74 protein-coding genes, 1 tRNA gene and 1 rRNA gene are annotated in these 85,033 nt (G+C 73.9%); 33 read left to right on the top strand and 43 right to left on the bottom strand.

What is annotated here, in order from left to right; all coding sequences use genetic code 11:
• The first annotated feature begins 193 nt into the window (after positions 1–193).
• The 7 genes from rrf to RF640_RS15770 all read left to right on the top strand — a co-directional run bounded on the left by rrf (position 194) and on the right by RF640_RS15770 (position 5,107).
• Positions 194–310 (top strand): 5S ribosomal RNA (rrf, locus tag RF640_RS15740).
• A 152-nt stretch (positions 311–462) separates the two neighbouring features.
• Entirely contained in the window at positions 463–1,059 is a 597-nt protein-coding gene (locus RF640_RS15745; protein WP_244915847.1) for a superoxide dismutase family protein, read from the top strand.
• A gap of 102 nt (positions 1,060–1,161) precedes the next feature.
• Positions 1,162–1,974, top strand: coding sequence for an alpha/beta fold hydrolase (locus RF640_RS15750; RefSeq protein ID WP_109222296.1), 813 nt, complete (start codon positions 1,162–1,164; stop codon positions 1,972–1,974).
• Between the two features lie 163 nt (positions 1,975–2,137).
• The gene (locus tag RF640_RS15755) at positions 2,138–3,076 is read left to right on the top strand and encodes an SDR family oxidoreductase (protein ID WP_109222295.1); all 939 of its coding nucleotides are present in this window, start codon (positions 2,138–2,140) and stop codon (positions 3,074–3,076) included.
• A gap of 107 nt (positions 3,077–3,183) precedes the next feature.
• Positions 3,184–3,993 (top strand): hypothetical protein, encoded by an 810-nt coding sequence (locus RF640_RS15760; RefSeq protein ID WP_126346566.1) that lies wholly within the window; start codon positions 3,184–3,186, stop codon positions 3,991–3,993.
• Entirely contained in the window at positions 3,990–4,463 is a 474-nt protein-coding gene (locus RF640_RS15765; RefSeq protein WP_017834106.1) for a phage holin family protein, read from the top strand. The genes RF640_RS15760 and RF640_RS15765 overlap by 4 nt, the downstream gene beginning before the upstream one ends.
• Positions 4,460–5,107, top strand: a complete 648-nt coding sequence (locus RF640_RS15770) for a DUF3618 domain-containing protein (protein ID WP_017834105.1) — start codon at positions 4,460–4,462, stop codon at positions 5,105–5,107. The genes RF640_RS15765 and RF640_RS15770 overlap by 4 nt, the downstream gene beginning before the upstream one ends.
• 100 nt (positions 5,108–5,207) lie before the next feature.
• On the opposite strand, the gene RF640_RS15775 is transcribed toward RF640_RS15770, so the two are convergent.
• Together RF640_RS15775 and RF640_RS15780 are read right to left on the bottom strand one after the other, a co-directional pair.
• Positions 5,208–6,047: a GDSL-type esterase/lipase family protein gene (locus RF640_RS15775; protein ID WP_109222293.1), complete on the bottom strand. Its 840-nt coding sequence runs from the start codon at positions 6,045–6,047 to the stop codon at positions 5,208–5,210.
• Between the two features lie 76 nt (positions 6,048–6,123).
• Positions 6,124–7,143 carry an LLM class flavin-dependent oxidoreductase gene (locus tag RF640_RS15780; protein ID WP_109222292.1) on the bottom strand — a complete coding sequence of 340 codons (1,020 nt, stop codon included), beginning with the start codon at positions 7,141–7,143 and terminating at the stop codon, positions 6,124–6,126.
• A 137-nt stretch (positions 7,144–7,280) separates the two neighbouring features.
• On the opposite strand from RF640_RS15780, the gene RF640_RS15785 reads away from it, so the two are divergent.
• From RF640_RS15785 to RF640_RS15800, 4 genes are all read left to right on the top strand, one after another.
• The gene (locus RF640_RS15785; protein WP_109222291.1) at positions 7,281–7,976 is read left to right on the top strand and encodes an alpha-ketoglutarate-dependent dioxygenase AlkB; all 696 of its coding nucleotides are present in this window, start codon (positions 7,281–7,283) and stop codon (positions 7,974–7,976) included.
• Between the two features lie 22 nt (positions 7,977–7,998).
• Positions 7,999–8,550: a flavin reductase family protein gene (locus tag RF640_RS15790; RefSeq protein ID WP_109222290.1), complete on the top strand. Its 552-nt coding sequence runs from the start codon at positions 7,999–8,001 to the stop codon at positions 8,548–8,550.
• Between the two features lie 170 nt (positions 8,551–8,720).
• Positions 8,721–9,437, top strand: a complete 717-nt coding sequence (locus RF640_RS15795) for a flavin reductase family protein (RefSeq protein WP_017834100.1) — start codon at positions 8,721–8,723, stop codon at positions 9,435–9,437.
• 127 nt (positions 9,438–9,564) lie between these two features.
• On the top strand, positions 9,565–10,161 hold the full coding sequence (locus RF640_RS15800; protein ID WP_017834099.1) for a YceI family protein: 597 nt from the start codon (positions 9,565–9,567) through the stop codon (positions 10,159–10,161).
• A gap of 93 nt (positions 10,162–10,254) precedes the next feature.
• Here the strand turns inward: RF640_RS15800 and RF640_RS15805 are convergent, their stop codons facing one another.
• Positions 10,255–10,485 carry a hypothetical protein gene (locus RF640_RS15805; RefSeq protein ID WP_126346562.1) on the bottom strand — a complete coding sequence of 77 codons (231 nt, stop codon included), beginning with the start codon at positions 10,483–10,485 and terminating at the stop codon, positions 10,255–10,257.
• Positions 10,482–10,883, bottom strand: coding sequence for a cell division protein CrgA (locus RF640_RS15810; RefSeq protein ID WP_017834097.1), 402 nt, complete (start codon positions 10,881–10,883; stop codon positions 10,482–10,484). The genes RF640_RS15805 and RF640_RS15810 overlap by 4 nt, the downstream gene beginning before the upstream one ends.
• A gap of 142 nt (positions 10,884–11,025) precedes the next feature.
• Between RF640_RS15810 and RF640_RS15815 the strand changes: the two genes are divergently transcribed.
• Positions 11,026–11,664, top strand: a complete 639-nt coding sequence (locus RF640_RS15815; RefSeq protein ID WP_017834096.1) for an aminodeoxychorismate/anthranilate synthase component II — start codon at positions 11,026–11,028, stop codon at positions 11,662–11,664.
• Between the two features lie 22 nt (positions 11,665–11,686).
• On the opposite strand, the gene pknB is transcribed toward RF640_RS15815, so the two are convergent.
• Genes pknB through RF640_RS15850 form a run of 7 tightly spaced genes read right to left on the bottom strand, consistent with a single transcriptional unit; the run spans position 11,687 to position 21,460 of the window.
• A complete protein-coding gene (gene pknB / locus RF640_RS15820) occupies positions 11,687–13,729 on the bottom strand; it encodes a Stk1 family PASTA domain-containing Ser/Thr kinase (protein WP_035930253.1) in 2,043 nt (680 codons plus the stop codon).
• Between the two features lie 3 nt (positions 13,730–13,732).
• Positions 13,733–15,490 carry a protein kinase gene (locus RF640_RS15825; protein ID WP_035930249.1) on the bottom strand — a complete coding sequence of 586 codons (1,758 nt, stop codon included), beginning with the start codon at positions 15,488–15,490 and terminating at the stop codon, positions 13,733–13,735.
• Positions 15,487–16,932 (bottom strand): penicillin-binding protein 2, encoded by a 1,446-nt coding sequence (locus RF640_RS15830; RefSeq protein WP_017834093.1) that lies wholly within the window; start codon positions 16,930–16,932, stop codon positions 15,487–15,489. The genes RF640_RS15825 and RF640_RS15830 overlap by 4 nt, the downstream gene beginning before the upstream one ends.
• Entirely contained in the window at positions 16,929–18,689 is a 1,761-nt protein-coding gene (locus tag RF640_RS15835; RefSeq protein ID WP_368828360.1) for an FtsW/RodA/SpoVE family cell cycle protein, read from the bottom strand. Before RF640_RS15835 ends, RF640_RS15830 begins: the two co-directional genes overlap by 4 nt.
• Entirely contained in the window at positions 18,686–20,182 is a 1,497-nt protein-coding gene (locus RF640_RS15840; RefSeq protein ID WP_109222287.1) for a PP2C family serine/threonine-protein phosphatase, read from the bottom strand. Before RF640_RS15840 ends, RF640_RS15835 begins: the two co-directional genes overlap by 4 nt.
• A gap of 3 nt (positions 20,183–20,185) precedes the next feature.
• Positions 20,186–20,683: an FHA domain-containing protein gene (locus RF640_RS15845; RefSeq protein ID WP_017834090.1), complete on the bottom strand. Its 498-nt coding sequence runs from the start codon at positions 20,681–20,683 to the stop codon at positions 20,186–20,188.
• Positions 20,684–21,460 (bottom strand): DUF3662 and FHA domain-containing protein, encoded by a 777-nt coding sequence (locus tag RF640_RS15850; RefSeq protein ID WP_095651319.1) that lies wholly within the window; start codon positions 21,458–21,460, stop codon positions 20,684–20,686.
• A 172-nt stretch (positions 21,461–21,632) separates the two neighbouring features.
• Between RF640_RS15850 and RF640_RS15855 the strand changes: the two genes are divergently transcribed.
• From RF640_RS15855 to rraA, 3 genes are read left to right on the top strand one after another with little or no spacing between them, the layout of a single operon-like run.
• A complete protein-coding gene (locus RF640_RS15855) occupies positions 21,633–22,349 on the top strand; it encodes a PepSY domain-containing protein (RefSeq protein WP_368828361.1) in 717 nt (238 codons plus the stop codon).
• Between the two features lie 4 nt (positions 22,350–22,353).
• Positions 22,354–23,916 carry an MDR family MFS transporter gene (locus tag RF640_RS15860; protein ID WP_368828362.1) on the top strand — a complete coding sequence of 521 codons (1,563 nt, stop codon included), beginning with the start codon at positions 22,354–22,356 and terminating at the stop codon, positions 23,914–23,916.
• A 41-nt stretch (positions 23,917–23,957) separates the two neighbouring features.
• On the top strand, positions 23,958–24,437 hold the full coding sequence (rraA, locus tag RF640_RS15865; protein WP_017834086.1) for a ribonuclease E activity regulator RraA: 480 nt from the start codon (positions 23,958–23,960) through the stop codon (positions 24,435–24,437).
• A gap of 26 nt (positions 24,438–24,463) precedes the next feature.
• Here the strand turns inward: rraA and RF640_RS15870 are convergent, their stop codons facing one another.
• The 4 genes from RF640_RS15870 to RF640_RS15885 all read right to left on the bottom strand — a co-directional run bounded on the left by RF640_RS15870 (position 24,464) and on the right by RF640_RS15885 (position 29,144).
• Positions 24,464–26,092 (bottom strand): amidohydrolase, encoded by a 1,629-nt coding sequence (locus tag RF640_RS15870; protein ID WP_368828363.1) that lies wholly within the window; start codon positions 26,090–26,092, stop codon positions 24,464–24,466.
• Positions 26,093–26,232: 140 nt separating this feature from the next.
• On the bottom strand, positions 26,233–28,269 hold the full coding sequence (locus tag RF640_RS15875; protein WP_368828364.1) for an FAD-dependent oxidoreductase: 2,037 nt from the start codon (positions 28,267–28,269) through the stop codon (positions 26,233–26,235).
• Positions 28,270–28,341: 72 nt separating this feature from the next.
• Complete coding sequence (locus RF640_RS15880) at positions 28,342–28,890, bottom strand: hypothetical protein (RefSeq protein WP_368828365.1); 549 nt, start codon at positions 28,888–28,890, stop codon at positions 28,342–28,344.
• Positions 28,891–28,919: 29 nt separating this feature from the next.
• Positions 28,920–29,144: a hypothetical protein gene (locus tag RF640_RS15885; RefSeq protein ID WP_136341536.1), complete on the bottom strand. Its 225-nt coding sequence runs from the start codon at positions 29,142–29,144 to the stop codon at positions 28,920–28,922.
• Positions 29,145–29,368: 224 nt separating this feature from the next.
• Here RF640_RS15885 and RF640_RS15890 point away from each other — a divergent pair, with 224 nt between their 5' ends.
• Entirely contained in the window at positions 29,369–29,932 is a 564-nt protein-coding gene (locus RF640_RS15890) for a Dps family protein (protein WP_109243685.1), read from the top strand.
• Positions 29,933–29,946: 14 nt separating this feature from the next.
• Entirely contained in the window at positions 29,947–30,783 is an 837-nt protein-coding gene (locus tag RF640_RS15895; RefSeq protein WP_186374950.1) for an endonuclease/exonuclease/phosphatase family protein, read from the top strand.
• A 40-nt stretch (positions 30,784–30,823) separates the two neighbouring features.
• Here the strand turns inward: RF640_RS15895 and RF640_RS15900 are convergent, their stop codons facing one another.
• Genes RF640_RS15900 through RF640_RS15925 form a run of 6 tightly spaced genes read right to left on the bottom strand, consistent with a single transcriptional unit; the run spans position 30,824 to position 38,142 of the window.
• Positions 30,824–32,470 carry a DASS family sodium-coupled anion symporter gene (locus tag RF640_RS15900; RefSeq protein ID WP_368828367.1) on the bottom strand — a complete coding sequence of 549 codons (1,647 nt, stop codon included), beginning with the start codon at positions 32,468–32,470 and terminating at the stop codon, positions 30,824–30,826.
• Between the two features lie 39 nt (positions 32,471–32,509).
• The gene (locus RF640_RS15905; protein WP_368828368.1) at positions 32,510–33,637 is read right to left on the bottom strand and encodes an ABC transporter ATP-binding protein; all 1,128 of its coding nucleotides are present in this window, start codon (positions 33,635–33,637) and stop codon (positions 32,510–32,512) included.
• Positions 33,634–34,686: an ABC transporter ATP-binding protein gene (locus tag RF640_RS15910; RefSeq protein ID WP_368828369.1), complete on the bottom strand. Its 1,053-nt coding sequence runs from the start codon at positions 34,684–34,686 to the stop codon at positions 33,634–33,636. Before RF640_RS15910 ends, RF640_RS15905 begins: the two co-directional genes overlap by 4 nt.
• A complete protein-coding gene (locus RF640_RS15915; protein WP_368828370.1) occupies positions 34,686–35,654 on the bottom strand; it encodes an ABC transporter permease in 969 nt (322 codons plus the stop codon). The genes RF640_RS15910 and RF640_RS15915 overlap by 1 nt, the downstream gene beginning before the upstream one ends.
• On the bottom strand, positions 35,651–36,607 hold the full coding sequence (locus RF640_RS15920; RefSeq protein WP_368828371.1) for an ABC transporter permease: 957 nt from the start codon (positions 36,605–36,607) through the stop codon (positions 35,651–35,653). Before RF640_RS15920 ends, RF640_RS15915 begins: the two co-directional genes overlap by 4 nt.
• Positions 36,604–38,142 (bottom strand): ABC transporter substrate-binding protein, encoded by a 1,539-nt coding sequence (locus tag RF640_RS15925; protein WP_368828372.1) that lies wholly within the window; start codon positions 38,140–38,142, stop codon positions 36,604–36,606. Before RF640_RS15925 ends, RF640_RS15920 begins: the two co-directional genes overlap by 4 nt.
• A gap of 242 nt (positions 38,143–38,384) precedes the next feature.
• Here RF640_RS15925 and RF640_RS15930 point away from each other — a divergent pair, with 242 nt between their 5' ends.
• On the top strand, positions 38,385–39,110 hold the full coding sequence (locus RF640_RS15930) for a DUF1028 domain-containing protein (protein WP_017834079.1): 726 nt from the start codon (positions 38,385–38,387) through the stop codon (positions 39,108–39,110).
• Between the two features lie 47 nt (positions 39,111–39,157).
• The gene (locus RF640_RS15935; RefSeq protein ID WP_368828373.1) at positions 39,158–40,357 is read left to right on the top strand and encodes a CapA family protein; all 1,200 of its coding nucleotides are present in this window, start codon (positions 39,158–39,160) and stop codon (positions 40,355–40,357) included.
• A 3-nt stretch (positions 40,358–40,360) separates the two neighbouring features.
• Here the strand turns inward: RF640_RS15935 and RF640_RS15940 are convergent, their stop codons facing one another.
• The 3 genes from RF640_RS15940 to serA form a co-directional block, all read right to left on the bottom strand.
• Positions 40,361–41,248, bottom strand: a complete 888-nt coding sequence (locus RF640_RS15940) for an endonuclease/exonuclease/phosphatase family protein (protein WP_017834077.1) — start codon at positions 41,246–41,248, stop codon at positions 40,361–40,363.
• 157 nt (positions 41,249–41,405) lie between these two features.
• The gene (locus RF640_RS15945; RefSeq protein WP_368828374.1) at positions 41,406–44,417 is read right to left on the bottom strand and encodes a glycosyl hydrolase family 65 protein; all 3,012 of its coding nucleotides are present in this window, start codon (positions 44,415–44,417) and stop codon (positions 41,406–41,408) included.
• A 50-nt stretch (positions 44,418–44,467) separates the two neighbouring features.
• The gene (serA, locus tag RF640_RS15950) at positions 44,468–45,664 is read right to left on the bottom strand and encodes a phosphoglycerate dehydrogenase (RefSeq protein WP_095651311.1); all 1,197 of its coding nucleotides are present in this window, start codon (positions 45,662–45,664) and stop codon (positions 44,468–44,470) included.
• A 273-nt stretch (positions 45,665–45,937) separates the two neighbouring features.
• Here serA and RF640_RS15955 point away from each other — a divergent pair, with 273 nt between their 5' ends.
• Entirely contained in the window at positions 45,938–47,128 is a 1,191-nt protein-coding gene (locus RF640_RS15955; protein ID WP_368828375.1) for a M14 family zinc carboxypeptidase, read from the top strand.
• Positions 47,129–47,220: 92 nt separating this feature from the next.
• Here RF640_RS15955 and RF640_RS15960 read toward each other — a convergent pair.
• Positions 47,221–47,307 (bottom strand) — tRNA-Leu (locus RF640_RS15960).
• A 147-nt stretch (positions 47,308–47,454) separates the two neighbouring features.
• On the opposite strand from RF640_RS15960, the gene RF640_RS15965 reads away from it, so the two are divergent.
• On the top strand, positions 47,455–48,312 hold the full coding sequence (locus RF640_RS15965; RefSeq protein ID WP_368828376.1) for a formate/nitrite transporter family protein: 858 nt from the start codon (positions 47,455–47,457) through the stop codon (positions 48,310–48,312).
• 3 nt (positions 48,313–48,315) lie between these two features.
• On the opposite strand, the gene RF640_RS15970 is transcribed toward RF640_RS15965, so the two are convergent.
• Positions 48,316–49,098 carry a metal-dependent hydrolase gene (locus RF640_RS15970; protein WP_017834072.1) on the bottom strand — a complete coding sequence of 261 codons (783 nt, stop codon included), beginning with the start codon at positions 49,096–49,098 and terminating at the stop codon, positions 48,316–48,318.
• Positions 49,099–49,278: 180 nt separating this feature from the next.
• Between RF640_RS15970 and RF640_RS15975 the strand changes: the two genes are divergently transcribed.
• Entirely contained in the window at positions 49,279–49,869 is a 591-nt protein-coding gene (locus RF640_RS15975) for an alpha/beta fold hydrolase (RefSeq protein WP_109268591.1), read from the top strand.
• Between the two features lie 25 nt (positions 49,870–49,894).
• Here RF640_RS15975 and RF640_RS15980 read toward each other — a convergent pair whose 3' ends face one another.
• The gene (locus RF640_RS15980) at positions 49,895–50,182 is read right to left on the bottom strand and encodes a hypothetical protein (protein ID WP_035925795.1); all 288 of its coding nucleotides are present in this window, start codon (positions 50,180–50,182) and stop codon (positions 49,895–49,897) included.
• A gap of 77 nt (positions 50,183–50,259) precedes the next feature.
• The gene (locus RF640_RS15985; RefSeq protein WP_284562761.1) at positions 50,260–50,907 is read right to left on the bottom strand and encodes a YdcF family protein; all 648 of its coding nucleotides are present in this window, start codon (positions 50,905–50,907) and stop codon (positions 50,260–50,262) included.
• A 211-nt stretch (positions 50,908–51,118) separates the two neighbouring features.
• Between RF640_RS15985 and RF640_RS15990 the strand changes: the two genes are divergently transcribed.
• Complete coding sequence (locus RF640_RS15990; RefSeq protein WP_017834068.1) at positions 51,119–51,592, top strand: thioesterase family protein; 474 nt, start codon at positions 51,119–51,121, stop codon at positions 51,590–51,592.
• A 24-nt stretch (positions 51,593–51,616) separates the two neighbouring features.
• On the opposite strand, the gene RF640_RS15995 is transcribed toward RF640_RS15990, so the two are convergent.
• On the bottom strand, positions 51,617–53,482 hold the full coding sequence (locus RF640_RS15995) for a bifunctional sugar phosphate isomerase/epimerase/4-hydroxyphenylpyruvate dioxygenase family protein (RefSeq protein ID WP_368828377.1): 1,866 nt from the start codon (positions 53,480–53,482) through the stop codon (positions 51,617–51,619).
• Positions 53,482–54,924, bottom strand: a complete 1,443-nt coding sequence (locus tag RF640_RS16000) for an MFS transporter (protein ID WP_109243694.1) — start codon at positions 54,922–54,924, stop codon at positions 53,482–53,484. Before RF640_RS16000 ends, RF640_RS15995 begins: the two co-directional genes overlap by 1 nt.
• A 172-nt stretch (positions 54,925–55,096) precedes the next feature.
• Here RF640_RS16000 and RF640_RS16005 point away from each other — a divergent pair, with 172 nt between their 5' ends.
• Positions 55,097–55,867: an IclR family transcriptional regulator gene (locus RF640_RS16005; protein WP_126349817.1), complete on the top strand. Its 771-nt coding sequence runs from the start codon at positions 55,097–55,099 to the stop codon at positions 55,865–55,867.
• 15 nt (positions 55,868–55,882) lie between these two features.
• Here the strand turns inward: RF640_RS16005 and RF640_RS16010 are convergent, their stop codons facing one another.
• The 3 genes from RF640_RS16010 to RF640_RS16020 are packed head-to-tail and all read right to left on the bottom strand — an operon-like array spanning position 55,883 to position 57,826.
• Positions 55,883–56,839: an aldo/keto reductase family oxidoreductase gene (locus RF640_RS16010; RefSeq protein WP_109222268.1), complete on the bottom strand. Its 957-nt coding sequence runs from the start codon at positions 56,837–56,839 to the stop codon at positions 55,883–55,885.
• Positions 56,836–57,519, bottom strand: a complete 684-nt coding sequence (locus RF640_RS16015; protein WP_035925808.1) for a tetratricopeptide repeat protein — start codon at positions 57,517–57,519, stop codon at positions 56,836–56,838. Before RF640_RS16015 ends, RF640_RS16010 begins: the two co-directional genes overlap by 4 nt.
• Positions 57,520–57,562: 43 nt before the next feature.
• Positions 57,563–57,826, bottom strand: a complete 264-nt coding sequence (locus RF640_RS16020; RefSeq protein WP_251355995.1) for a PLDc N-terminal domain-containing protein — start codon at positions 57,824–57,826, stop codon at positions 57,563–57,565.
• Between the two features lie 146 nt (positions 57,827–57,972).
• On the opposite strand from RF640_RS16020, the gene RF640_RS16025 reads away from it, so the two are divergent.
• Both RF640_RS16025 and RF640_RS16030 read left to right on the top strand, forming a co-directional pair.
• The gene (locus RF640_RS16025) at positions 57,973–58,998 is read left to right on the top strand and encodes a YsnF/AvaK domain-containing protein (RefSeq protein WP_251355994.1); all 1,026 of its coding nucleotides are present in this window, start codon (positions 57,973–57,975) and stop codon (positions 58,996–58,998) included.
• 280 nt (positions 58,999–59,278) lie between these two features.
• Positions 59,279–61,474, top strand: a complete 2,196-nt coding sequence (locus RF640_RS16030; RefSeq protein ID WP_035925816.1) for a catalase — start codon at positions 59,279–59,281, stop codon at positions 61,472–61,474.
• A gap of 110 nt (positions 61,475–61,584) precedes the next feature.
• Here RF640_RS16030 and RF640_RS16035 read toward each other — a convergent pair whose 3' ends face one another.
• Positions 61,585–62,967 (bottom strand): TIGR01777 family oxidoreductase, encoded by a 1,383-nt coding sequence (locus RF640_RS16035; RefSeq protein WP_017834386.1) that lies wholly within the window; start codon positions 62,965–62,967, stop codon positions 61,585–61,587.
• Positions 62,968–63,144: 177 nt separating this feature from the next.
• Here RF640_RS16035 and RF640_RS16040 point away from each other — a divergent pair, with 177 nt between their 5' ends.
• The 3 genes from RF640_RS16040 (at position 63,145) to RF640_RS16050 (ending at position 70,231) form a co-directional block, all read left to right on the top strand.
• Entirely contained in the window at positions 63,145–63,723 is a 579-nt protein-coding gene (locus tag RF640_RS16040; protein WP_368828378.1) for a histidine phosphatase family protein, read from the top strand.
• A 134-nt stretch (positions 63,724–63,857) separates the two neighbouring features.
• On the top strand, positions 63,858–68,780 hold the full coding sequence (locus RF640_RS16045) for an NAD-glutamate dehydrogenase (protein ID WP_017834388.1): 4,923 nt from the start codon (positions 63,858–63,860) through the stop codon (positions 68,778–68,780).
• An 8-nt stretch (positions 68,781–68,788) separates the two neighbouring features.
• Positions 68,789–70,231: an NAD(P)/FAD-dependent oxidoreductase gene (locus RF640_RS16050; protein WP_035925823.1), complete on the top strand. Its 1,443-nt coding sequence runs from the start codon at positions 68,789–68,791 to the stop codon at positions 70,229–70,231.
• 7 nt (positions 70,232–70,238) lie between these two features.
• Here RF640_RS16050 and RF640_RS16055 read toward each other — a convergent pair whose 3' ends face one another.
• Both RF640_RS16055 and RF640_RS16060 read right to left on the bottom strand, forming a co-directional pair.
• Positions 70,239–70,847, bottom strand: coding sequence for a lytic transglycosylase domain-containing protein (locus RF640_RS16055; protein ID WP_035925826.1), 609 nt, complete (start codon positions 70,845–70,847; stop codon positions 70,239–70,241).
• A gap of 85 nt (positions 70,848–70,932) precedes the next feature.
• Positions 70,933–73,569 carry a multicopper oxidase domain-containing protein gene (locus RF640_RS16060; protein WP_368828380.1) on the bottom strand — a complete coding sequence of 879 codons (2,637 nt, stop codon included), beginning with the start codon at positions 73,567–73,569 and terminating at the stop codon, positions 70,933–70,935.
• A 156-nt stretch (positions 73,570–73,725) separates the two neighbouring features.
• Between RF640_RS16060 and RF640_RS16065 the strand changes: the two genes are divergently transcribed.
• Complete coding sequence (locus RF640_RS16065) at positions 73,726–74,226, top strand: DUF456 domain-containing protein (RefSeq protein ID WP_368828381.1); 501 nt, start codon at positions 73,726–73,728, stop codon at positions 74,224–74,226.
• Between the two features lie 60 nt (positions 74,227–74,286).
• Here RF640_RS16065 and RF640_RS16070 read toward each other — a convergent pair whose 3' ends face one another.
• From RF640_RS16070 to RF640_RS16095, 6 genes are all read right to left on the bottom strand, one after another.
• Positions 74,287–75,654: a molybdopterin molybdotransferase MoeA gene (locus RF640_RS16070; RefSeq protein WP_017834393.1), complete on the bottom strand. Its 1,368-nt coding sequence runs from the start codon at positions 75,652–75,654 to the stop codon at positions 74,287–74,289.
• Positions 75,654–75,950, bottom strand: a complete 297-nt coding sequence (locus RF640_RS16075; RefSeq protein ID WP_051063815.1) for a DUF6457 domain-containing protein — start codon at positions 75,948–75,950, stop codon at positions 75,654–75,656. Before RF640_RS16075 ends, RF640_RS16070 begins: the two co-directional genes overlap by 1 nt.
• A 39-nt stretch (positions 75,951–75,989) precedes the next feature.
• Positions 75,990–76,583, bottom strand: coding sequence for a molybdenum cofactor guanylyltransferase (locus tag RF640_RS16080; protein WP_035925839.1), 594 nt, complete (start codon positions 76,581–76,583; stop codon positions 75,990–75,992).
• A 4-nt stretch (positions 76,584–76,587) separates the two neighbouring features.
• The gene (locus RF640_RS16085) at positions 76,588–76,857 is read right to left on the bottom strand and encodes a MoaD/ThiS family protein (protein WP_017834396.1); all 270 of its coding nucleotides are present in this window, start codon (positions 76,855–76,857) and stop codon (positions 76,588–76,590) included.
• A gap of 6 nt (positions 76,858–76,863) precedes the next feature.
• Positions 76,864–78,042, bottom strand: a complete 1,179-nt coding sequence (locus RF640_RS16090; protein WP_368828382.1) for a GTP 3',8-cyclase MoaA — start codon at positions 78,040–78,042, stop codon at positions 76,864–76,866.
• A 112-nt stretch (positions 78,043–78,154) separates the two neighbouring features.
• A complete protein-coding gene (locus RF640_RS16095; RefSeq protein WP_368828384.1) occupies positions 78,155–78,484 on the bottom strand; it encodes a biopolymer transporter Tol in 330 nt (109 codons plus the stop codon).
• Positions 78,485–78,533: 49 nt separating this feature from the next.
• Here RF640_RS16095 and glp point away from each other — a divergent pair, with 49 nt between their 5' ends.
• Complete coding sequence (glp, locus tag RF640_RS16100) at positions 78,534–79,766, top strand: gephyrin-like molybdotransferase Glp (protein ID WP_109222261.1); 1,233 nt, start codon at positions 78,534–78,536, stop codon at positions 79,764–79,766.
• A 162-nt stretch (positions 79,767–79,928) separates the two neighbouring features.
• On the top strand, positions 79,929–80,315 hold the full coding sequence (locus tag RF640_RS16105; protein ID WP_017834534.1) for a hypothetical protein: 387 nt from the start codon (positions 79,929–79,931) through the stop codon (positions 80,313–80,315).
• 4 nt (positions 80,316–80,319) lie between these two features.
• Here RF640_RS16105 and RF640_RS16110 read toward each other — a convergent pair whose 3' ends face one another.
• Positions 80,320–81,165: an alpha/beta fold hydrolase gene (locus RF640_RS16110; protein WP_035925853.1), complete on the bottom strand. Its 846-nt coding sequence runs from the start codon at positions 81,163–81,165 to the stop codon at positions 80,320–80,322.
• A gap of 209 nt (positions 81,166–81,374) precedes the next feature.
• Here RF640_RS16110 and RF640_RS16115 point away from each other — a divergent pair.
• Positions 81,375–85,033, top strand: a 3,659-nt coding sequence (locus RF640_RS16115) for a nitrate reductase subunit alpha (RefSeq protein ID WP_368828385.1), incomplete at its 3' end; no start/stop codon positions are given.

The raw sequence follows: 85,033 nt of genomic DNA on the forward strand, positions 1-85,033 counted from the left end.
GAACGAAGGGTGGGGTCACCACAGAACACCGCGTCCACTATACGGCTCCCAACCAACAACCCCCGCGGTTGTCGGTGAAGACCCACAATTGAATACCGCCCACCACGGGCGGACAACCACAGTGACTTACCCATCCCGTACACCGGCCCACGGCCGGCACGCCCCAGCGGCGCACGGGGTCGGGCACCAGAGTTACGGCGGTCATAGCGTGGGGGAAACGCCCGGTCCCATCCCGAACCCGGAAGCTAAGACCCGCAGCGCCGATGGTACTGCACCCGGAAGGGTGTGGGAGAGTAGGACACCGCCGGACCACACCACCAGGGTCGAGCCCCCGCACCACACGGTGCGGGGGCTCCCCACATTTAACACCCCCGTCCTCGTTGTATCCCCTCCGACCACGGCCTATGGTCGAGGACCAGGACCCGGTGACGACGAGGAGGAGCCGTGCGACGGAGCAGGCTGATGGCAGCAGTGATCGGAACGACCGCCCTGGTGCTCGCCGGTTGCGACGGGGGCGGTGACGACAGCGCCGTGGTCGAGGAGACGTCGGCCGCCTCGGAGGCGGCTGCCGGCTCCCGCGCCGTCCTCCAGGACACCGAGGGCTCGGAGGTCGGCAGCGTCAGCTTCGCGGAGGTCGCCGCCGGCACGGAGGTCGTGGCCGAGGTGCAGGGGCTCGAGCCCGGCTTCTACGGACTGCACGTGCACGCGACCGGCCTCTGCGAGCCCGACAGCGCGGCCCCGGGGGACCCCGGCACCACGGGTGCGTTCCTCTCCGCGGGCGGCCACCTCGGGAGCGAGGACGCCGAGCACCCCGACCACCGGGGTGATCTCCCCGCCCTCCTGGTGACGGAGGAGGGGACGGGCTTCCTCACGACGGTCACCGACCGCTTCGGTGTCCAGGACCTCGTGGCCGACGACGACGGCAGCGCCGTGATAGTCCACTCGGGCCCCGACAACCACGCCAACGTCCCGGAGCGCTACGCCCCCGACGGTCCCGACGAGGCCACGCTGGGCACGGGCGACGCCGGGTCGCGGCTGGCCTGCGGCGTCGTCGAATGACCGCGGGCCGTCCCGGCCGCGGGTGAGACCCGGCCCTGCGGCGGCGTCCTTCGCTACTCTGGGAGCGCTCCTGCCGTACGCCCGAGAGAGGTGTCTCCCACCATGCCCGACGTCAGTTCCGCGACCGCCCGGATCAACGGGGTCACCATGACCTACACCGACCGGGGGGAGGGGCCGGTGCTGCTCCTGCTGCACGGTCACGCCTACGACCGCAGCATGTGGGCCCGCCAGGTCGAGGTGTTCGCCGACCGCGGCTGGCGGGTGGTCGCCCCCGACCTGCGCGGCTTCGGCGGGTCCGAGGTCACCGAGGGGATCGTCTACACCGAGGAGTTCGCGGACGACGTCGCCGCGCTGCTCGAGCACCTGGGCGTCGACCGGGCAGTGGTGGTCGGGTTCTCGATGTCCGGCCAGATCGCCATGGAGCTCCTCCACCGGCACCCCGGCCGGGTCCGGGCGCTGGTCGTCAACGACACCGTCCCCGAGGCGGAGGACGCCGCCGGCAGGAGGCGCCGCCACGTCGCCGCGGACGCCATGCTGGCCGGCGGCATGGAGGCCTACGGCCGCAACGTCCTGGGCAGGATGGTCGCCGAGTCGACGGTGGAGACCCGCCCCGGGGTGGCGGCCGAAGTGCTGGCCATGCTGCAGAACGCTCCCGCGAAGGGGGCCGCCGCGGCCATGCGCGGGCGCGCCGAGCGCCGGGACTTCACCGAGCTGCTCCGCAGCGCCCGGATCCCCGTGCTCGTCGTGGTGGGCGCGGACGACGCCTTCGACGGCGGCGCCGGCCGGCGGATGGCCGAGCTGGCCCCCGGGGCGGAGCTCGTCGTCGTCGACGGCGCCGGGCACACCCCCAACCTCGAGCAGCCGGCCGCGTTCGACGACGCCCTGGAGAACTTCCTGCACCGTCTCGAGGCCTGAGCGCGGTCACCCCGCGGCGGTACGTTCCTGCACCCCGTGCCCCTCGGCGGTCCCTCCGTCACGGTGGCGCGGGGTGTCTGTTCTCCCACAGAGAAGCCGTTGTCCTGCCGACCGTATCATCAGTATGCTGTCCAGATAAGTGCACGACGAGAGGAAGTGGAGCATGGCCGAGACGAACAGCGGCAACCCGGAGAACGCCGACCGCGAGACGGTGGACCAGCTCGCGTTCCAGAACCCCGTGACGCGATACCCCGTCCTGTCGCCCCCGAAGCAGGACCAGCCCGAGCCGGGCCTGGACGTCGAGCTCGAGCCCAGGACCGACCGCGGGGAGCTCTCCTACCGGGGGACCGGTCGGCTGGAGGGGCGCAAGGCCCTGATCACCGGGGCGGACTCGGGCATCGGCGCGGCCGTCGCCATCGCGTTCGCCAAGGAGGGCGCCGACGTCGCCCTGAACTACCTCCCGGACGAGGAGCCCGACGCGCAGGTGGTCAAGGCCGCCATCGAGAAGGCCGGTCGCACGGCCGTCCTCTTCCCCGGGGACCTGACCGACAAGGACTTCTGCGCGGCCCTGGTCGACAACGCCGTGGACGGGCTGGGCGGGCTCGACATCCTCGTCAACAACGCCGGCAAGCAGGTGGCGGTCGAGAGCCTCGAGGACCTGAGCGACGAGCAGCTGGTCGACACCTTCACCGTCAACATCGTGGCGATGTTCCGGATCACCAAGGCGGCGCTGCGGCATCTGCCCGCGGGCTCCTCCATCATCAACACGACGTCGATCCAGGCGTACCAGCCGTCGCCGGACCTCCTCGACTACGCGTCGACCAAGGCGGCGATCAACAACTTCACCAAGGGCCTCGGCCAGCAGCTGGCACCCAAGGGCATCCGCGTCAACGCGGTGGCGCCGGGACCGTTCTGGACGCCTCTCCAGGTCTCGGACGGGCAGCCGAAGGACGCACTGCCCGAGTTCGGGCAGTCGACGCCCCTCGGCAGGGCCGGCCAGCCCACGGAACTGGCCCCCGCCTACGTGTTCCTCGCCTCCTCCGAGTCGAGCTACGTCATCGGCGAGACCCTCAACGTCAACGGCGGCAGCCCGTCGCCGTGAGGACGCGCCGATCCGGCGAAGGTCTTGGCTCCGTGGAGCCTTCGACCTAGGCTAGAACCAGCCCGCACCATCAGTGGACTTATGAAATGTTCCAGAAAGGCGGAATCATGACCACCAACCCCTATGACCCGACCCCCTACGACGCCGGCTCGAGCCACGCGGCCGACACCGGCACCTCGTCCAAGAAGGACGTCGCGGCGGAGCAGGGCAAGGCCGAGGCGAACCAGCTGAAGCACGAGGCCGCCGGCTCCGGCCAGCGCGTCAAGGAGACGGCGAAGGAGCAGGCCGGAGCCGTCAAGCAGGAGGCCACCACCCAGGCGCAGAACCTCCTCGGCCAGCTCCGGAGCGACCTGAGGGATCAGGTGGCCCCCCAGCAGGAGCGCATCGCCTCGAGCGTCCGCTCCGTCAGCGACGAGATCAACGCCCTGTCCCGCGGTGAGAAGCCCGAGACGGACTTCGTCACGGGTCTGCTCGGCAGCGTCTCCGGGCGCGTCGACTCCATGGCCTCCTCCTTGGAGAACAAGGACGCCCAGGACCTGCTGCAGGACGTCCGCCGGTTCGCGGCCCGCCGCCCCGGGACCTTCCTGGCCCTGGCGGCCGGCATCGGGCTCCTCGCCGGCCGCGCCACCCGCGGCGTCAAGGACAGCGACGAGATCGCGACCGACCGCCAGGGCGCCAAGGAGTACTTCGGCGTCTCCGGCCGGCAGGACCAGGGCACCGCGGCCGGGACGGGCGTCGCCACCGGCGCCGTCTACGACCAGGGCTACGACCGCAACCTCACGGCGACCGAGACCTCGGGCTACACCCCGGCCGACCCCTACGCCTACCGCTCCGACGAGCAGGGCGAGGCGGCCCGCACCTACACCGACCGCGTGCCCGGCACCGTCTATCCCGATCAGGAGGGCGACCGTCGATGAGCCATCCCATTCCCCCCTCGGACGCCGAGGACAGGGCGGAGCACGAGTCGCTCGGTGAGATGTTCAAGTCGCTGAGCACCAACCTCTCCACCCTCATCCAGCAGGAGATCGCGCTCGCCAAGGCCGAGACGACGCAGGCGGTGCAGGAGGCCAAGCAGTCCGCCAAGGACACGGGCAAGGGCGCCGGCATGCTCGCCGGGGCCGGCGTGGCCGGACACTTCGTCCTGCTCTTCCTGTCCCTCGCGCTCATGTGGGGACTCAGCAACCTCGTGGGCCTGGCCTGGTCCTCGGTCATCGTGGCCGTGCTCTGGGCCGTCATCGCCGGCATCCTCGCCGCGATGGGCAAGAAGAACCTCAACGAGGGCAAGCGGGAGATGACCGAGGCGACCCAGGATCCGCTGCCCCTCACCCGCGAGACCGTCTCCGAGATCCCGGACACCGTGAAGCCCTCCAAGAAGGAGAACCGATGAGCCAGCAGAACCCCGAACAGATCCGCGCCGACATCGAGGCCACCCGCGCTCGGCTCGGCTCCGACGTCGACGCCGTCGCGGAGAAGGTGACGCCCGAGCGCGTCGTCGAGCGGCAGAAGGACAAGGTCCGCGGCAAGGTCCAGGACACCGTGCACGGAGTGAGGGAGCGAGTCATGGGTTCTTCCGACGACGAGTTCACGGTGGGCGGCTACTCCACCGGTGACGTCAGGGACGAGGCAGCGTACCGCGCCGACCAGGCCCGCGGCGCCGTGCAGAACGCCCCGGCCACGGCCAGGGCGAAGACCCGGGGCAACCCGCTGGCCGCCGGTCTGATCGCCCTCGGCGCCGGCTGGCTCGTCGGCTCGCTGCTGCCCTCCACGCAGAAGGAGCAGGAGCTCGTCGCCGACGCGGCGGACCGGGTGCAGCCCCACGCCCAGCACGTGGTCGAGTCCGCGAAGGGCGCGGCGCAGGAGGTCGCCCAGGACCTGAAGGAGCCGGCCCAGGAGGCCGCGCAGTCCGTCAAGGAGACCGCGCAGTCGGGCGCCCAGGAGGTCAAGCAGCAGGGCCAGGGCGAGGCCCAGCACCTGAAGTCCTCCGCACAGGACTCGGCGCAGTCCGTCAAGGACGAGACGAAGAACGCCTGACCCGCGCCCGGCCGCACCCCGGCCGGGAGCCGGTGGCGCACCGGGCACGACGAGGCCCCCGGACCGACGGTCCGGGGGCCTCGTCGTGCCCGGGGACCGGTCAGCGGGCCCGGGCGGCGTGCCCGAGGAGCCCCGGGAAGTAGCCGGACAGGTAGCCGCGCTCGGTCGGGTGCAGGTTGTGGCTGCCGGCGTCGGGGCCGAAGAGGATCCACGGGTCAGCCGAGCCGACGCCGTGGCCGCGGAAGCGGTCGGTGACGTCCACGAAGACGGCGCCCTCCTCCTCCACGCCGGCCGCGAGAGCCGCGTTGAGCTCGTCGGTCCAGTCGTTGAGCTGGGCGGCCCGTTCGGCGGAGATCAGCGGGCTGTCCGCGCGGTCGTCGAAGAGGTGCGGATAGCCCAGCACCACGATGCGCGCGTCCGACGCCGCGTCGACGGCCGCGACGGTCTTGCCCGCGGAGGCGGCGGCGGACGCGATGAGCGCGGGGGCCTCCGCGAGCTTGGCGTCGCACGGCGCCGGACCGTAGGCGGCCTCGGCGGGGGCGCTGCACGCCTCGATGAACCCGCCCCACCCGATGTCGTTGCCCCCCAGGGTCAGTGTCACCAGGTCGGCCGAGTCGAGGGCGTCGGCGACCGGCTCCGTGGCGACGAGCTTCCGCACATGGTGCGTCTCGTAGCCGGCGCACGCCGCGTCCAGGGTCACCTCGATCCGGGGGTGCGCGTCCAGCTTGTCGACGTGGTCCCGTCCCGTGCCCTGGACGCAGCCGGGAACGCCCTCGACCGCCTGGAGCCCGCCCGTGCCGAAGGCCGCGGAGTAGGAGTCGCCGAGGTTGACGACCTCGACGGTGCGCGGGGCCGCGGCGGCGGGGGAGGCGGCCGCGCCCGAGAGGGCGAGCGCCGCGGCCAGGGCGGTGACGGTGCGTCGGGCGATGATTGAGGACATGGCGGGGACCTTTCGGGGGGCGGTGGCGCCTCCCGGGGGCGGCGCCGTGACGGCGGACGCCGGTGACTCCCTGAATTTACAGTCGCGACGCGGCGGAGGGAAGGTCTGTCCCGGCGTCCTGACCCCAGGACCCGGCCAGGAGCTCGAGGGAGCGCAGCACCTGCTCCTGGGTGGGGGACGCGGGGGCGATCATGAGCTCGTCGGCGTCCGCCGTGGCCGCGAAGTCCTCCAGGGCGGACCGGACCTCGTCGCCCGTGCCCGCGGCCGACCAGTGCAGCATGTGCAGGATCTGCTGCCCGGCGGGGCTGTCCATCACCATGTCCAGCTCGGCCTCGCTCAGCTCGCGGCCGCGGCCCACCATGGCGCGCACCCGTTCGCGCCGGGCGGTCCCGAGCTGCTCGGCGGCGTCCTTGGTGGTGTCCGCGGCGATGACGTTGACGGCCGCGACGACGTACGGCTCCGCGAGCTGCTCGGAGGGACGGAACCCGGCGCGGTAGGCGGCCACGGCGTCCACGAGCGCGTCGGGGGCGAAGTGGGAGGCGAAGGCGTAGGGCAGCCCGTAGGCGGCGGCGAGCTGGGCGCCGAACAGCGAGGAGCCCAGGATCGTGAGGGGCACGTCCGTCCCGGCGCCCGGCACGGCGCTGACCCCCGGGACGATCGAGCGGCCGCTGAGATAGCCCTGCAGCTCGCGGACGTCCTGCGGGAACTGCTCGGCGGCGGAGGGGTCCCGGCGCATGGCCCGCACCGTCCGCAGGTCCGTGCCGGGGGCCCGGCCCAGGCCCAGGTCGATCCGTCCGGGGTGCAGCTCGGCGAGCGTGCCGAACTGCTCCGCAATCACGAGGGGGGAGTGGTTGGGCAGCATGACGCCGCCCGCGCCCAACCTGACGGTGGAGGTGTGCGCGGCGACGTGGGCGATCAGCACGGCCGGGGCCGAGGAGGCGATCGTGGGCATGTTGTGGTGCTCCGAGTACCAGACCCGCAGGTACCCCAGGCGCTCGGCGTGCTGGGCGAGGCGCACGGAGTCGGCGAAGCTCTCGCCCACGGACGCGCCCTTGCGGACGGTGGCGAAGTCGATGACGGACAGGGGCAGCGGCACGGCGGACCTTTCACGGTGATCGGGAGACCCTCCACGCTACTCCTCTCCGCCCGGGACCGCCGTGGCGGGGCGCACACCGGTGCCGCCGCCCGCGGTGCCGGTGCGCGGTGTCGGCGGTCGCGGCTACGCTCGGCAGCATGATCGACCCCTCGACCCCGTTCTCGGCGCCCGAGCTGTTCGAGCTGCCCCGGGAGCGCGCGGAGATCGCCCCCGGCGCCGTCCACGTGCCGGGGTGGCTCGGGCCCGAGGAGCAGCGGGACCTGGTGCTCCGCTGCCGGGAGTGGGCCGTGGGCCCGGTGCCCATGCGGCACATGGTGCTCCCGGGCGGCGGCCGGATGTCGGTGCGCTCCACGACCCTGGGCTGGGACTGGGCGCCCTACCGCTATCTTCGCACCGGGGAGCGCAAGCGGGCACCGGACATGCCCCCGTGGCTGACCGAGCTGGGCCGCCGGGCCGCCCGGGAGGCCTACGGCCCCGGCAGCCCGGACGCGCAGGACTACCGGCCGGACACCGCCCTGGTGAACTTCTACGACGCGGACGCCCGGATGGGCATGCACCAGGACAGGGACGAGGCCTCCGCCGCGCCGATCGTCTCCCTCTCGCTCGGGGACACCTGCGTCTTCCGCTTCGGGAACACGCAGACCCGCTCGGCGCCGTACCGGGACGTGGAGCTGCGCAGCGGCGACCTCTTCGTCTTCGGCGGACCCTCCCGCTACGCGTTCCACGGGGTGCCGCGCATCCGCCCCGGCACGGGGGCGGCCGCGCTGGGCATGAAGGGCGGGCGGCTGAACCTGACCCTCCGGATGACGGGACGGTCCCGGCCGGAGCGCTGAGTCCCCGTGCCAGACTGGCGGGATGGAGCTCCCCGATCCCGCACCGGCCCACCTGATCGACCCGGCGGCGCCGGACGCCGAGGACGTCGGCGCCTACCGCCTGCTCGCCGCGGACATCGCCTCCGGCGTGGCGGTCGTGGCCGCCCGGCACCGGCGGCGGGACGTCGCCGCGACCGTGACCGGGTTCCTCGACGTCTCCTACGACCCGCCCACCATGCTCGTGAGCCTCTTCGAGGAGGGGCGGATCTGCGACGCGGTGGAGTCCTCCGGCGCGTGGACGCTCTCCGTGCTGCGCCGGGACCAGGAGGGCGTCGCCAACTGGCTCGCGAGCCCCGGCAATCCGGTCGAGGGCCTGCTGGACGGCGTGCCCTTCCGGCGCGCGCCGCGCTCGGGGGCGCCCGTCCTGGACGGGGCGCTCGCGTGGTTCGAGCTCTCCACCGTGGCCGTGCACACCGCCGCGACGCACCGGGTCGTCGTCGGCGAGGTGACCGCGATGGGCCGCGGGGTCGCGGAGGCCCGGGCCGACGACCCGCTGGTGCACTACGCCCGCGGCTACCGGGGCCTGACCCGGTGACCCGGGGGCGCCGGACACGACGACGGCCCCCGTGCAAGACTGTGACGTCGGGTTTCTCCCGCCCCGTCAGCGGCGGAATCGATTGACTTCCGCTCCGGTTCCGGACGTAGCGTGGACCGGTGGGGCCGCCCGGCGGCACCGTTCCCACGGCTCTCCACGGAAGGACACTCATGGCGGCCCAGCACCACGAACGCCGGCCTCGTCGGGGGCACGGCGACGACGCGCCGGCCGGCGGCGCACCGGAGCAGAGCCCTGCGCGGACGCCCGAGCGGACGGCGGAGGAGCCGCGGCTGAGCGCGGTCCCGCGGCCCGGCCCCCCGGCCGAGCGCGCGGCCGCGTCGGTCGCCGACCTCGAGGTCCCGGCAGACCACCTCCAGGACCTGGAGCACGTGGGCGAGGCGTTCAAGGCGGCCTTCGCCCACCACCCCGCGGGGGTCGCGATCATCACCGCGCGGGGCCCCGAGGGGCCGGTGGGCCTGACGGCGTCCTCGGTGTCCTCCGTGTCGGCCGTGCCGCCGATCCTCGGCTTCTCCCTGCAGGCCCGTCAGGGCTCGGCCGCGCTGCTGGCCGAGGCCGACTCCTTCCTGGTGCACCTGCTGGACGCCGAGAACCTCGACCTCGCCCGGTCCTTCGCCGTCTCCGGGGCGCCGCGCTTCGGGGCGGACATGCCCTGGGAGTACCTGGAGACGGGGGAGCCCCGGCTGCTCAACGTCGCCCGGGTCCTGCGCGCGGTCCCGCTGGCCCGGATCAAGGCCGGGCCCGCCCTCGTGTTCAACGCCGCCGTGGTCGACGTCCTCGGCCACGAGGGCACGGGCGTCCCCCTCGTCTACCACCGCCGCCGGTTCCACGAGCTCAACGACCGCTCCGCCCTGGACCCCGAGGCCTGAGCACCCGGAGACGGGCCCCGAAGTCCCGGAAGAACTTCGGACTTTGTTGTTGACACATCACCAAGGTGCTCCTAGAGTAGTTGACGAAGCAACAACCTGCTCGCCACCGATCCCCAAGGAGAACACCATGTCCCAGCTCAACGGTCTCGTCCCCGGTTCCTGGACCTTCGACCCCGCCCACTCCGAGGTCGGCTTCACCGTCCGCCACGCCGGCATCTCCAAGGTGCGCGGCACCTTCGGCGAGGTCGACGCGCAGCTCGAGGTCACCGACCCGGTCGAGAGCTCGACCCTGAACGCCACGGTCCAGATGGCGAGCATCGACACCAAGAACGCCGACCGCGACGCCCACGTGCGCAGCGCCGACTTCTTCGCGGTCGAGGAGCACCCCACGATGACCTTCACCTCGACCGCCGTGGCCTTCGACGGCGAGGAGGGCACGATCACCGGTGAGCTGACCATCAAGGACGTGACCCGCACCGTCGAGCTCGCCACCGACTTCAGCGGCGTGGTCGTCGACGCCTTCGGCGTGACCCGCGCCGGCTTCTCCGCCGAGACCACCATCTCCCGCAAGGACTTCGGCATCACCTGGAACGCCGCGATGGAGGCCGGCGGGGTCCTCGTCTCCGACAAGGTCGTCATCAGCCTCGACGTGGCGTTCACCGCGCCGCAGAACGACCCCGAGGAGACCGTCGAGGGCCAGGAGGCCGCCTCGGCCCAGGCCTGATCCCCGACGGGCGCGCACGGGAGCGGCCCGCACCCCTGCAGGGGTGCGGGCCGCTCCCGTGCGCGCCGTGACCGGTGCCGCGGGCCGGTGCGGCTAGCGGAGCTGCTGCACCAGGAACCAGATCGCGGGACCCGCGACCAGCAGCAGCAGCGCCCACCGGCGCAGCCGCACCTCGAACGTGGCGGCGTTGAACCGCCGCCCGTCCTTCGGCCGGGACTCGGCGATCTCGTCCTCGAGCGGCTTGGGGGAGGGCTCCTGCGACTCCTCGTGCGGGTCCTGGTGCGGGTCCTCGGGGCCGGTGCCGGCAGGGGGCACCGAGGTCACCGCCACTTCGTGGTCATGATCAGCCCCACCATCATCAGGGCCAGGCCCACCCCGATGTTCCACGTGCCGATCCCGGGCACGGGATAGGTGCCCTGGAAGAGGTAGTAGACGATGAGCCACAGCAGCCCGGCCACCAGCAGGCCCAGCATGATGGCCTTGTACCAGGTGGGCGTCGGGGCGTGGGTCTCCGGGGAGCCGTGCCGGGAGCGCTCGGTGAGCTCCTGCGCCACCGCGTTCGCGGCGGCCTCCGGGTCGAACGCGGTGGAGCCGCCGGGCAGCCCCTCCGCCGCCAGCCGCGCCAGCTCCGCGTCGACGGGCGGGGCGGCGGCCGGCGTCGACCGTCCGGAGCCGCCCGGACGGCGGGCCGGCTTCTTGCGGCGGTTCTTGGACTCGGGCACTGATCCTCCTGATCACCAAGCGGGCCGTCTTCACGGCGGGGGGTCCGGTGCACCAGTCTAGCCGCCCGGTGCGCGCCCTCCTGCGGACGCGTAAGCTGGACGGGCGCACGCGCCGAGAGGCACCCCACTCCCAGGAGATCCTGTGACCGTCAAGATCCTCGTCGTGGACAACTACGACAGCTTCGTCTACACCCTCGTCGGCTACCTCGAGCAGCTCGGTGCGAAGACCACGGTCATCCGCAACGACGACCTCGACGAGACCGCCGCGTGCGCGCTCGCCGACGAGCACCAGGGCGTCCTCCTCTCGCCCGGCCCGGGCGCTCCCGCCGACGCCGGCGTGTGCACCGCCCTGATCCGCCACGCCGAGCGGACGGGGCAGCCGCTGCTCGGCGTCTGCCTCGGCCACCAGGCCCTCGCGGAGGCGTACGGGGGAACCGTCACCCACGCCGAGGAGCTCATGCACGGGAAGACCTCCCGGGTGGAGCACAACGGCACGAGCGTCTTCGGCGCCGTGCCCAGTCCGTTCACCGCGACCCGCTACCACTCGCTCGCCGTCGTGGACCAGTCCGTGCCCGACGTCCTCGAGGTCACCGCCCGCACCCCGAACGGGGTGATCATGGGGCTGCGCCACAAGAGCGCCCCGCTGCACGGGCTGCAGTTCCACCCGGAGTCCGTCCTCACCGAGGGCGGCTACCTCATGCTCGGCAACTGGCTCGAGCTCGTAGGGCTCAAGGGCGCGGCGCGGGCCGCCATGTCGCTGTCCCCGCTGATCGCCGTCTGACCCTCGGCCGCCGGCCCGGACGTCAGTCGCGCCGGGGCCCTCGGTCCGCGCCCTGCTCGAGCGCTTCGCGGGCCCGGTCGGCCGCCTGCTGGGGGATCCCGTCCTGCTCGTCGTCGTCGCGCGCCTCGGTCTCGGGGGAGTCCTCCGGGGACGTCTCGGCGGAGTCGTCCGGGGTGCTGCCGGGCTCGGACTCCTCCTCCTCCGGTGCGGCGGTCTCCTCGGCCTCCTCCTCGTCCTCGGTCGCCTCCGGGGAGGGGGACGGGGTGGGCGAGGGGCTCGGCTCCGGAGCGGGCTCGGGCTCCGGGGCGACCGCCACGGTGAGCGTGATCGTCGAGCCCTGCGGCGCGGACTGTCCGGCGTCGACGCTCTGGTCCACGACCTGCCCGGCGGGCACTCCGGCCCGGGGGGTGGTGACGACCTCGGACGAGAGGCGGACCGCGTCCGCGCCGAGGGCCGCGACCGCCTCCTGCCGGCTCAGGCCCACGAGCTGCGGCACGGTCACCCGCCCCGTGGACAGCACGAGCTGCACCTCCGAGCCGCTCGGAACGGTGGTCCCGCCGGCCGGGTCGGTGGCGACCAGCATCCCCTGGGGCACCCACGGGCTGTTCGCCGTGCGGGTCGCCCCGGCCTCGAGCCCGGCGGCCTCCAGGGCGTCCCGCACGTCCTCCTCGGACCGGCCCGCGAGGTCGTCGGGGACCTCCACCTCGGCGGGCCCCCGCGAGACCGCGAGGACCACGGCGGAGCCCTCCTCGACCTGTGTGTCGGCCGTGGGATCGGTGCCCACGGCGTCGCCCTCGGGCACCTCGTCGTCGAAGACCTCCTCGCGCTGCGGCACGAGCTCCGCGTTGCGCAGCGCCGTCTCGGCCACCGCCGCGTCCATCCCCGCCACGTAGGGGACGGCGACGAGCGCGGGTCCGCCGCGCTGGTCCTGGACCCACTGGAGGGCCACGACCCCGAGGACGGCGAGGACCGCGAGGGCGAGCAGGCCGATCAGCGCCGCGCGCAGCGGTCGCCGTCGGCGGTCCCGCGCAGGGGTCGAGCCGCTGCCGGGGTCGTCCGCCGGCACCGGCGCCGCGGCGACCGCCGTGCCCGCCGCCGTCGGCGGAGCGGCCGCCCCGGCGGGCACGGGGACGGGCGGGAGGGTCTTGGTGTCCTCGTCCCGCTGCCGCACCGCGTGCAGGGGCTGGGTGGCCTCCAGGTCCCCCGGCACCGCGGGGCGCAGCTCCCGCAGCGCCCGGCGCATCTGCCCGGCGTCCTGGAAGCGGGCGGAGCGGTCCTTGGCGAGGGCCTTCGCCAGGAAGTCGTCGACGCGCCCGCCGAGCCGCGGGTCCAGCTCGGAGGGCGCGGGGGGATGGTCCCGGACGTGCTGGGCGGCGATGTCCACCGAGGACCCGCCCACGAACGGCGCCCGGCCCGTGAGCATCTCGAAGAGCACGCACGCGGCGGAGTAGAGGTCGGAGCGGGCGTCCACGGACTCGCCCCGGGCCTGCTCCGGGGACAGGTACTGCGCGGTGCCGAGGACGGCCTGGGCCTGGGTCAGGGCCGGCGAGGTGTCCTCCACGGCCCGGGCGATGCCGAAGTCCATGACCTTGATCTGCCGCTCGGGGGTGACGATCACGTTGGCGGGCTTGATGTCCCGGTGGACGATGCCGGCCCGGTGGCTGTACTCCAGGGCGTCGAGGATGCCCAGGGTGATGTCCACGGCCTCCTGGGGCGTCACGGCGTTCTCGTGGATCAGCTCCCGCAGGGTCCGGCCGGGCACGTACTCCATCACGATGAACGGCCGGTCCACGCCCTCGTCGGTCGTCGCGAGGATCTCGCCCGTGTCGTAGACCGAGACGATCGAGTGGTGGTTCAGGGCGGCCACGGACTGGGCCTCGCGCTTGAACCGCTCGTGGAAGGTGCCGTCCCGGGCCAGTTCGGGGCGCAGCACCTTGATGGCCACCCGCCGGCCCAGCCGCAGGTCCCGCCCCAGGTGGACGGTGGCCATCCCGCCGCGGCCGATGGTCTCGCCCACCTCGTAGCGGTCGTTGATGAGGGAGGGGACGGGGTTCCGGCCCGGCACGGCTCAGCCCTCCTGGCCGGGCCCGGTCGGTGTCGCGGTGGGCGAGGGCGATCCGGTGGTGGGGGCGGTGGTGGTCTCGGGCGCCGCGGCGACCCACATCTCGATGGTGTCGCCGGGGCGGACGGTGGACCCGCCCAGGGGCTGGGTGCGCAGCACGGTCCCGGGCTCGGCGTCCTCGGTGGTCTCGTCGTAGCGGATGATGTTCACGCCCAGGAGCCGGATCTCGTCGATCAGCGGGTCGGCCGGGCGGCCGACCATCCCGGAGGGCAGCTCCACGGTGTCCGGGCCGGTCGAGTAGACCACCGTGATGGTGGTGCTCCGCGCCACCTGGCCCACGGGGTTCAGGGACAGGACGGTGTTCTGCTCCTCGTCCGCGGTGCGGCCCTGCCGCTCCACGGGGAAGCCCAGGTCGGAGAGCTCCTGCACCACCTCGTCCACCGGCCGGCCCTCGTAGCGGGCGGCGAGGACCTCCACGGTGTCCGCGCCGGGCTGCTCCGCCGCCGGGGGCGTCGGCTCGCCGGGCACCGTCGAGGTCGAGACGGTGCCCGTGGGGGAGGGCTCCTGGCTCACGGGCGCCGGCTCGCGCAGCAGGAAGAACCACAGCAGCCCCGCCACGAGGAGCAGCACCAGGAGCACCGGCAGCAGCCAGGCCCACACCGAGCGGCGCTCCCGGCGCTCCTCGGGACGGGCCGGACCGGTGCCGGGGTCCTCCCCGGGGCCCTCCCCGGGGCCCTCCGGGCCGTCGACGACGTCCAGCTCGGCGGTGATGGGCCGTGGCCCGCCGGCGGCGGCGGCTCCGGTCGCCGCGGCGGCCGCGGTGCGGTCCCGGTCCAGCACCTGCGTCGGCTCGTCGCGCACGGGCTCGAACGCCTGGGTGGCGTCGTCGTCGGGCAGGTCGAGGAAGGGGCGCATCCCGGGGACGGCCGCGACCGCCGCGTCCTCGTCCCCGCGGCGGATGGCGTCCACGGCGGTGGCCAGGGCGCCGGCCGTGGCAGGGCGGTCCTTGGGGTCCTTCGCCAGCATCGACATCAGCAGCGCCCGCACGGTCTCGGGCACGCTGTCCTTCAGCGGCGGCGGCGGGTCGTTGACCTGCGCGAGGGCGATCGCGATCTGCGACTCCCCGGTGAACGGGCGGCGCCCGGCCAGGCACTCGTAGCCGATGATGCCCAGCGAGTAGATGTCCGAGGACCCCGTGGCGGTCTGACCCGTGGCCTGCTCGGGCGCGAGGTACTGGGCGGTGCCCATGACCTGCCCGGTGGCCGTGAGGGGCACCTGGTCCGCCAGGCGGGCGATGCCGAAGTCCGTGACCTTCACCCGGTTGTCCGGGGTGATGATGAGGTTGCCGGGCTTCACGTCGCGGTGCACCAGGCCCTGGGCGTGCGCGGCCGCCAGCGCCCGTGCGGTCTGCCCGATGTAGTTGAGCACGGTGTCCGGGGCGAGCGTCTTCTGCCGCTCGATGATGTTGGACAGCGGCTCGCCCGGGACCAGCTCCATCACGAGGAAGGCGGAGCCCTCCTCCTCGCCGTAGTCGAAGACGTTGGCCACCCCGGGGTGGTTCAGGAGCGCGGTGTGCCGGGCCTCGGCGCGGAAGCGCTGCAGGAAGTTCGGGTCCCCGTTGTACTCCTCCTTGAGGATCTTCACGGCCACGATCCGGCCCAGGACCCGGTCCTTGGCCTTCCACACCTCACCCATGCCGCCGATCGCGATCCGATCGGTCAGTGCGTAGCGCCCGCCCAGGACGGTGCTCGACGATGGTCTCACTTGTTCAACACCGCCTCGAAGAGTCGCTTGGCACCGGGACTGGTCAGGGAGGCGCCCGTCGCCACGTCCACGTCCTCGAAGACGACGGCGAGGGCCACCTGGGGGTCGTCGGCCGGCGCGAAGCCCGTGAACCAGGAGTCGTTGAGGCCTTCGTCCGAGCCGATCTCGGCGGTGCCCGTCTTCCCGGCCACCTCGACCCCCGGGACGGCCGCGCCGCGGGCGATGCCGTCCTCGACGACCTGCACCATCAGGTCCGAGACGGTCCCGGCGACGTCCGCGCTCGTGGAACGGCGCAGCTGCTCCGGGTTGAGCTCCTCGATCACGGACAGGTCGGCGGAGCGCACGGTGCGCACGAGCTGGGGCTTCATCTGCACGCCGTTGTTGGCGATCGTGGCGCTCATCATGGCCACCTGCAGGGGCGTGGTGCGCACGTCGTACTGGCCGATCGAGGACAGCGCGAGCTGGGCCTCGTTGAGCTCCTCGGGGAACACCGACGGGGTCACCTTGAGCGGCACCGAGAGGGGCTCCCCGTAGCCGAAGTTCCGGGCGGTCTCCCGGATCGCGTCCTCCCCGAGGTCCAGGGCGATCGAGGCGAACGGCGTGTTGCAGGACTGCTCGAGCGCGAACTCCAGGTCCGCCTCCGCACGGGCGGTGCAGCCGCCGCCCACGTAGTTGGGCAGGGTCACGTCGGTGGCGGGCAGGGGCAGCTCCTGGGGGTTCGGGATCAGGGTCTCCGTGGTGTAGTCCCCGGACTCGAGGGCGGCCACGGTGTCGATGATCTTGAACGTCGAGGCGGGGGCGTAGAGGTCACCGGCGACGGCCCGGTTGACGAGGGGCGCGTCGGGATCCGCGTTGAGCCGTTCCGCGGCGGCGATCACGGAGCCCGAGTCGTGCGAGGCCAGCTCGTTGGGGTCGTAGCCCGGGGTGGAGACCATGGCGAGGATCGCGCCCGTCTCCGGGTCGAGGGCCACGATCGAGCCCTTCCGGCCCTCGAGCACCTCGGCCGCGGTCTGCTGCAGCACCGGGTCGATGGTGAGCTCGACCGACGCGCCCGTGGGCTGGTTCCCGGAGAACATGGAGACCACGCGGTCGTAGAACTGCTCGTCGGAGGCGCCGGAGAGCTCCTCGCCGAGGGCCGCCTCGAGCCCGGTGGCGCCGTAGACGAGGGAGAAGTAGCCCGTGAGGTGCCCGTACGTCAGCGGGTCCGCGTAGACGCGCTGGTACTCGAAGTCGTCCTCCGAGGGCACGGAGGACGCCTTCGGGTCCCCGTCCACGAGGATCGCCCCGCGGTCCGCGCCGAACTGGTCGTAGAGGCTGCGGTTGTTCCACGGGTGCGCCTCGAGGGTGCGCGCCGCGACGAACTGCACGTAGGTCAGCGCGAGGAGCAGCACGGTGAAGATCGCCACGCCGGCCACCCAGGTGTGTCGGATCGCCCGGTTCACGATGCTCCTCCGTTCTCGGTGCTCCGGGACCCGCCGGGGCCCCTGCGGTCCTTGTCGGTGAGGCGGGACATTGCCTCGGTGGGGGTGCCGCCGTGGTGGTCCGCGTCCTCGGCGTCCCGGTGCCCGTCGAGGCCCGCGGCGGCGATCGGCTCGGTGGCGGCGGTGTCGGCGGGCACCGCCGGGCCGCGGGCCGTGTCGGCCCCGGTGCCCCGCCCTCCGGCGGCGCGGTCCACCCCGTCCGCCTGCCCCGCGTCCTGCTCGGGCCCGTCCGGATCCGTCCCGGGACGGCGGTCCCGGCGGCGTCCCGGGCGCTCGGCGCGCTCCTGCTCGTCGCGCCGCGCCGCCTCGCGCAGCGCGGCCTCGTGGGCGGCGATCTCGGCGAGGTCGGCCTCGGTGGCCGGACCGGTGACCACGGGCCGGCGGGCCGTGTGGGAGATCGCCAGGATGATCGCCGCGATGATCCAGTTGGACAGCAGCGAGGAGCCGCCCGCGGACATGAACGGGGTGGTGAGCCCGGTCAGGGGGATGAGCCGGGTGACCCCGCCCACCACCACGAACAGCTGCAGCACGATGACCGCGGACAGCCCCGCCGCCAGCAGCTTGCCGAAGGAGTCACGGGTGCCCAGGGCGGCCCGGAAGCCCCGGGTGACGAACAGGAAGAACAGCACGAGCACGGCGCTCAGGCCGATGAGCCCCAGCTCCTCGCCGAACGCGGTCATGATCATGTCCGAGTTGGCGTAGGAGACGAGGTCCGGCCGGCCCTGGCCGAGCCCCTGCCCGAAGAGCCCGCCGGAGGAGAGCCCGAACAGGCCCTGGACGATCTGCCCGGAGCCGCCCGGGGCCCGGTTGTACACCTCCGGGTCGAACGCGTTGAGCCAGGAGTCCAGGCGTGCCGCCACGTGGCCGAAGGTCTGGCTCGCGAAGAACCCTCCGACGGCCACGAGCAGCAGCCCGATGACGATCCAGCTGAGCCGGCTCGTGGCGAGGTAGATCATGGCCAGGAAGAGGCCGAAGAACAGGATCGCGGAGCCGAGGTCCCGCTGGAACACCAGCACGCCGATCGCGATGATCCACGCCGCGAACATCGGCGCCATGTCCCGGAACCGTGGCAGGCGCACGGGGCCGATCTTCTTGCCGGCCAGCAGGATGAGGTCCCGGTTGGTCGAGAGGTAGCCGGCGAAGAAGACGGCCAGGGTGATCTTGGCGACCTCCCCGGGCTGGAAGGTGCGACCGCCCACGGAGATCCAGATCCGGGCGCCGTTGAGCTCCAGGCCGAGACCGGGCAGGAGGGGCAGGAGCAGCAGCAGCCCGCTGAGCACCAGGCAGATGTAGGTGATCCGCCGCAGCACCCGGTGGTCCTTGAGGAACCAGAGCACCAGGCAGGCGGCGGTCATGGCGAAGGCCGTCCACACCACCTGGGAGCCCGCGGCCGTCTGGTCCGTGGTGAGGTCGATCCGGTGGATCATGGCGATGCCCAGGCCGTTGAGGGCCACGACGATCGGCAGGACGTAGGGGTCCGCGTACTTGGCCCGCAGCCGCAGCACCACGTGCAGGACCAGCGCGCCGATGCCCAGGACCAGCCCGGAGACGAGGAGGTGCGGGTCCCCCGAGCCCAGCTGGTCGGGGTCCACGAGGACGTTCGCGCCCACGCCGATGCCCACGGCGAGCACGAGCAGGAGCAGCTCGGTGAGCCGCCGCGGCTTCTGGCGGGGCTCGGCCTGCTCCTCCCGGGGGGAGGTCGCGGCGGGGGCGCTCATCCGTCACCACCGGGAGAGGCCGCGGGGGAGGCGGTGGGCGAGGGGGTGGGGGAGGCGGTGGCCCGCTGGACGGTGCCCGTGGGGCGCGGCTCCGGGCCGGGCGTCTCCTCGGGCACGGACTCGCGCAGCTCGCGCACGATCCGCTCCGCCTCCTCGAGGCTGCCGGCGGGGATGGCGTTGCGGACCCGTTCCTGGGCGAAGCCCGGGAGGTCCTCGACCCGGAGGTCCGTGGCGCGCTCGAGGTCGCTGAGGCTCACGGGCCCCAGCGACTGGGAGACGCCGTTGTAGATCGCCACGTTGCCCTGCTGCTCGCCGACGTAGTACTGGGAGCTGATCCAGCCGCTCGTGAGCCAGCCCCCGGCCACGAGCAGCAGCCCTGCCGTGGCCAGCGCGAGCACGGCCACGGCACGCCGGTGGCGGCGCCGGCGCGGGGACGGGACGGTGGCGTCGGCCCGGTGCAGCGCCGACTCGACGTCCCGCGGATCGGCCAGCGTGTCGGGGGCAGAGGTCTGCAGGAGGGTCGCGCGGCGTTCCAGGACGCTGTCGCTCACGGTGGGGATGCGCCCGGTCTGGGTGGCGTTGGCGGCGGCGCCCACCAGCAGGTGGGGGCGCGCGGCGAGGTCGCGGCGCAGCGCGGCCGCCGAGGACTCGGCCTCGGCGGTCCCCGGCGTCCCGGCGTCCCCGGTGATCTCGTCCGAGGTGCGGGCGAACTCCGGGTCCGGGACGGCGCCGCGGGCCTCGCCGGCCTGCGGCACGGGGGCGGTGTCGTCGGTCTCGAAGACCTGGACGACCACCACGGTCACGTTGTCGGGGGCCCCGCGGTCCAGGGTCAGCTCCACGAGCGTGTCCACGATCTGGTTGAGGTCGTCGGTGGAGCCCAGCACCGAGTGGATGGTCTCCGGGCGGACCACGGCGTTGAGCCCGTCGGAGCACAGCAGCCAGCGCTCGCCGCGCTCCGGGCGGAGGGTCTCCACGTCGATCTCGGGGGAGGCGTCGACGTCCCCGAGCACGCGCATGAGGACGTTCTTGTGCGGGTGGGACTCGGCCTCGTCCGGGCGCAGCCGGCCCTCGTCGATGAGCCGCTGGACGAAGGTGTGGTCCTTGGTGACCTGGCGGAACTCGTCCCCCCGGAGCCGGTACGCGCGGGAGTCCCCGATGTGGGCCACGACGAGCTCGTCCTGGTCCGCGAGCAGGGCCGTGACGGTGGTGCCCATGCCGCCCAGGCGGGCGTTGCCCAGGACCAGCTTGGCGAGGTTCTGGTTGGCGTTCTGGATCTCGTCCGTGAGCACGGTGGCGCCGTCGCCGTGGTGGTCCGGGCGGTCGAGGCTCGTGAGGTCCATGACCGCGGAGGCCGAGGCGACGTCCCCGCCCACGTGCCCGCCCATGCCGTCGGCGACCACGGCGAGGTGGCGGCCCGCGTAGGCGGAGTCGTCGTTCTTCGAGCGGACGCGGCCCACGTCGGAGCGCGCCGCGTAGCGGAAGGCGATCGCCATGCGTCAGGACCTCAGTTCCAGGACGGTCTTGCCCACCCGGAACGGGGTCCCGGGGTCGAGCGGCACGGCCCGGGAGAGGCGCTGCTGGCCGACGAAGGTGCCGTTGGTGGAGCCGAGGTCCTCGAGGAACCAGCGGGAGCCCTGCGGGAACAGCCGGGCGTGGCGCCCCGAGGCGTAGTCGTCGCCGAGGGGCACGGTGGCCTCGGGGGAGCGGCCCAGCAGCACCGGGGCGTTGCCCAGCGGGTAGCTGCGGCCGCGGAGCGGGCCGTCGAGGACGACCAGGGTCTGGGGGCGGGAGCGCTGCCCGGTGCTGGGGCCCGCGGCGGGCGGCACCGGGTCCTCCACGGCGCCCCGGCGCTCGGCGCGGGATCTCGTGAGCACCGCCGGGAGCTTCCCGCCGACCGCCAGGTCACGCCCCTGGCTGGCGACGATGCTGAAGATGAAGATCCAGAGCAGCGCCAGGAAGCCGAAGCGGAGCAGGGTGACGGTGAGTTCGGACATTCAGCGGTTCCCCTTCGGGGTCAGGAGGCGGAACGTGATCCTGGTCCGACCCATGGTGATCACGGAGCCGTTGACCAGCTCGGTGCGGCCGATCACCCGCTCCCCGTCCACGTAGGAACCGTTGGTGGAGCCGAGGTCCACGGCCACGAAGTGCTCGCCCTGCCGCCGGATCTCGAGGTGCTTGCGGGACACGCCGGTGTCCTCCACGGTGATGTCCGCCTCGGCGGAGCGGCCCAGCACGATCGAGTCCGCGTTGAGGGAGTAGCGCGCGCCGTCGACGTCGAGCACCGGGATCCAGTGCTGCGCGGGCACGGAGCGCGTCGGCTCCCCCTCGTCCTCCTCCCGGCGGTGGCCGCGGGCGATCCGCTGCCCGCTCGGGGTGGCGGGGGTGTTGGGGGACTCGGCGGTGCGCTGGGCCGAGGAGTGGACGCGGAACTCGCCGGCCTCCACCTCCGGGTTGCGGGTGAAGGACACCTTCACCGCCCCCTGGAGGGTGTAGGCCTGGCTGCGGGCGTGCTTGATGACGACGTCGCACAGCTCCTCCGCGAGCGGCGTGCCCCAGTCCTGGGCGCGCGGGAAGTCCTCGTCCGAGAACTCCACGACGAAGACGTTGGGGGCCATGGTGCGGCCGGCGGAGATCGTGAACGCCTCCTGGTCGAGCTCCCGCCGGAGGGCACTGGCGATCTCGACGGCCTCCACCCGCTTCCGGGAGCCGGTGGAGAAGGTGGCGCGGACGGCCTTCTCGATGTTCTTCTCGAGGCTCTCGAGGAATCCCATGCCGCCTCCTTCCTGGCGTCGATCACGGTGCGCATGCACCCGGTCCCGGGTCAGGCGTTCTCCAGGATAGTAGACGCGACGCCTGTGAGCCCGGTGGGGGGTCCGCGCCGGGCGGGTCAGCGCCCCGGTCACGTCCTTGCCAGGGGGTCCGCAGGGGAGAAGAATCCCGGGTATGAAGCACACTGACCGAAGGCACCTGTCCCTGGCGGCGCTCGCCCTCTCCGCCCTGCTCCTCACGGGCTGCGGCGGCGACGGGGGTGACGGCGGCGCCGGAGGGGACGGCACCACCGCCCCGGCGGAGACCGGCGCCCCGGCCGACACCGCCACCCCCGACGACAGCGCGAGCCCGGACGACACCGCCACCCCGGACGACAGCGCGAGCCCCGACGACAGCGCGAGCCCCGACGACGACGGCACCGCCACGGCCTCGCCCTCGGAGAGCCCCACCGACGACGCCACCGGCGGGTCCGGCGGCGAGGCGGCCGTCGTGGCCTCCGCGGTCGCCGCGGCCGAGGACGCGGTGGGCGGTGACGCCCAGGCCTTCGAGATCGGACGGGAGGACAGCCCGGCCAGCTGGGAGGTCACCGTCGCCGCCGACGACCGCGAGCACCAGGTGTACGTCTCGCAGGACGGCGAGGACGTGATCAGCCAGGAGGAGGAGGGCGGCCTCGACAGCGACGACGGCGAGAAGCTCGCCCAGGTCCGGGTGCCCCTCGACGAGGGGCTGGCCACGGCGCTGGAGACGGTCAACGGCACGGTCGACGAGGCGCAGCTCGAGACGGAGGACGGCACGACCGTGTGGGAGGTCGAGATCGACGAGCCGGACGGCAACTCCGTGGACGTGTTCGTCAACGTCGAGGACGGCTCCGTGCTGAAGATCGACCGCTGACCCCGTGGTCGCGGACCCCGGCCGCACGGAGCGCCGCCGGCTGCGGCTGACGTTCCTGGGCCTGCTCATGGCGGTCCTGCTGGCCGCCCTCGACCAGACGATCGTGGCCACGGCGCTGCCCTCGATCGTCGGGGACCTGGACGGGCTCGACCGGATCTCCTGGGTGGTCACGGCGTACGTGCTCGCCGCCACCGTGGGCCTGCCGGTCTACGGGAAGCTGGGCGACCTCTACGGGCGCAAGCGGATCTTCCTGCTGGCCGTCGTGGTCTTCCTGCTCGGCTCCGTGCTCTCGGGCGCCGCCCAGGACATGACGCAGCTCATCGTCCTCCGCGCGCTGCAGGGCCTGGGCGGCGGCGGCCTCCTGATCGGGGCGCAGGCGATCATCGCGGACCTCGTGCCGGCCCGCGAGCGCGGCCGGTACATGGGCGTGATCGGGGCGGCCTTCGGTCTCGCCTCGGTGAGCGGGCCGCTGGTCGGCGGGTTCCTCACGGACCTCGTGAGCTGGCGGTGGGTGTTCTACATCAACCTGCCGCTGGGCCTGGTGACGCTCCTGTTCATCCCCCGCTTCCTGCACCTGCCGCACGTCCCCCGGGGACGGGTGCGCCTCGACGTGCTGGGCACGGCGCTGCTGGCGCTGGGCAGCGTGGCGTTCGTGCTCCTCACCACGTGGGCCGGCACGGCGTACGCGTGGTCGAGCCCGCGGATCCTCGGCCTCGCCGGGGCGGTCCTGGTGCTCGGCGTGCTGTTCGTGCTGGTGGAGCGCCGCGCCGCGGAGCCGATCATCCCGCTGCACCTGTTCCGCGTGCGCAACTTCGTGGTGCCCACCGCGGCGGCCGTCGGCATGGGCGTGATCATGTTCGCGACCATCACCTACCTGCCCACCTACCTGCAGATGGTCGACGGCGCCTCGGCCACCACCGCCGGCCTGATGATGATCCCCGTGACGGCCGGGATGCTCGTCGGCACGATCGGCACCGGCCGCCGCATCGCACGCACGGGGCGCTACAAGCACTGGCCCGTGCTGGGCTCCGCGGTGATGGCCGCCGGGCTCGCGCTGCTCTCGCTGATCGACGAGTCCACCCCGTACGCCCTGACGGCCGCGGGGATGGCCGTCACCGGTCTCGGCATCGGCTGTCTCATGCAGAACCTCGTCCTGATCGTGCAGAACGCGGTGCCGCCCGCGGAGCTGGGGGCCGCGACGTCGTCGTCGAACTTCTTCCGCCAGATCGGGGCGTCCTTCGGGATCGCCGTGTTCGGCTCCGTCTTCGTCGCCCGGCTCGACGACGCGCTCGGGGGCCGCGCCGTGCCCGCCCTCGACCTCGACGCCCTGAGCCCCCAGGTGCTCGCGGGACTGCCCGCCCCGGTGCAGGAGGCCGTCGCGCAGGCCTTCGCCCAGGCGCTGCCGCCGATCTTCCTGTGGGGTCTCCCGGTCGCGGCGGCGTGCCTCGTGCTGTCCCTGCTCATCGAGGAGATCCCGCTGGGCACGACCGTGCCCGCCGCGCGGGAGGAGGCGCCGGGGCCGGCCGCGGCGCCCGCCGGGGCCGAGCGCGGCGGTTCCGCTGGCTAGGCTGGTGCCGGAACCACCACCGGATGCCTCAGGAGCAGCTCATGACCGATCCGCGCCCGTTCACCACCGCCGACCTCTACGACGAGCGCGGGGAGCAGCTGATGTCCTGCCCGCGCCAGTTCCTCGACCTGGGCGGGACGGCCGCGTTCACCGGGCCGGTGCGCACGGTCCGCTGCTTCCAGGACAACGGCCTGGTGAAGGCCGTGCTCAACTCCCCGGGGGAGGGCGCGGTCCTCGTCGTGGACGGCCACGGCTCCATGGGCACCGCGCTCATGGGGGACATGATCGCCGAGTCCGCGGTGCGCAACGGGTGGGCCGGGGTCATCATCAACGGCCCCGTGCGGGACCGGGTCGCCCTGGCCGGGCTGCCCCTCGGGGTCAAGGCCCTGGGCTCCAACCCGCGCAAGTCCGCCAAGGACGGCGTCGGGGAGCAGGACGTGCCGGTCGTCATCGAGGGCGTGACCTTCCGCCCGGGCCGGACGGTGTGGGCCGACGAGGACGGGATCCTCGTGGAGGGCTGAGCGCTGTCCGCTCCGTCCGGCGCCGTTCAGCCGGCGCGGTGGGTGAGCCGGCCGCCGCGGTAGGTCGCGCGCACGCCGATGTGCTCCACCGACCCGCCCCGCCGGTGCACCTCGAGGGGGTTCTCCTCCAGCACCACCAGGTCCGCGAGCTTGCCCGGGGCGAGCGAGCCGATCCGGTCGAACATCCCCAGCGCCTTCGCGGCCTCGGACGTGTAGGCGGCGAGGGCCTGCAGCACGTCGAGCCGTTCCCCGGCGGGCCCGAACCGCCGTCCGTCACCGTCGAGGCGGTCGGTCCAGGCCTGGACCGAGCGCAGCACGTCGCCGTCGGCGACCGGCCGGTCGGAGCTGCCCGCCAGCCGCACCCCGGCGTCGAGGAAGCTGCGGCCCCGGTAGGTCCAGTCCGTGCGCTCGGGGCCCAGGAGCCGGCGGAACTGGGCGGCCATGGGGCGCAGGAAGCCGATCTGCGGGGTCACCACGATCCCCGCGGCCGCGAGCCGCGGCAGCTGGTCCGGGCGGGTGATGCTCGCGTGCTCGATCCGGTTGGGCAGCCGGTGGCGCCCGTGCTCGTCCTGGCAGCGGGTGATCACGTCGATCGCGAAGTCGATGGCCCGGTCCCCGATCGCGTGGGCGGCCACCGACCAGCCCGCACGGTACGCCGCGTGGATCGCCTCGGCCATCTGCTCGGGGTTCTCCTGGAAGTAGCCCGTCGAGTGGCCTCCGCAGAACGCCTCGGTCACGGCGGCGGTCTCCCCGAGCAGCGAGCCGTCCACGAACACCTTGACCGGTCCGAGCCTGAGCTCGTCGTCGCCGAAGCCGGTGCGCAGCCCGAGGTCGAGCCCGCGCTCGGAGCCGTCCCCGAGGCCGCTGATCCCGTGCAGGACGTCCAGCACGGGCATCACCTGGGCCCGGGCGTGCAGGACGCCGGCGTCCCGGGCCTGCTGGTAGGCCTGCAGCTCGGAGGGGTTGTGCCCGATCCACCCGGCGCCCACCCCCGCCTCGGCGAACGTGGTGATGCCCTCGGCGGCGTAGCGGGCGGTGGCGCGGTCGAGCGCCGCCACGATCCGGTCCACCGGGTAGGGGCGGAACAGCTCCTGCACCACGGCCTGCGCGGTCTCCTCGACCAGGCCCGTGGCGCGGCCGGTGTCGTCCCGCACCACCCGTCCGCCCACCGGGTCCGGGGTCCCCGGGGTGAAGATCTCCGCCCGCCGCAGCGCCTCGGAGTTCACCACCGCCGCGTGGCCGGACGTGTGCCGGACGAACAGCGGCGTGCTGCCCGTGATGCAGTCGAGGACGTCGATGTCGGGCAGCGTCCCGCCCACGGTGGCCGGGAGGAAGCCGGTGGCCATGAGCCACTCCTCGTCCCGCGGCTTCGCGGCCATGCCGTGCTCCAGGGCCGCGTACAGCTCGTCCAGGGACGTGCAGCCGGAGAGGTCCACCTCCGCCAGGCCGAGCCCGAACCACGCGGTGTGGCAGTGCGCGTCCACGAACCCCGGCAGCACGGTGGCCCCGCCGAGGTCCACGGTCTCGGCCGCCGGCACGTCCGGGTCGTCGAGGACCACGATCCGCCCGCCGTGCACGCCGAGGCTCGACGCCGTCGGGCGGTCCGGGTCCATGGTCAGGACCGTGGCGTTGACGAGCAGGAGGTCGAGCTGCATGGGGATCCTTTCCGCGGGAGTGACCCCATCGTGGCACCCGGGGCCCGGTCCCGCACATCGCCGCACGGCGCGGCCCGCTCCTGGCCCGGCCCCGCCCGGCCCCGCCCGGCCCTGCCCCGCCAGGCCCGGGCCGGGAGCGGTCAGCCCAGGGCGGCGACGAGCTCCGTGGCCTGCCGGATCGCCCGCTTGGCGTCCAGCTCGGCCGCCACGTCCGCCCCGCCGATGAGGTGCACCGGTACGGCGCCGGTGTCGTGGCCGGTCCCCAGCAGCGTGTCGTGCAGCCGCCGCAGCGGCTCCTGGCCCGTGCACAGCACCACGGTGTCGACCGGCAGCACCTGCTCGACCGGCTCCGTGCCGTCGGGTCCCGGCGCGGTGAGGTGCAGCCCGTCGTCGTCGACCCGCCGGTACACGACCCCGCTCAGGGTGCGGACGCCGCCGGCCCGGAGCGAGGTCCGGTGGATCCAGCCGGTCGTGCGGCCCAGGCCGGCCCCGAGCTTGCCGGGGGAGCGCTGCAGCAGCGTCACCTCGCGCGCCGGGCGCCCGGGCCGGGGCTCGACCAGCCCGCCCCGGGCGGACAGCGTCGTGTCGACGCCCCACGCGCGGTAGAAGTCCGTGCCGGCGGAGTGCAGGAGGAACTCGGCGACGTCGAAGCCGATGCCCCCGGCGCCCAGGACCGCGACCCGGCGTCCCACGGGCGCCCCGTGCTGCAGGACGTCCCGGTAGCCCACGACCGAGGGGTGCTCCACCCCCTCGATCGCGGGCACGCGCGGTTCCACACCGGTGGCGAGCACGAGCCGGTCGAAGCCGCGCAGGTGCCCGGGCCCGGCCTCCGTCCCGAGCCGCACGTCCACCCCCAGTTCGGCGAGCCGCACGCCGTAGTAGCGCAGCGTCTCCGCGTACTCCTCCTTGCCGGGGATGCGCAGCGCCATCAGGAACTGCCCGCCGATCCGGTCCGCCGCCTCGAAGAGGGTGACGGCGTGCCCGGCCTCCGCGGCGCCGACGGCGAAGGCCAGCCCCGCGGGGCCCGCGCCGACCACGCCGATCCGCTCGGCCCGGCGGGTGGGGCCGAGGCGCAGGAGGGTCTCGTGCCCGGCCCGCGGGTTGACCAGGCAGGACGCGGTGCGGCCCGCGAAGGTGTGGTCCAGGCACGCCTGGTTGCACGCGATGCAGGTGTTGATGGTGTCCGCCCGGCCGCGTGCGGCCTTGACCACGAAGTCCGGGTCCGCGAGCAGGGGCCGGGCCAGGGACACCATGTCGGCGTCCCCGTCCGCCAGGATCCGCTCCGCCGTCTCCGGGGTGTTGATCCGGTTCACGGCGATCAGCGGGATCCCGACCTCGCCCTTGAGCCGGCGCGTCACCCAGGAGAAGCCGCCGCGGGGGACGACCGTGGCGATCGTGGGGATGCGCGCCTCGTGCCAGCCGATGCCGGTGTTGAGCAGGGTGGCGCCGGCGGCCTCGACCGCCCGGGCCAGCGCCACGACCTCCTCGAGCGTGGAGCCGCCCGGGACCAGGTCCAGCATGGAGAGGCGGTAGATGAGGACGAAGTCCGGGCCGGTGCGCTCGCGGACGCGGCGGACGATCTCCACGGGCAGGCGCATCCGGTTCGGGTAGCACCCTCCCCACTCGTCGGTGCGGTGGTTGGTCTCGGCGGCGACGAACTCGTTGATGAGGTAGCCCTCGGAGCCCATGATCTCCACGCCGTCGTAGCCGGCCTCCCGGGCGAGCGCGGCGGTGCGGGCGAAGTCCTCGATGGTCCGCTCGATCTCCTCCGCGGTGAGCTCGTGCGGCACCACGGGGCTGATGGGGGCACGCAGGGGGCTCGGGGCCACGGCGTCCGGGGCCTTGGCGTAGCGGCCGGAGTGCAGGATCTGCAGGGCGATCCTGCCGCCCTCGGCGTGCACGGCGCCGGTCACCAGGCGGTGCCGGGCCACCTCCTCGGGCGTGCGCAGGAGGGCGCCCCCGGCCCGGGTGGCGCCCTCGGGGCTCGGCCCCACGCCGCCCGTGACGATGAGCCCCACCCCGCCCCGCACGCGCTCCGCGTAGAACTCCGCGAGCCGCTCGAACCCTCCGGGCAGCTCCTCGAGACCGGTGTGCATCGATCCCATGAGCACCCGGTTGGGCAGGGTGGTGAAGCCCAGGTCCAGGGGTGCGAGCAGGCGCGGATACGGCACAGTCATGTGATACTCCTCGTCTCAGGTACTTGGTCACCGTAGGCGAGGAGTGAGCCGCCTCACAAGCGCGGCGCGGGCTCAGAGTGCGGCCAGCAGGTCCTTCCAGGCCGCGCGCCACCGCAGGACGTCCTCCGCGGAGGCCAGTCCGGTGTGCGCGAGGGCCACCGTGGCGCGGCCGCCCGCCCTGGCGCCGATGTTCGCGGAGACCCTGGTCCCGTCGGCGAGGCGGACGCGCCAGTAGCGCCACTTCTCGGTGGCGGCGGTGGTGGGCGGCTGCTGGAACGGGACGCCGCCGACCTCCGTGCGGCAGGCCATGAGCGCCGTCCACCGGGCGAGCGCCTCGTCCGGGGTGCCGGCCACCGTGCGGCTCGCGCTCGCCCCGAAGGTGCCGTCCCCGGCCTGCCCGGGCCGGCGGGCTCCCGTGTGCTGCTCGTAGGCCACCGCGACGGACTGCGCCCACCACTCGTGGTTCTCGACGACGCCGGCGAGCTGCTCCGCCACCCGGCGGGCGAGCTCGGCGTGGCCCATCGTCCGGGCGCCGAGCCCGTCGAGCCGCGCCGTCCAGGTCTCCCACGGGACGCCGGTGGCCCGCGCGATCCCGGCGGTGCTGGTGCTGCGGGTGCTCATGGGACCCAGGGCAGCGGCGGCGCGCCGGGTCAGTCCCCGGCCGTGGGGCCGGGGCCGCCCGCGCCCGCGCCGAAGTCCGGGTCGGCGGGGTCCGCGGCGTTCCCCGCGCTCGGCACGCGCTGGCCGGCGTTGGTCTGGCCCAGGGGGTCCGGGGCCGTCTCGAGGTCGCGCGCCGGGGTGTCGGGGATGCCGACGTCGTCGGCCAGGTGCGGATCGTCGGGGAGCTGGTCGCCGGAGGCGGGAGTCGTGTCCATGGGACCAGCCAATCAGTGGCTCCGCGTCCTGGCAAGGACCCGATCAGGGGTCCGGCGGCGGGCGCGCATCCCCTGGATATCGCGGACAGCGAAGCGAATGGACAGGGTGCTGACAGTGGGTGGGGGTCGTGCCATAGTGGGGGCAGAGGCCCGTCCCGCGGGCCGTCCGCAGTTGTCGAGCCAGGTCGCCGCCCCGCGGCGGCCGGAAACACGGAGACGAACTCATGGCCACCCCGAACCAGCGCACCGCCCCCTACACCGTGCCCGGCCTGTCCACCGAGAACGGTCACGAGGTCGCCCAGACGCTCCAGCAGCGCCTGCACGCCCTCAACGACCTCCAGCTCACGCTCAAGCACGCCCACTGGAACGTGGTGGGCCCCAACTTCATCTCGGTCCACGAGATGCTGGACCCGCAGATCGAGCTCGTGCGCGGCTTCGTCGACGAGCTCGCCGAGCGCATGGCCACCCTGGGCGTGGGACCCTCCGGCCTGCCGGGCGATCTCGTCCAGGCCCGCACCTGGGACGACTACTCGGTCCACCGCGCCACCGGCGTGGAGCACCTCGCCGCCCTCGACATCGTCTACAACGGCGTGATCGAGGACCACCGCGACGCGATCCAGAAGGTCGGCGAGCTCGACCCCGTCACGGAGGACATGCTCATCGGCCAGGTCAAGGAGCTCGAGCTCTTCCAGTGGTTCATGCGCGCCCACCTCGAGAACAGCGGCGGCGACCTCCAGCACGGCGGCGCCCGCACGGAGCAGGGCGCGGCGGAGTCCGCCGCCCAGTAGTCCGCCCCGCGACCGTGGCAGCCCACGCCCGCCCCGGCCCCGCCGACCCCCGTGGTCCGCGGGGCCGGGGCGCGTTCACGGCCATGACCTTCAACGTCCGGCGTCCCCTGCCGAAGTACGGCCGGACGGCGCCGGACGCGTGGTTCACCCGGGCCCCCGCCGTGCAGGCCGTGCTCCGGGCCCACCGGCCGGAGCTGGTCGCCCTCCAGGAGGTCCTCCCGGAGCAGCTGCACCACGTCCGGCAGGCCCTGGGGCCGGACCACGTCCTCCTGGGCGGGGGCCGGGACGCCGACGGCGGCGGCGAGCGGTGCCTGCTGGCCGTGGACACCGCCCGCTTCCGGATCGAGCGCTGGCAGCAGCGGTGGCTGTCCGCGCTGCCGGAGGTCCCGGGGTCGAAGGTGCCGGGGGACCTCTTCCCCCGCACCCTGGTGCTGGCCGACCTCACGGACCGGCGCACGGGAGTGGCCTGGCGGGTGGGCGCCACCCACCTCGACCCGTGGCCGGAGCGGGCGCGGCTGCGCCAGCTGGCCGCGCTCCAGGGCCTCCTCCTCGGGTGGGACGGCCCCCTGGTGCTCCTCGGGGACATGAACGCGGCTGCCGGCCGCTCCCGCACCTGGGACGCCGCGCTCGCCGGCGGGCTGCGGGACACCCTGCCCCCGGACGCCGCGGGGACCTTCCCCCGCTACCGGGAGCCCGGGGCCAGGACGCCGCGCCTGGACTGGATCCTGTACGGCGGCCCGGTCCGCGTGCTCGACGCCCGGGTCCTGGCCGAGCGTCCGCGCGGGGTGTGGGCCTCGGACCACTTCCCGGTGCGGGCCGAGCTCGAGCACGACGGCGGCCCCGCCTCCTGAGGCCGGGGCCGCCGTGCGCCCGCCCGGTGGGGTGGGCCGGTCAGTACACGATGCTGAACACCCAGACGCCCAGCGTCATGGTCACGAGGGTGATCAGGACGATCCCGATGAGGTTCAGCCACAGCCCGCCCTTGATCATCTGCCCGATGGTCACGTAGCCGGAGCCGAACGCGATGGCGTTGGGCGGGGTGGCCACCGGCAGCATGAACGCGCACGTGGCCGCGAGGGCCACCGGGATGGCCAGCAGCACGGGGTCCAGTCCCAGGCCGAGGGCCACGCCCCCGGAGACGGGCAGGAACGTGGCCGCCGTGGCGGTGTTGCTCGTCAGCTCCGTGAGGAAGAGGATGCCGGCGGCGAAGATCGCCACGACCAGGACGACCGGCACCGCGCCCAGCGCCGCGGCGGCCTGCCCGATCCAGTCGGTCAGGCCGGAGGAGGTGAACTGCGCGGACAGGGCCAGCCCCCCGCCGAAGAGCAGCAGCACGCCCCACGGCAGCTTCACCGCGGACTCCCAGTCCAGCAGCCGCACTCCCCGCCGGGCCCCGGCGGGGAGCAGGAACAGCAGCAGCCCCACGACCATGGCGATGCCGGCGTCGCTGATGGGCGGGGAGTCGAAGACGATGGGGACGAACACCCAGCTGAGCGCGGCCAGCGCGAAGATCGCGAGCACCAGCTTCTCACCGGTGGACATCGGGCCGAGCTTCTCCAGCTCCTGGCTGATGAGCTTCCGGCCGCCGGGGATCTCGTCGATCTCCGGTCTGAACAGCACCTTGGTGAGCAGGAACCAGGCGACGACGAGCATGACGGCGGACAGCGGCACGCCCACGAGCATCCACTGGCCGAAGCCGACGTCGATGCCGTGCGCCTCCTGGAGGTAGCCGACCATCAGGGTGTTCGGCGGGGTGCCGATGATCGTGCTGAGGGACCCGATCGAGGCGGCGTAGGCGATGCCCAGCATCAGCGCGGTGCCGAAGTTGGAGGCGATGACCGCCTCCTTCACCTCGGCGCTCTGCGGGTCGGCGCCCTCGAGATCGGCGTCCTCCAGCGCGCCGCCGTCCGTGCCGCCGGCCGGCGCACCGGAGTCCTCGAGCAGCTTGGGCAGCAGCAGCAGCACGGACACGCCGATGGGCAGCATCATCACGGCGGTGGCCGTGTTGGAGACCCACATGCTGAGGAACGCGGTGGCCAGCATGAACCCGGCCACCATCTGGGCCGGCTTGGTGCCCATCACGCGCACGGTGCGCAGGGCGATCCTGCGGTGCAGGTTCCAGCGCTGCATGGCCAGCGCCAGCAGGAACCCGCCCATGAACAGGAAGATGATGTTGCTGCCGTAGGAGGCGCCGACGTCGTCCACGGCGACGTCCTCCCCGAGCACGGGGAAGACGATCAGCGGGAGCAGGGCGGTGGCCGGGATCGGGATCGCCTCCGTCATCCACCACACGCCCATCAGCACCGCGGTGGCGGCGGTGAGCTTGGCGGGGTGGGCCAGGTCGGCGGGCATGACGACGTAGACCAGCAGGGCCAGGACCAGGCCCACCACGAGTCCCGCCCACCTGATCCGGTGCGTCTTGGCGTGCACCGGGGCCGCCTCCTCCCCGGGGGAGCGGTGCTCGGCGGTCTCCGGGTCCCGCGGCGGGTGGCGGCGCTGCTCCCGGGTGGCTGCGGGGACGGACGGTCGGTCGCTCATGTCGGCTCCAGGTCTGGTCGGCGTCGGTCGTGCTCTCGGTCAGGGATCGGGCGGGGCCTCGGCCCACGGCGGGGTCCGTGCCGGCCCCGGCAGGCCATCGGGCGCGGGGGCGGGCCCGCGCGCGGACGCCTGCACCTCCGGGAGCCGGATGCAGGCGGCGAGGTGCGCCGGTCCGGCCTGCCGGGGGTCGGAGGACACGGTCCCCGGGGCCGCGCCCTGGGCGCCCGGCGGCGGGACGGGCGCGGGCACCGTCCGCGGGCACTCGTCGGCCGCCCACGGGCACCTCGTGCGGAACACGCAGCCGGACGGCGGGTCGAGGGGGGAGGGCACCTCGCCCTCGAGCGGGGCGGTCCTGCGGCGGCGCTCCGCCACCGGGTCCGCGGACGGGGCCGAGGCGAGCAGCGCCCTGGTGTACGGGTGGGCGGGGGCGTCGAAGACGTCCCGCACGCCGCCGTCCTCCATGAGCCGGCCGAGGTACATCACGAGGACGTGGTCGCTCATGTGCTCCACGACCGCGAGGTCGTGGGCGATGAACAGGTAGGTGAGCCCCAGTTCGCCCTGCAGCCGGTTGAGCAGGTTCATGATCTGCGCCTGGACGGAGACGTCCAGGGACGCGGTCGCCTCGTCGAGGACGATGAGGTCCGGCTCGCCCGCGAGCGCCCGGGCGATGGACACGCGCTGGCGCTGCCCGCCCGAGAGCTCGTGCGGGTACCGGTCGAGGAAGCGGCGGGAGAGGCCCACCTGCTCGAAGAGATCCGCCACCCGGCGGCGGCGCCCGTCCCGGTCCCCGCCGAGGCCGTGCACCTCGAGGGGCTCCGCCACGGCGCGGGAGACGTGCTGGCGGGGGTCCAGGGACGCGAAGGGGTCCTGGAAGACCATGGCGATCCGCCGGCGCAGGGCCTTGAGTTCCCGGCCCCGCACCGAGGTGACGTCCCGGCCGTCGAGCAGCACGGTCCCCGCGCTGGGCTCCACCAGGTGCATCAGCGCGTTGGCCACCGTGGACTTCCCCGAGCCGGACTCGCCGACCAGGGACACCGTCTGCCCCCGGTGGATGTCGAAGTCGATCCCGGCCACGGCCTGCACCACGCCCTTGCCGCGGTCGGTGCGGACGGGGAAGCGGACCTGGAGGTCCCGCACGCTCAGCAGCGGCCGGTGGTCGCCGGTCATCGGGAGCCTCCTCGCCGGCCGGTGCCGGCCGCGCCGGTGCCGGCCGCGCCCCCGCCGTAGAAGGTGCGGGCGACGTGGTCCGGTCCCACCACGGTCTCCGGCGGGCGCTCGGTCTCGCAGCGGGGGTCGCCGCGGACGGGGCAGCGGTCCCAGAACAGGCAGCCCGGGGGCAGGTGCTTCGGGTCCGGCGGGCTGCCGGGGATCACGGCGAGCTCGCCCTTGCCGCGGGCCGTCTGCGGCCGGGCGGCCATGAGCCCCCGGGTGTAGGGGTGGCGGGGGTCGGTGAAGAGCTCCTCGAGGGGCGCGGACTCCACGATCTGCCCGCCGTAGAGCACGGCCACCCGGTCCGCGATCCCCGAGACCACGCCGAGGTCGTGGCTGATCCAGATCACGCTCATGCCCCGGGAGGCCTGCAGCTCCTTGACGCGCTCGAGGATCTGGGCCTGCGTCGTGACGTCGAGCGCGGTGGTGGGCTCGTCCGCCACGAGCAGCTCGGGGTCGCAGGCCAGGGCCACGGCGATCATCACGCGCTGCTTCATCCCGCCCGAGAGCTGGTGGGGGTAGGAGGAGAGGCGGGACGGCGGGTCGGGGATGCCGACCGCCTCGAGCAGCTCGAGCGCCCGGCGCCGGGCGTCGCGGCGGGTGAGGCCGAGGTGGAAGCGCGGTGCCTCCGTGAGCTGCTCCTCGACGGTCAGCACCGGGTTCAGGGACGTGGAGGGGTCCTGGAAGATGAAGCCGACCCGCCTGCCGTGGACGCCGCGGAGCCGCCGGGGGCTCATCGTCACGATGTCCTGACCGTCCAGCAGGGACTGCCCGCTGACCCGGGCGGGCGGGGAGTCGATCAGCCCGGTGGCCGCGAGCACCGTCATGGACTTGCCGGACCCGGACTCGCCCACGATGCCCAGGGTCCCGCCCCGGGGGACGGTGAAGGACACGCCGTTGACGATCTCCGCGGGGCCGATCCGGACGGCGAGGTCCCGCACGTCGAGCAGCACGTCCCGGTCGGCGGGCGCCGGGGCGGCGGGTCGGTGGGGCTCGGTCGTGCGCATCAGGCGCTCCTCCGGATCTCGTCGGCGGTCCGCTGCCGCGGGTCGAGGACGTCGCGCATGCCGTCGCCCACGAGGTTGAACGCCAGCACGGTGCAGAAGATGGCCAGGCCCGGGAACACGCTCATCCACCAGGCGTCGTAGATGAAGGCCTGGGCGTCGTAGAGCATCCGTCCCCACGAGGGCTCGGGCGGCTGGACGCCGAGCCCCAGGAAGGACAGCGCCGCCTCGGAGAGGATCGCGAAGGCCAGCGAGAGGGAGGTCTGCACGGTGATGGGCCCCATGATGTTCGGCAGCACGTGGCGGCGCAGGATGAGGCCGTCGGACGCGCCGATGGACCGGGAGGCCGTGACGTAGAGCTCCTCGCGCACGGCCAGGGTGGAGGCCCGCGTGATGCGGGCGAAGATGGGGGTGTAGACCACCCCGATCGCGATCATCGCGGTGGTCAGCCCGGGGCCCAGGACGGCCACGATCGCCATGGCCAGCAGCAGGATGGGGAACGCGAAGAGCACGTCGGCGCTGCGCATGACGACGGTGTCGAGCCAGCCGCCGAAGAAGCCGGCCACGAGCCCCAGGGCCACGCCGACCACCAGGGCGATGCCCACGGCCACGAGCCCCACGGTCAGGGAGATCCGGGCGGAGAGCACCACGCGGGAGAACACGTCCCGGCCCAGCTCGTCGGTGCCGAACAGGTGCGCGCCCGAGGGCGGCTGCAGGGCGTTGACCACGTCGATGTCGTTCGCCCCGTAGGGGGCGATCCAGCGTCCGAGCACGGCGAGCAGGAGGACGACGACGAGGATGACCAGCCCGGCGGCCGTGACCCGGTTCGAGACCAGCATCCGCAGGGTGCCGGTGCGGGCGGCCTCCTCCGGGTTCTCCGCCGGCTCGGCGGGCCGCGGGACGGGCCCGGTGCGGCCGTCGCCGGCGCCCGGGGCGCGGCGGTCGGGCGAGGGCGTCTCGGGGCTGCTCATGACACACGGATCCTCGGGTCGACGACGGCGTACAGGATGTCCACCAGCAGGTTGATCAGCAGGAAGATCAGGGCGATCAGCAGCACGGTGCCCTGGACCACCGGGTAGTCGCGGGCCGCGACGGCGTCGAAGACCAGCCGGCCCAGGCCCGGCCACGCGAAGACCACCTCGATGACGATGAGACCGCCCAGCATCGTGGCGGCCTGGACGCCGGCCACCGTGAGGATCGGGACGAGCGCGTTGCGCATCACGTGCCGGCCGATGACCGTGCGGCGGGGCAGGCCCTTGGACCGGGCGGTGCGCACGTAGTTGGAGCCGGCGACGTCGAGCACCGCGGCGCGGACGTAGCGGGTCATGATCGACCCGGAGACCACGCCCACGGCGAGACCCGGCAGGATCACCCGCTGGAGCCAGCCCCACGGGTCCTCCGTGAAGGGCACGTACCCGGACGGCGGCAGCAGCCCGAGCATCGTCGAGAAGACGATGATCAGCATCAGGCCCAGCCAGAAGTCGGGGATCGACACGCCGAACTGGCTCACGGCGCGGATCCCGCCGTCCGCCGCGGAGCCGCGGCGCAGGGCGGCCCAGGTGCCGAGCGGGAACGCGATGAGCAGGGCGATCGTGATGCCGGCGAGGCCGAGGGACACCGTGGCCGGCAGCCGGTCCAGCAGGATGAGGGTGACGGGCTCGCCGCTGCGGAAGCTCACGCCGAGGTTCCCGGTGAGGGCGTTGCCGACGTAGGCGAAGAACTGCACGAGCAGGGGCCGGTCCAGACCGGAGGCCTCGCGCAGGACGTCGTAGGACTCCTGGGTGAAGCGCGTGCCGAGGGCCACCCGCACGGGGTCACCGGGGACGAGCTGGAGCAGGGCGAAGACCACGACTAGCACGCCGAAGAGCACCACCACGGTGTGCAGCAGGCGCTTGACGAGGAATCTCAGGAGCGGGCTGCTCATTCGGTGTCCTCCTCGAGCCGGACGTCCTTGAACCGGACGGCGCGGTCCGGGCGGGCCTCGTAGCCCTGCAGGTCGGGGGTCCACGCCTGGACCACGTCGGGGTTGTACAGGTAGACGTAGCTGGCGTCGTCCACGATCTGCTCCGCCGCCCGGCCGTAGAGCTCCTTGCGGGCGTCCTGGTCGGTCTCGGTGCGCCCCGCGTCCAGGAGCCGGTCGACCTCGGGGTTGCTGTAGCCCTGGGCGTTGTTCGAGCCCTCGGAGTGGTGCTGGTTGTAGTAGTAGTCGTTGACGTCCACGTTGCCGAGCCAGCCCAGCAGGAGCATGTCGAAGTTCCCCTGGGCCTGCTCGTCGAGCCAGGTGGCGAAGTCGAGGGTCCGGATGTCGGTGGCCACCCCGATGTCGGCGAGGTTCGCGGAGATCACCTGGGCGGCCGTGACCGTCTCGGGGTACTCGTTGGTGACCATGAGCTCGACGGTCTCCCCGGTCAGCCCGGAGCTCTCCGCGAGCTCCCTGGCCCGCTCGGGGTCCTGCTCGAAGGGCGCGTACTCGTGGTGCCACACGGACGTCTCGGGGACCGCGGTCTGGTTCAGGGTCGCGTTGCCGTACCAGGTGACCTGGGCGATCGCCTCCCGGTCGATGGCCCGGGCCACGGCCAGGCGCGCGTCGAGGGAGTCGAAGGGCGGGCGGGCCTGGTTCATGGCCACGTACCAGTAGTCGGTCGAGGGGACCCCGGCGACCTCGAGGTCGGGGTTCCGCCGCAGCGAGTTCACCCGCTGCGGCGGGATGGAGTCGGTCCAGTGCACCTCGCCCGCGGTGAGGTCCGCGAGCGCCGTGGTGCCCTCCGAGATGAACCGGTAGACGACCCCGGGGACGTGGGGGCCGTCGCCCCAGTACTCGTCGTTGGCCCGCAGCGTCACGGCCGTGCTCGCGGAGTTGCCCACCACCTCGAACGGGCCGGTGCCCACCGGGTCGAGCTGGACGTCCCCGCTCTCCACGTTCTGTCGCTCGACGACGGCCATGCCCTTGTACCCGCCGATCGCGGCGAGCAGGGCGGGCGTGGGCTGGGACACGTCGATGCGCACGGTGTGCTCGTCGACCGCCGCCACGTCCTCGACGGCGGCCAGGCGGTAGGCGTTGGCGAGCTGCTCGTCGATGATCCGGTCGTAGGAGTACACGACGTCCTCGGCGGTGAACGCGGAGCCGTCGTGGAACGTGACGCCCTCCCGCAGGTGGAACGTCCAGGAGAGCTGGTCCTCGCTGACCTCCCAGGACTCGGCGAGGGCGGGCTGCATCTCGAGGTTCTCGTCGGGCTCCACCAGGGTGTCGTAGACGTTCTCGAGGATCTGGAAGGAGAAGTAGGCGCTCGTGTTGTGGGGGTCGAGCTGGTCGGGCTCCCCGGCGATGGCCACCTCGAGGTAGCCGTCGGTGTCGAGGTCCCCCGCCCCGGCCAGGTCCACGCCCTCGCCCGCCGAGCAGGCGCCCAGGGCGAGGCACACGGCGCTCCCCAGGGCGGCGATCCGTGCTCCGCGTGCCATCCGCCGCCTCCCGGTGGTAGGAATGAGCCGTCCGCCCGGGAGCACCCGGCAGGTGCTCCGTGCGGCCGCCCTCCCGGTGCGCACCCGGTCGTGGGTGTCGTCCCACCCTATGCACCCGGGACGGCCCGCCACCAGCACCGCGGGCCCGGCGTGCCGGGGCGGAGGACGTCCCGCCCCGGTCCGCGCGGGGCATCCATCGACAACGAACCGGCCGGCACGGACGTGCCGGCCAGGAGGTGCTCGTGACCTACACCGTGATCGCCCGGAGCGCGGACTCCCGCCTGCTCGGCGCCGCCACGGCGAGCTGCTCGCTCGCCGTGGGCAACGCCGTGCCGGCCCTCGTGCCCACCGCAGGGGTGGTCGCCTCCCAGGCGTGGACCAACCGGCGGCTGCGCTTCGAGATGCTCCGCACCCTGCACCACGGGGGCACGGCCGAGGAGGCGATCGCGGCCCTGACCGACGCCGACCCGGACCTGGCGCTGCGCCAGGTGGCCGTCCTGCCCGTGGCGGGGCCCGGTGCCCACCTCACCGGCAGCCTGTGCACGCCCTGGGCGGGGGGCGTGGCCGGGGCCGACTTCGTGGTGATCGGCAACTACCTGACCGGCCCGGAGGTCGTCGAGTCGATGCGCGCCGCGATGGACGAGGCGCTCACGGGGTCCGGGCCGACCAGCACCGAGATGGCCGGCGCGCTCCTGGCCTGTCTGCGCGCGGGCCGGGACGCGGGCGGGGACAGCCGGGGGCAGCAGAGCGCCGCGGTGCTCGTGGCCGACACGCTCGCGGGCTTCCAGTACCCTGTGCTGCTCGACGTCGACCTGCGGGCCGACAACTCGCCCACCCCGCTGGAGGATCTGGAGGAGATGCTCGCGCTGAAGGGCAGGGCCCACCCGGCGCCGGCCGAGGTGGTGCCCAGCACCGAGGTCCCGCACCGTCCCGAGGACGAGGGGCTCTGGTCGACGGTCCTGTCCTGACCTCCCTCGGGTGGGCGGCCCCCGCCGGGGTGGCCTACCCTCGGTCCATGAGTTCTCGTCGTGTCCTCCCGCCGGTGCGCTACGGCCCCGCGGCGGGCCTGACCGCGGTCCTCCTGGCGGGGGCGACGGTCCTCGCCGGCTGCTCCCCGGAGCCGGCCGGGCCGCCGGCGAGCGCTCCGGACGGGACCGGGGCGGCGTCGTCGGCCCCCGCAGCGCCGGAGGCGGCCCCGGACCGGCTGGAGGTCGTGGTCACCGGCGACGTCCTGCTCCACCCGGGGCTGTGGGCGCAGGCCGAGGCGGACGGGGACGGGGAGCTGGACTTCGGCCCGCTCGTGGAGGGCCTGCGCCCGTTCACGGAGGACGCCGGCCTCGCCGTCTGCAACATGGAGACCCCGTTCGCCGCGGCCGAGGGCCCCTTCTCCGGGTACCCCTCGTTCGAGGTGCCGCCGCAGATCGTCCCGGCGCTGGCGGACCTCGGCTACGACGCGTGCACCACGGCCTCGAACCATGCGGTGGACGCCGGCCCGGAGGGCCTCGAACGGACCCTCGACGTCCTGGCGGACGCCGGGATCGCGACCACCGGCACGTACCGCGCCGCCGAGGACGCGCGGGAGCCGCTGGTCCTGGACGCGGACGGCGTGCGGGTGGGCCTGGTGACCGGCACCTACGGGCTCAACGGCAACGTCCCGGACGCCGCGTGGCGCGTGGACCTGCTGGACGTCCCCGAGATGGTCCGCAAGGCGCGCGCGGCCCGGGCGGCGGGGGCGGAGATCGTGCTGGCCGCGGTGCACGCCGGCGAGGAGTACTCCTCGGCGCCCGACCGGCAGCAGTTCGAGGTCACGCACGCGCTCGCCGACAGCGGGGAGTTCGACTTCGTCTACGGCCACCACACGCACTCGGTGCTGCCGATCGAGAAGCGCGGGGACACCTGGATCGTGCACGGCCTGGGCAACAGCGTCTCGGAGCACGCCACCCGGGTGCCGGTCAACAACGAGGGCCTGACGGTCAGCATGTCCTTCGCGCGCGAGGACGGGGAGTGGGTGGCCGGGGACCCGGTGTGGACCCCGCACATCCTCACCCTGGACCCGATCCGGTGGTGCGCGCTGCCGGCCGAGGACGTCTGCCGCTCCCGCGAGGAGGACGCGGCGTCCCTGGCGCGCACCGCGCGGACCGTGGGGTCGATGGGGGCGGAGGCCGACGGCGCCCGCCCGTGGCGCCCGCTCGCCCTCGGTCCCGCAGGGGAGTAGCGCTCAGTCCCGGTCGAGGGTGACGAGCGCCTGCACCGGGGCGTGGTCGCTGGGGTGGCCCCCCGCGAAGCGGGCGGTGTTGATCGCGGCGCGGCGCACCCGGACGCCGGGGCCGGCCAGCACCCAGTCGATCCGCTCCTCGCCCTCCACGGCCTCGCCGTAGTCCGGGAAGGTGCCCCACGCGGGGGTGAGCCGTTCCTCGGCGGCCGTCCAGGTGTCGGCGAGCACCCCGGAGCCCACGAGCGTCTCGTAAGCCCCGGAGTCCCCCGCCTCCGCGTTGAAGTCCCCGGTGACCAGGGTGGGGGTGTGCGGGTGGAAGCTGTGCACGAGCTCGACCAGGGCCTCCGCGCTGCGGTCCCGGGCGGTCTCGGAGTCGTGGTCGAAGTGGGTGTTGACGAGCACGAGGTCGGTGCCGGTGCCGCGGTCCAGGAAGCGGCCCCAGGTGACGATGCGCGGGATGTCGTTGCCCCAGGTGGTGGAGCCGATGAGCTCCGGGGTGCCGGAGAGCCAGAACTGGTCCCACTCCACCAGCTCCAGGCGCCGGGCGTCGTAGAAGATCGCGGAGTACTCGCCCTTGCTGCCCCCGGCGCGCCCGTAGCCGACCATCCGGTAGCCGGCGGGCAGCGCCCGCTCCACCGCCGGCAGCTGGTGGTGGAGGGCCTCCTGCACCCCGAGCAGCGTGGGCTGCTCGAGCTGCAGCAGCCGCGCCAGCCGGGGCGCGCGGTCGGGCCAGTGGTCCGGGTTCCCGGCGTGCGTGCCGCTGTGGTGGAAGCGGATGTTGTAGCTCATCACGTGCAGGGCGCGGCCCGTGGCGGGACCGATGAGCGGCACCGCGGGATCGGCGACGCCGGGGGTCGTGGAACGGTCGAGAAGGACGGTGTCTGAGGACATCACTGCTCCAGGGTGGGGGAGTGCGGGGGCGTCGTCGTCCCATGGTGGACCGGGCGGCCCGACCACGGTGCCACCGAGGGGGAACCCCCGGTGATCATCCGGTGAACTCGTGGGGTCCTCCACGGGGACCGCGGCCCCGTGGCCGGCGGTGCACGGCTCAGGCATCGGTCACCGCCACGGGGAAGTGCCGGATCTGCCCGGCGGCGAGCTCGTGGACCTCGCCGTCGACGTTCACGCGCACGGGCTCGGCGGGGCCGGGGGCGAGGTAGAGCCGCAGCCCGGCGCGGGTGACCTCGACCTGGATGGGCTGGTCCCGGTAGCTGATCGAGAAGGACACCTTGGGCAGCTGCGGGGGGATCGCCGGGTGCAGCCACAGCATGTCGTCCCGGACCTCCAGGCCCGTGTAGCAGCGGGTGAGGATGTCCACGGAGCCGGCCATGGCCCCCAGGTGCACCCCTTCGCGGACCGTGTCCCCCTGGGCATCCACGAGGTCGCTGTTGAGCGCCCGGGTGAGGAAGGACCAGGAGCTGGGGCGGTCCCGGCGGGCCTCGACCCAGGAGTGCACCACGTTGGAGAGCGTGGACCCGTGCGAGGAGCGGTCGCAGTAGAAGGCGACGGTGGCCCGGACCGCCTCCGCCGGGAAGTCGTAGCCCATCTGCCCCAGCAGCTCCCGCAGCTCCTCCGCGGAGAACAGGTACAGCAGCATCAGGACGTCGGCCTGCTTGGCCAGCCGGTAGTCGTTCGTGGAGCGCCCCTCGGCGTCGAGGATGAGGTCGAGGCGCCCGATGTAGCCGTAGCGGGTCCGGTAGTCCTCCCAGGCGAGCTCCGGCAGCTCCTCGTAGCCCTCGAACTGGGCGAGGACGCCGCCGGCCAGGAACGGCACCCGCAGCCGGGTGCGGACCCGCTCCCAGCGGGCCACCTCGTCCTCCCGCAGGCCCAGGCGCCGCCACAGGGGCCCGCCGTAGTCCTGGCCGAGACGCTCGACCATCTCGACCGCCCGCGCGAGCAGCCACGCCGTCATGACGTTGGTGTAGGCGTTGTTGCGCAGCCCCGAGCCCGGCGCGCCCGGGGCGCCGTCGTGGAATTCGTCCGGGCCCATCACCCCCGTGATCACGTACCGGTCGTCCTCGGGGTCGTGCACCGCGAGGCTCGAGAAGAACCGGGCGATCTCCACCACGAGCTCGGCGCCCTGCTCGATCAGGAAGCGGGTGTCGCCCGTGGCCTGGTAGTACTGCCACACGCTGTGCGCGACCGCCAGCCCCACGTGGCGCTGCAGCCGCGAGTGGTCCGGGATCCACCGGCCGGTGCGGGGGTTGAACAGCGCCCGCGGGGTCTCCTCGCGGCCGTCGCTGCCGCTCTGCCACGGGAACATGGCTCCCTCGTGGCCGGCCGCGCGGGCCGCCGCCCGCGCCTCGGGCAGGCGCCGGTACCGGTAGGCCAGCAGCGCCCGGGTCCACTCGGGCCGGCGGAGGGTGAGCATGGGGTAGACGAACATCTCGTCCCAGAACACGTGGCCGCGGTAGCCCTCGCCGTGCAGCCCGCGGGGCGGGACGCCGGCGTCCAGGTCCGGGTGCGCGGCCGCCACCGACTGCAGGACGTGGAAGGTGTTGAGGTTCACGGCCAGGCCCTGCTGGCCGCCGGCGTCGGTGGCCACGGCGAAGGCGGACCACAGGGCCTGCCACGCGACCACGTGGGCGGAGAGCAGCTCGTCGAAGCCGCCCGCCCGCTCCAGCAGCGTGGACGCGGCGTGCGCGGGCGTGGCGATCGCCCGGTCCTGCGAGGTCACGAGGGCGACGACCTTCTCGACCCGCACGGCCCGCCCCGGGTCCATCCGCAGCCGCAGCTCGTGGCCCACCACGCCGGGCGCGGGCCGGGACGGGACCCGGGAGAGCAGCCGGTCCTCCGTGCCGCTGCGGAGCACCCGGGTGCGGGCGGCCACGGCGATCCGGACGCCGGACCAGGACGTGGCCACCTCGACCCGTGCGGTCCCGTGGCCCAGGTCCTCGAGCCGGGCGTCGGCCAGGTGCCGGCCGGCCAGGGCGGCGTGCTCCGCGACGTTGCGGTTGCGGACGTCGGCGTCCACGAGGCTGCGCACGGTCAGGGTCCCGCTCCAGTCCTCGGCCTCGAAGACCGTCTCCTGCCCCGCCAGATGGCGCTGGTCCTGGGAGACGAACCGGCGGGTGGTCACGCGGGTGGTGCGCCCGGCCTCGTCCCGGAAGCGCAGGGTGCGGGTCAGCACCCCGGTGCGCAGGTCGAGGTCCTGGTGGTGCTCCAGCACGTTGTCCGGGGTGGGCTCGAACCAGTAGCCGTCCTGGACGCGGTACTGCACCAGCAGCCAGTTGGGGGCGTTCACGAGGTCCTCGTGCTCCAGGACGAGACCGGCGGCCTCGGAGCGCAGCCGGTTGTAGACGCCCGCAAGGTAGGTGCCGGGGTAGTGCGTGCCGTCGGCCCGGGACTCGCTCGCGGCGCCGCGCACGGCCATGTACCCGTTGCCGAGGGTGCACAGCGACTCCCGCATCCCCTCGCGCGGCGGGTCGAGGTCGGCGTAGGTCAGGTTCCACGGGCTGCCCCCGCCGCAGCCGCCGGCCCAGTCGGAGTCCCCCGGGGCGGTGGCGACCGGGATGTCGAGGTCCGTGAGGTCGTCCACCACGAGGTGGGCGCCGGCGGCGAGCAGCCGGCCCCGCCGGCCCGCGCCGTCGAGCCCCACGACGAGCCCGAAGCCGTGGGTCACGGCGGTCCGCACCAGGCGGTCGCTGTCGCTGACCACCACGATGTGCTCGGGCTCCACCGCCAGGCGGCGGGAGGCGAGCAGCAGGGAGGCGGCCGGCGGGTGCGGGTCCGGCCCGTCCCGCCCCGTGGTGCCGTCCCGCGGCGGATCGGCCGCGACCACGATGTCCGCCGGCGGTCCCGCGCCCAGCTCCGGGCGGGTGGTGACCAGGGCCGTGAGCACGCCCTCGGCGCGCAGGCGGGCGAAGAGCTCGGCGGCCCCCGCCTCGTGGCGCGGGTGCAGGACTCCGCCGGCGGGGCGTATCGGGACCGGGGCGCCGTCGTCGCCGGCGCGGGCGGTGTCGTCGGGGCCCGGTGCGGCCCCCGCCGGTGCGAGGGCGAGCACCACCGCTCCGTAGGTGCTCCTGCCGTGGACGGCAGGCTGCTCCAGGACGCCGCTCATGCGGTCATTGTGCCACCTGCCTCCGTCAGGAGCCGGAGGCGGGCGGTGCGTCAGTTGATGGTGCTGAGGCGGATGGTCTCGGGCAGCCCCAGGATCTGCTCGATGACCTCCCGGGTCACGCCGTTGCCGGCGTCCGTGACGAGGTAGCCGGTGTCCCCGCGGGTGGACAGCTGCTGACGGTCGATGTTGATGCCGTGGTCGCCGAGCACGCTATTGACGGTCGCCAGCACGCCCGGGACGTTGCGGTGCAGGTGCAGGATGCGGGTGCCGTTGACGGCGGTGTCCAGCTGGACCTGCGGCATGTTCACCGACAGGGTCGTGGAGCCCGAGGTCGCGAAGGACGAGAGCTTCCCTGCCACGAACCGCCCGATGTCCACCTGCGCCTCCTGCGTGGAGCCGCCGATGTGCGGGGTGAGGATCACGTTGGGCAGGCCCTGCAGCACCGAGGTGAACGGGTCCCCGGCCACCTTGGGCTCGTTGGGGAAGACGTCCACCGAGGCGCCGGCGATGTGCCCGCTGACCAGGGCGTCGCGCAGTGCGTTGTAGTCGACCACCATGCCGCGGCACAGGTTCAGGAACAGGGACCGGGGGCGCATCCGCTCGAACTGATCCCGGCCGAAGAGGTTGTTGTTGCTGGTGCGCCCGTCCACGTGCAGCGAGACGGTCTCGACCCGTTCCAGCAGCTCCTCCAGCGTGTCGCAGCGCTGGGCGTTGCCCAGGGGCAGGCGGTCCACCACGTCGTAATAGTAGACCCGCATGCCGAGGGTCTCGGCGAGCACGGACAGCTGGGAGCCGATGTTGCCGTAGCCCACGATGCCGAGGGTGCGGCCGCGGACCTCGTGGGCGCCCTCGGCGGACTTGTCCCACACGCCCTCGTGCATGCCCTTGTTCTTGTCCGTGAGGTGCCGGGCCATCGAGATGATCTCGGCGATCGCGAGCTCCACCACGGACCGGGTGTTGGAGTAGGGGGCGTTGAAGCACGTCACGGCGTGCTCGGTGGCGGCCGCCAGGTCGATCTGGTTCGTGCCGATGCAGAAGGCGCCCACGGACAGCAGCTGCGGGTGGGCCTCGAACACCTCCCGGGTCACGTGGGTCTTCGACCGGATGCCGAGCAGCTCGACGCCCTCGAGGGCGTCGACGAGCTCTCCGGTGTCGAGGGCGCCCTTGCGGGTCTCGACCTCGATGCCCTTCTCGGACAGGATGCGTTCGGCCTCGGGGTGGACGTTCTCCAGGAGCAGTGCTTTCACAGTCGCCCAGTCTATGGCTACGGCGCAGGGGAGCGCGACGCCGGGCGTCACCCCGCGGCCGATGTGGCCCGGATCACCGGGCTCCGTGGGGGACCGGCCCGCGCGGAGCCCGTGGACGTTCCGCCGGCGGACGCAGGTCTACCGAGCAGTACTTCCATTGTTGCGGGCCGGCCGGTGACGGACGTGTGCCATCGCGAATAGCATCGCGAGCACCCCCTCAGGCGCGGCCCCCCGGGCCGCACCGGCAGCCCCATCCCCCAGGAGGACCAGCACATGATCCCTCAGCACCGCGACCTTGCGACCGCACGCTCCTCGGACCGCCCGCGCCGCCGGCGCCGGACCGCGGCGGCGCTCGCGCTCGCCGTCGCCCTTCCCCTCGGTGCCGCCGCACCTGCCGCCGCGGACGCGAACTTCCCCGCCACGGAGGGGAGGACCAGCATCTCGAGCATCCTGACCCCCGACGACGTGGAGCGGGAGCTGCAGAAGCTGGAGCGGACCAGCCGCCACGGTGTCGACGCCTTCACCCTCGCCGAGGCCGGCATGGAGGTGAGCACCTCCGAGCAGGGCCGGGACCTGTGGGTCGCGACCGTCGGCTCGGGGCCGGAGCACGTGTGGCTCCAGGGCCGGATCCACGGCAACGAGCCCTACGGCACCGACGCCCTGCTGAGCCTGCTCAAGGAGCTCGGCACCGACGGCTCGTCCGAGTACGAGCTGCTGCGCTCGAGGTTCACCTTCCACATCATCCCCATGTACAACCCGGACGGCGCCGAGGCCAACATCCGGCACACCGTCCTGTGGGACCAGGTCTCCGGCGCGCCGGAGGGCGGGACGCCGCAGCGCATCGACCTCAACCGCGACTGGACGGCCGAGGGCTTCGCGGCCGACGAGTCCCGCGCCTTCTACGAGTACTGGACGACGGTCGACCCGGCCTGGGGCGTCGACATCCACCACCAGGGCCTCAAGACGCAGTACGGGACCGGCGACGACGTCACCCTGTCCCTGGGCATCTCCCTCGCTCCCGGCGGACCGACCCTGCCGGGGCTCGAGGGCGGCGCCTACGACCGGCTCACCCGGCAGATGAACGTGCACGTCTACGACGAGCTCTCGAAGTACGGCTCCATCAACATCGACCGCTACCAGGTGGGCGGCAGCTACGAGATCGACATCAAGGGCGGTGTCGTCTCGGCGATGATGCTCGGCCTGGACCACGGCGGGCTCAACCCCGAGGGGCACTCCCACCCGGTGGTGTTCTTCGAGACCTCGGGCAACTCCTCGGACGGCAGCCTCGGCCAGAAGGCCCGCGGCAAGAGCGTGCGGCAGAACGTGCTCGCCGTGAAGGAGCTGCTGCTCGGCCTGGCCACCGGGGAGGTCCAGCAGGAGGACCCGGAGCGCTGGGACGAGATCCCGCACGCCCCGGTCACCGGCTACCAGACCGACTACGCCGGGGTGATCCCGGTCGGCTGAGCCCGGCTGCCGGGGCCCGGCTGCTCCGGCCGGTCCGGGGGCATCACAAAAGGCGAAGCGGGACATCCGTCGGATGTCCCGCTTCGCCTGTGTGGTGCGCGAGGGGGGAGTTGAACCCCCACGCCCTTTCGGGCACACGGACCTGAACCGTGCGCGTCTGCCTATTCCGCCACTCGCGCTCGTGGATCACAGCGGCGGACCGCTGTGGGCAACGACGACAATCCTACCCACAGTCGCCCCCGTTGGCCAATCGTGGTCTCCGGCCTGCTGTCAGTAGGCTTGCCGCATTCCGGTCAGGGGTCGACGAGGGCACACAGGGGGCACGGATGGAACCCGACAGGGAGAATCTCGAGGAGAAGCGCAAGGAGCTGGGCAGGACGGACGAGCCGCTCGAGGACGAGCTGGTCGAGGAGTTCGAGAACACGGTCACCGAGGGCGCGGAACGCCTGACCCGCACGTGGCGGGCGATGATCATCACCGGGCTCTTCGGGGGCATCGACGTGGGGGTGGGCATCCTCGCCTACCTGGCGGTCAAGGAGGCCACCGGGTCGGACCTGCTGGCCGGCGCGGCGTTCGGCTTCGGGCTGCTCGCGCTCCAGCTCGCCCACTCGGAGCTGTTCACGGAGAACTTCCTGGTGCCCATCTACGCCGTCGTCTCCCGGCACAGCACCTGGTGGCAGCTGGCGCGCTTCTGGACGGTGACCCTGCTGACCAACCTCCTGGGCGGATGGCTGTTCACCTGGTTGATCGTGGCGGGGTTCCCGCAGTTCCACGACGTCCTGGAGGAGTCGGCGGCCAAGTACCTCGAGGGGGGCCTCACCGTGGAGTCGGCCGCTCTGGCGCTGCTGGCCGGCAGCACCATCACGCTCGGGACGCGGATGAGCCAGGGATCCAGCAACGAGGTGGTGCACACCGCCATCGCGCTCATCGACGGCCTGCTGGTCGTCGGGCTGGGCATGCTGCACGGCGCACTGAACTCGGCGGTGATCTTCGGGGCGATGCACGCGGGCGCCGACATCTCCTACACGGCGTGGCTGGTGTGGATGCTGTGGGTCATCCCGCTGAACATGGTGGGCGGGCTCGTCATCATCACGATGCCGCGGCTCATCCGCACGCTCGAACTGATCCGGAAGGAGCGCGGGCAGCAGGTGCGCGAGCACGCCGCCGACGGGCGGGTGGTCTGAGGCTCAGGCGACCACGAGCCCGGTGGTCAGGGCGAAGGCCCCCCACAGGCCCGTCAGGGCGAAGAGGGTGATCGGGGCGAGCAGCGCGATCTCCGCGGCCGAGCCGGCGTTGCCGATCAGCGGCACCGTGAGGAAGGACCGGTTCTTGTACACCGACCGGGGCAGGGGCAGCGGCATCCGCAGCGGGTAGAGCAGGTGGATCCCGCGCGTGGTCACCAGGTCCCCGGCCAGGTGGGCGACCACCCCCGTGGCCACGGCCGCGGCGAACCACCACTCGTGGGCGGGCGGGTGCAGCCCCACCAGAACGCCCAGCCCGATCCCCACGACCCAGTTGAGCTTCGCGACCCGGTCCGGCACGAAGGCGAGCACCTGCACCGCGAAGGCGATGAGGAGCACGGACATCACCGCGGCGAGCGGCCACACCCAGCCGAGGCCCTCGACCGGGATCCCGATCTTCTGCGCCGCGGCGGCCAGGCCGGTGAACACCGCCACGCCCAGCACGGAGTGGGTGCCGCGCCGGTGCCCGCCGGAGAGCCGGCAGATCCCGCGGGCCAGCCAGGTGGACAGCGGGCGCAGGGACCGGGCCACGGTCCCGTCCGGGTGGTCGAGGTCCGGCAGCAGGGCCGCCCCGGCGGTGACGAGCGCCCCGGTGAGCACACCGGCGTCGCCGACGTCCAGGACGCCCCAGCCGATCGGGACGGTGAGGTCCTGGAGGTGCAGCTGGTAGTCGGCGGTCAGCGCCACCCATGCGGCCGCCCCGCAGGCCGCATGGCTCGGTCCCATCATGAGAGTGATGTCCTCCTCGGATTTTCGGTGCGGTGGGGTCAGGGCGACCTCACCAGCGGAAACACTAGGGTCCCGGCCGGACAGCACAGCGCCGGGACTGCCCGACGGGCGCCCGGTGACACCGGATCCCCCGGGTCCGTAGGCTGACGGCCAGGACTCCGCCGACGGAAGGACAGCGCCGTGCTCCGATCCGATCGCTCCGGTTCGGGGGCGCCCACCCTGCTGCTGCTCCCGGGGCTGCTGTGCACCCAGCGGCTGTGGGACCGGGCGCGGCCGCTGCTCGAGGCCTTCCACGACGTGCTCACGGTGGACCTGCCGGGCGTCGGCGGCGGCGACCTCCCGGAGGGAGCCGCCGACCTGGAGGCGTACGCGGACCGGGTGTGCGAGGTGCTCGACGCCGTGCGGGAGCACGGCGTCGCCGCCTACGCGGACCGGCAGATGCCCCGGACGTTCCGGGAGGACGCCCGCGAGGAGGACGTCGAGGCCGCGCTCCGGCAGGCCCGGGACTGGCCGGAGGACGCCGTGGTCCGGGCCCTGGAGGCCATGCGGGACCGGCCGGACCGCACACCCCTGCTGCTCGAGCACACCGAGCTGCCGGTGCTGCTCATCCAGGGGGACGACGACCCCGCGATCGACGCGCTCGACCCGGAGGAGGGCCATGTCACGCGGATCGTCACGGACACCGCGCACATGGGCGTGCTCACCGACCCGCACACCTTCGCGGGCATCGTGCACGGCTGGGTGGCCGACGAGCTCGAGCGCTCTGCCTGACCGGCCCCCGTCGGGGAGCGGGGCGTCAGGGGGCTGCCACGGACCGCCACCCCGCGGAGTCCACCTCGACGACGACGGGTGCCCGGCCGCGCACGCTCCGCCGCCGCAGCGCCGCCTCGATGTCACCCGCGGGGGCGGCGACCACGAAGGTCTCGCCGCGGAACAGGTCGGCGGAGTCCTCGACGAGCGAGACCAGCTCCTCGGCGCCGCGGGCCGTGAACCGCTCGGCCACGCGCAGGCGCGCGGTCCACGGCGGGGGAGGGACGGCGTCGTCGAGCAGGACGGCCGTGGCGGGGCACTGCAGGTCGGTCATGGGCCCAGTCTTCCCCTCGGGCTGCGGCGGGGGAAGGTGGGAGCCGCAGAGCACGGCCACCGGTCCCGGCCGACCGCTCAGTCCAGGGACTTGGGCCGCCACGGCAGCTGCTGGTCGCAGCCGGGGGTGAGCCAGGCCTTCACGAAGCCGCCGGACTGGTAGATGAACTCCCGCAGGTGACCCCGCGGCACGGCCGGGTAGTCGAAGGAGAGCACGTCCAGCTCCCCGGCGTAGCAGCGTTCCAGCAGCAGGCGGGAGCGGGCGACGTGCTGACGGTAGGTGAGGGCGCTGACGTGCTCCCACCCTCGCTGCTCGCTGAGTGCGCGCAGCTCCATGGCCTCGCCCTGGGTGGTCGAGGGGTCGGGGCGGAAGCAGATCACCTCGTAGTCCTGCTCGCCGCCCCCCGCGCAGGTCTGCGCGGCCCGCGTGTAGTACACCCGGCCCGAGGCGTCGCCGAGGTCGCCGGTGCCGGGGTTCGCCACGACCAGCACGGGCGCCACTCCGGCGTCCATGAGCCGCAGCGCCTCGGCCATGCGGGTCCGGTCCGGCGGGCCCAGCACGAGCAGGGCGTCCGAGCGCGCCGGGACGTCGGTCCGGGGGTGCTGGAACGCCGTCCAGCCGGCGACCAGCCAGACCAGGAGCAGCGCGAGCACCGGGACGAGCACCCAGGTCGCCCGGGCAGAGCGGAGGACGGGGCGGCGGGTGGTGCGGGCACTGCGGGGCATCGGGGCCGCTCCTCGCCGGTCGTGGGGACGGAGTCCGGATCAGCCGACATTGTCGCACCCGCCGCTGGGCGCGGCCGCCGTGTGACGGGCCGAGGCCGCCCGGGCGGGCCGGTGCGGGCCTACGATGTAGCACGCCGGTGCGGTGCGCGCGGGCGTGCCGCGCGGACGTGCCGTGCGCACGGCAGGTCGAGGACCGAGGAGGACGGACCGCATGACGGTGGAGGACGAGACCGGGGTGCTGTGCCGGGTGCCCATGCGCTGGGGCGACATGGACCCGTACGGGCACGTGAACAACGTGGAGGTCGTGCGGCTGCTCGAGGAGTCGCGGATCGCGGCCCTGGGCGTGCCCGTGGGCACCGGCGACCAGGTGGAGCCCCCGCTGATCCCGTTCTTCTCCGCGCTGCCGGAGGGCACCCAGGCGCTGATCACCGAGAACCGGATCAGGTACCTCCGCCCCCTCGAGTACCGCAACACGCCGGTGGAGGTCCGGGTGTGGGTCGTCTCCGCCCGCGGCGGGGCGCTGACGCTGGGCTTCGAGATCACCGACGTGGTCTCGCGCCGGGCGTGCGTGCGGGCCGAGACCCAGCTCGCGTTCTTCGTGCCCGCCACGGGGACGGTGCTGCGCATCTCGGCGGAGCAGCAGGAGCTCCTCGCCCCGCACGCGGGCCCGCGCGTCTTCCGCTGACCCGCGCGCCCCGGGGCGGGGTGCTCAGGCCTCCGTGCGCGCCCGGTGGGCCGCCTGCGAGCGCCGGTACTGCGCCGCGAGCCGGACCGGGGCGTTGGGCGCGCCGAAGCCGGAGTACCCGTTGCGGCGCTCGACCACCTCGAAGAACACCGTGCCCAGGGTCTCCGTGTAGAAGTGCAGGAACTCGCCCTCGGCGTCCCGGTCGTAGAGCAGGTGCAGCTCCTGCAGGGAGGCCACGAACCCGGCGTCGAGGTCGAAGCGGGCGTCGAGGTCCTCGTAGTAGTTCTGCGGCACGGGCAGGAACCGCAGCCCGCGCCGGCGGGCCCGCCGGGCCGCGGCGAAGACGTCCGTGCAGGACAGCGCCACGTGCTCGGGGTAGGCCGCGCCCACGAAGGAGCCCTGCTCCGCGGCGGTCGGGGCCACGTTGAGCGGCATCCGCACCGCCCCGTTGGCCGAGCGCATCACCTGGCTGCGCACCAGCCCCGAGGGGCCGGGGACGTCCTGGGCGGCCTGCGCCTCCAGCGCCAGCACCGAGGTGTAGAACAGCACGGCCTCGTCGTAGTGCTGCCACGGCTGGGCCATGTTGACGTGGTCCACCCCGGTGACCAGGGCCCCCGTGTCGAGCTCTTCGTCCGCGCCGAACTCGCCCAGCCACCCCGGGACCCCGTCCGCCGTGCGCTCGCAGAAGAAGATCTCCGTGCCGTCCGGGGCGAACACCCCGCGCAGGACCTGCTCGTCGTCGCGCTGGGAGCGGGGCACGGGCAGGGCCTTGAGCCGGGCGGCCCGGTCGACGGCGGCGTCCGGGTCGGCGACGTCGAAGCCGAGCGCGGCGACCTCGGTGGGGGAGCCGTCCGGGACCGCGTCGTTGACGACGACCCGCACCGGTCCCTGCACCCACACCTGCACGTTCTCCTTGGACTGGTGGTGCCCGCCCAGGGCGAAGCCGAGCTGGTGCAGGAGCCGGGTGGTCTCGCCGAGCCGCCCGGTGCGGATCTCCACGAAGTCGTGGCCGGCCGGCTCCTCGACCGCGGGCAGCGGCTGGAGCTCGAGCGTGTCCCGGGTCCGCTCCCCGGCCAGGGCCCGTCGGGTCTGGTCCTCGAGCCAGCGCAGGGAGCGCAGCCCGTCCACCGCCGTGCGGTTGACGTCGGCCTGGCGGAAGGCGTCGTTGAAGATCTCCAGGGACACGGGGCCGTCGTAGCCGGCGCGGACCAGGTGGGACATGAAGCCGACCATGTCGAAGTCGCCCTGCCCGGGGAACACCCGGTGGTGGCGGGACCAGGACAGGACGTCCAGGTGCAGGAGCGGGGCGTCGGCCAGCTGCACGAAGAAGATCTTCTCCGCCGCGATGTCCTCGATCGGGGCCGGGTCCCAGGCGCGGGAGAGGATGTGGAAGCTGTCGAGGCAGGTCCCCACGGCCGGGTGGTCGGCGAGGTCCACGATCCGCTGGGCGCGCTCGAAGTCATCGACAAACTTCCCCCAGGCCAGGGCTTCGTAGGCGAGTCGGACCTCGTAGCCGGAAGCGAGGTCCCCGAGCTGGCGCAGCTGGTCGGCCATGACGTTGTCGTCATCGATTTCGGCGGTCGCGACGTTGGAGCACACGAGCAGGGTCTGCGTGCCGAGCCGGTCCATCAGCCGGAACTTGGCCTCGGCGCGCCGCAGGTTCGCGGCCAGCCGCTCGGGGCCCACAGCGTCGAAGTCCCGGAAGGGCTGGTAGAGGTCCAGGCTCAGGCCCAGCTGCGCGGCGAGCTCCCGGATCTGCTCGGGGGAGGAGGGGGAGACGACCAGGTCCTGCTCGAAGACCTCGATGCCGTCGAACCCGGCGGCCGCGGCGGCGTGCATCTTCTCCTCGAGGGTGCCCGAGAGGCAGACCGTGGCGATCGAGGTGCGCATCAGCGTGCCGCCCCGGCGGCGGCCGGCTCCGCGGCGCCCTCGTTCTCGGCGCCCCGGCCCCGGGCCTCGAGGGCGCGCAGCTCGGCGGCCTCGGTGCGCGAGGTGTGCAGCGCGTCGATCTCGTCGAGGGACTTCCGCGCCGTCTCCTTCGCGGTGAGCGCGGCGCCGCCGGAGATCAGGCACGCGACCGTGACGAACACGGCCACGCCCAGCCAGTTGTCGCCGGCGGGACCCGCCACGGCGGAGGCGAGGACGGGCGCGAAGCCGCCCGAGACGGCGAAGCCGATCTGGGTGCCCAGGGCCAGGCCGGTGACCCGGACCCGCAGCGGCAGCATCTCGGCGTAGAACGAGGGCCAGATGCTGTTGGCCATCGAGTAGAAGCACCCGGACATGACGGCGCCGAGCACGAAGATGAGCGGCCAGTTCCCGGCGTGGACCGCCGAGAGGTAGGGGTACATCAGCACGGCGGGGCCGAGGACCCCCGCGAGGAAGACGGGCTTGCGGCCGATGCGGTCGGCGAGCACGGCCACGACCGGGATCACGAACAGGGCGACGGCGTTGGCCAGCACGGAGACCCACAGCATGGTGGAGCGCTCGAGGCCGACCACGGAGGTGGCGAAGGAGAGCGACCACACCGTGAACACCACGTTGACGGTGTTGATCATGGCGGCAGCGGCGATCCGGACCACGGCGGCCCGGTGGTGCCGCAGGAGCACGCGCAGCGGGGACTCCGGCTGCTCGGCGGGGGTCTCGGCGCGGGCCTCCCGGAAGGCCGGGGGCTCCTCCAGGTGGCGGCGGATCAGGTAGGCCACCACCACGACGACGGCGGAGAGCCAGAACGGCACGCGCCAGCCCCAGCTGAACAGCGCCTCCTCCGGCAGGAGGGTGAACGGGATGAACACGGCGGTGGCCAGCAGGGTCCCGAACTGGGTGCCCTGCAGGGTCCAGCTGGTGGTGTACGCGCGGCGGTCCTCGTCGGAGTGCTCGAGCGACATGGAGATGGCGCTGGCCTGCTCGCCCGCGGCGGACAGCCCCTGGACCACGCGGCACAGCACGAGCAGCACCGGGGCCAGCATCCCCACCTGGTCGTAGGTCGGGAGGCAGCCGACGGCGAAGGTCGCCCCGCCGATCATGAACAGGGTCAGCATGAGCACGAACTTGCGGCCGAACCGGTCGGCCAGCGGACCCATGACCAGGGCCCCCAGCGGGCGGACGACGTACGCCACGCCCACGGTGCCCATGGCGAAGAGGATGGCCACGCCGGGGGACGTCTCGGCGGGGAAGAAGAGGTGGTTGAGCACCAGGGCGGCGGCGGTGCCGTAGACCGCGAAGTCGTAGTACTCGAGGGCGCTGCCGATCCAGCTGGCCAGCGCGGCCTTGCGGGGCGTCCGGCCGGAGGGCGGCGGGGCCGTGGTCCCGGCGGTCGTCGCTGCTGAGCTCATGGAGGTCCTTCGGGTCGGTCCACAACGCGATCTGGTTCTCATATTGTGGAAGTCACTGCTACTGTGTGATCATGATCTCTGTGAGCTGGTCCACATGTCAACCGCAGGACGGACGGAGCGCTGCTGTGCGAACGTCGATCAGAACCGCCCTCCCCGGCGCCAGGGGCCCCCGGTGACGGCCCCGGAGCCGGCGGGGGCCGCCCGCCAGGACATGGTGGGCAAGGCCCTCCGGCTGCTCGAGCTGCTGGGGGAGCACCCGGACGGGCTGACCGCGGCCGAGGCCACCAAGATCTGCGGCTACCCCTTCAGCACCACCTACCGGCTGCTCAACGCGCTCGTCCGGGACGGCTTCGCCGAGCTGCAGGAGGACAGGCGCTACGTCCTGGGGCTGAAGATCTTCCACGCCGCCCACAGCGTGGCCCAGCGCCTCGGGATCACGGGGACGGTCGTGCCCGTGCTCCGGCGGATGGTCGAGCGCACGGGGGAGTCCTGCCTCTTCGCCGTCCTGGACGGCGACCGCTTCCACACCCTCGCCAAGGAGGACGGGCCGGACTTCCGGGTCACCTCCGACCCCGGCTACCGCGGCGCGCTGCACTCCTCGGCCCTCGGGCTGTGCCTGCTCGCGTTCGCCCCGGAGGACGTGCGCGAGCACCTGCTCGGCACCATCGAGCTCGAGGCCCGCACCCCGGCCACGCTCACGGACCGGGACGAGCTGCGCCGGCGGGTCGAGCGGATCCGGCGGGAGGGCTGGGCCACCCAGGACCAGGAGCACGACGTGGGGATGGTCGCCGTCGCGGTGCCCGTCCTGCGGCCGGGCGGGGGCTGCATCGGCTCGCTCGCGCTGTCCGCGCCGGTGTTCCGGCACCGGCTGGAGGACCTCGTGGACATGGTGCCCGCCCTCCGGGAGGCGGCCGGCGAGCTGGGTGCGCGGCTCACGGGCTGAGCGGCCGGGGCGGGCTCAGGGGACGGACTGGCCCCGCGCCGCCGTGAGCAGCGCGTACCAGTCCTCGTGGCCGAGCCGGGACGCGAGCTCCTCCGCCGCGGCGCACGCGGCGATCCGCTCCGGGTCGGTGGTCCCCAGCACCGGGCGGATCCCGCCGGGGTGCTTCATGAGCCACGCGAGGACCACCGCCTCGCCGGGGACGCCGTGCGCCGAGGCGATCCGGTGGACCGTCTCGGCGGTGGCCGCGGCGTGCTGGTCCTCGGGCGGGATCGGCGCACCGGTGTACAGGCCGCGGGCCAGGGCGCCCCACGCCTGCACCTCGATGCCGTCGGCCGCACAGTACTCCAGGAGCCCCTCCGGGAAGGAGTGCTCCGCGCCCTCGGGGTGGTTGGCCAGGATCTGCTGCTCCACGAAGCTCCGGTGCCGCAGGCTCAGCTCGAGCTGCACCGCGGTGACGGGCGTGCTGAGCACCTGCTGGTAGCGGGACACCTGGCGGGTCGACATGTTGGACAGGCCCACGGAGCGGATCAGCCCCTCCTTGCGCAGCTCGTCCAGGGTCCCCGCGACCTCCCGGGGATCGGCCAGGGGGTCCGGCCGGTGCAGCATGAAGCGCTCCACGGAGTCCACGCGGAGCCGGCGGAGGGACCCCTCGAGGCCGCGCCGGATCGTGTCCCGGTCCAGCCGGTAGTGGGTCGGCGCGCCGGGTGCCGCGGTGTTGCCCGGCAGGCGCACCCCGCACTTGGTCTGGAGGCGCACCCTCCGGCGCAGCTCCGGGTCCTCCGCGAGGAGCTCGCCGAAGACCTCCTCGGACTTGCCGTGGGCGTAGATGTCGGCGTGGTCGAAGTCGGTGATGCCGGCGTCCAGCGCCGCGTGCACCGCGGCCCGGGCACGGTCCACGGTCCCTGCGCTCGGCGGGGCGTCGTCCCACGACCCCCCGATGGTCATGCAGCCGTAGATCAGGCGCGAGCTCATGAACGGTCCTCTCCGTCGGGCACCCCGGCGTCCCGGGCGGGGCTCTGCTGCTCCAGGCGCTGCTGCTCGGCGGACCAGCGCAGGCGGGCGGCCGCCGCGTAGGCGGCCCCGGACTCCTTCATCCGGCCCGCGCGCTCGTAGAGCCGGCCCAGGGCGGTGAAGCACTCCGCCTGGTCCGTGGCCGTGGCCTCGGTCTCCTGGTAGAAGTCCAGCGCCCGGTTGTAGGCCGTGATGGCCTGGGTGTGGCGCTCGCCCAGCTCGTACACCCGTCCCAGGTTGACGTGGCACTGCGCCTGGTCCTGCGCCTCGTGCGGGGCGTCGAGGTACTGGCCCAGGGCGTCGAGGAGGTGCTCCTCCGAGTCGTGGGCGCGGTCCAGCTCGAGCAGCAGGCTGCCCAGGATCAGGTGCGTGCGGGCCAGGTGCTTGCCGCTGCCGGGGATGCGGCAGAACAGCCCGAGGGCGCTCTCGTAGGCGGTGACGGCCCGGCCGGGGCGGTTCATCCCCAAGTAGAGATGGCCCAGGTTGTAGTGGCAGGCGGCCTGCTCCTGGAGGGAGTCGCCCTCCTCCTCGAAGAGCACGATGGCCTGCTGGTAGGCGGTCTCGGCCTCGTCGAGCCGTCCGCGGTCCTCGGCGTCCAGGGCCCGGGTGAAGAACCCGTGCCCGTCCTGGGTGTAGCTCATGCGGAGTCCTTTCTCGGCCGGGTCCTGCGGGGGTGTCGGCGGGCTACGCGGGGTGCGGGTCCTGCGGGCGCGGGGCCCGGCGGCCCAGCGCGAACCACAGTCCCGCGCCGGCGACGGGGAACGCGAGGATCACGAGCAGCCACAGCAGGCGCAGCACGGGATCCAGGACCGGGCTGCGCAGCAGGGAGACCGTGGCGGCCACCATCAGCACGACGACGACCGCTCCGGCCACCGTCGCACCGCTCTCCCACGCCCCCGTCCGCACGGCCTCGGCGCCGCCGGCCGCGAGGGCGGTCCAGGTGCTCATGCATCGATCCTCGCACCGTGGGCCCGGGCGGACAAGGGCGGGCGCTCCGGCGCGCCGGTCCCCGGTCCCCCGTAGAGTGGAATGCGCCACAGCTCAGCACGCTGATAAAATGTGGCTGTCGACTGCAACCCCGAGGAGAGTCCACGATGTCCACCTCCGACGACCGCCCGTACGACCAGGAGTACGCCCACGAGGAGCCCACCGCCGGGCGCGCCGGCGGGCGGGACGCGGACGACACCGGGGTGGAGCGCCACCCGCCCAGCTCGGCGACCGAGCTCTGGGACCACAACGCCTACGGGCGGGAGGACGGCGACATCGGCGGCTCCGCGACCTCGGGTGCCACCGACACCCGCGACCCGCGCGGCGGGGCTCCCGCCTACAACATCGACGCCGGGGACGACGACGCCGTCCGTCACGGCGACGACTCAGGCCGCGACGACGGCTCGCCCGTGCGCGGGACCGGCGAGTCGCTGACCGGGGCGGACGCCACGGCCGGCCACGACCGCGAGAGCGTGGGCGACGATCGGTCTGACGACCGGCGCGACCACGGCCGGCGCGACGAGCCGTCCGGCGCCGGCGGAGGGGCCTTCGACCAGGAGGCGACCGGCCGGGACGCCACCGGCCGGGACGTCACCGGCCCGGACACCGCCGACCTGGACACCGTGGAGCGGGACGCCACCGGCCCGGACACCACGACCCGGGACACCACGGACCGGGACACCACGACCCGGGCCGGGGCGGAGCGCGGTGCCGGCCGCCACGCCGCCGGGGACGCGACCGGTGACCTCGGGGGCGGTGGTCGCCCCGGCGAGACCCCCTCCGTGGTCCGGCACGAGGAGCGGCTGCAGGTCGGGACCGAGCGCGTCGAGTCCGGGCGGGCCCGGCTGCGCAAGTACGTGGTGGAGGAGCCGGTGCGCGCGGAGCAGACCCTGGCGTCCGAGGACGTCGAGGAGGTCCGCACCCCCGTCACCGAGGAGGAGCGCGAGGCGTTCCTCGCCGGCCGGGAGCTGCCGGTGGGGGAGGACGAGGTCATCCTCTACCGGGAGGTGCCCGTGGTGCAGACGGTGCGCGTGCCCTACGAGCGGGTGCGCCTGGTGGTGCGCCGCACGGAGCGTACGGAGGTGGTCGAGGAGACCGTGCGCCAGGAGCGGGTCGACGTCGAGGAGGACTGAGCCCCTCCGTCCCGGACCCCCTCGGCCACGGCGCCGAGGGGGTCCGTTCCGCTCCGTCCGGGGAGTCCGCCCGGGGCGCGGTCGGCTGTTCACCCAGCGCGGAGGCGGGTCCGGTGACTTGTGCCCTGCCTCACGGGAGTGCACTAATGGTAAGTGAGCTGGTCGTTCCCGTCCGTCCGGACCGGGACCGGCCGGTGTCGACCGCACTTCGACGACCGGGAGGTCCATCATGCGCAAGAGGCTGAACAGGAAGAGGCAGAGGACCGAGGGGCAGGCGCCCATGGCTCCCGGCGTCCCCGGCAGCGAGACCGCCCCGCTCGCGGAGCCCACCACGCCCCGCCCGCCGCTGCCGCCCAAGCCGGACCAGGGCACGCCGGAGCCGGTGAGCCCCACGGGCCAGGACACCGGGATCGACCCGACCCTCAACGCCCAGGGCGGCGAGCACCTGACCACCGCCCACGGCTCCCGGCGCGCCGACACCGACCACTCCCTGAAGGCGGGCCGGCGCGGTCCCGTGCTCCTGCAGGACCACCACTTCCGGGAGAAGATCAGCCACTTCGACCACGAGCGCATCCCGGAGCGCGTGGTGCACGCCCGCGGCGCCGGCGCCCACGGCGTGTTCCGCTCCTACGGCACCGCGAGCAGGATCTCCTCCGCCGCCGTGTTCGGCAAGGACGTCGAGACCCCGGTCTTCGTGCGCTTCTCCACCGTCCTCGGCTCGCGCGGGTCCGCCGACCTCGCCCGGGACACCCGCGGCTTCGCCACGAAGTTCTACACCTCCGAGGGCACGTGGGACCTCGTGGGCAACAACATCCCCGTGTTCTTCATCCAGGACGCCATCAAGTTCCCGGACGTCATCCACGCGGGCAAGCCCCACCCGGACCGGGAGATCCCGCAGGCGCAGTCCGCCCACGACACCTTCTGGGACTTCGTCTCCCTGCACACCGAGGCGCAGCACCACACGATCTGGAACATGTCGGACCGCGGCATCCCCCGGTCCTACCGCACCATGGAGGGCTTCGGCGTCCACACGTTCCGGCTCGTCGACGACGCCGGCCGCAGCGTGCTCGTGAAGTTCCACTGGAAGCCGAAGCTCGGCGTGCACTCGGTGCTGTGGGAGGAGGCGCAGATCGCGATGGGCATGGACCCGGACGTGCACCGCCGGGACCTCGCGGACGCCATCGAGGCAGGCGCCCACCCCGAGTGGGAGCTCGGGGTGCAGGTCTTCGAGGACAACGAGGAGCAGGTCTTCGAGGGCATCGACCTGCTCGACCCCACGAAGATCGTCCCGGAGGAGCTCGCGCCCGTGGAGCCGGTCGGGCTGATGACGCTCAACCGCAACCCGTCCAACTACTTCGCCGAGACCGAGCAGGTCGCCTTCAACCCGAACAACCTGGTCCGCGGCATCGACGTCACCAACGACCCCCTGCTGCAGGGCCGGCTGTTCTCCTACCTGGACACCCAGCTCAGCCGGCTGGGCGGGCCCAACTGGACCCAGCTGCCGATCAACCGCCCGCACGCCCCGGTCAACGACATGCTCCGGGACGGGATGCACCAGACGGCCGTGCACAGCGGGGTGGCGCCCTACCACCCGAACTCGCTGGACGGGAACAACCCCTTCCCCGCCGACGAGCCGGCCCGCCCCTTCATCGACCACCCGGCCCCGGTCGCGGAGTCGGTCAAGGAGCGCGGGAACCCCGTGACCTTCGAGGACCACTACACCCAGACCCGCCTGTTCTGGCTGTCGATGAGCGACGTCGAGAAGGAGCACATCGCGCAGGCGTACACCTTCGAGCTCGGCAAGTGCTGGGAGCAGGCGGTCAAGGAGCGCCAGCTGCAGGCCCTGGCCAACATCGACGAGAAGCTGTGCGCCGTGGTCGCCCAGGGCCTGGGCCTTCCGGCGCCGAAGCCGACCGTCAAGCACGGGAGGATCAAGCCCAGCCCCGCCCTGTCCCAGGTCGGCGGGCAGTGGCCCCTCGACGGCCGGCAGGTCGGGATCGTGGTGGGCCCCGACCCCGACGAGAACGACCTCATGGCCGTGGTCTCCGCGATCGACGACGCCGGGATGGTGCCGCTGGTCATCGCCCCGCACGGCGGGCCGGTCGGGCGCGGCGGGAAGGTCGTGGCCCACCGGACCTACCTCACGGCGCGCTCCGTCGAGTTCGACTCGGTGCTGGTGGCCGGCGCCGTCCCGCCGGCCCCGGACGCCCGGCAGGGCCTCGACGCGAAGGCCGGAGCCGTCGCCCCCGGCGGCGTGGACCCGCGCGTGCACCTGCTGCTCGGCGAGGTGTTCCGCCAGGCCAAGGCCATCGGCACCTGGGGCGCCAAGGGCCAGGTGCTCGCCGCGGCCGGCCTGCCCGAGGGCGCGCCCGGGGTGGTCTCCGGCAAGGACGCCGCCGCCGTGGTCGAGCAGGTGGTCACGCTCATGAAGAGCCACCGCGCCTGGGAGCGGTTCCCGGTCTCCGGCCGCCTCTGACGGCCGTCCTGCCGCTGACCCGCCACGTCGGCCCGGGCACCCCGCGGATCCGCGGGGTGCCCGGGCCGACGTGGTGGTCCCGGCGGTGGCGGCGGGCGGGCCGGGGCGGGTCAGAAGCGGCCCAGCTCCTCCCGCAGCGCCGAGCCGAGGTCGGGGTGGCGGAACCGGTAGCCGCGGTCGATGGCCCGGTCCGCCGAGACCCGCTGGTCCGCGAGCGCCATCAGCTCGGCGCCCTCGGAGCCGAGCACGAGCTTCGGCCCGAACCCCGGGGTGGGCAGCAGGGCCGGCCGGCCGAGGACCTTGCCGAGGGTCCGGGCGTAGTCGCGGCCCGTCACCGGCATCGGGGCCACGGCGTTGACGGGCCCGTGCAGGCCGGGGGAGAGCACCGCGTGGGCGAACAGACCCACCGTGTCGTCCAGCGAGATCCAGCTCAGCCACTGGTCCCCGGAGCCGAGCCGTCCCCCCAGCCCCGCGAGGAACAGGGGCAGCTGGGCCTTGAGGGCGCCGCCGGCGGGGCTCTGCACCACCCCGGTGCGCACCGTGACCACGCGGGTGCCGATGGCCTCGGCCTCCTGGGCGGCACGCTCCCACGCCGTGCAGACCTCGGCGAGGAAGTCGTCGCCCGGCGGGGACTTCTCCGTGACGCTCTCCCCGTGCGTGTCCGCCCCGTAGTATCCGATCGCGGAGCCGTTGACCAGCGCTGCGGGGGCCTCGTCGCCGAGCGCGACGAAGGCGCGGACGAGCAGCCGGGTGCCGAGCACCCGCGAGTCGTGGATCTGCTCCTTCGCGGCGTCCGTGAGCCGCCCCCCGATGCTGCGCCCGGCGAGGTTCACCACGACGTCCACCCCCCGCAGCGCGGCGGGGTCCAGCTCCCCGGCCGCCGGGTCCCACGAGATCTCGAGGGGGGTGCGCGCCTCGCGGCGCACGAAGCGCAGGACCGTGTGGCCTCCGGTGCTCAGCAGCGCGGCCAGCTGCACGCCGATGGTGCCCGAGGCCCCCGTGACGGCGACGGTCAGGGGCCGGCCGGGATAGCGGCTGTGGAGCTCGAGGTCGGCGGCCAGCCGCCGGGCGCGGGCCTCGAACTGGCGGCCCAGCGCCGGGCTCATCAGCCGGTCCCCGAACGCCCTGCTGCCCGGCAGCGCCGCGTACTCCACGGTGTCCGTGACCACGGTCCCGCCGTGCCCGTCGTCGTCGAACCGGTGGTGGTGCTCCCACGAGGCGAGCGGGCCCTTCACCATCCGGTCCCGGAACTCCCGGCCGGGGACGAAGCCGTGGTGCTCCGCGGTCCAGGGCACCGAGGCCAGCCCGTAGGAGCCCGGCACGGCCACCCGCAGCCGGGACCGCGTCCCGTCCTGCAGCGGGGGCGAGGACTCCTCCACCACGGAGCCCGTCCACGCGGGCGTGAGCCGGGTGAGCGCCCCCGGGCGGGCGTGCCAGGCGAAGACGTCCTCGACGGGGTGGGGCACGCGGGAGCTGAACGTGAAGGTGGTCATGCGTGCCACTCAACCCGCATTGCCCCGGTTCGTCCAGGACCTCGGGCCGCGGGCCGTCCGTGTCCTGGCCCGGAGGGCCGGCGGCGGCCGGGTGCGGTGCGGTGCCCGGGCCCCCGCGGACCGGGATTCCCGCCGTCCCGCTTGCCCCCCGGCGGGCCGTCGCCCAGAGTGGGGGACGTGAACACCCCCGGACGCATCGTGCTCATCCGCCACGGCCAGACCGACTGGAACCTCGAGGAGAGGCTCCAGGGCGCCACGGACGTCCCGCTCAACGACGCCGGGCGGGAGCAGGCCCGGGTCGTCGCCCGCCACCTGCACGCCGAGGCCCTCGGCTGGGACGTCCTGGTCTCCTCGCCGCTCGGCCGGGCCGTGGAGACCGCCCGGATCATCGGCGAGGCCCTGGGCCTCGAGCTCGCGGCGACCTACGACGAGCTCGTGGAGCGCAGCTTCGGCCCGCTCGAGGGCTCGCACCTGGCGGGTCTCGAGGGCGCCGCGCGGGAGCAGGTGCTCTCCGCCGGGGAGCCGCCGGAGGCGGTCGTCCGCCGCGGTCTGGCGGCGCTGCGCCGGATCCGCGCCGACCACCCCGGGCGCCGCGTGCTGGTGGTGGCGCACGGCTCGCTCATCCGCCTGACGGTCTCCGAGCTCAACGGGGAGGCCCATCCCCGGGTCGGCAACTGCGAGGTGGTCCCCGTGCGGACGGAGGCCCTCGGCGCCGCGCGCCTGCGAGATGACGCGTCGGAGTCCACCGCACCCTGACAGTCCCGGCTTCGTTCAATAAGCTGGGACCACCAGGGACGGTCCCACGAGGTGCCGTCCACCCCCTGGGGCGGCGAGGGCGGCGCACGGACCGTGCCCCCTGCCGTCCACGGCGACGAAGGCGTGATGCGGCTGTGGCCTCTGACCAGTATACGATCCCCGACGAGGACCGGACCGAGGCGCTGCAGGTGATCCCGCGGGCCCCCGAGTGGTCCGGGGACCGGGCGTGGATCAACGAGTACTACCGCCACGTGCCCCAGGAGGACCTGCTCGCGCGCACCGAGGACCAGCTGCGCGAGCGGGCCGACCACCACCACGAGGTGGGCCGGGTCCGCGCGCCCCGGGAGATCGCCGTGGGCGTGCGCCAGGAGGACTCGACCTCCGTGGTCTTCGTGGTCACCGAGGACGTCCCCTACCTCGTGAGCACCGTGTCCGCGGAGATCGCCGCGAAGTGGGGCGGTGCCCGCCTGCTCATCCACCCCGTGCTCGTCGCCGCCCGGGACGCAGGGACGCACGAGCTGCGCGAGCTCCAGCAGGTCCCGGACTTCTCGGCCACCTCCAGCGGCGACACCACCGCGCTGCCCAGCCTGGCCGGGTTCCGCTCGGACGGGGGCACCACGCACGTGGTGGAGTCCTGGATCTCCGTGGAGCTCTCCCGGCAGATCTCGGACGAGACCGCCCAGGAGCTGGTGCACCGGCTCACGAGCCTGCTCGAGGACGTCCAGCGGGTCGACGACGACCAGGTGGAGCTCAAGGAGCGCGTCGGACGGCTCGCGGACGAGCTCGACCGGCTGCGGCGGCTGGACCTGCCCGAGGGCGGGCACCCGCCGCTGGTCGGACCGTCCCAGGAGTTCCTGCGCTGGCTGGTCCGGGGCAACTTCATCCTCATGGGCTTCAAGGAGTACGACCTCGAGGACTCCGGCGACGGCCTCTCCCTGGTCAGCCGTCCCGGGACCGGTCTGGGCCTGCTCGTGGAGCACGACCGCAAGCCGCACCGGCAGGTCCTGACCGGGCTGGGCCGGGAGCACGCCCGCGAGGCCGGCACGCTGTTCATCACGAAGGCCAACCGCCGCTCCTCGATCCACCGCCGGGAGTACCTGGACTACATCGGCGTCGCGAAGTACGACGACGAGGGCCGGATCGTGGGCGAGTACCTCGTGCTGGGGCTGTTCACCCGCCGCGCCTACAACACGCCGGCCCGCGAGACGCCGCTGATCAAGGACAAGATGGCCGAGGTCGCCGAGCGGTTCGGCTTCCTCGAGGACTCGCACTCGGCCCGGGACCTCATGGGCAACATCGAGGACTACCCGCGCGACGAGCTGTTCCACATGACCGCGGACGAGCTCTACGACATCATGCGCGGCGTCATGGGCCTGGACGAGCGGCGGCAGACCCGGCTGTTCCTGCGCCAGGACCACTTCGGGCGGTTCATGTCCGCGGTCGTCTTCCTGCCCCGCGACCGGTACAACACGTCGGTGCGCGGGCGGATCGAGGCCGAGCTCAAGCGCACCTTCGACGCCGAGTCCATCGACTTCGACGCCCGGCTCACCTCCTCGACCCTCGCCCGCCTGTTCTTCCGCATCCGGCTGCCCTACACCGGTCAGGTGCAGTCCTTCGACCGCTCGGGCCTGGAGGCGCGGCTGCGGGCCGCGGTGCGGTCCTGGTCCGAGGCGCTGGCGCGCGCGATCCACCGGGACTTCTCGGAGGAGCTCGCGCGGACGCACGCCGAGAACTGGGCGGAGGCGTTCCCGGACGCCTACCGGGCGGACTACGAGATCGAGGAGGCGGTCGAGGACCTCCAGCGCTGCGAGGAGCTGTGGGGACGGGACCCGGACCTGCCCGCGGAGGTGCGCGTCGTCGACGACCCCGGGGGCGTGCGGCTGAACATCTACCTCACCCGCTCCCTGTCCCTGACCGAGCTGCTGCCGATGCTGCAGAACCTCGGCCTGACGGTCCTGGACCAGAAGCCGTACGAGGTCACCCCCGCCGACGGCCGCCACTTCCAGCTCTACGACTTCGGGGTGCGGCTGCCGGAGGGCGTGGACGCGACCGGCCCGGAGGACGCCAAGACCGAGGACCTCATCGAGGACACCCTGTGCGCGGTGCTGTCCGGGCGCTCCGAGTCCGACTCCCTGAACCGGCTGGTCCTGACGGAGCGCATGACGTGGCGGACCGTGGCCGTGCTGCGCTCCTACGTCCGGTACCTCCTGCAGCTGGGGCACCCCAACTCCTTCGACTACATCGCGGACACGCTCCTGGGCTTCCCGCGGGTCACCCGGGCGCTGGTCGAGTTCTTCGACGCGAGCTTCAACCCGGCGCTCGACGACGCCGTGCGCGGCTCCCAGCGCGACGCCGCGCAGGGGCGGCTCACCGAGGCCCTGGACGAGGTCCCCACCCTGGACGCCGACAAGCTGCTGCGGGCGCTGGCCGAGTGCATGGCCGCCACGCTGCGCACCAACGTGTACCGGCACCGCCCCACCATGGCGTTCAAGCTGGACCCCCGGCGGATCAGCACGGCCCCGCTGCCGCACCCCATGTTCGAGGTCTGGGTGTGGTCCCCGCGGGTCGAGGGCACGCACCTGCGCTTCGGGCCCGTGGCCCGCGGCGGCCTGCGCTGGTCGGACCGCCGGGAGGACTTCCGCACCGAGGTCCTGGGCCTGGTGAAGGCGCAGATGGTGAAGAACTCGGTGATCGTCCCCAACGGGGCGAAGGGCGGGTTCTACCCCAAGCAGCTGCCCGAGCCGGCCGCGGACCGGGACGCCTGGGTGGCGGAGGGCCGGGAGGCGTACAAGCTGTTCATCGCCTCCCTGCTGGACATCACCGACAACCTCGTCCGCGACGCGTCCGGCCAGGACGTCGTCGTGCACCCCGAGAACGTGGTGCGCCGCGACGGCCAGGACTCCTACCTGGTGGTGGCCGCGGACAAGGGGACGGCGTCCTTCTCGGACACCGCCAACGCGATCTCCGCGGAGTACGGGTTCTGGCTCGGGGACGCCTTCGCCTCGGGCGGCTCGGTGGGCTACGACCACAAGGCCATGGGCATCACGGCCCGGGGGGCGTGGGAGTCGGTGAAGCGGCACTTCTTCGCGCTGGGCGTCGACACCCAGGCGGAGGACTTCACCGTGGTGGGCGTGGGGGACATGTCCGGCGACGTGTTCGGCAACGGCATGCTGCTGTCCGAGCACATCCGGCTGCTGGCCGCGTTCGACCACCGCGACATCTTCCTCGACCCCGACCCGGACCCGGCCGTCTCCTACGCCGAGCGCGAGCGGCTGTTCGGCCGCCCGCGCTCCTCGTGGCAGGACTACGACCCGGAGAAGATCTCGGCCGGCGGCGGCGTGTACTCGCGCACCGCGAAGTCCGTGCCGATCTCCCCGCAGGTCCGCGAGGCCCTCGACCTCGACGACGGCGTCGAGGAGCTCTCCCCGATCGAGCTGATGCGGGCGATCCTGACGGCGCCCGCCGACCTCCTGTACAACGGCGGGATCGGCACGTATGTGAAGTCGGCGCAGGAGACCTCCACGGACGTGGGGGACAAGGCCAACGACCCGATCCGCGTCGACGGCGGGGACCTCCGGGCCAAGGTCGTCGGCGAGGGCGGCAACCTGGGCTGCACCCAGCTCGGCCGCGTGGAGGCCGCGCTGAACGGGGTGCTGATCAACACGGATGCGATCGACAACTCCGGCGGCGTGGAGTCCTCCGACCGCGAGGTCAACATCAAGATCCTCGTGGACCGCATGGTCGTGGCGGGCGAGCTCTCCGCGGCGGAGCGCGCCGGCTTCATCGAGGCCATGACCGACGAGGTCGCCGGACTGGTGCTCGAGACGAACGTGGCGCAGAACGTGCTGCTCACCACGGAGCGCTCGCGCGTGCGGGCCCTCAACGAGGCCTACATCCGGTTCCTGCACTGGCTCGAGGACGAGGCCGACCTCGACCGGGGCATCGAGTTCCTGCCCTCCGACGAGCAGCTGCGCGAGCGGGTCCGCACCGGCCACGGGCTCACGTCCCCGGAGCTGTCCGTGCTGGCGGCCTACGCCAAGATCCAGCTCTCGGAGGCGCTGGTCGAGGGCGGTCTCGCCGAGGACCCGTGGTTCGGGGAGGTCCTGGAGGCCTACTTCCCGGAGCAGATCACCCAGCGCTTCGGCGAGCTCGTCGGCACCCACCCCCTGCGCGCCGAGATCATCTGCACGATGGTGGCCAACCAGATGGTCAACTACGGCGGCATCCCGTTCGTCTACCGCGTGATGGAGGAGACCGGGTGCGGGCCCGTGGAGGTGGCCCGGGCCTTCGTGGCGGCCGTGCAGATCTACGAGATCGACCGCTACGCCCACCAGCACCGGGAGCTGCCCGCGGAGGTGCCCACCGAGGTGTGGGACCGGATGTTCCTGGACATGCGGCGCCTGCTGGACCGCGTGGTGCGCTGGCTCATCAACCGGGAGGAGACGGCCAACCCGGTGGCCGAGGTCATCGACCGCTACAAGCCCACCGTGGACATCCGGTTCCTCGAGGACCGGCTGCTCGGGGAGGACTCCCGGCAGCGGGTCGACTCGCGGGCGGAGGCCGCCGCGCGGCAGGGCGTCCCCGGGGCGCTGGCCACGGAGTGGTCGCAGCTGCTGGACGCGTTCGCGCTGCTCGACGTCGCCCGGCTCGCCCACGCCTCCGGCGAGGCGATCGCCGAGGACGGCGGCCTCGACGAGGAGCAGATCAAGACCATCGCCAAGGTCTACTTCCGGCTCTACGACCGCTACCGCATCGAGAGCCTGCTCAACCGCATCACCGGCCTGCCGCAGACCACCCGCTGGGAGAACCTCGCGCGGATGTCCATGCGGGAGGACGTGTACGCGACCCTGGTGGCCCTCGCCGACCAGGCGCTCGAGGCCCCCGGCCGGGACGCGCGGGAGAAGGTGGAGTCCTGGGAGTCCAGCAACGAGTCCCGCCTGGGCCGGCTGCGCGAGGTGCTGGGGGAGATCGAGGCCGAGGACACGGGCGAGGCCTCCGCGGAGCTCGCGTCCCTGTCCGTGGCGCTGCGGACCATGCGCAGCGCCCTGGTCGGCTAGGACGGCCCGTGCAGGGGACGGCCGCGGTCGTCGGCTCGGGGCCCAACGGGCTCGCCGCGGCCGTGGTGCTGGCCCGCGCGGGCCTCGACGTCACGGTCCACGAGGCGGCGGGCTCGGCCGGCGGCGCGGCCCGCTCGGCGGCCGTGCTCGGCCCCGGCACGGTGGTGGACCTCGGCTCCGCCGTCCACCCCTTCGGCGTGGCCAGCCCGCTGTTCGCGCAGCTGGGCCTGCACCGGCACGGCCTGGAGTGGCTGCACCCGCCGGTCGTGGCCGCGCACCCGCTCGACGACGGCCCGCCGGGCCTGCTGCACCGCTCGCTCGAGCGCACGGCGGCGGGGCTGGGCGCGGACGGCCGGGCGTGGTCCCTGCTGCACCGCGGCGTGGTGGAGCGCTGGGAGGAGACGGTCGAGTCGGTGCTGGGCCCGCTCGTGCGCGTGCCCGAGCACCCGCGGGCACTGGCGTCATTCGGTCTGCGCGCGCCGTGGCCCGCCGCGGCCACGGCGCGGGCGCTGTTCCGCACCGAGCAGGCCCGGGGGCTCTTCGCCGGGTCCGCCGCCCATGCGGTGCTGCCCCCGCGGCACGCGCTGACCTCCGCCTTCGGGACGCTGTTCGGCGCCGCCGCCCACGCCACGGGGTGGCCGGTGGCCCGCGGCGGCACCCAGGCCGTCGTCGACGCCCTGGTGGCCGATCTCGAGGAGCACGGCGGGCGGGTGCTCGTCCACTCCCCGGTGACGGACCTCGCCCAGGTGCGGCCGGCCGACGTCGTCCTGCTGGACCTCACGCCCCGGCAGGTGCTGGGCCTGCGCGGGCTCGAGCTGCCGGACCGGTACCGGCGGGCGCTCGCCCGGTGGCGCTACGGCACGGCCTCCTACAAGGTGGACCTGCTGCTGGACGGCCCCGTGCCGTGGCGGGACCCGCGCGTGGCGGAGGCCGGGACCGTGCACGTGGGCGGGACGCTCGCCGAGATCGGCGCCGCGGAGCAGCAGGCGCGGGCGGGCCGGCTGCCGGAGCGCCCGTTCGTGCTCGTGGCCCAGCAGGGGGCCGCCGACCCGTCCCGGGCCCCCGCGGGTCGGCAGGTGCTGTGGGCCTACGCCCACGTCCCCCACGGGTGCGACGACCCCCGGGCGGGGGAGCGGGTGCTCCGGCAGCTCGAGCGCTTCGCCCCCGGGGTGCGCGACCGGATCCGCGAGCGCGTGGACACCTCCCCGGCCGGGCTGGAGGCGTGGAACGCGAACCTCGTGGGCGGGGACATCGGCGGCGGCTCCCTGGACGGGCTGCAGCAGCTGTTCCGGCCGGCCGTGCAGGCCGACCCCTACGCCACCGGCGTGCCGGGGGTCTGGCTGTGCTCGTCGTCGACGCCCCCGGGCGGCGGGGTGCACGGCATGGCCGGGTACCACGCCGCCCGCAGGGCGCTGCGGGGCCTCGCGAGGAGCCGGCGGCCCGCCGGCTGACGAGCGCTCAGGCGCCGACCCCGGCGTACGTCGTGGCCGCGAGCTCGCGGATCTGCGCCACGTAGCCGCGGGTCTCCGCGAACGGGGGGATCCCGCCGTGCCGCAGGACCGCCGTGGGCCCGGCGTTGTAGGCGGCCAGCACGAGGTCGATCTCCTCCCGGGCCGAGGCGGGCGCCAGTCCCCGCACCATGCGCCGCAGGTCCTTGAGGTAGAGGCCCTGGGCCCGGATGGCGGCCCGCGGGTCGAACGGGTCGCCCCGGCCGTAGCGCTTCCACGTGTCCGGCATGAACTGGGCGAGGCCCTGCGCCCCGGCGGGGCTGACGGCCCGGGGGTCCCAGCGGCTCTCGACGTCCAGCTGGGCGGCGACGATCTCGGGCGGGAGCCCCGAGAGCTCGGCGGCGGCCAGGACGTCATCGCCCCACGGCTCCGGGACGGGCGCGGTGCGGATCGGCTCCTCGCCGAGGGACGCCCCGCAGCACCCGGGGGCGTTGGCGTGGAAGAGCCCGCCGGTGCCGATCAGGAGCAGCACCACGGAGGCCAGCAGGAACCACCGGGAACCGCGCGGGGCGAGTTCCTCGGTGCCGGGGCGCGCGGGGTCCAGGACGGTGGTGGCCATTTGTCCCAGGCTAGGGCGGCCCGCCCGCCCCGGTCTGCGGCCTCTTGGGGGGACAGCCTCCACGCCCGCCCGGTGGACGGGAGGGTCAGCCGGTGACCTCGATCAGGCCGCGGGCTCCGCGCTCGGCCTCCACGAGGGAGTGGTTCACGAAGGGATAGGTGCCGGGCTCGGAGAACTCCAGCTCCACGAAGCCGCCCTGGGCAGGGGCGAGGTCGAGGGCCTGGGCCCCGCCGGATCCCGCGCCGCCGCGCTCCAGGAGGTAGGCGCCCTCCTTGTGCACGGTGTCGAACTGAGCGCCGACCACGTGGAAGCTCAGCCCTGTGGACGGCCCGGCCGCGAGGACCCGGATCCGCACCCGCTCCCCGGCGCGGGCGGTCAGCGGCTCGTGCAGGTACTGGGTGGCGTGGCCGTTGAAGACCGTGAGGCTGGGGACCCCGCCCGGGATCCTGGCCGGGTCCACGGCGGCGTCCACCCCCGTCCCGTCGCCGGCGTCCTCCCCGGGCGGGCCCAGGTACGTCTCGTTCTGCACGAGGAGGTAGTCGCGGTCCACCTCCGGGAGCCCCGGCGGGTCGATCACCACGGCGCCGAACATGCCGGCCGCCACATGTGTGCTCATCGGCGCGGTGGAGCAGTGGTAGAGCCAGATGCCGGAGCGCACCGCCTCGAAGCGGTAGACGAGGGAGTCCCCCGGGGCGAGGGTGCGCATGTTCTCGTCGGGCGCCACCGTGCCCGCGTGGAAGTCCACCGAGTGGCCCATCGTTGCGCCGTTGGTCAGCGTGATCTCGAAGACGTCGCCGACCTCCCCGTGCAGCGTGGGCCCCATGTAGCGGCCGTTGTACGTCCACGCCCGCATGCGGACGCCGGGGGCGATCTCGTGCTCGCCCTCCGAGACGTCGAGGTCCACCCGGTGCACCCGCCGGCCGTCCTCCTGCACGCCCGCGCCGACGGGCTCGAGCACGGGGGAGCGGACCTCGACGCCCTCTCCCGGGGCGGCCCCGAGGTCCGCGCCGTCGGCCGGATCGGTGCCGGCGGGGACCACGCCGGGCGCCCCGCGCCGCTGGCCGGCCGCGGAGGGCGCGTCGAGGGGAGCGCCGTCCGCGCCGACGGCGACGACGTCGAGGGTCATCCCCATGCTGCGGTGCCCGACGATCGAGCACCACGCCTCCAGGGGTCCGTCGACCACACCCGCCTCCACGGTCACCGTCTGTCCGGGGCCGACGCGCCCGGAGCTCGTGCCGGAGGCCAGGATGAGGTCGTGCACGTTGGTCGGGTCGTCGTTCGTGAGCTCGATCACGAGCTCGTCGCCGAGCGGGACCTCCACGACGGAGGGCTCGAAGCGCATCCCCTCCCGGGCACTGACCTGCACGGTGGTCGTCCCGCCCGTGGCCGGGGCCCCGGAGCCGCCGCCGCGCAGGTCGAACCCCGCCGCGGCGGGGTTCACGGCGATGCCCGCCGCGACGCCCAGGGCCACCACGAGCACCCCCGCCAGCGCCTCGCGGGCCGGCCGCGGAGGCGCGGCGGGGGCGACGGCCTCCGGCATGGGCACCGGCTCCCCGGCCCGGCGGGCCATGGCCGCCCGGCGCCCCGCCAGCGAGGTCCGGGCGGCGGAGACCATGAGCGGGACGAACGCGAAGAGCGCCGCCGCGCCCAGGACGGAGACCACGGCCCGGACCCAGGAGGGCACCGCGCCCGGTGGGAGCGCGAAGAGCAGCACGCACAGGTTGACGACCACCACGCGGAACGTCCCGGCGCGGTTGATGGCCCGGTGGGCCGCCCGCACGGTCGCCGGCCCTCCCCCCATGGTCACCGGCAGGAGGTAGGTCATGGCCCCCAGCAGCACCTGTACCAGGAAGCCGGCCACGAACGGGACGGTCAGCTGTCCCAGCGCCGCCGCGTCGAAGCCGTGCAGGGCCACCACGAGGACGGCGGCCACCACGGTGACCGTCCACCACAGGACGCCGGCGGCCACGGACCAGCCCGCGTAGTCGGAGGGACGGGCCCGCACCGCGGTCCGGGCCATGACCGCGACCACGGCGCCCAGCCCCGCCGCGTAGACCGCCAGGCCCGCCGCGGCGAGCACGGGGGACCCGGCCATTGCCGCCGTCCCGGTGAGCACCAGCCCCCCGGTCAGCACGGGCAGCGCCGCGGTGCTGACCCGGGTGGAGAGCTCCGGCATGCGCGTGCGCAGGATCGTGGGCCACAGGGTGAGCGCGGTCCCGGCGACGGTCAGGCCCACGAAGCCCAGGACGTTGGTGACCTCGTGGGCGAGGAGCAGGCGCGCGTGCCAGGCGCCGGCGGGGCCGGTGGCCAGGAGCGCGCCGAGGACCGCGCCCACCGGCAGCAGGAAGGCCGCGACCACGTAGTAGCGCACGGTGACGGCGAACCGGGACGGCAGCGCCGTGCGCAGCTGCCGGAGCAGGGCCGCCCCGTGCCAGGCCACCGCGGCGCCCACGGCGGTCGAGGCGAAGAGCACCAGCACGTACCAGCTGGTGAGGATTCCCACGACGAGCAGCACGGTGCCGGCGTTGAGCAGCCCGATCCGGGCCAGCTGCCGACCCCGGGCGTCGTCGGGCACCCGGTTCTTCAGCAGGGAGTCGGTGAAGTGCTGTGACCACACCAGGACCGAGTTGGTCACGAGCCCCAGGGTGACGAGGTGCACCAGCAGCCACCGCGTCTCCGGGAGCCAGCGGTGGAAGAGCACGACGAGGAGCAGGGCCGCCATCCACAGACGGACCGGTCTGCCGGCCCGGCGGTGCCAGGACGTCCGTCCCCGGGGGCGTGCGGATGCGTGCACGGAGCTCACCTGCCCATTTAATTTACGGATCAGATACTAGTAAACGGTGCGGCTGTCACCGGGTGTGCCGCCTACGATGAGGGCGTGACTGCCGAGATCATCGCGACCCTCATCACCGCCGCCCTGCTCGTCGTCGGGTGCCTCGGCATCATCGTGCCGGTGCTGCCGGGCTCGATCCTGATCGTGGTCGGCCTCCTCGTCTGGGCCCTCACGGTCCAGGCGGTCGAGGGCTGGACCGTGCTGGGGATCGGCTCCGCGCTGGCGATCGCCGGGATGGCCGCGAGCGCCGTGCTCACCGGCACCCGGCTCAAGCGCCGGCGGATCCCCAACCGCTCCCTCCTCTACGCCGCGGCCGGCGCCGTGGTGGGCCTGTTCGTGATCCCGGTGGTCGGGATCTTCGTGGGGTTCTTCGTGGGCCTGCTGCTGAGCGAGACCGCCCGCCAGCGGGACCTCCGGGCGGCGCTGGACTCCAGCTGGGCGGGTCTCAAGGCGGCGGGCCTGGGGATCGTCGTGGAGTTCGCGTGCGCGCTCGCCGCCTCCACGGTCTTCGTGCTGGGCGCGCTGGTCCTCTTCACGACCGCCTGAGCCCGCGAAGCCGGGGACGCCGAGGGCCCGGACACCACCGGTGTCCGGGCCCTCGGCGCGTCAGCGCCAGGGCAGGGGGACCACCTCGACGTCCTGCCCGGCGGTCACGCCGCCCGGCGGGACCACGGCGATGACGTCCGCGTGGGCGAGCCCGCGGAGCATGTTCGCGCCGACCCGGTCCCGGGGGGCGACCGTCCCGTCCCGGAGGTAGGCGGGCACCAGGGCGGTGACCTTCTGGCCCGGCAGGTCCTCGGCCGCCGGCAGGGTGCGCGTGGCCGGGGGCCGGTCGCTGTGCAGCTTGGCGAGCAGCGGCTGGGCCACCGTGAAGATGCTGGTCATCGCCGCCAGCGGATTGCCGGGCAGGCCCACCACGAAGGGGCCGTCCTCGGGCAGCCGTGCCAGGAACGTGGGGTGGCCCGGGCGCTGGGCGAGGCCGTCGAGCAGGAAGACCGCCCCGAGCTCCTGGAGCGCCGAGCGGACGTGGTCGGCGTCGGAGTGCCCGGTCCCGCCGGTGGTGATGACCACCTCGGTGCGGGCGTCGAGCACCGACGCCATGCCGGAGGGCGCCTCGGTCAGGGCGGAGAGCATCGCCTTCGCGGTGTCCTCGACGCGCCGGAGCTGGTCCACGGACCCGCCCAGCATCTCCACGAACGTGGGCAGCTGGGGGCCGAAGGCGTCCCGGACCTGGCCCGGCTCGGGGATCCCGTCCTCGACCACCTCGCTGCCGGTGAGCAGGATCGTCACGCGCGGACGGCGGCGGACCGGGAGCATGTCGTGGCCGCTGACGGCGGCGAAGGCGATGTGCGCCGGGTTGAGCAGGCAGTCGGCGTGCAGGATGACGTCCCCGGCCGCGACCTCCTCGCCGGTGCGGCGGATGTTCTGCCCGTAGGGGATGTCCTCGGCCGAGGGGGCGTGGGCCGCGATCGTGAGCACGGTGCCCTCCTCGGACAGCTGCGCGTACTCGTCCCGCAGCACGGCCCGGGCCCCGGCGGGGACGAGTCCGCCGGTGACGATGCGGGTGGCCTCGCCGGGCTCCAGGTTGAGCACCGGGCGGTAGAGCTCCCGCGGCGGGATGGTCAGCATCTTGCGCGGGTCGGTCTCCACGGGCTCGGGGAAGACCACCGTCCACGGCTGGGGGCCGGCCACGGCGTAGCCGTCCATGGCGGAGGAGGCGTAGTGCGGGACCGGGATCGGGGCGGTGACGTCCTCGGCGAGGACCTCGCCGAGCGCCTCCTGCAGGGGCAGCCAGTGGCTGGGCAGCGCGGTGGCGATGTCGTAGGAGAACTGCCGGGCCCGGTGCCAGTCGGCGTCGTGGACGGTCTCGACCTCCTCGGGGGCGCTCTCGGGCGTGCCGCTGTCGTCCTCGATGACGGGCAGCGCGTGCGTGTAGGGGCTGTTGGTGTCGTGGGGCAGGGGCAGTCCGGACATCAGTTCTCCTCGGGGGTTCGGCGGGCGGCGGGGACGAGACCGTCGACGGTCTGCAGCGCGCGGTCCAGGACGCGGCGCTCGTCCTCGCCCGCGGCCGCGGCGCGGCCCACGTGGTAGCCGAGCAGGTAGGCGGTGGGCGGGACGGCGGGGCGCACGGTGCCGTGGGCGATCCTGCCGGTGAGTCCCAGCACGGCGTCCAGGGGGAGGCCGGCGTCGGGCACGTCCAGGGCCGCCCGCACGGCCTCGACCCACCGCTCCAGGATCTCGTGCTCGGACGGGCTCAGGTCCTTGGGCATGCGCCGCTCCTCCCGGGCGGTGGGGCCGCCCGCTCGTGGTCAGGTCAGGTGGTGCCTGTGCACATCGTCCCACGTATCGACGTCCGCGGTGGCGTCCTCGGGCACGGTGACGTCCCGGAGCGGGAGCTCGCGCACGAACGAGAACACGGACCGGTCCGCGGCGTCCTGCCCCGCGAAGGCCCGGCGCAGCACGTCGCTGCGGTAGAGGGCGGCGAGGGGCTGGCGGTGGCCGTCGGGCGGGACCGACACGTAGCCGGCGGCGCCGTCACCGGTCCGGGCCGCCTCCAGCAGGAGGGGCACGGCCCGTGACACCCCGGGCATGTCGCACGCCAGGGTCAGGGTCCACTGCGCGGCGGGCAGGGCGTCGAGAGCGCGCAGCCCGGCGGCGATGCCCGCGGCCGGGCCGGAGAACGGCGGGTCCTCCCGGGTGCGCAGCACGTGCGCGGGGACGGCCGGGTCCGCCGGGCCGACGACGACGACGCCCGCCGCCTCCCGGACCGCGTCCAGCGTGAGCTCCAGCAGGGTGCGCCCGGCTCGCCGCAGACCGGCCTTGGGCCGGCCGCCCAGGCGGGCGGAGCGGCCGCCCGCCAGGACCACGGCGTGGAAGACCGGGGCCGGTCCCGGGGCGCTCACGCGCTCATCCGCCGGAGAAGGGCGGCAGGACGTCGAGCACCGCCCCGGACGGGACCGGGGTGTCGGGATCGGGGCAGGCCACGCCGTCGAGCAGGAAGCTGGACCGGGCCAGCACCTGCGCCAGCGGAGGCTGTCCCGGTGGCGGCTCGGGGTGGGCCCGGGCCAGCAGGTTCTCCACGTCCCGGCGCGTGCAGGGCCGGTCGTCGGGGACCTCCAGGGTCTCGGCGTCGGTGCCGGCCGCAGCGCGGGCGGCGGCGAAGTAGCGGATCAGCATCCCTGCTCAGCCTCCGATCGCGCTCATCGAGCGCTCCGGCTGGACGTAGTCGGGGGAGTCCAGGCCTACGTGGTCCATGCCGTGGGCGGCCGGTTTCGCCCACATCGCCGCCCGCCAGCGCTCGGCCAGCTGGGCGTCGGTGGCACCAGCCCGCAGCAGCGGCAGCAGCTCGACCTCCTCGTGGGAGAACAGGCAGGAGCGGATCCTGCCCTCGGCGGTGATCCGGGTCCGCTTGCAGTCGGCGCAGAATGGCTCCGTCACGGAGGCGATGACGCCCACCGTGCCCAGCGGCGGGTCCTGGGCGCCGGGGCGCAGAGCGGAGGACGCGGCGGGGGGCGCCGCGGACGTCGCGTCCGAGGTCGCGCCGGAGTCCACGGGGGCGGCGCTGGCCGTGCGGGGGTGGACGTCCCACAGCTCGGCCGGGGCGCCCTCGCGCGGCCCCGGGTGCGGGGCCAGCCGGAACCGGCCGGCGAGCCGGTGGCGGATCTCGGCGGCGGTGACCATGTCCGCCCGGGTCCAGCCGTGGTCGGCGTCCAGGGGCATCTGCTCGATGAACCGCAGCGCGAAGCCGCGCTCGAGCGCCCAGGCGAGCAGGTCGGGGGCCTCGTGGTCGTTGACCCCGCGCATCAGCACCGCGTTGATCTTCACCGGGGTCAGCCCGGCGGCGGCCGCTGCCTCCGCCCCGGCCAGCACGTCGGTCAGCCGGTCCCGGCGGGCGAGGGTGCGGAAGGTCGCGGCGTCCAGGGAGTCCAGGGAGATGTTGATCCGGCTCAGCCCGGCCGCGGCCAGGGTGGCCGCGCGGGTGGTGAGGCCGATGCCGTTGGTGGTGAGCGAGACCGGCAGGTCCGGGTGGGCGGCACGGATCCCGGCCACGATCTCCTCGAGGTCGGCCCGCACCAGGGGCTCCCCGCCGGTCAGGCGCAGCTCGGTGACCCCGAGCTGCTCGACGCCCACGCGCACGATGCGGGTGATCTCGGCGGGGGTCATCAGCTGGGCGGCGGGCAGCCAAGGCAGGCCTCCGGCGGGCATGCAGTAGGTGCAGCGCAGATTGCACTTGTCGATCACCGACAGGCGCAGGTCGGTGGCGCGGCGGCCGTGGCGGTCCATCAGCCCGGCCCCGGCCGGGGCGCCGCTGGGGCCCGGACCGGTGTCGCGGAGCCGCGGCAGTCCCAGGGAAACGCTCATGTCACCGCCTCGGTGGTCGTCCCCGGCCCGCACGGTGCTCGGCGTGCCGGGATGGTCCGCCCAGTGTAATCAGTCCCCAGCATGCCGAGAACGCCCCGGGCGCCGTACGGCGTCACGCCGGCTCCGGCGGGGCCTGCTCGTCCAGCCGCGTGAGAGCATCCGTCCACCGGGCCTCCTGCTCGGCGGGCGACTGCTCCCACCACGGCGTGCCGCGCTCACCGAGGCCCAGCTTGGCGATCCCCACCCGGTCCCGCACGGCCCGCAGCTCCTCCTCCGTGCCGTCCCGCCGCACCGTGCGGACGGCCGCCCGGGCCCGGCCCAGGTGGGACGTCAGCCGGGCCGCGACGTCCTCGGGCAGCCCGGGATCCTGGCGGCGCCACCGCCGTCCGTCCACCACGATCCACCGGCCGTCCGGCGTGTGCTCCACATCCCGTTGCGTCATGGCCCCGATCCTGCCAGGACGGGCGCGCCCCGGCACCTACGCTGGAGGAATGAGCAGGCACGCGCAGCATCCGGTCCGCAGCGTCGACGAGCACCGCCGCGCGGTCACGGAGGCCCTGCGGGGTCTCCGCGCCCGGACGGAGACCCTGCCGCTGGCGGCCGCGGCGGGCCGGGTCCTGGCCGAGGACCTCGTGGCGCCCCTGAGCCTGCAGCCTTTCGACAACTCCCAGATGGACGGTTTCGCGATCCGTGCCGCCGACAGCCGGACGGCGCCCGGGGAGGACGGGCGCACCCCGTTCGTCGTCGTGGCCCCCGTGCCCGCCGGCCACGTCCCCGGCCCGCTCGGTCCCGGGGAGGCGGCCCCCGTCATGACCGGCGCGCCCCTGCCGCCCGGCGCGGACGCCGTGGTGCCCGTCGAGGAGTCGCTGCCGGGGGGCTTCCCGGCACCCGGGACGCACCTCCGGCTCCCGGCGGGCCAGCCGGCCGGGAGGTTCGTCCGCCGTGCGGGCGAGGACGTCGTCGCCGGGGACACGGCGCTGGTCGCGGGGCAGCGGCTCACCCCCGCCCGGATCGGGCTCGCGGCCGCGCTGGGGTGCGCGGAGCTGACCGTGCGCGCCCGCCCCCGGGCCGTGCTCTACACGACGGGCGACGAGGTCGTGGCGCCCGGCGCCGCGCGCGGCCCGGCCCAGATCTTCGACGCGAACGCGGCGATCCTGCGCGCCCAGCTCGCGGAGGCGGGCGTGGAGGTGGTCGGCGCCCACCTGCTCTCCGACGACGCCGGCGCCTTCGCGGCACGCCTGGCGGAGGACACCGCGCGGAGGCCCGACTTCTTCGTCTCCTCCGGCGGGGTCAGCGAGGGCGCCTACGAGGTCGTCCGGCAGGTGCTCGCGCCCCACGGCGAGTTCGTGCACGTCGCGATGCAGCCCGGGGGGCCGCAGGGCCTCGCGGCACCGGGCGGCGTTCCCTTCGTCTGCCTGCCCGGCAACCCCGTCAGCACCCTCGTGTCCTTCGAGATGTTCCTCCGCCCCGCCCTGACCGGGACCGTGGGCGCCCCGGCGCCGCGGGCCCGCCGCACGGGGCCCCTCGCGGAGGCCGTCCGGCCGCTGCCCGGGCGGACCCAGGTGCGCCGCGCCGTCTGGGACGGCGCCACGGTGCGGATGGCGGGCGGGCCCGGCTCCCACCTGCTGGCCGCCGCGGCCCGGGCCAACGCCCTCGCGCTCGTGCCGGCGGGCGGGGCCGAGCTGCCGGCGGGGACCCCGGTGGAGCTGCTGCTGCTCGACTGACCCGGTGCGCGCCCGGCCCGCGGGACCGCAGGGCCGCACCACCGCAGGACCCCACCACCGCCGGGGCGGCTCCGGCCGGGCCCGGGGCGCCGCGGCGGTGTCCCCGCCGCTCGCTAGACTGGTCCGCGCCCCCGCCCGGACGATCGCACAGAACAGGTCCCCATGACGTCCCTGCTCGCCCCGCTGCTCCTCGCCGCCACCGCCGTGATCCAGGCGCTCGGCCGCTACGAGTACCACCAGAACGGCATCACCGTGGTGGGCCAGATGCTCTTCCCGATCTTCTTCGCCGTCCTGGCGCTCTTCCTCGCCCGCCGCGGCGAGCGGGGCGCCTTCGGCACCGCGCACCTCGGGCTGCTCGTGCTCGGCGGCATCCTGTTCGTGCTCACCCTGGTGGGCTGGAACGGCACCGTCCCCCAGCTCTACCCCTCCGTGGGGATCTACTACGCGGCGTTCGCGCTGCTGGCGGTCCAGGCCGCGCTGCGCATCGCGGGGACCCCCCGGCGCCGGCGCGAGGACGCGCCGTCCGAGGGACCCTCCCCGCGGGGCTGAGCCGCTACGGGGTGTTCGCGGTCCCGCCGACGCGCTCGAGCACCAGTCCCGCCAGCTCCTCGGCACGGGTCTCCGGCAGCCAGTGGCCGGCGTCCAGCTCCACGAACCGGTAGGGCCCCCGCACGTGCTCGGCCGTGAGCTCCGCGGCCCGCCGGCCCAGGGCGGGGTCCCGGGCGCCCCACGCGTACGTGGTCGGAACGTCCACCGGTCCGGTGCGCAGCCGGGACAGCGGCAGGGCGCGGTACCAGTTCAGGGCGCCGGTGAGCGCGCCGGGCTCCCGCATCCGGGCCGCGTAGCGGGCGGCCTCCGCCGCGGGCAGGCCGGAGCGGCGCAGGAGCTGCTCGAGGCGCGGACCGAGCAGCGCCTCCGGGAGCCGGGGCAGCTGGAAGGCCCCGACGTAGGCCGAGCGCAGCGCCTGCGGCGAGCGGGTCAGGGAGCGGGCGAGCGCCCGGGGGTGCGGGACCGAGGCCACCGTCAGGGACGCCGTCCGCTCCGGCCGGTGGGCCGCGAGGGTCCACGCCACGATCCCGCCCCAGTCGTGGCCGACGACGTGGGCGCGCTCCAGCCCGGCGGCGTCCAGCAGCGCCACGGCGTCCTGGACGAGCAGCTCGAGCCGGTAGGCGCGGCGACCCCGGGGCCTGGTGCCGGGGGAGTAGCCGCGCTGATCGGGCACCAGCGTGCGCAGGCCGGCGCGCCGCAGCACGGGCGCGACCCCGGACCAGCTCGTGCCGTCCTGGGGGAAGCCGTGCAGCAGCAGGACGGGCTCCCCGTCCGGGGGCCCGTCGTCGCGCACGTCGAGGCGCACGCCGGGGCGGAGGTCACCGGGAGGGCGGAGGGTCGGTCGGTCCATCCGGCCAGGCTAGTCCCGGCCGGCGCCCGTCCGCGCGAGAGCCGGGGCTCGGTCATCCCCTTTCCGCCGAGAAAAACAAGGGTGCCGGAATTCTTGACGGAAAATGAATTCTGAAATTGATGTGTCATGAATTCTTTTCCACCGAATTGCCGTTCATTGGTCCACAAGAAAATCCTAATTCAGAATGCCGAATTCGATAGGTTGGCACCATGGTTGCCAGCTCCGTTCCGCCGGGCACCGATGGCCCCGCGTCCCACGCCCTGCTCAAGCTCGGGAAGTTCTTCACCCGCTGGGAGGAGTCCCCGGACGGCCGCGCGGTCTACCGCGAGGGCGGGCGGGCCGGTGACGCGTTCTACCGGAACCGGTGGAGCCACGACAAGGTGGTCCGCTCCACGCACGGGGTGAACTGCACGGGCTCGTGCTCCTGGAAGGTCTACGTCAAGGACGGGATCATCACCTGGGAGGCGCAGGAGACCGACTACCCCTCGGTGGGCCCGGACCGCCCGGAGTACGAGCCGCGCGGCTGTCCCCGCGGCGCCGCCTTCTCCTGGTACACCTACTCGCCCACCCGGGTCCGCTACCCGTACGTCCGCGGGGTGCTGCTGGAGATGTACCGCGCGGCCAAGGAACAGGTGGGCGGGGACCCCGTGCTGGCGTGGCAGGCGGTGGTCGGCGACCCGGAGAAGCGCCGGGCCTTCCAGCAGGCCCGCGGCAAGGGCGGCCTGGTGCGCTCGAGCTGGCAGGAGGCCCTCGAGATGACCGCCGCCGCCCACGTGCACACCGTGAAGACCTACGGCCCCGACCGGTGCACCGGCTTCTCCCCGATCCCCGCGATGTCCATGGTCTCCCACGCCGCGGGGGCCCGGTTCATCAACCTCATCGGCGGTGTGATGAACAGCTTCTACGACTGGTACGCGGACCTGCCCGTGGCCAGCCCCCAGGTCTTCGGCGACCAGACCGACGTCCCGGAGTCCGGCGACTGGTGGGACGCCACCTACCTCATGATGTGGGGCTCGAACGTCCCGGTCACGCGCACCCCGGACGCGCACTGGATGGTGGAGGCCCGCTACCGCGGCACGAAGGTCGTCTCAGTCAGCCCCGACTACGCGGACAACACGAAGTTCGCCGACGAGTGGCTGCCGGCCCAGGCCGGCACGGACGCCGCGCTCGCCATGGCGATGGGCCACGTGATCCTGCGGGAGAACTTCGTGGAGCGGCGGGTGCCGTTCTTCGAGGACTACGTCCTGCAGTACACCGACCTGCCCATGCTCGTCACCCTCGACGAGCGCGAGGACGGCACCGTGGTGCCCGGCAAGTTCGTCACCGCCGCGGACCTGGGCGGGGGCGAGGCGACGGCCTCCGACGCGGCGTTCAAGACCGTGCTGATCGACCGCGACGCCGGCACGCCGGTGGTCCCGAACGGGTCCATGGGCTTCCGCTACAACGAGCAGGACGAGGGGAAGTGGAACCTCGACCTGCAGGGCGTGCGCCCGGCGCTCTCGCTCGCGGACGCCTCCTCCTACGAGGGCTCGGTGAGCGCGGTGCACCTGCCCGCCTTCACCGACGCCACGGGGGAGGGCTCGGTGCTGCGCCGCGGCGTGCCCGTCACCGAGGTCGCCGGACGGACGGTCACCACGGTCTTCGACCTGATGCTCGCCCAGTACGGCGTGGGCCGCGAGGGCCTGCCGGGGGACTGGGCGGCCGGGCTCGACGACGTCGCGACCCCCTACACCCCGGCGTGGCAGGAGGAGATCACCTCGGTCCCGGCCCGGGCCGTGATCCGCACAGCCCGCGAGTTCGCGGCCAACGCGGAGAAGTCCGGCGGCCGGTCGATGATCATCCTGGGGGCCGGCATCTGCCAGTGGTACCACGGGGACGTCACCTACCGGGCGATCCTCGCGATGCTCATGCTGTGCGGGTGCCAGGGCCGCAACGGCGGCGGGTGGGCGCACTACGTGGGCCAGGAGAAGGCCCGCCCCATCACGGGCTGGGCCGCGATGGCCGCGGCCACCGACTGGACCCGCCCGCCGCGCTTCATGATCGGCACCGCGTTCTGGTACATGCACACCGACCAGTGGCGCTCCGACGGCTACTCGTCCGACTCCCTCCAGTCGCCCCTGGCGGAGGGCCACCTGAAGGGCATGCACACCGCGGACGTGGTCGCGAAGTCCACCCGGATGGGCTGGATGCCGTTCTACCCGCAGTTCGACCGCAACTCCCTCGACGTCGCGGACCTCGCCGCCGAGGGCGTGGCCCGGGGGGAGGCCCCCGACGAGGCCCGGTGGGTCGCGGACCGGCTGAAGTCGGGGCAGCTGCGCTTCGCCGTCGAGGACGTCGACGCCCCCGAGAACTGGGCCCGCACCCTGGTGCTGTGGCGCTCCAACCTGCTGGGGTCCTCCGCGAAGGGCGAGGAGTACTTCCTCAAACACCTCCTCGGCACCCACCACAACGTCATGGGCCGGGACCACTCCGCGTCCCGGCCGAAGGACGTCACCTGGCACGAGGAGGCGCCCGAGGGCAAGCTCGACCTGCTGGTCTCCGCGGACTTCCGGATGACGAGCTCCACCCTGCTCTCCGACGTCGTCCTCCCCGCCGCCACCTGGTACGAGAAGCACGACCTGTCCTCCACGGACATGCACCCGTACGTGCACGCGTTCACCCCGGCGATCGACCCGCCGTGGGAGGCCAAGACCGACTACGAGCTGTTCCGGCTGCTCGCCGAGGAGTTCTCCCGCCAGGCGCGGACCCACCTGGGGGTGCGCAAGGACCTGGTGGCCACCGCGCTCACCCACGACACCCCGGGGGAGATCGCCCAACCCGGGGGCCACGCCCCGGACTGGAAGGGCACCGACGTCCCGGCCGTGCCCGGGAAGAACCTGCCCAACCTCGCGGTCGTGGAGCGGGACTACACCGCGATCGGGGAGAAGTTCTCGGCGGTGGGGCCCCTGGCCGAGCGGCTGGGCTTCACCACGAAGCACATCACCTACGACGTCTCCCACCAGGTGGACCAGCTGGCGCGCCTGCACGGGGTCTTCGACTCCGGGGCCGCGGCGGGCCGCCCGGCCGTGGACACCGACGCGCGGATGGCGGAGGCGATCCTGCTCTTCTCCGGGACCACCAACGGGGAGCTGGCCGTGCAGGGCTTCGAGACCCTCGAGAAGCGCACGGGGGTGGAGCTCGCGGACCTCGCCCGCGGCTCCGAGGAGAAGCGGATCAGCTTCGCCGACACCCAGGCCGCCCCGGTCCCGGTGATCACGTCCCCGGAGTGGTCCGGCTCCGAGACCGGGGGACGGCGCTACGCCCCGTTCACGGTCAACATCGAACGGCTCAAGCCCTTCCACACCCTCACCGGGCGGATGCACTTCTTCCTGGACCACGACTGGCTCAAGGACATGGGCGAGACCCTGCCGATCTACCGCCCGCCCCTGGACATGCACCGGCTCTTCGGGGAGCCCCAGCTCGGGGAGCGCGGCGAGCTGTCCATCGCCGTGCGGTACCTGACGCCGCACAACAAGTGGTCGATCCACTCGGAGTACCAGGACAACCTGTTCATGCTCTCCCTGTCCCGCGGGGGCACCACGGTGTGGATGAGCCCCCAGGACGCCGCACTGATCGAGGTCTCCGACAACGAGTGGGTCGAGTGCGTCAACACCAACGGCGTCTACGTGGGCCGGGCCATCGTCTCCCACCGGATGCCGGCCGGGGTGGTCTACGTCCACCACGCCCAGGAGCGCACCATCGACGTGCCGAAGTCCGAGGCGACCGGCCGCCGCGGCGGGATCCACAACTCGGTCACGCGCATCCTCGTCAAACCCACCCACATGATCGGCGGCTACGCGCAGCTGTCCTGGGCCTTCAACTACCTCGG

Origin of the sequence: Kocuria sp. CPCC 205231, from assembly GCF_040980965.1 — a bacterium.
In the GTDB taxonomy this organism is placed as follows: domain Bacteria; phylum Actinomycetota; class Actinomycetes; order Actinomycetales; family Micrococcaceae; genus Kocuria; species Kocuria rosea.

Coding starts and splice junctions, on each gene's coding strand:
- RF640_RS15835 (WP_368828360.1), bottom strand. CDS start 18,689: ATGAGCGCCCCCGCCGCGACCTCCCCCCGGGAGGAGCAGGCCGAGCCC.
- RF640_RS15760 (WP_126346566.1), top strand. CDS start 3,184: ATGACCACCAACCCCTATGACCCGACCCCCTACGACGCCGGCTCGAGC.
- RF640_RS15995 (WP_368828377.1), bottom strand. CDS start 53,482: ATGCGCACCTCGATCGCCACGGTCTGCCTCTCGGGCACCCTCGAGGAG.
- RF640_RS16085 (WP_017834396.1), bottom strand. CDS start 76,857: ATGCTGATCCGCTACTTCGCCGCCGCCCGCGCTGCGGCCGGCACCGAC.
- RF640_RS15925 (WP_368828372.1), bottom strand. CDS start 38,142: ATGGCACGCGGAGCACGGATCGCCGCCCTGGGGAGCGCCGTGTGCCTC.
- RF640_RS16110 (WP_035925853.1), bottom strand. CDS start 81,165: ATGGACCGACCGACCCTCCGCCCTCCCGGTGACCTCCGCCCCGGCGTG.
- RF640_RS16060 (WP_368828380.1), bottom strand. CDS start 73,569: ATGGCGGCCCTGCTCCTCGTCGTGCTCTTCCACCGCTGGCTCCCGGAG.
- RF640_RS15770 (WP_017834105.1), top strand. CDS start 4,460: ATGAGCCAGCAGAACCCCGAACAGATCCGCGCCGACATCGAGGCCACC.
- RF640_RS15775 (WP_109222293.1), bottom strand. CDS start 6,047: ATGTCCTCAATCATCGCCCGACGCACCGTCACCGCCCTGGCCGCGGCG.
- RF640_RS15750 (WP_109222296.1), top strand. CDS start 1,162: ATGCCCGACGTCAGTTCCGCGACCGCCCGGATCAACGGGGTCACCATG.
- RF640_RS15980 (WP_035925795.1), bottom strand. CDS start 50,182: ATGACCGACCTGCAGTGCCCCGCCACGGCCGTCCTGCTCGACGACGCC.
- RF640_RS15795 (WP_017834100.1), top strand. CDS start 8,721: ATGGCGGCCCAGCACCACGAACGCCGGCCTCGTCGGGGGCACGGCGAC.
- RF640_RS15885 (WP_136341536.1), bottom strand. CDS start 29,144: ATGGACACGACTCCCGCCTCCGGCGACCAGCTCCCCGACGATCCGCAC.
- RF640_RS15840 (WP_109222287.1), bottom strand. CDS start 20,182: ATGGCGATCGCCTTCCGCTACGCGGCGCGCTCCGACGTGGGCCGCGTC.
- RF640_RS15945 (WP_368828374.1), bottom strand. CDS start 44,417: ATGAGCGGCGTCCTGGAGCAGCCTGCCGTCCACGGCAGGAGCACCTAC.
- RF640_RS16025 (WP_251355994.1), top strand. CDS start 57,973: ATGTCCACCTCCGACGACCGCCCGTACGACCAGGAGTACGCCCACGAG.
- RF640_RS15745 (WP_244915847.1), top strand. CDS start 463: ATGGCAGCAGTGATCGGAACGACCGCCCTGGTGCTCGCCGGTTGCGAC.
- RF640_RS16105 (WP_017834534.1), top strand. CDS start 79,929: ATGACGTCCCTGCTCGCCCCGCTGCTCCTCGCCGCCACCGCCGTGATC.
- RF640_RS15855 (WP_368828361.1), top strand. CDS start 21,633: ATGAAGCACACTGACCGAAGGCACCTGTCCCTGGCGGCGCTCGCCCTC.
- RF640_RS15880 (WP_368828365.1), bottom strand. CDS start 28,890: ATGAGCACCCGCAGCACCAGCACCGCCGGGATCGCGCGGGCCACCGGC.
- RF640_RS16015 (WP_035925808.1), bottom strand. CDS start 57,519: ATGAGCTACACCCAGGACGGGCACGGGTTCTTCACCCGGGCCCTGGAC.
- RF640_RS15900 (WP_368828367.1), bottom strand. CDS start 32,470: ATGAGCGACCGACCGTCCGTCCCCGCAGCCACCCGGGAGCAGCGCCGC.
- RF640_RS15940 (WP_017834077.1), bottom strand. CDS start 41,248: ATGTCCTCAGACACCGTCCTTCTCGACCGTTCCACGACCCCCGGCGTC.
- RF640_RS15875 (WP_368828364.1), bottom strand. CDS start 28,269: ATGACTGTGCCGTATCCGCGCCTGCTCGCACCCCTGGACCTGGGCTTC.
- RF640_RS15800 (WP_017834099.1), top strand. CDS start 9,565: ATGTCCCAGCTCAACGGTCTCGTCCCCGGTTCCTGGACCTTCGACCCC.
- RF640_RS15990 (WP_017834068.1), top strand. CDS start 51,119: ATGACGGTGGAGGACGAGACCGGGGTGCTGTGCCGGGTGCCCATGCGC.
- RF640_RS15755 (WP_109222295.1), top strand. CDS start 2,138: ATGGCCGAGACGAACAGCGGCAACCCGGAGAACGCCGACCGCGAGACG.
- RF640_RS15845 (WP_017834090.1), bottom strand. CDS start 20,683: ATGTCCGAACTCACCGTCACCCTGCTCCGCTTCGGCTTCCTGGCGCTG.
- RF640_RS15790 (WP_109222290.1), top strand. CDS start 7,999: ATGGAGCTCCCCGATCCCGCACCGGCCCACCTGATCGACCCGGCGGCG.
- RF640_RS16030 (WP_035925816.1), top strand. CDS start 59,279: ATGGCTCCCGGCGTCCCCGGCAGCGAGACCGCCCCGCTCGCGGAGCCC.
- RF640_RS16000 (WP_109243694.1), bottom strand. CDS start 54,924: ATGAGCTCAGCAGCGACGACCGCCGGGACCACGGCCCCGCCGCCCTCC.
- RF640_RS15920 (WP_368828371.1), bottom strand. CDS start 36,607: ATGAGCAGCCCGCTCCTGAGATTCCTCGTCAAGCGCCTGCTGCACACC.
- RF640_RS16095 (WP_368828384.1), bottom strand. CDS start 78,484: ATGACGCAACGGGATGTGGAGCACACGCCGGACGGCCGGTGGATCGTG.
- RF640_RS15870 (WP_368828363.1), bottom strand. CDS start 26,092: ATGCAGCTCGACCTCCTGCTCGTCAACGCCACGGTCCTGACCATGGAC.
- RF640_RS16075 (WP_051063815.1), bottom strand. CDS start 75,950: ATGCCCAAGGACCTGAGCCCGTCCGAGCACGAGATCCTGGAGCGGTGG.
- RF640_RS15985 (WP_284562761.1), bottom strand. CDS start 50,907: ATGCCCCGCAGTGCCCGCACCACCCGCCGCCCCGTCCTCCGCTCTGCC.
- RF640_RS15905 (WP_368828368.1), bottom strand. CDS start 33,637: ATGACCGGCGACCACCGGCCGCTGCTGAGCGTGCGGGACCTCCAGGTC.
- RF640_RS15935 (WP_368828373.1), top strand. CDS start 39,158: ATGAGTTCTCGTCGTGTCCTCCCGCCGGTGCGCTACGGCCCCGCGGCG.
- RF640_RS15915 (WP_368828370.1), bottom strand. CDS start 35,654: ATGAGCAGCCCCGAGACGCCCTCGCCCGACCGCCGCGCCCCGGGCGCC.
- RF640_RS15785 (WP_109222291.1), top strand. CDS start 7,281: ATGATCGACCCCTCGACCCCGTTCTCGGCGCCCGAGCTGTTCGAGCTG.
- RF640_RS16010 (WP_109222268.1), bottom strand. CDS start 56,839: ATGAGCTCGCGCCTGATCTACGGCTGCATGACCATCGGGGGGTCGTGG.
- RF640_RS16035 (WP_017834386.1), bottom strand. CDS start 62,967: ATGACCACCTTCACGTTCAGCTCCCGCGTGCCCCACCCCGTCGAGGAC.
- RF640_RS15890 (WP_109243685.1), top strand. CDS start 29,369: ATGGCCACCCCGAACCAGCGCACCGCCCCCTACACCGTGCCCGGCCTG.
- RF640_RS15955 (WP_368828375.1), top strand. CDS start 45,938: ATGATCCCTCAGCACCGCGACCTTGCGACCGCACGCTCCTCGGACCGC.
- RF640_RS15910 (WP_368828369.1), bottom strand. CDS start 34,686: ATGCGCACGACCGAGCCCCACCGACCCGCCGCCCCGGCGCCCGCCGAC.
- RF640_RS16090 (WP_368828382.1), bottom strand. CDS start 78,042: ATGAGCGTTTCCCTGGGACTGCCGCGGCTCCGCGACACCGGTCCGGGC.
- RF640_RS16020 (WP_251355995.1), bottom strand. CDS start 57,826: ATGAGCACCTGGACCGCCCTCGCGGCCGGCGGCGCCGAGGCCGTGCGG.
- rraA (WP_017834086.1), top strand. CDS start 23,958: ATGACCGATCCGCGCCCGTTCACCACCGCCGACCTCTACGACGAGCGC.
- RF640_RS16055 (WP_035925826.1), bottom strand. CDS start 70,847: ATGGCCACCACCGTCCTGGACCCCGCGCGCCCCGGCACCGAGGAACTC.
- RF640_RS15970 (WP_017834072.1), bottom strand. CDS start 49,098: ATGATGGGACCGAGCCATGCGGCCTGCGGGGCGGCCGCATGGGTGGCG.
- RF640_RS16070 (WP_017834393.1), bottom strand. CDS start 75,654: ATGTCCGGACTGCCCCTGCCCCACGACACCAACAGCCCCTACACGCAC.
- glp (WP_109222261.1), top strand. CDS start 78,534: ATGAGCAGGCACGCGCAGCATCCGGTCCGCAGCGTCGACGAGCACCGC.
- RF640_RS15765 (WP_017834106.1), top strand. CDS start 3,990: ATGAGCCATCCCATTCCCCCCTCGGACGCCGAGGACAGGGCGGAGCAC.
- RF640_RS15850 (WP_095651319.1), bottom strand. CDS start 21,460: ATGGGATTCCTCGAGAGCCTCGAGAAGAACATCGAGAAGGCCGTCCGC.
- RF640_RS15965 (WP_368828376.1), top strand. CDS start 47,455: ATGGAACCCGACAGGGAGAATCTCGAGGAGAAGCGCAAGGAGCTGGGC.